This is a genomic window from Bacillus sp. GZB (genome assembly GCF_001975995.1).
Taxonomy (GTDB): Bacteria; Bacillota; Bacilli; order Bacillales; family Bacillaceae; genus Bacillus; species Bacillus velezensis.
In genome coordinates this window covers 799,130-914,472 of the sequence record NZ_MTQG01000016.1, presented here as the reverse complement: position 1 = coordinate 914,472, position 115,343 = coordinate 799,130, and the positions used below count along the sequence as shown (strand labels likewise).

Annotated in this window: 106 protein-coding genes, 1 pseudogene and 1 riboswitch (2 of these 108 running past the window's edge); of the genes and pseudogenes, 81 read left to right on the top strand and 26 right to left on the bottom strand. The window is 46.4% G+C overall.

Annotation, left to right across the window (positions count from 1 at the left end; genetic code table 11):
* The 5 genes in view from BXO87_RS10415 to BXO87_RS10395 are tightly spaced (at most 27 nt apart) and all read left to right on the top strand, a layout consistent with a single transcriptional unit that may run on beyond the window.
* On the top strand, window positions 1-17 hold the end of the coding sequence (locus BXO87_RS10415) for a ThiF family adenylyltransferase (RefSeq protein WP_038460529.1). The gene continues 991 nt to the left of window position 1, outside the view; the window shows 17 of its 1,008 coding nt (coding positions 992-1,008); the start codon falls outside the window, past its left edge; the stop codon is at window positions 15-17.
* Window positions 14-1,336 (top strand): periplasmic substrate-binding domain-containing protein, encoded by a 1,323-nt coding sequence (locus BXO87_RS10410; RefSeq protein ID WP_038460527.1) that lies wholly within the window; start codon window positions 14-16, stop codon window positions 1,334-1,336. Before BXO87_RS10415 ends, BXO87_RS10410 begins: the two co-directional genes overlap by 4 nt.
* 18 nt (window positions 1,337-1,354) lie before the next feature.
* A complete protein-coding gene (locus BXO87_RS10405) occupies window positions 1,355-2,545 on the top strand; it encodes an MFS transporter (protein ID WP_012118887.1) in 1,191 nt (396 codons plus the stop codon).
* A gap of 27 nt (window positions 2,546-2,572) precedes the next feature.
* On the top strand, window positions 2,573-4,198 hold the full coding sequence (locus BXO87_RS10400) for an ABC-F family ATP-binding cassette domain-containing protein (RefSeq protein WP_007614956.1): 1,626 nt from the start codon (window positions 2,573-2,575) through the stop codon (window positions 4,196-4,198).
* Window positions 4,199-4,211: 13 nt separating this feature from the next.
* Window positions 4,212-4,931: a cupin-like domain-containing protein gene (locus BXO87_RS10395; protein ID WP_007407887.1), complete on the top strand. Its 720-nt coding sequence runs from the start codon at window positions 4,212-4,214 to the stop codon at window positions 4,929-4,931.
* A gap of 41 nt (window positions 4,932-4,972) precedes the next feature.
* Here BXO87_RS10395 and BXO87_RS10390 read toward each other — a convergent pair whose 3' ends face one another.
* The gene (locus BXO87_RS10390; RefSeq protein WP_007614954.1) at window positions 4,973-6,388 is read right to left on the bottom strand and encodes a sigma-54 interaction domain-containing protein; all 1,416 of its coding nucleotides are present in this window, start codon (window positions 6,386-6,388) and stop codon (window positions 4,973-4,975) included.
* A gap of 174 nt (window positions 6,389-6,562) precedes the next feature.
* On the opposite strand from BXO87_RS10390, the gene BXO87_RS10385 reads away from it, so the two are divergent.
* The 8 genes from BXO87_RS10385 (at window position 6,563) to BXO87_RS10355 (ending at window position 13,393) form a co-directional block, all read left to right on the top strand.
* Window positions 6,563-6,850 (top strand): autorepressor SdpR family transcription factor, encoded by a 288-nt coding sequence (locus BXO87_RS10385; protein WP_032875437.1) that lies wholly within the window; start codon window positions 6,563-6,565, stop codon window positions 6,848-6,850.
* Window positions 6,847-7,482: an SdpI family protein gene (locus tag BXO87_RS10380; RefSeq protein WP_038460524.1), complete on the top strand. Its 636-nt coding sequence runs from the start codon at window positions 6,847-6,849 to the stop codon at window positions 7,480-7,482. The genes BXO87_RS10385 and BXO87_RS10380 overlap by 4 nt, the downstream gene beginning before the upstream one ends.
* Before the next feature lie 229 nt (window positions 7,483-7,711).
* Window positions 7,712-8,917 carry an ornithine--oxo-acid transaminase gene (locus BXO87_RS10375; RefSeq protein ID WP_025650081.1) on the top strand — a complete coding sequence of 402 codons (1,206 nt, stop codon included), beginning with the start codon at window positions 7,712-7,714 and terminating at the stop codon, window positions 8,915-8,917.
* Window positions 8,918-9,140: 223 nt separating this feature from the next.
* On the top strand, window positions 9,141-10,541 hold the full coding sequence (locus BXO87_RS10370) for an amino acid permease (RefSeq protein WP_029325776.1): 1,401 nt from the start codon (window positions 9,141-9,143) through the stop codon (window positions 10,539-10,541).
* Window positions 10,542-10,614: 73 nt separating this feature from the next.
* Entirely contained in the window at window positions 10,615-11,505 is an 891-nt protein-coding gene (gene rocF, locus BXO87_RS10365; protein ID WP_007407883.1) for an arginase, read from the top strand.
* A 130-nt stretch (window positions 11,506-11,635) separates the two neighbouring features.
* Window positions 11,636-12,751 carry a response regulator aspartate phosphatase gene (locus BXO87_RS10360; protein WP_038460522.1) on the top strand — a complete coding sequence of 372 codons (1,116 nt, stop codon included), beginning with the start codon at window positions 11,636-11,638 and terminating at the stop codon, window positions 12,749-12,751.
* The gene (locus tag BXO87_RS21145; protein WP_007407881.1) at window positions 12,738-12,872 is read left to right on the top strand and encodes a hypothetical protein; all 135 of its coding nucleotides are present in this window, start codon (window positions 12,738-12,740) and stop codon (window positions 12,870-12,872) included. The genes BXO87_RS10360 and BXO87_RS21145 overlap by 14 nt, the downstream gene beginning before the upstream one ends.
* 47 nt (window positions 12,873-12,919) lie before the next feature.
* Window positions 12,920-13,393 (top strand): GNAT family N-acetyltransferase, encoded by a 474-nt coding sequence (locus BXO87_RS10355; protein ID WP_038460520.1) that lies wholly within the window; start codon window positions 12,920-12,922, stop codon window positions 13,391-13,393.
* A 29-nt stretch (window positions 13,394-13,422) separates the two neighbouring features.
* Here the strand turns inward: BXO87_RS10355 and BXO87_RS10350 are convergent, their stop codons facing one another.
* Window positions 13,423-14,403 carry an aldo/keto reductase gene (locus BXO87_RS10350; RefSeq protein ID WP_038460519.1) on the bottom strand — a complete coding sequence of 327 codons (981 nt, stop codon included), beginning with the start codon at window positions 14,401-14,403 and terminating at the stop codon, window positions 13,423-13,425.
* 182 nt (window positions 14,404-14,585) lie between these two features.
* Here BXO87_RS10350 and BXO87_RS10345 point away from each other — a divergent pair, with 182 nt between their 5' ends.
* From BXO87_RS10345 to BXO87_RS10280, 14 genes are all read left to right on the top strand, one after another.
* Complete coding sequence (locus tag BXO87_RS10345; RefSeq protein ID WP_015240940.1) at window positions 14,586-15,335, top strand: YiiX/YebB-like N1pC/P60 family cysteine hydrolase; 750 nt, start codon at window positions 14,586-14,588, stop codon at window positions 15,333-15,335.
* Window positions 15,336-15,345: 10 nt separating this feature from the next.
* On the top strand, window positions 15,346-16,509 hold the full coding sequence (locus tag BXO87_RS10340) for a hypothetical protein (RefSeq protein WP_061046529.1): 1,164 nt from the start codon (window positions 15,346-15,348) through the stop codon (window positions 16,507-16,509).
* Window positions 16,510-16,828: 319 nt separating this feature from the next.
* Complete coding sequence (locus tag BXO87_RS20830; protein ID WP_168796716.1) at window positions 16,829-16,999, top strand: hypothetical protein; 171 nt, start codon at window positions 16,829-16,831, stop codon at window positions 16,997-16,999.
* Window positions 17,000-17,152: 153 nt separating this feature from the next.
* Complete coding sequence (locus BXO87_RS10330) at window positions 17,153-17,323, top strand: CxxH/CxxC protein (RefSeq protein ID WP_004393147.1); 171 nt, start codon at window positions 17,153-17,155, stop codon at window positions 17,321-17,323.
* An 80-nt stretch (window positions 17,324-17,403) separates the two neighbouring features.
* Window positions 17,404-17,883: a 23S rRNA (pseudouridine(1915)-N(3))-methyltransferase RlmH gene (rlmH, locus tag BXO87_RS10325; protein ID WP_033574293.1), complete on the top strand. Its 480-nt coding sequence runs from the start codon at window positions 17,404-17,406 to the stop codon at window positions 17,881-17,883.
* Between the two features lie 286 nt (window positions 17,884-18,169).
* Window positions 18,170-19,858, top strand: coding sequence for an RNA-directed DNA polymerase (locus BXO87_RS10320; protein ID WP_139337727.1), 1,689 nt, complete (start codon window positions 18,170-18,172; stop codon window positions 19,856-19,858).
* A gap of 371 nt (window positions 19,859-20,229) precedes the next feature.
* Window positions 20,230-20,382, top strand: a complete 153-nt coding sequence (locus BXO87_RS21265) for a pentapeptide repeat-containing protein (RefSeq protein WP_079978483.1) — start codon at window positions 20,230-20,232, stop codon at window positions 20,380-20,382.
* 653 nt (window positions 20,383-21,035) lie between these two features.
* Window positions 21,036-21,806, top strand: a complete 771-nt coding sequence (locus BXO87_RS10310) for a DUF6414 family protein (protein WP_038460511.1) — start codon at window positions 21,036-21,038, stop codon at window positions 21,804-21,806.
* A gap of 443 nt (window positions 21,807-22,249) precedes the next feature.
* A complete protein-coding gene (locus tag BXO87_RS10305; protein WP_038460509.1) occupies window positions 22,250-23,266 on the top strand; it encodes an FUSC family protein in 1,017 nt (338 codons plus the stop codon).
* A gap of 68 nt (window positions 23,267-23,334) precedes the next feature.
* Window positions 23,335-24,351: an XdhC family protein gene (locus BXO87_RS10300; protein ID WP_038460506.1), complete on the top strand. Its 1,017-nt coding sequence runs from the start codon at window positions 23,335-23,337 to the stop codon at window positions 24,349-24,351.
* Window positions 24,348-24,968: an NTP transferase domain-containing protein gene (locus BXO87_RS10295; RefSeq protein WP_038460504.1), complete on the top strand. Its 621-nt coding sequence runs from the start codon at window positions 24,348-24,350 to the stop codon at window positions 24,966-24,968. The genes BXO87_RS10300 and BXO87_RS10295 overlap by 4 nt, the downstream gene beginning before the upstream one ends.
* Before the next feature lie 5 nt (window positions 24,969-24,973).
* Window positions 24,974-27,304, top strand: coding sequence for a xanthine dehydrogenase family protein molybdopterin-binding subunit (locus tag BXO87_RS10290; RefSeq protein ID WP_038460501.1), 2,331 nt, complete (start codon window positions 24,974-24,976; stop codon window positions 27,302-27,304).
* Window positions 27,291-28,133: an FAD binding domain-containing protein gene (locus tag BXO87_RS10285; RefSeq protein ID WP_038460498.1), complete on the top strand. Its 843-nt coding sequence runs from the start codon at window positions 27,291-27,293 to the stop codon at window positions 28,131-28,133. The genes BXO87_RS10290 and BXO87_RS10285 overlap by 14 nt, the downstream gene beginning before the upstream one ends.
* Window positions 28,126-28,584, top strand: a complete 459-nt coding sequence (locus BXO87_RS10280) for a (2Fe-2S)-binding protein (protein ID WP_015418586.1) — start codon at window positions 28,126-28,128, stop codon at window positions 28,582-28,584. The genes BXO87_RS10285 and BXO87_RS10280 overlap by 8 nt, the downstream gene beginning before the upstream one ends.
* A gap of 39 nt (window positions 28,585-28,623) precedes the next feature.
* Here the strand turns inward: BXO87_RS10280 and fbp are convergent, their stop codons facing one another.
* Window positions 28,624-30,549, bottom strand: a complete 1,926-nt coding sequence (fbp, locus tag BXO87_RS10275; protein WP_038460496.1) for a fructose-1,6-bisphosphatase — start codon at window positions 30,547-30,549, stop codon at window positions 28,624-28,626.
* A gap of 298 nt (window positions 30,550-30,847) precedes the next feature.
* Window positions 30,848-30,928, top strand: a riboswitch (glycine riboswitch).
* A gap of 145 nt (window positions 30,929-31,073) precedes the next feature.
* Between fbp and BXO87_RS10270 the strand changes: the two genes are divergently transcribed.
* Window positions 31,074-32,420, top strand: a complete 1,347-nt coding sequence (locus tag BXO87_RS10270; protein ID WP_015240926.1) for an amino acid permease — start codon at window positions 31,074-31,076, stop codon at window positions 32,418-32,420.
* Window positions 32,421-32,560: 140 nt separating this feature from the next.
* The gene (locus BXO87_RS10265; RefSeq protein ID WP_020958080.1) at window positions 32,561-33,793 is read left to right on the top strand and encodes a Fic family protein; all 1,233 of its coding nucleotides are present in this window, start codon (window positions 32,561-32,563) and stop codon (window positions 33,791-33,793) included.
* 44 nt (window positions 33,794-33,837) lie between these two features.
* On the opposite strand, the gene ahpF is transcribed toward BXO87_RS10265, so the two are convergent.
* Together ahpF and ahpC are read right to left on the bottom strand one after the other, a co-directional pair.
* On the bottom strand, window positions 33,838-35,367 hold the full coding sequence (gene ahpF, locus BXO87_RS10260) for an alkyl hydroperoxide reductase subunit F (protein ID WP_007614902.1): 1,530 nt from the start codon (window positions 35,365-35,367) through the stop codon (window positions 33,838-33,840).
* A gap of 13 nt (window positions 35,368-35,380) precedes the next feature.
* A complete protein-coding gene (gene ahpC / locus BXO87_RS10255) occupies window positions 35,381-35,944 on the bottom strand; it encodes an alkyl hydroperoxide reductase subunit C (RefSeq protein WP_004393188.1) in 564 nt (187 codons plus the stop codon).
* A 298-nt stretch (window positions 35,945-36,242) separates the two neighbouring features.
* Here ahpC and BXO87_RS10250 point away from each other — a divergent pair, with 298 nt between their 5' ends.
* Window positions 36,243-36,929: a VOC family protein gene (locus BXO87_RS10250; RefSeq protein ID WP_033574301.1), complete on the top strand. Its 687-nt coding sequence runs from the start codon at window positions 36,243-36,245 to the stop codon at window positions 36,927-36,929.
* A gap of 36 nt (window positions 36,930-36,965) precedes the next feature.
* Here BXO87_RS10250 and BXO87_RS10245 read toward each other — a convergent pair whose 3' ends face one another.
* From BXO87_RS10245 to BXO87_RS10235, 3 genes are all read right to left on the bottom strand, one after another.
* Window positions 36,966-37,421, bottom strand: coding sequence for an RDD family protein (locus BXO87_RS10245; RefSeq protein WP_014419310.1), 456 nt, complete (start codon window positions 37,419-37,421; stop codon window positions 36,966-36,968).
* Between the two features lie 69 nt (window positions 37,422-37,490).
* Window positions 37,491-38,657: an MFS transporter gene (locus BXO87_RS10240; protein WP_076851323.1), complete on the bottom strand. Its 1,167-nt coding sequence runs from the start codon at window positions 38,655-38,657 to the stop codon at window positions 37,491-37,493.
* Window positions 38,658-38,735: 78 nt separating this feature from the next.
* Window positions 38,736-39,047, bottom strand: a complete 312-nt coding sequence (locus tag BXO87_RS10235; RefSeq protein WP_007407855.1) for an ArsR/SmtB family transcription factor — start codon at window positions 39,045-39,047, stop codon at window positions 38,736-38,738.
* A 142-nt stretch (window positions 39,048-39,189) separates the two neighbouring features.
* On the opposite strand from BXO87_RS10235, the gene BXO87_RS10230 reads away from it, so the two are divergent.
* Complete coding sequence (locus tag BXO87_RS10230; protein ID WP_038464489.1) at window positions 39,190-39,609, top strand: DUF5391 family protein; 420 nt, start codon at window positions 39,190-39,192, stop codon at window positions 39,607-39,609.
* A 130-nt stretch (window positions 39,610-39,739) separates the two neighbouring features.
* The gene (locus BXO87_RS10225; RefSeq protein WP_094031902.1) at window positions 39,740-40,960 is read left to right on the top strand and encodes an outer membrane protein assembly factor BamB family protein; all 1,221 of its coding nucleotides are present in this window, start codon (window positions 39,740-39,742) and stop codon (window positions 40,958-40,960) included.
* Between the two features lie 37 nt (window positions 40,961-40,997).
* Here BXO87_RS10225 and BXO87_RS10220 read toward each other — a convergent pair whose 3' ends face one another.
* Window positions 40,998-42,335, bottom strand: a complete 1,338-nt coding sequence (locus BXO87_RS10220) for an aldehyde dehydrogenase family protein (protein ID WP_007407852.1) — start codon at window positions 42,333-42,335, stop codon at window positions 40,998-41,000.
* A 141-nt stretch (window positions 42,336-42,476) separates the two neighbouring features.
* On the opposite strand from BXO87_RS10220, the gene BXO87_RS10215 reads away from it, so the two are divergent.
* The 4 genes from BXO87_RS10215 to BXO87_RS10195 all read left to right on the top strand — a co-directional run bounded on the left by BXO87_RS10215 (window position 42,477) and on the right by BXO87_RS10195 (window position 46,782).
* The gene (locus tag BXO87_RS10215) at window positions 42,477-43,634 is read left to right on the top strand and encodes a TetR/AcrR family transcriptional regulator (protein ID WP_076851322.1); all 1,158 of its coding nucleotides are present in this window, start codon (window positions 42,477-42,479) and stop codon (window positions 43,632-43,634) included.
* A 247-nt stretch (window positions 43,635-43,881) separates the two neighbouring features.
* Entirely contained in the window at window positions 43,882-44,931 is a 1,050-nt protein-coding gene (gene desA / locus BXO87_RS10205; protein ID WP_007407850.1) for a Delta(5) desaturase DesA, read from the top strand.
* 118 nt (window positions 44,932-45,049) lie between these two features.
* On the top strand, window positions 45,050-46,186 hold the full coding sequence (locus BXO87_RS10200) for a sensor histidine kinase (protein WP_020958074.1): 1,137 nt from the start codon (window positions 45,050-45,052) through the stop codon (window positions 46,184-46,186).
* Window positions 46,183-46,782 (top strand): response regulator transcription factor, encoded by a 600-nt coding sequence (locus tag BXO87_RS10195; RefSeq protein ID WP_007407848.1) that lies wholly within the window; start codon window positions 46,183-46,185, stop codon window positions 46,780-46,782. Before BXO87_RS10200 ends, BXO87_RS10195 begins: the two co-directional genes overlap by 4 nt.
* A gap of 56 nt (window positions 46,783-46,838) precedes the next feature.
* Here BXO87_RS10195 and BXO87_RS10190 read toward each other — a convergent pair whose 3' ends face one another.
* Window positions 46,839-47,660: an SDR family oxidoreductase gene (locus BXO87_RS10190; RefSeq protein WP_007407847.1), complete on the bottom strand. Its 822-nt coding sequence runs from the start codon at window positions 47,658-47,660 to the stop codon at window positions 46,839-46,841.
* Window positions 47,661-47,787: 127 nt separating this feature from the next.
* On the opposite strand from BXO87_RS10190, the gene BXO87_RS21030 reads away from it, so the two are divergent.
* Entirely contained in the window at window positions 47,788-48,036 is a 249-nt protein-coding gene (locus tag BXO87_RS21030; RefSeq protein WP_007614882.1) for a hypothetical protein, read from the top strand.
* A gap of 171 nt (window positions 48,037-48,207) precedes the next feature.
* Window positions 48,208-50,088, top strand: a complete 1,881-nt coding sequence (htpG, locus tag BXO87_RS10180; RefSeq protein ID WP_038464477.1) for a molecular chaperone HtpG — start codon at window positions 48,208-48,210, stop codon at window positions 50,086-50,088.
* A gap of 41 nt (window positions 50,089-50,129) precedes the next feature.
* Here the strand turns inward: htpG and BXO87_RS10175 are convergent, their stop codons facing one another.
* The 3 genes from BXO87_RS10175 to BXO87_RS10165 all read right to left on the bottom strand — a co-directional run bounded on the left by BXO87_RS10175 (window position 50,130) and on the right by BXO87_RS10165 (window position 53,408).
* The gene (locus tag BXO87_RS10175; protein WP_032869301.1) at window positions 50,130-51,518 is read right to left on the bottom strand and encodes a sugar porter family MFS transporter; all 1,389 of its coding nucleotides are present in this window, start codon (window positions 51,516-51,518) and stop codon (window positions 50,130-50,132) included.
* Window positions 51,519-51,642: 124 nt separating this feature from the next.
* Window positions 51,643-52,575 (bottom strand): aldo/keto reductase, encoded by a 933-nt coding sequence (locus BXO87_RS10170; protein ID WP_007407843.1) that lies wholly within the window; start codon window positions 52,573-52,575, stop codon window positions 51,643-51,645.
* A gap of 77 nt (window positions 52,576-52,652) precedes the next feature.
* The gene (locus BXO87_RS10165; RefSeq protein WP_061046537.1) at window positions 52,653-53,408 is read right to left on the bottom strand and encodes a DeoR/GlpR family DNA-binding transcription regulator; all 756 of its coding nucleotides are present in this window, start codon (window positions 53,406-53,408) and stop codon (window positions 52,653-52,655) included.
* Window positions 53,409-53,852: 444 nt separating this feature from the next.
* Between BXO87_RS10165 and iolA the strand changes: the two genes are divergently transcribed.
* The 15 genes from iolA (at window position 53,853) to BXO87_RS10090 (ending at window position 70,022) form a co-directional block, all read left to right on the top strand.
* Window positions 53,853-55,316, top strand: a complete 1,464-nt coding sequence (iolA, locus tag BXO87_RS10160; protein WP_032869303.1) for a methylmalonate-semialdehyde dehydrogenase — start codon at window positions 53,853-53,855, stop codon at window positions 55,314-55,316.
* A 73-nt stretch (window positions 55,317-55,389) separates the two neighbouring features.
* Entirely contained in the window at window positions 55,390-56,205 is an 816-nt protein-coding gene (gene iolB / locus BXO87_RS10155) for a 5-deoxy-glucuronate isomerase (RefSeq protein WP_061046538.1), read from the top strand.
* Window positions 56,206-56,228: 23 nt separating this feature from the next.
* A complete protein-coding gene (iolC, locus tag BXO87_RS10150) occupies window positions 56,229-57,221 on the top strand; it encodes a 5-dehydro-2-deoxygluconokinase (RefSeq protein ID WP_076851321.1) in 993 nt (330 codons plus the stop codon).
* Window positions 57,222-57,245: 24 nt separating this feature from the next.
* The gene (gene iolD, locus BXO87_RS10145; RefSeq protein WP_076851320.1) at window positions 57,246-59,159 is read left to right on the top strand and encodes a 3D-(3,5/4)-trihydroxycyclohexane-1,2-dione acylhydrolase (decyclizing); all 1,914 of its coding nucleotides are present in this window, start codon (window positions 57,246-57,248) and stop codon (window positions 59,157-59,159) included.
* Between the two features lie 15 nt (window positions 59,160-59,174).
* A complete protein-coding gene (gene iolE / locus BXO87_RS10140; RefSeq protein WP_076851319.1) occupies window positions 59,175-60,071 on the top strand; it encodes a myo-inosose-2 dehydratase in 897 nt (298 codons plus the stop codon).
* Between the two features lie 12 nt (window positions 60,072-60,083).
* Window positions 60,084-61,379: an MFS transporter gene (locus BXO87_RS10135; protein ID WP_061046541.1), complete on the top strand. Its 1,296-nt coding sequence runs from the start codon at window positions 60,084-60,086 to the stop codon at window positions 61,377-61,379.
* 22 nt (window positions 61,380-61,401) lie between these two features.
* Window positions 61,402-62,436, top strand: a complete 1,035-nt coding sequence (gene iolG / locus BXO87_RS10130; RefSeq protein WP_020958069.1) for a bifunctional inositol 2-dehydrogenase/D-chiro-inositol 1-dehydrogenase — start codon at window positions 61,402-61,404, stop codon at window positions 62,434-62,436.
* A 19-nt stretch (window positions 62,437-62,455) separates the two neighbouring features.
* Window positions 62,456-63,325, top strand: a complete 870-nt coding sequence (locus BXO87_RS10125; protein WP_007407833.1) for a sugar phosphate isomerase/epimerase family protein — start codon at window positions 62,456-62,458, stop codon at window positions 63,323-63,325.
* 87 nt (window positions 63,326-63,412) lie between these two features.
* Window positions 63,413-64,255, top strand: a complete 843-nt coding sequence (gene iolI, locus BXO87_RS10120) for a 2-keto-myo-inositol isomerase (protein ID WP_007407832.1) — start codon at window positions 63,413-63,415, stop codon at window positions 64,253-64,255.
* Window positions 64,256-64,257: 2 nt separating this feature from the next.
* Window positions 64,258-65,130 carry a 6-phospho-5-dehydro-2-deoxy-D-gluconate aldolase gene (iolJ, locus tag BXO87_RS10115; protein WP_076851318.1) on the top strand — a complete coding sequence of 291 codons (873 nt, stop codon included), beginning with the start codon at window positions 64,258-64,260 and terminating at the stop codon, window positions 65,128-65,130.
* Window positions 65,131-65,237: 107 nt separating this feature from the next.
* The gene (gene yxdJ, locus BXO87_RS10110; RefSeq protein ID WP_004393241.1) at window positions 65,238-65,927 is read left to right on the top strand and encodes a two-component system response regulator YxdJ; all 690 of its coding nucleotides are present in this window, start codon (window positions 65,238-65,240) and stop codon (window positions 65,925-65,927) included.
* A complete protein-coding gene (gene yxdK / locus BXO87_RS10105; protein ID WP_020958066.1) occupies window positions 65,924-66,901 on the top strand; it encodes a two-component system sensor histidine kinase YxdK in 978 nt (325 codons plus the stop codon). Before yxdJ ends, yxdK begins: the two co-directional genes overlap by 4 nt.
* A gap of 143 nt (window positions 66,902-67,044) precedes the next feature.
* Window positions 67,045-67,818 (top strand): ABC transporter ATP-binding protein YxdL, encoded by a 774-nt coding sequence (gene yxdL / locus BXO87_RS10100; RefSeq protein ID WP_007614823.1) that lies wholly within the window; start codon window positions 67,045-67,047, stop codon window positions 67,816-67,818.
* The gene (gene yxdM / locus BXO87_RS10095) at window positions 67,793-69,661 is read left to right on the top strand and encodes an ABC transporter permease YxdM (RefSeq protein WP_039063846.1); all 1,869 of its coding nucleotides are present in this window, start codon (window positions 67,793-67,795) and stop codon (window positions 69,659-69,661) included. Before yxdL ends, yxdM begins: the two co-directional genes overlap by 26 nt.
* A 13-nt stretch (window positions 69,662-69,674) precedes the next feature.
* Complete coding sequence (locus BXO87_RS10090; protein ID WP_004393256.1) at window positions 69,675-70,022, top strand: YxeA family protein; 348 nt, start codon at window positions 69,675-69,677, stop codon at window positions 70,020-70,022.
* 39 nt (window positions 70,023-70,061) lie between these two features.
* On the opposite strand, the gene BXO87_RS10085 is transcribed toward BXO87_RS10090, so the two are convergent.
* Window positions 70,062-71,024 (bottom strand): iron-hydroxamate ABC transporter substrate-binding protein, encoded by a 963-nt coding sequence (locus BXO87_RS10085; RefSeq protein WP_076851317.1) that lies wholly within the window; start codon window positions 71,022-71,024, stop codon window positions 70,062-70,064.
* A 129-nt stretch (window positions 71,025-71,153) separates the two neighbouring features.
* Between BXO87_RS10085 and BXO87_RS10080 the strand changes: the two genes are divergently transcribed.
* Window positions 71,154-71,546, top strand: coding sequence for a hypothetical protein (locus BXO87_RS10080; RefSeq protein ID WP_007407824.1), 393 nt, complete (start codon window positions 71,154-71,156; stop codon window positions 71,544-71,546).
* 50 nt (window positions 71,547-71,596) lie between these two features.
* On the opposite strand, the gene BXO87_RS10075 is transcribed toward BXO87_RS10080, so the two are convergent.
* A complete protein-coding gene (locus BXO87_RS10075; RefSeq protein WP_007407823.1) occupies window positions 71,597-71,959 on the bottom strand; it encodes a hypothetical protein in 363 nt (120 codons plus the stop codon).
* A 160-nt stretch (window positions 71,960-72,119) separates the two neighbouring features.
* Window positions 72,120-72,506 (bottom strand): hypothetical protein, encoded by a 387-nt coding sequence (locus BXO87_RS10070; protein ID WP_007407822.1) that lies wholly within the window; start codon window positions 72,504-72,506, stop codon window positions 72,120-72,122.
* A gap of 110 nt (window positions 72,507-72,616) precedes the next feature.
* On the opposite strand from BXO87_RS10070, the gene BXO87_RS10065 reads away from it, so the two are divergent.
* From BXO87_RS10065 to BXO87_RS10035, 7 genes are all read left to right on the top strand, one after another.
* On the top strand, window positions 72,617-73,036 hold the full coding sequence (locus tag BXO87_RS10065) for a lipocalin family protein (RefSeq protein WP_007407821.1): 420 nt from the start codon (window positions 72,617-72,619) through the stop codon (window positions 73,034-73,036).
* A complete protein-coding gene (locus BXO87_RS10060) occupies window positions 73,026-73,550 on the top strand; it encodes a hypothetical protein (RefSeq protein WP_015240896.1) in 525 nt (174 codons plus the stop codon). The genes BXO87_RS10065 and BXO87_RS10060 overlap by 11 nt, the downstream gene beginning before the upstream one ends.
* A 68-nt stretch (window positions 73,551-73,618) precedes the next feature.
* Entirely contained in the window at window positions 73,619-74,431 is an 813-nt protein-coding gene (yidA, locus tag BXO87_RS10055) for a sugar-phosphatase (protein ID WP_047936325.1), read from the top strand.
* Between the two features lie 70 nt (window positions 74,432-74,501).
* Entirely contained in the window at window positions 74,502-75,443 is a 942-nt protein-coding gene (locus tag BXO87_RS10050; protein ID WP_007407818.1) for a sugar-binding transcriptional regulator, read from the top strand.
* 90 nt (window positions 75,444-75,533) lie between these two features.
* Complete coding sequence (gene deoC, locus BXO87_RS10045; protein ID WP_004393277.1) at window positions 75,534-76,202, top strand: deoxyribose-phosphate aldolase; 669 nt, start codon at window positions 75,534-75,536, stop codon at window positions 76,200-76,202.
* A 92-nt stretch (window positions 76,203-76,294) separates the two neighbouring features.
* Window positions 76,295-77,476: a NupC/NupG family nucleoside CNT transporter gene (locus tag BXO87_RS10040; RefSeq protein WP_004393280.1), complete on the top strand. Its 1,182-nt coding sequence runs from the start codon at window positions 76,295-76,297 to the stop codon at window positions 77,474-77,476.
* Between the two features lie 27 nt (window positions 77,477-77,503).
* The gene (locus tag BXO87_RS10035; protein ID WP_020958064.1) at window positions 77,504-78,805 is read left to right on the top strand and encodes a pyrimidine-nucleoside phosphorylase; all 1,302 of its coding nucleotides are present in this window, start codon (window positions 77,504-77,506) and stop codon (window positions 78,803-78,805) included.
* A 39-nt stretch (window positions 78,806-78,844) separates the two neighbouring features.
* Here BXO87_RS10035 and BXO87_RS10030 read toward each other — a convergent pair whose 3' ends face one another.
* The 6 genes from BXO87_RS10030 to hutP all read right to left on the bottom strand — a co-directional run bounded on the left by BXO87_RS10030 (window position 78,845) and on the right by hutP (window position 86,302).
* The gene (locus BXO87_RS10030; protein WP_007407815.1) at window positions 78,845-80,263 is read right to left on the bottom strand and encodes an amino acid permease; all 1,419 of its coding nucleotides are present in this window, start codon (window positions 80,261-80,263) and stop codon (window positions 78,845-78,847) included.
* Between the two features lie 70 nt (window positions 80,264-80,333).
* Window positions 80,334-81,284, bottom strand: a complete 951-nt coding sequence (gene hutG / locus BXO87_RS10025) for a formimidoylglutamase (protein WP_017418560.1) — start codon at window positions 81,282-81,284, stop codon at window positions 80,334-80,336.
* Window positions 81,277-82,542, bottom strand: coding sequence for an imidazolonepropionase (gene hutI / locus BXO87_RS10020; protein ID WP_042635630.1), 1,266 nt, complete (start codon window positions 82,540-82,542; stop codon window positions 81,277-81,279). Before hutI ends, hutG begins: the two co-directional genes overlap by 8 nt.
* A 1-nt stretch (window position 82,543) precedes the next feature.
* Window positions 82,544-84,208, bottom strand: coding sequence for a urocanate hydratase (gene hutU / locus BXO87_RS10015; protein ID WP_012118819.1), 1,665 nt, complete (start codon window positions 84,206-84,208; stop codon window positions 82,544-82,546).
* A complete protein-coding gene (gene hutH / locus BXO87_RS10010) occupies window positions 84,205-85,743 on the bottom strand; it encodes a histidine ammonia-lyase (RefSeq protein ID WP_007407811.1) in 1,539 nt (512 codons plus the stop codon). The genes hutU and hutH overlap by 4 nt, the downstream gene beginning before the upstream one ends.
* A gap of 112 nt (window positions 85,744-85,855) precedes the next feature.
* Entirely contained in the window at window positions 85,856-86,302 is a 447-nt protein-coding gene (gene hutP / locus BXO87_RS10005) for a hut operon transcriptional regulator HutP (protein WP_004393292.1), read from the bottom strand.
* A gap of 241 nt (window positions 86,303-86,543) precedes the next feature.
* Between hutP and abnB the strand changes: the two genes are divergently transcribed.
* Together abnB and BXO87_RS09995 are read left to right on the top strand one after the other, a co-directional pair.
* A complete protein-coding gene (gene abnB, locus BXO87_RS10000; RefSeq protein ID WP_038460419.1) occupies window positions 86,544-87,950 on the top strand; it encodes an arabinan endo-1,5-alpha-L-arabinosidase AbnB in 1,407 nt (468 codons plus the stop codon).
* Window positions 87,951-88,134: 184 nt separating this feature from the next.
* Window positions 88,135-88,524 carry a (deoxy)nucleoside triphosphate pyrophosphohydrolase gene (locus BXO87_RS09995; RefSeq protein ID WP_021494688.1) on the top strand — a complete coding sequence of 130 codons (390 nt, stop codon included), beginning with the start codon at window positions 88,135-88,137 and terminating at the stop codon, window positions 88,522-88,524.
* Here BXO87_RS09995 and BXO87_RS09990 read toward each other — a convergent pair.
* On the bottom strand, window positions 88,513-91,644 hold the full coding sequence (locus BXO87_RS09990; RefSeq protein ID WP_038460415.1) for a DUF3427 domain-containing protein: 3,132 nt from the start codon (window positions 91,642-91,644) through the stop codon (window positions 88,513-88,515). The genes BXO87_RS09995 and BXO87_RS09990 overlap by 12 nt on opposite strands.
* A gap of 251 nt (window positions 91,645-91,895) precedes the next feature.
* Between BXO87_RS09990 and BXO87_RS09985 the strand changes: the two genes are divergently transcribed.
* The 12 genes and pseudogenes from BXO87_RS09985 (at window position 91,896) to BXO87_RS09930 (ending at window position 106,354) form a co-directional block, all read left to right on the top strand.
* Window positions 91,896-92,342 (top strand): universal stress protein, encoded by a 447-nt coding sequence (locus BXO87_RS09985; RefSeq protein WP_007614788.1) that lies wholly within the window; start codon window positions 91,896-91,898, stop codon window positions 92,340-92,342.
* A gap of 147 nt (window positions 92,343-92,489) precedes the next feature.
* Window positions 92,490-93,401 (top strand): DMT family transporter, encoded by a 912-nt coding sequence (locus BXO87_RS09980; RefSeq protein WP_038460414.1) that lies wholly within the window; start codon window positions 92,490-92,492, stop codon window positions 93,399-93,401.
* 141 nt (window positions 93,402-93,542) lie between these two features.
* Complete coding sequence (locus BXO87_RS09975; RefSeq protein ID WP_038460412.1) at window positions 93,543-94,607, top strand: polysaccharide lyase family 1 protein; 1,065 nt, start codon at window positions 93,543-93,545, stop codon at window positions 94,605-94,607.
* A gap of 161 nt (window positions 94,608-94,768) precedes the next feature.
* Window positions 94,769-101,800: a DNRLRE domain-containing protein gene (locus BXO87_RS09970; protein ID WP_038460409.1), complete on the top strand. Its 7,032-nt coding sequence runs from the start codon at window positions 94,769-94,771 to the stop codon at window positions 101,798-101,800.
* Window positions 101,801-101,803: 3 nt separating this feature from the next.
* Window positions 101,804-102,211: a YxiG family protein gene (locus tag BXO87_RS09965; RefSeq protein ID WP_038460406.1), complete on the top strand. Its 408-nt coding sequence runs from the start codon at window positions 101,804-101,806 to the stop codon at window positions 102,209-102,211.
* Between the two features lie 123 nt (window positions 102,212-102,334).
* On the top strand, window positions 102,335-102,505 hold the full coding sequence (locus tag BXO87_RS21025; protein ID WP_422850610.1) for a YxiF family protein: 171 nt from the start codon (window positions 102,335-102,337) through the stop codon (window positions 102,503-102,505).
* A complete protein-coding gene (locus BXO87_RS09955) occupies window positions 102,487-103,092 on the top strand; it encodes a hypothetical protein (RefSeq protein ID WP_038460403.1) in 606 nt (201 codons plus the stop codon). The genes BXO87_RS21025 and BXO87_RS09955 overlap by 19 nt, the downstream gene beginning before the upstream one ends.
* A 1-nt stretch (window position 103,093) precedes the next feature.
* Window positions 103,094-103,939 carry a hypothetical protein gene (locus BXO87_RS09950; protein WP_038460400.1) on the top strand — a complete coding sequence of 282 codons (846 nt, stop codon included), beginning with the start codon at window positions 103,094-103,096 and terminating at the stop codon, window positions 103,937-103,939.
* A gap of 1 nt (window position 103,940) precedes the next feature.
* Window positions 103,941-104,306 carry a YxiJ family protein gene (locus BXO87_RS09945; protein ID WP_038460398.1) on the top strand — a complete coding sequence of 122 codons (366 nt, stop codon included), beginning with the start codon at window positions 103,941-103,943 and terminating at the stop codon, window positions 104,304-104,306.
* A 16-nt stretch (window positions 104,307-104,322) separates the two neighbouring features.
* The gene (locus tag BXO87_RS20710; protein WP_038460396.1) at window positions 104,323-104,583 is read left to right on the top strand and encodes a hypothetical protein; all 261 of its coding nucleotides are present in this window, start codon (window positions 104,323-104,325) and stop codon (window positions 104,581-104,583) included.
* A gap of 51 nt (window positions 104,584-104,634) precedes the next feature.
* Window positions 104,635-104,860, top strand: a pseudogene (locus BXO87_RS09935) (hypothetical protein).
* 54 nt (window positions 104,861-104,914) lie between these two features.
* The gene (locus BXO87_RS09930) at window positions 104,915-106,354 is read left to right on the top strand and encodes a DEAD/DEAH box helicase (RefSeq protein ID WP_038460394.1); all 1,440 of its coding nucleotides are present in this window, start codon (window positions 104,915-104,917) and stop codon (window positions 106,352-106,354) included.
* 28 nt (window positions 106,355-106,382) lie between these two features.
* On the opposite strand, the gene BXO87_RS09925 is transcribed toward BXO87_RS09930, so the two are convergent.
* Window positions 106,383-107,633 carry an MFS transporter gene (locus BXO87_RS09925; protein ID WP_139337728.1) on the bottom strand — a complete coding sequence of 417 codons (1,251 nt, stop codon included), beginning with the start codon at window positions 107,631-107,633 and terminating at the stop codon, window positions 106,383-106,385.
* Between the two features lie 155 nt (window positions 107,634-107,788).
* Between BXO87_RS09925 and licT the strand changes: the two genes are divergently transcribed.
* Together licT and bglS are read left to right on the top strand one after the other, a co-directional pair.
* On the top strand, window positions 107,789-108,616 hold the full coding sequence (gene licT, locus BXO87_RS09920; RefSeq protein WP_038464420.1) for a BglG family transcription antiterminator LicT: 828 nt from the start codon (window positions 107,789-107,791) through the stop codon (window positions 108,614-108,616).
* A 233-nt stretch (window positions 108,617-108,849) separates the two neighbouring features.
* Window positions 108,850-109,581: a beta-glucanase gene (gene bglS / locus BXO87_RS09915; RefSeq protein ID WP_038464417.1), complete on the top strand. Its 732-nt coding sequence runs from the start codon at window positions 108,850-108,852 to the stop codon at window positions 109,579-109,581.
* A 41-nt stretch (window positions 109,582-109,622) separates the two neighbouring features.
* On the opposite strand, the gene citH is transcribed toward bglS, so the two are convergent.
* Window positions 109,623-110,903: a citrate transporter CitH gene (citH, locus tag BXO87_RS09910; protein ID WP_038460384.1), complete on the bottom strand. Its 1,281-nt coding sequence runs from the start codon at window positions 110,901-110,903 to the stop codon at window positions 109,623-109,625.
* 200 nt (window positions 110,904-111,103) lie between these two features.
* Here citH and BXO87_RS09905 point away from each other — a divergent pair, with 200 nt between their 5' ends.
* From BXO87_RS09905 to BXO87_RS09890, 4 genes are all read left to right on the top strand, one after another.
* Window positions 111,104-113,155, top strand: a complete 2,052-nt coding sequence (locus tag BXO87_RS09905; protein WP_038460381.1) for a catalase — start codon at window positions 111,104-111,106, stop codon at window positions 113,153-113,155.
* Window positions 113,156-113,340: 185 nt separating this feature from the next.
* Window positions 113,341-114,024, top strand: coding sequence for a hypothetical protein (locus tag BXO87_RS09900; protein ID WP_038460379.1), 684 nt, complete (start codon window positions 113,341-113,343; stop codon window positions 114,022-114,024).
* Between the two features lie 74 nt (window positions 114,025-114,098).
* Window positions 114,099-114,347, top strand: a complete 249-nt coding sequence (locus BXO87_RS09895; RefSeq protein WP_046341506.1) for a hypothetical protein — start codon at window positions 114,099-114,101, stop codon at window positions 114,345-114,347.
* A 140-nt stretch (window positions 114,348-114,487) separates the two neighbouring features.
* Entirely contained in the window at window positions 114,488-115,162 is a 675-nt protein-coding gene (locus tag BXO87_RS09890; protein ID WP_038460376.1) for a DUF3298 and DUF4163 domain-containing protein, read from the top strand.
* Between the two features lie 46 nt (window positions 115,163-115,208).
* Here BXO87_RS09890 and BXO87_RS09885 read toward each other — a convergent pair whose 3' ends face one another.
* Window positions 115,209-115,343, bottom strand: partial view of a NupC/NupG family nucleoside CNT transporter gene (locus BXO87_RS09885; RefSeq protein WP_032875637.1) — the 3' portion only. 1,059 nt of this gene lie beyond the right edge of the window; only the last 135 of its 1,194 coding nucleotides appear in the window; the start codon falls outside the window, past its right edge — the gene reads right to left on this strand; its stop codon occupies window positions 115,209-115,211.

The window sequence follows — 115,343 nt, the reverse complement described above, 5'->3', positions numbered from 1 at the left end:
AGGAAAGCGCTTTATGAAGACGATGCATCGTACGGCGAGAAAACCGGGCGACCCTCTGAAAATAGAAATCGACACAAGCCCGATACGCTTGAACCCATTAGATACGCAGGATTACACAAGCAAGATGATTTGCAGCATTATGTATGAAAGTCTGCTGGACGGCTATAACTGCCGGATCATCCGCAAAGATCCACGCACCTGTCAGGTGGACATTCACCCGGACTATTTAGGTGACGCCGAGGGTGTGGTTCAAACGATCATCTATCATCTGACGAAAGAAAATCAAAGCCCCCATCTCGGCAGTTTCCTGAACATAAAACAGGCCGTTCCGTATGTAAAAGGCCTCGTCTCATCCGATCAGCTCGGGGTGAACGTAACGGGTGAAAAAAGCTTTGAAGTCACCTTGGACGAGCCGTCTGATGAAATAGAAGCCGTTTTGCAGAGCAGCTTTCTGATTCCGGGGACCGCCGGGGGCGATGTGCCGGAAAACGGCCCGTACCGATTCAAGCGAACGTTTGAGAAGGGGCTGGAATTTGAGCGGAATCCGCAATATAAAATGACGCCCGCGGATCACCGCACGGTTCAGACCATCCAATTTATTTTGAATGATGATCTGGAAAAAAGCATCGGGCTGTACGAAGCGAATCAAACGGACGTGACCTGCCACACCCAGTTTCATCATTCAAACATGAGGTATCGGCAGTATGCTGATTTTAAAGAAAATCATTTGCCGATGTTATTTACCTTCAAGGTAAAGGACGACATGCTGAGAACTTTTATTCAGCATTATTTTGATAAACAAAAGCTGGCCGGGGATTTGGGGCATATCATCACACCGACTGATTCACTGATCGGTATATGGGAAAGCGGGAGGACACCGCAGAAAGATCCGCCCCTTTTGACAAAAGAAAAGCCGATCCGAATCGTTTATGCCGATTATTATCCCAACGGAGAGATCATTGAAAGGCTGGCTGATCTGTTTCGGCGGGCCGGAGCGGACGTATCCGTCTCACGCGTCAGTCATTTCAATGATTATTATCATATGGATAAAAGCGGGTTTGATATTGAGCTCCATTTGTTCCTGCCGGCTTACATGCATGAGCTGAGCTATATCAAGTATTTCATCCGCGACATCAGCGATCCAGAGAAGAAAAAAACGATCATTGATGCCATAGGATCTGAAAAAAAGAAGGAACTTTTTGGGTTATTCGAGAATACAACTCATTATTGCCCAATTTGTTTTGGGAAAAGTCTGTATCTGCAAGATCCATGTATAGAGGGTTTTAGTGTAAAGACTGACGGGCTCCTTTCTGTTCATGATGTTAAATGCAGATAGCTGGAAAGGGGTATTCATTTGCGGAACCGAAATTTGCTTTACTTCTCCGGTTTTTTCGGAAACTTCTTTTTCGAACGGGGAATTTGGATTTTATATTTAACAAGCATGAATTATTCATTGTTTCTAGTGGGCATCCTGCAATCGGTCCTGAATTTGGCGATGTTTCTGGCGGAAGTGCCGAGCGGCGTCATCTCGGACAGAATCGGGAGAAAAAAATCGCTCTTGCTCGGCCATTTTATGGTCATTATCTATTTGGTGATGTTCCTGAGCTTCCATAACTTCATCGCCCTCTTCATCGCTCATATTATATACGGTATCGGGCTGACGTTTATATCAGGAACGGATCACGCCTTTTTGTTTGATTCACTGAAAGAACAAGGGAAAGAAAAGTGGTACGGCAAATCCATCGGAAACTATAACGGACTTGTCATACTCGGTCTTGCGATTGCCATGGGCATCGGCGGCTACTTGCAGGAAATATCATGGTCATATGTGTTTATCGCCGGGATTGTCACTCAGCTGATTGCAATGGCGGTCATTACACAGCTGACGGAAATCAAATTTGAAAACAGTGAACACGAAACGCAGACGGTCGGTGACATCTTGAAAGAAGTCAAAGATTTCTTCAGGCTGAACAAAGCCTTTAAATATCTGGTGCTGTCACTCTCCGTTTTCTTTGCGATTACATCGGTTTTTTATATGTACGGACAGGATTTGTTAAGTCAGGAAGGGCTGTCCGTGCGCAATATATCCATTATTTTTGCGGGACTGTCCATCTTGCAGGCGCTGTGCTCCATCTTTTCTTCCAAGCCGGCGGAAAAATTCACGCCGAGGCGCGTGCTTCTGCTGACATTCTGCATCATCGGGGCGGCCTATCTGTTTATACCTTCGGGCAGTCTGTACGTGACGATTGCAGCTTTTGTCGTCATTAACGCGCTCTATGATGTGATAGAACCCGTATCCAGTCAGGTGGTGAATAATGAGATTCCATCCAGAACGAGAGCCACGCTGCTGTCCATTATCAGTTTGATGACCTCGCTCTTCATGTTCATTGCCTTTCCGTTTATCGGATTCTTAACGGACTATTTTGATTCAGCTTTGCTGCTGACCGCAATCGGGGTATTATCCATCTTATTGTCGCTGTTTATGATGCTCAGCTTCTACAAACTGAAAGCGAGCGTCGCCATCCAGAATAAAGTCGAGCTTTGAACCAGAATGACAAAGGGATGATGTGAGTTGCTGAATATTCATAATCTTACGGTAAATTTAGCGGGGGATACGATTTTCAAACAAGTTTCTTTTTTCATCAATGAAGGCGAAAAAGTGCTTGTGGCCGGGCCGAACGGTTCCGGCAAAAGCACGCTGTTCAGGGTGCTTTCCGGAGAGCTTGAGGCAGATGAAGGAACGATTGCGATCAACAAAGGGGCGAAGGTCGGTTTGCTGAAGCAGATCGCTGATCCCCATGAGGATCTGACGTTGTATCAATATCTGGAAAAATCGTTTGAAGCTCTCGCGGCGATCCAGAAGGAAATGAAGGCCATTGAGCTGAAGCTTTCGGAACCGATGAGTGATGACGAGCTGACTGCTTTATTGGAAAAATACAGTCAATACACGGAAACATTTGAGCGGAACAACGGCTACCAGATGCATGCGATGATTGACGAGGTATGCAACGGGCTCAGCCTCAGCGAATTAAAGGATCAGCCGTTTTCAAAGCTGAGCGGCGGCGAAAAAACAAAAGCCGGCCTTGCCGAAATTTTAATCCGCAACGACGACGTTATATTGCTGGACGAGCCGACCAACCATTTGGACGTCCATGCGATTGAGTGGCTTGAAGGGTTTATTAAAAAATCTAATAAAACCATTCTGTTTACGACCCACGATAAAACGTTTGCCGACCAAACGGCGATGAAGGTGCTCGAGATTGATGATACTGAGGTGAAGATTTGGCCTTACGGGTTCAGCGAATACCTGAAAAAGCGGGAAGAATTCATCATCGCCCAGTTTGAGAAATATGAAGAACAGCAGAGAAAAATACAGAAGATGAAGGAATCCATCGCCCAGCTGAGAGATTGGGCCAACCGCTCAAATCCGCCGTCTGTCGGCCTGCACAGACGCGCGAATAATATGGAAAAGGCGCTGAAAAGAATCGAGCTGATCAATAAGCCGGTCCGGACGGAGCAAAAATTAAAAAACGCATTTCAGGAAGCGGGCGCCGGTTCAAAAGATATTGTGTTCATTGAAAACGGAAAGGTGACCAACGGATCTTCCCTTTTATATCAAAATGTGAACCTGCGCATAAAGCATAAAGACAGAATCGGCATCGTCGGCAGAAACGGCGTCGGCAAAACAACGCTGATCCGCTGCATCATCGGGGAAAGAGAACTGTCGGACGGCACCATTAAAGTGGGGGAAAATCTTAAGATAGGCTACATTGATCAAAAGAGCCACGTCGGAGATTCGAGTCAGACGATTCTGCAATTCTTTAAAGAAAATCTGCTGACTGAAGAGGGCATGGCCCGGAATATGCTGGCCAAGTACGGATTTTACGGGTCGTCGGTCTTTAAAAAACTTTCCGTCCTGTCGGGCGGTGAAAGAATCAGGCTGAAGCTGTCCATCTTAATGGAAAAAAAGCTGAATGTCCTGATCCTGGATGAGCCGACCAACCACTTGGATATTGAATCACAGGAAATTCTCGAAAACAGCCTGATGCAGTTTCAAGGCACCATCATCTGCGTTTCTCACGACAGAAACCTGCTGGAGAAGTTCAACAAGATTTTCTGGCTTGAGAATCAAAACGTCACCATCTTTTCAGGTCCATACAGTTACGCCAAACAAAAAAAACGGCAGATTGCCGAATAAAAGGGGAATGGATATGACCATTGACAGACTGACAATCAATGAGTTATCGTACGATCTTTTTGTAAGCGAGTATGCTGATAAAAAACCTTTTATTTTGACGGGGGCAATGGATCACTGGGAATGCAGGCCGTGGACGCTTGAATACATTGACGAACACTATGGAGACAGAATGGTCACCATCCGGAAATCAGATATCGAAGGGGTCAAAACGTTTAAACAAGTAAAGCTTTCCAACTATATCGAGTACATTGATCAGAATGATGACAAATGGTACTGTGACTGGAATTTTACGCAGCTGAACCAAAATGACTTAGACCTTGTCTATTCCGCACCCGAGTATTTTACAAAAGACACATTGAGAGCGGATGAAGAAACGGGACGGGACTGGAAATGGTTCTTTCTCGGTTCTAAGCAGACAGGTACACCGCTGCATCAGGATTTTAACAACACGCACGCGTGGAACGGCGTCATTTTCGGGGAGAAGGAATGGATCTTCTATCATCCGGACGACTCTCCGTATTTGTACGAAGGAAATATCAATGTCTTTGATGAAAAAGACATTGAGCAAAAACCGCTGGTGCAAAAGGCGTCTCCGATCCGCTTCAGACAAAAGGCGGGAGAAATCATTTACGCGCCGCGCCATTGGTGGCATCAAGTCGAGAATACGGAACACACATTGGCAGTGAGTGAGAATTTTTGGTTTACCGGAGAGCGGCTTGCCAATCAGATATAAACGAAAGGCTGAGGAGCATCTCAGCCTTTTTTTATATGGATTCATTTCATCCGGTCCAGACCGAATTTTTTCAGGCGGTATTGCAGGCTCTGTCTGCTGATTCCGAGCTCGTTTGCCGTTTTGGATATGTTATTGCCGTGTTTTCTCAGGGTTTTTTCGATCATGTATTTTTCGAAGTTTTCCATTTTGTCTTTTAAATCGGTGCCAGGCTGGGTGCTTGCGGCGGCTTTGCTTTCCGTGTCAGCGGGTTTGATTTTCATGCGGTATTGATAAGGCAGGTGGGCCGCCGTAATCGTCGTTTCATCCGTCATAAAGTTCATGGCGCCTTCAATCATATGTTCAAGCTCGCGAATGTTGCCCGGCCAGTCATATTCCAGGAAGAATCGCTGCACATCGTCACTGATCGAATCGACATGCATTTGAAACAGGTGATTGTTTTTCTGGATAAAGACTTCGGCCAGAGGCAGAATATCCTCCTTGCGCTCCCGGAGCGGGGGAATGATCAGCGTGACAACGCTTAAGCGGTAGTATAAATCTTTGCGCAGCCGCTCTTCTGAAATGGCGGTGATCGGGTCTTCATTCATCGTGGCGATGATGCGGACGTCAATCGGTTTGTCCTGAGCTGATCCGATGCGCCTGATTTTCTTTTCCTGCAGGGCGCGGAGCAGTTTTGCCTGCAGGCTGAGATTGAGCGAGTTGATCTCATCAAGGAGCAGGGTGCCTCCCTGCGCCTGCTCAAATAAGCCGGGCTGGTCGATGGCTCCGGTAAAGGCGCCTTTTTTCGTGCCGAATAAAATACTTTCGACCAGGCTATCCGGCAGGGCGGCGCAGTTTTGTGAGATGAACGGGGCGCCTGAGCGCTGGCTGCCGTTGTGAATGCTTTGGGCGAACAGTTCCTTGCCCGTTCCCGTCTCGCCGGCCAAAAGAACGGACGATGACGTACGGGTTGCCCGTTTCGCGTTTTCGATGACCTCCCGAATAACTGAGCTGTTGCCGAGAATACTGTCAAACGTGTAGCTGTTCTGTTCTTTCCTGTGCATGTTCTCCCTGATCAGCCGTTCGAGCTTGGTGACGTCCTTGGCGATTTCCACGGCGCCCTTGATCTCGCCGTTTTGCACAATCGGGAAGGTGTGGTTGATCGTCGTGATTTCCTGGCCTTTGTTATTGAAATAGCTTTGCTTCACATTTTTAATCGTTTTGCCTTCTTGAAGGGCCTGAACGAGCGTGCTGTCCTGCTGATTGGAAAACATAAATACATCAGTCAGGTTTTTATGCAGGACGTCCCGTTCATCCATATCTTCAATCTGCATCATTTTCTTATTGTAAATGACGGTGCTGCCCTTCTCGTCCACCACATGCAGCCCGACATCAATCTCTTCCAGAATGCTTTGTAACACGAGTGTGTAAAATTCGCTGGTTGTGTGCAGGTCAATTCCCCCTCTCAATCGTCTTAACATTCATTATTTTAAAATAAATCGAACGAGAAACGCAAAAAAATTTTGCGCTTGGACGATGTTTAAAAATAAATGGAAATTGAGGTAATAAAACCATTGACTTTTTTAGGGAAATGATTGATATTTAGATATATACTTAAATATCTAAATCATGTACGTATGAGAGGGGGAAAGTTTTTGAATAAAGCTTTTAAAGCACTGGCCGATCCTACAAGGAGAAAAATTTTGGATTTGTTAAAGAAACAAGACATGACAGCTGGCGAAATTGCGGAACACTTCGACATGTCAAAACCCAGTATTTCTCATCACCTTACTATATTGAAAAATACTGATTTGGTTCACGATGAGAGGAAAGGCCAATTTATTATGTATTCATTAAATACCACTGTATTACAGGATCTTATAGGCTGGTTCTTTTCTCTGACTGATTCAGAACATGATAATAAGAAAGGCGGGGAATCATGAAAAAATATCTCTTTTCGGCAGGAATCATAGTTTTAACTGTTTTCACATGGGTTTGCACATATTCATCTTTACCGGACAATTTGGCGACACACTGGGGATTAAACGGAAGTGCAAATGATTACCAAACGAAAGCTAATGCGATGATGATGCTTATTGGCATCATGATTATTCTATATATTTTAATGGTTATCATCCCTAAGATTGATCCTAAAAATAACTACAAAACATTTATCCGGCCATATATGGCTATATTTAATACAATGTTTGCGGTTCTGTTTGTCATTAATCTGATGACCATCTTGACCGGCCTGGGATATGATCTCCCTATATCTTATTTAGGAAACTTTATAGTGGGAGTCATTTTCATGGTGTTTGGAAACTTCATTCAGATCGTTAAGCCCAATTTCTTTTTAGGGATAAGAACACCTTGGACGCTGAGCAGTGAAAGAGTTTGGAAGGATACACACAGGGTTAGTTCAAAACTTTTTGTCTTAGCGGGTATGCTCATGATGCTTGCAGCTTTTTTGCCGCCGGTGTATAGAGTGTCAGTCATTTTCGTGGCTGCAATCGGCTGTATCATATTATCTTTACTATATTCTTACATTGTATATCAGAGACAATTGAATAAATAACTGTTGAGTAGGAGCAATCTAATTGGATTGCTCCTATTTTGTCAGCGGGAAACGCAAAAAAATTTTGCGCTTGGCTGAAGTTTGCACACAAACTGCCGGAAAATTTTGCGGGAAAAGAAAGAATGCTGGCGAAACATCCCGTTTTTTCGGATTGGCACGGAACTTGCTTTATAAAAAGGGAAAGCAAGATCTAATGTTGAATGATTACAAAACAAGGGGGAATCAGATTATGTCAGCTTTCACAAAATCTCAAGAAATTATCAGCCAAACTTCACATTACGGCGCGAACAACTATCATCCTCTGCCGATTGTTATTTCTGAAGCGCAGGGTGTTTGGGTAAAAGACCCTGAAGGCAATCAATATATGGATATGCTGAGTGCTTATTCTGCGGTGAACCAGGGGCACAGACATCCGAAGATCATTCAGGCGCTGAAGGATCAGGCGGATAAAATCACTCTGACGTCACGCGCGTTCCATAATGATCAGCTCGGTCCGTTTTATGAGAAAACAGCCAAGCTGACCGGAAAAGATATGATTCTGCCGATGAATACGGGGGCGGAAGCCGTTGAATCCGCTGTCAAAGCGGCGAGACGCTGGGCATATGAGGTCAAAGGAGTAGCGGATAATCAGGCGGAAATCATTGCGTGTATCGGCAACTTCCACGGCAGAACGATGCTTGCGGTATCCCTTTCTTCAGAAGATGAGTATAAACGCGGTTTCGGACCTATGCTTCCGGGTATAAAATTAATTCCATACGGAGACGCAGAAGCGCTGCGCCGGGCGATCACGCCGAACACAGCCGCTTTCTTATTCGAACCGATTCAGGGAGAAGCGGGCATCGTCATTCCGCCGGAAGGATTTTTACAAGAAGCGGCCGCCATTTGTAAGGAAGAAAATGTACTTCTGATCGCTGATGAAATTCAGACGGGACTCGGCCGCACAGGGAAAACATTCGCGGTTGACTGGGAAAATATCGTACCGGATATGTTCATCTTAGGCAAAGCGCTCGGCGGGGGCGTCTTCCCGATTTCGTGCATCGCGGCGAACCGTGACATTCTCGGCGTGTTTAACCCGGGCTCCCACGGCTCGACATTCGGCGGAAACCCGCTCGCTTGCGCGGTATCGCTCGCATCTCTTGAAGTACTTGAGGAAGAAGGGCTGGCAGAGCGTTCCCTTCAGCTTGGCCGTTATTTTAAAGAAGAGCTTGAGAAAATTGATAACCCGATCATAAAAGACGTGCGCGGACGCGGCCTGTTTATCGGCGTTGAACTGACAGAAGCGGCCCGCCCGTACTGTGAAAAGCTGAAAGGCGAAGGGCTTTTATGCAAAGAAACACATGATACCGTGATCCGTTTTGCACCGCCGTTAATGATTTCCAAGGAAGACTTGGACTGGGCGGTCCAAAAGATCACAAACGTGCTTCAAAACGCGTAAAACTTTGATGCGGCAATGCTTTCCCTCGGCTTGTATGGAATTTACAAATAAAAAATTCAGCACACTCTATTTGCGCGGCGACAGTATTTTAGTATAATGTATCTTTATGTACGAAAATGAATTTCATATAACATTCATATACAAATAGAGGCTCTTTGGACAGCAAATCGGTTTCAAAGCACCGGCTTGGTTCCAATACAAGTTGCTGAAGGGGTGCAGAATAGTGAATACAAATCAAAAAGAGAATCAGCTTCAGCGCACAATGAAATCACGCCATTTGTTTATGATTTCTTTGGGCGGAGTGATCGGCACCGGGTTTTTCCTGAGTACCGGATTTACAATTAACCAGGCGGGACCGCTGGGCGCGGTTCTGTCTTATCTGGTCGGCGGTTTTATTATGTTTTTGACAATGCTCTGCTTAGGCGAGCTTGCGGTTGCCCTTCCCGTATCAGGGTCGTTTCAGACGTACGCAACCAAATTCATCAGCCCCGCTTTCGGTTTCGCATTCGGCTGGCTGTACTGGCTCGGCTGGGCGGTGACATGCGCCATTGAGTTTTTATCTGCGGGACAATTGATGCTCCGCTGGTTTCCGCATGTTCCCGTATGGGTGTGGTGCCTCGTGTTTGTCGGACTGATGTTTCTTTTGAACGCCATTACCACAAAAGCGTTCGCTGAGTCGGAATTTTGGTTTTCCGGCATTAAAATTTTAGTCATTCTGCTGTTTATTATTTTGGGCGGCGCCGCCATGTTCGGCCTGATTGACATGAAACACGGCGAGCAGGCTCCTTTCTTCTCTCATTTTTATGAGGATGGATTGTTTCCGAACGGCATTAAGGCTATGCTTATTACGATGATTACCGTAAACTTCGCGTTCCAGGGAACGGAGCTGATCGGGGTTGCCGCGGGAGAAAGTGAAAATCCCGAGAAAACGATTCCGCGCTCTATCCGGCAGACGGTATGGAGAACGCTTGTCTTTTTCGTTCTCTCCATCATCGTCATTGCCGGGATGATTCCGTGGAAGCAGGCGGGAGTGGTCGAAAGCCCGTTTGTCGTGGTGTTTGAACAAATCGGTATTCCATATGCGGCCGATATTATGAACTTTGTTATCTTAATTGCGCTGCTCTCAGTGGCCAACTCAGGCCTGTTTGCATCGACGCGTATCCTATATGCTATGGCGAACGAAGGACAAGCCTTTAAATCGCTCGGCAAAATAAATAAACGCGGCGTGCCGATGAACGCTCTGATCGTGACGCTGGCCGTCGCCTGCCTGTCCCTGCTGTCTAAGGTGGCTGCGCCGGAAGTCGTTTATATGTTTCTCTTATCATTAGCCGGACTAAGCGCGCAGGTCGGCTGGATTACGATTTCCCTGTCGCAGCTGATGTTCAGACGGAAATACATCCGCGAAGGCGGCAAAGTGGAAGACCTGAAGTTTAAAACACCGCTGTACCCGGTGCTGCCTATTATCGGGCTGACGTTAAATACGGTTGTTCTGATCAGCCTCGCATTTGATTCAGAACAGCGGCTCGCCCTTTATTGCGGCATCCCGTTCATGGCGGTGTGCGTTATCGTTTATCATCTGTATGTAAAAAAGCGTAAGCAGTCAGAAAAACAGATAGAGCTTTAAATCTTTTCGTGTCCAAGTCATCTTTGAGAAACCCGCACAGGACAACATACAACATGTTGAGGTGGAAAAACGGATGAACAAGAATATCTCAGTTATTGGAATGCCGATGGATTTAGGACAAGCACGACGCGGAGTGGACATGGGCCCGAGCGCCATCCGCTACGCGCATCTCATTGAACGGTTATCTGACATGGGGTATGCGGTGGAAGACTTAGGCGACATCCCCGTCAATCGTGAAAAACTCAAAAATGATGAAGAGCTGAAAAATTTGAACTCTGTGCTCTCGGGGAACGAGCAGCTCGCCCAAAAGGTGGACAGCGTCATTGAGAATGAGCGGTTCCCTCTCGTCTTGGGCGGCGATCACAGCATCGCGATCGGAACGCTGACAGGAACGGCAAAGCACTATAAACAGCTCGGCGTCATCTGGTACGACGCGCATGGCGACTTAAACACCCTGGAAACATCGCCGTCAGGCAATATTCACGGAATGCCGCTGGCCGTCAGCCTTGGCGTCGGGCACGACACGCTGGTAAATCTGGGCGGGTATGCCCCGAAAATCAAGCCGGAGAACGTCGTCATCATCGGCGCGAGATCGCTTGATGAAGGCGAGCGTGAATACATTAAGGAAACAGGCATGAAGGTCTATACGATGCATGAGATTGACCGCCTCGGCATGACCAAGGTGATTGAAGAAACCATTGACTACCTGTCAGACTGTGACGGCGTTCACCTCAGCCTTGACCTCGACGGCCTTGATCCGAGCGACGCACCCGGCGTAGGCACGCCTGTCGTCGGCGGCATCAGCTACCGTGAAAGCCACTTGGCAATGGAAATGCTGTATGATGCGGACATCATCACTTCAGCTGAATTTGTCGAAGTCAACCCGATCCTCGATCACAAAAACAAAACCGGCAAAACAGCGGTCGAGCTGGTAGAATCTTTGTTAGGAAAAAAACTATTATAAAATATGCGCCTCCGCACTTGCGGGGGTTTTTTTGTTGCCACGAGGAAACTAGCAGGCTGTCACCCTCTTTTTAGACCTGTAAATATGATATATTTATTACACAAAATGGGAAAGGGAGGTGTCCTGACAGATGGCTGAAGTGATGGCCCACGAAACAGTTGCGAAAAAAATCAGTGACTGGTATGAGGAAATCAAAAAGCACAACACTGAATCGGCTGAGGCGTTAAGAGAACAACTGCTTACGGATCTGCAAAATATGACACAAAATCAAACGGTGCTCCTTTATTTTAATTTAATTGATTCCCGCTATAAGCTTTTGATGGAAGAGTATGAGAAAACAGACGGCATTTTAAAAACGATCCAGCTGAACGCCGATAAAGAAAAAACAGATCAGATGATTCAATACTACTATTATTTCTTTTCCGGAATGCACGAGTTTTACCGTAAACGGTTTATGAACGCCATTAATTTTTACCGGATTGCTGAAAGCAGGCTCCGGCACATACCGAATGAGATTGAAAGAGCCGAGTTTAATTATCAAGTGGCGATTGCCTACTATGAAATCCGCCAAAACTACTTTGCGATGAACCACGCGGAAAAAGCGTTGGAGATCTACAAAGCCAATGAAATGTACGCGGTCAGAGAAGCACAGTGTTTAATGGTGATCGGCTGTAACAGAATGGACTTGTTTCACTACCAGAAAGCCGAAGAGCTCCTGCAGACGGCGGTTCATCAAGCCGCCAAAGCGGGCGATCCGCATATTGAGGCGCTCGCCCACTTTAACGCAGGCATTTGCTATGAAAGACAGGAAAAGCTTGAGGAGGCGCGGGTCGAGTTTGAAACGGCTCTCGATCAAAAGGAGCATTTGCAATCAGCGTATTCGGTGCGGAGTCTGTACATGCTGGCCAGAGTGTTATTGAAACAGGAACAGACGGATGAGGGCCGGTTTTGGCTGCATAAAGCGCTGAATGCCGCTGAAGAAAAAAACGAGCCCGTATACACCGAAAAGCTGCGCATCTTACAGCATGTCTTTATTGACAACAATGAAGAAGCGCTTGAATCAGCTTTCGCCGAGTTAAGAAGGAAAGAGCTGTGGAGTGACGTTTCCGACTTGTCGTATCAGGCCGCTGCGCATTTTAAAAAACAGGAGAATTACAAACTGGCGGCGAAGTATTTTCAAGAATCAATTGATGCCAATGACCAAATTTTGAGATTAACGGAGGGGATTCGTAATGAAAACATGTAAATTCATTGTACTCTCAGCAGCCTTGGCAAGTCTCATTTCGATTGGATTATTTGCGCAAACTGGTTCAACGGCACAAGCCGAACAAATCATAAAACCGGCGGAAAACGGAGCCTTCGGATAATACTTCATGATCCCGCTTTCAGTCCGTGTTTTGTAAGGAGTGATTCAATGGCTATCACGCTGCGGCCGATGACAGGACAAGAATTTCAGTCCTATCTCGCTCATTCAACCAAGCATTACGGTGAAGAAAAGGTAAAAGCGGGAACGTGGCTGCCTGACGAAGCGCCGGAATTAGCGGAGCTGGCGTTTAATGACCTGCTTCCTGACGGCTTGGAGACGGCCGATCACTATTTATGGACGCTGGCATTGGACGGAAAGGAAAATGCCGGCTGGCTGTGGCTGCACGCCGATCCGGACCACCCGCAGCAGGACGCATTTATTTATGATTTCGGCCTTCATCCGCCTTTCCGCGGCAAAGGCTATGCAAAAGAGGCACTCGCAAGGCTGGAGGACAAAGCCAAAGACCTGGGTGTCCGCAAGATTTCTCTCCATGTGTTCGCTCATAACGAAACGGCGCGGAAGCTGTATGAGAAGACCGGATTTCTGGAGACGGATGTCATCATGAGCAAAAAGCTGTCATGAAAAGAGGCCCGCACGATGGGCCTCTTTTGTTATTCATCTAACAATGTCATCATGTGTTCCGGATAACGCTCGCCGGCCACGGTGCCGATCGGAAACATCTCATCCAAACGCGCCTTCACATCCTCGGGAAGCACAATGTCGAGAGCGGCGAGGTTCTCTTCCAAGTAGTGTTTCTTTTTTGTACCCGGAATCGGAATGAGATCATCGCCATTTGCGAGAACCCATGCGAGCGCAAGCTGAGGAGCAGTGATATTCATTTCCCGGGCAATGGCGGTAAGTTTTTGGACGAGCCCTATATTCACCGCCAAATTGTCTCCCTGGAATCTCGGCGTTCTTCTTCTGTAATCATCGGCATCCAGCTGATCGGTCGACGTCATCTTTCCGGAAAGAAAACCTCTGCCGAGCGGACTGTAAGGCACAAATGAAATGCCGAGCTCACGGCAGGCGGGCAGCACATGCTCCTCCGCTTCCCTGCTCCATAAAGAATATTCCGATTGAAGCGCGGCAATCGGGTGAATTCGGACGGCCCGCCTGATCGTTTCTGCGGAAGCCTCTGACAATCCGATATATCTCACCTTTCCTTCGTCTATCAGCTCCTTCATGGCGCCGACGGTTTCTTCAATCGGCACCCGCGGATCAACCCGGTGCAGATAATAAAGGTCGATATAATCCGTCCCAAGGCGTTTCAGACTGGCGTCACACGCTTTTTTCACATAATCGGGCCGTCCGTTAATTTCGATAAACTCACCCTTTTCGCTTCGGACATAACCGAATTTCGTCGCGAGGTAAAGCTCCTTTCTGAATGGGGCGAGTGCTCTGCCGACAAGCTCTTCATTTGCACCCAATCCATATTGATCAGCCGTATCAAACAAATTCACGCCGAGATGAACGGCATGATGCAGGGTGGAAATCGACTCTTCCTCACTCTGGCTGCCGTAGTATTCCGACATGCCCATGCACCCTAACCCCATTGCGGAAACCCGCATCGAACCGATCGTTCTGTCCTTCATATGTCCTCCCCCTTTCTTGTATGATAACCGGATTTCCTGATATTTGAAAATGTTTTATGCATATGATTTACATATTGTTATAAAATTTTTAAAAATCTGTAAATTATCTATTTTTTTATCGCAATTCCGTCATATAATACAAATGTGGAAAAATTATACTCAAAGAAAAGAGGCGAAGTAATATGTGTAAAAAGCTGTTCAAAGCCGTCCTCCCGTTTGCCCTGTCATTCACCATGGTTCTGTCGTTCTCCGGTTTGAATGTAAAAGCGAAAGAAACAGAAACAGCCCGCTACGCAAAAGAAATCGCAGACCTTCAGCAGGGCACGACCCCTCAAGACGTTCTCCAATCCGCCAAAGAGCTTGCCAAACAGAAGCACGTTTCAACAGAAGCAATTCTCAAGCAGTTTCATCAAGAAATCACGGCAGACAAGGTGCAGGGAAATGTAATCGCTTCCAAAGAAGGGCTCTCTGCGATGGGCGGATCGTCAGGAACCAAAAAACTTCCGAAAAGCACAAAAGGCAATATTTATTACACGAACTCATACACGGCTTATTACAACCACGGGCATGTCGGCATGTATTCATCCGCTGATAAAATTGTGGAATCCGTGCCGGGAGACGGTGTCCGCCAGATTGCTTATAACGGCAGAGAAGTCGAAGACAATTCAATCGTTCAGACCGTGAAAGTTACCGATGCCCAAAAACAAGCCGCCGCTGACTGGGCTGTATCAAGAGTCGGTGATGAGTACTCCTTCAACTTCGTCAATAACAGAAATACGGGCCATGAAGGCGCCAAAAACTGCTCAAAACTGCTGTGGTCGGCATTCCTCTTAAAAGCCGGGATTGATATCGACTCTAATGGCGGCTTAGGCGTATACCCGCGCGACATCACAAGCTCGTCCTACACAACCACGATTCTGACCATTCACTAAGGAGAACAACGTGAAAAAAATCATCTGGATACCCTTAGTGATCATCGCCGCCGCAGCGGTCTTATGCTTCTTCTATTTCCGCACGGAAGATCCTGCGGAGGTTGCGAGAGACACATTAAATGACCCTGATTTTCTGAAAGATAAAGAGGCGCTGCTGTACTTCTCCACGGCGGCTGACCAAGACACGTTCGGCGGCGGAAAAAGCTACGCCCTCTTCGCCGATGAAAAAGGACGGCTCTCTTCTTATCACATGAAGGGGCTTGAGCTCGGATCGGCCAAAGTGCATGACGGCAGCGTGCTGCTGGAGGACAAAAAAGGAATCTATACCGTTCAGGACGGCCTTCACACATATAAAAGAGCATACCAGCATACGGGAGACAGCGCGGGATATATCGAACGGGCGAAAGGCTTTTACACGCTGTATAATTCGGGCTACGACAAGAGCGGCGGCAGCTATCGCTCAGAGCTGTACCGCCAGATTGACGGCAAGTGGAAGCAAGACGTCATCCCGCACTATATCCGCGCTTCAGGCTTTTTTAAAGATCATCTTTTCGCACTCACGCCGACAGATGACGAAAAAGGCTATCACGTTCAAGACATTCAGGCTGATAAAGAGAAGCTCCATACAAAATCAATCGCGACATGGACGTATAAAGATGGCACGTCTGTCGAATCCCAGCTCGCCGCGGACGACAGCGCCGTCTGCTTTGTCACCAGAGGGGAAAAAGCAGATCACATCTATCAAATGGTGAAAGTTATGAGAAAGAGCGGCGCCATCAAAACGTATGATATCGCCGCTTATAAAAATGACGAACAGACGATCTATGACTCCATGCCGTTCAGCTTCAAAAAAAGCTTTTTCATGGAGCGGCGCAGCTTCTATTTCGTTGACGGCTTCGGAAACGTGTACCGTATCAACTCTGAGACCGGAAAAAGCAAAAAAGCCTTCAAGCTCCCCGCATCACGAATGAAAGCCGACTTCAAAGAGCTGACCCATCAAAACGGAAAGCTGTATCTGTTCACGTACAGCTACAAAAAGCCTGCCAAAATCGAATCCTTCGACCTGAAAACGGGCAAAAAGCTGAACGACCTGACCATCCCAAATTTAAAAAACATCGTCACGCCGAAAAGCCATCTCAAGCTGTATGATGTGCAGGTGATGGATGGGTTTTGAAGAGTATAAACATTTCGGAAGAGCTTGCCGCTTTTGGTAAGCTTTTTATAATGAAACGTTACTGCAAGAAAGAAGGTGGTCATTTGAAATCATTCAGTATCTTCTTATTGTTGTCCGTCATTTGTATAACCATTGTTTTTGTCATAATGAATATGTTGATTGGATACCCTGATGTGAGTAACGGGGCATTGATGATGATTGTATATATCGTTGTGACCCTCTTAATCAGGCTATATAGCAAGAAAAAAGCCGACCGAACATAGAGATAGAGGAATTTGAACCGTAAAAGCAGAAGACAGTCAGATGAAGGAGGGAGCCGATGAAGAAAAAGCTTGCCGCGGTGACTGTCACCATTCTCCTGGTTTCCATAATAACCAACTCTTTTTTAAACGGCGGAAAGCCGGACTGGATCGATGTATGCTGTACGCTGCTGGCGTGTCTATTAGGAATTCTGTTCGTCCTTCGCTTAGAAAAAAGAGAAAACACGTAAAGAGCCGGATGCTGCAAACGCCGGCTCTTTTTGCGCGTGATTTGCCGAATTGTGGATAAAACTCAGCCCGAAGCACTACTAACATGTGTATAAATAGGTTATATTGAAAAGAGAACAATTGCCGCGTGCAAAAGAAAACCGGAGGACGTAACGATGAAAACCGCTTATTATTCTTGTGAAGAACATATCGAAACCGTGCTGGACATGTACATAGATGATCATGAGCTTCCGCCCGAAATCAGAAAAATCGAACATACTAACAGTTTATCCACAGCCTGTGAATTATGTGGGGACACTGCAACATATCTAGTAGGGAACGAATGATCCTACACAAAATACAGAAAAGATATCCACAATTGTGGACAATATATATGAATAACTTGTTTCTAAAGTGGGGATGACCTGTGAATATCAATATTGTGACAATCGGAAAACTAAAAGAAAAATACCTCAAGCAAGGCATTGAAGAATACAAAAAACGACTCTCAGCCTACGCAAAAATCGACATCATTGAACTCCCGGACGAAAAAGCGCCGGAAAACCTGAGCGACCAAGACATGAAAATCGTCAAAGACAAAGAAGGCGATCGCATCCTGGCCAAAATCAGCCCGGACACCCACGTCATCGCCCTTGCCATCGAAGGAAAAATGAAAACATCCGAAGAACTGGCCGATACAATAGATAAGCTGGCGACTTATGGAAAAAGCAAAATCACCTTCGTCATCGGCGGCTCACTCGGCCTAAGCGACGCCGTCATGAAACGGGCAGACGACAAACTGTCATTCTCGAAGATGACGTTTCCTCATCAGTTGATGCGCCTCATACTAGTTGAGCAGATTTACCGGGCGTTTCGGATTAATCGTGGGGAGCCTTATCATAAGTGAGCACATAGTTAGTTAAGGAGAAAGCATCAAAGAATAGTTCAACTTCTTTAATGCTTATTTTGCTTGGAGAATTACCTTTATTAACAATTTATGAATTATAGGGTGTAAAAAGTCTTTTTGTTGTTCTGATGGTTAAGTCCGTAATACATAGAACAAAGCATTTAGTACATAGATGTTCTATTATATGGAATTTTGGTTCGAGAATACAGTTCATCTTTAAAATGAGGAAGAATATCTTGTTCATAAACTATGATAAAATTATGTAATAAAAAGGAGAAAAAGAGTGGTGAGACTAAATTGGTTAAATGAATTTAAATTTGGAATGTATTTTTCTATGGAATACCTCTTGAAGTATGGTTATTTTGATTTTAAATACAAACCAAGGTTGTACAGAGAAGACTATATCCTTTCAAATATGGTATTTAAGAAAGTGTTCAATACTAACGACTTGAACGAGCTATACTTATCTTTGAATGATAAAGTGAAATTTAATTCCTTCAAAGAAACAGTACCTGTTGAGCTGTCAATCTATAAAAACGAAAATGAAAGAAGGGTTCTCAAACTACCTAATATTTATTCTTATATTTGTCTTTGTGAGCATCTTATCGATAACAAAGATAAATATATTGCTATCTTAGGAGCGAGTAACAAGTCATTATCTAGTGAATTTTATAGTTCCTCATTTTTAACAAGTAAGATTAGACGCGAGAATAACCGTATAGGAAAGCGGAAACTATTTAAAACAGACATTCAAAACTTTTATCCTAGTGTGTACACTCATTCAATTCCTTGGGTTTTAGTGGGGAAAACAGAAGCAAAGAGTAAGAAAAGAGACAAAAAAATATATTACAATGCCCTTGATAATCTAATTCAAAGATGCCAGATAGGTGAGACTCATGGTCTCCCCACAGGGAGTTTTGCATCAAGATTAATTGCAGAGATTTATATGTGTAAACTCGATGAAAAATTAAATGGATATGAGTATGTAAGATATGTGGATGATTTTGAGTTTCCATATAATGATGATAGTGAGAAGGATTTATTCTATAAAGACCTTAACAAGGAACTAACTAGTCTAAACTTAAAGATTAAGGTTGAGAAAAATCAAACAGATTCTTTTCCTTTCCAGGATGGAAATAATTCAGCCTTCTTTTTCGATTATTTTTCTAATGATGATGGAGCAGTCAAGACTCAACGAAAAAGAATTTATAATTTTATTGAAGAGTGTATCTTTAAAGAAAGAGAAGGGTACAAGGGTTCCCTAAAATTAATGTTCCAAGCGTTAAAAGATAGCATAAGTAAAGATAAATTGGATAGAGAAGCATTTACAATGCCTATGTTGAACAAGCTGTTTAATCTAGTTTTAATGCAACCTGACTTAACCGTTAATTATTTGGAGTTTTTGGATGTTTTGAACAAACATGATGAAGTGAGATTCGGTATAAAAGATATAAAGAGAGAAATTCAAAACAATATTAATAGATACATAGATCTAGGCTTTAGCCAAGAGTTATACTCATTGTTTAGTATTTTCTATTATCTAGACATATTAATTGTTTGTCCAATAGAACAATTATTAGAAACTATATTGAAAATGGATGATTTAAGTTCTACCTTAGCTTTTGAAATCTTATTACAAGGTGAAAATAATATCAATGATGAGTTGTTTGAAACGTTAGAATCGAAACTCGAAAACTCAACTTCATGGCAAGAAGAGCATTGGTTCTTTAAGTATCATATTATCAATAGAATAAATTCAGATAAAAGGAAAAAACTGTATTTGAAATATAAAGATTATCTATACAAGAAGTATGCTAATGGAGTGAAACAATCTATCTTCTTTAATGCTGATAAATTAAAAAAAGTAGAATCTCCAATCAATTATGCATGGCAACATGAAAATAGTGACCAGGACATTACAAAGTTCTTTAAAGAGCTATTAGCGAATAAAGTGAGTTTCGTTAATGTGCGCTAATTAAGAGACACTTATTAAGTGTCTTTTTTAAATAGGGGGTCCTTCTTACCAATATGACTGCCTTTTTTAACATAGATTGCATATGCTGTTCTACTTCTGCACCTTTTAGCTATTTCTATGTAATGAGGGAGAGAAAATAACATTTATAAATGTTAACAAATAATACTAAAGGAGAGGTTCAGAGTGGGTAGGAGTAAGCAAAAAAAGAAGAAGGATTATTAGAGCGTAAAAAGAGAAAAAGAAGTCTCGGGTAGATTGTTCGCTTTTAATCTAGTTAATGCACCAATAAAGATGAGTGGTATAAAAGATAGGTATGCTTACCAATCTAATATGCACAATCTTATTTATAAAGGTGCTGTTTTTGAAAATATATAAATTATAAAGCATCTAACATTACCTACTGTAACTTTAAGGATACAAAAGTTACGGGGGTAGATTTTATTAATGTAAATTTAAAGAGAACAAATTTTAGAGGTGCAATACTAAAAGATGTAATCTTTTTTAGTGCTAATTTAAAGGCATAGATTTTAAAGAAGTAACATTCAATAACGTGACTTTCATAAATACAAATTTGAAGAACGCTAAAAATTTAATTGTGAATAAGAAAGTAACGGTAATTGATAGTTATCCCCAATTAGTTTTAACGGATGAATTATTGGAGACAGTATATCGACTATCAGAATATCTGATATATATAATTATCATGTTCTTCATGTGAAAAAGAACAAGGTCAATAAATGGTATTTATATATACTATTGAAGAAGTATTCTGAAAGAGATTTGATTAGAGGATTTAAAGCACTGGAGAAATAAAAAAAGATTCTACACACTTTTTAGCATTCAACGCTTTCTGAATGCATAAAAATAGATATTTGATATAATTATATTGTCCTGCCCCAGATGAAGGAGACTTCGGAATGCCAAGAGAAGAATGGGGACAATGTAATTTGGCTAGTATTCAAGGGGGGGGGGACTATGGTAAATAACATCAACATTTATTGCATTTGGTGGGTTTCTGTTAGGGTTACTTTTAAATAGTTCCATCCTACCTCGATTACTCGGGATTTAAAATTTAGGTATAACAATGTCCTATCTTATGAAATATGATGAATATGGTTTTCTTTAAAGATCTTTCAACTAAGTAAAAGACTATTACATAGTGGATGGGAGTATACATATGTTTAAGAATCTGATTTATTTCGATAATATTAAAATAGCAGAATACGGAGCATTACTAGAGGGGAAAAAGCATGTAGCCATTAGAAATGTTAAAGTAAGCTCTAATAAATCAGCTAGTGCTAAAATTCCTCTAGTTTCAGCGGCGATTAATGGAAATAATGAAATGGAAGGCGTAATTGTTGAAAACCTTTTACTTGATTGCAATGAGTTTGAAGAATTGCTTGCCGATAAAGGAACGGATAATTATTTTAATTTTTTAGAAGATGACTATGATTCCGAGACGATTCCAAGAACATCTATTGTAAGGTTTGAGGGTGGATTTAAGATTCCAGAAGAGTTTGATATGATGGATTTGATCAATCAATTTAAACCTATGTTATCATCAAGCATGGATATTAAGAATGATAAAGAAGAAGAATTATTCAACAAGATATTTGCTAAAGAAAGTACTAAAATACCTGCGTTTCTTGATAGTGACAGCTTTAACAACAGAATAGGTTTTGCTAAACTTAATTCGCAAAACTTACTATATGAGTTAGAACATCTAGAGGATTTTGAAGATGAAGATGTAACTATAATTGCAAAAGTTTTATCGAGGAAAGATGTTAAACAAAATAAGCCTATTGTTTTATTCGATATTATGAAAGATTTACTTTCTTTGAGCCGGGGGATTAGACGTCAAGTAGGGCAAGAACAAATGAGTGGGTTAAATAGCATTGAAAGTAATGAGGACGTTATTATATTTGAAGTCTTGGCAATCTATCAGTAATAGCATGTAAACTATTTTTGGACCACTTTAAAATGACTGGTCTTTTCAATTAATTTGTTAACAATATTTTATTATCTAGGCTTACTATGTTAATTAGTATCATGGAGTCGTATCCTAAATAAATACCTAAAATTAAATTCGAATAAATATATATAAAGTGTCCAAAGAATATTTTTTATATTTAAGTCTTAAATACAAAAAAAGAATTGATGATAGTTCTCATTCTGCCTAACTGCAGTCTCATGTTTCCTAAAGCCCCTTTACTGCAAAGAGTCGTCAACAATATATCATTTATTTACTAATGCTTGCCCAATCCCAAAAAGAAGCCGTCATTCAAGAATCCTCCTTTGAACAACAGCTTCTTCCGCTTTTTCCACACGACAGTATAAATCCCTTTCCGTCACGGAAACCTAGTGGAAAAGGTTTCTGAAAGGAGGGGGCGTATGATGAAAAGTGAAAAAATTCAAAACAAAACATCTTTGGTTTGGAAGATGGCGATTGCATCTGCTGTTTCTTGGGAAGCGGCAAAACTAGTTGGCTCTGATCACCCCTATTTAGCGCCTCTGTCTGTTATTTTATGTTTGCAGCCAACGATAGATCAGTCAATTCGCTTTTCTTTTCATCGTATTGCGGGAACTGCAATTGGGGTCATGCTAACATCCTATCTTGTCAGTCACTTGCCAATGAATGGCTGGATGCTGGGGCTGTTCCTATTAGGCGGTACTTACATTGCCAAGTTGTTGCGAATAGATGTAACGGTTTTACATCAGGTAGCGCTCACCATTTTATTGGTATTTACCTTTGAACGAAACGCTAAAGATTATGCATTCGACCGAATCATCGATACGGTGATCGGCGTCATCATCGCCATTCTGGTTCACATGTTCCTTTTTCCGCCGGACTACACAAAAAAGGCAGCGGACTCTTTTCAAACATTGGCTCGTCAGCTTTCCGGCACACTTTCAGACCTTTCCAAATGGGTGCAATCAGAGTGGGGGCAAGGAAAAGGGAACCTTATGGCGTATAGAATGAACAATCTTCTGCAAGAGCTGCATATGACAAAAGAGATGCTGCAAACAGCCTCTGACAGTTTAAAATTCAACCCCGTCAGAAAAAAACATAAAATCATCATTTCAAGCTATCAAATTGAGATGCAAAAGTTGAACGCCGGATTTGAGTATTTATCAAATATAGTGAAAACGTTAAAAGAATGGGAAAAAGAGGGGGAGTTATCTTCAAGTGACAAAATAGAGCTGGGGAATGATTTACAAGTGTTAAGTGAATACTTTGCGGGTTTTAAAGGCATACAGCAGGGTGAAACAGACAATTGGAAACAGAAGGAACAGGACATGTTATTGGAATCTCTCCGTTCCGACATACTGTCGCACCCGCCGCCCGGTCATAAGGTCTATAAAGACTCTTTTTTTTTAGAAACGAAGAAATTGCTGAAGCGTTTGTAATGTTTTCTGGAATTAAAGAATACGGATATACAGATGCAGATATGATCAGGTAAAACGGGGGACATGAAATGGATGATATACACCGGATTTTGGATGTCATCGCCACTTCTAAAAAAGCTAAGGTACTGGCTACCATTATTAAAACAGAGGGGTCCGCTTATAAGAAAGAAGGGGCCTCCATGCTGATTTTAGGGGACAAAACAAGAGTCGGAATGTTATCCGCCGGTTGTCTGGAAGAAGATCTCGTTGAACGGTCGGAACAGGTCTGGACTGCAGGAGAGCCGTTGATTGTCCGCTTTGATATGAGCGCGGAGGACGATTTATCCTGGGGACAAGGCGTTGGCTGTAATGGTGTTTTGACGGTTTTACTTGAGCCTGTAAAAGGAGAATTGGAAAGACATCTGATGACAGTCAAGACATGCTTAGATGAAAAAAAGTCTGTGACCCGAATGAAACGATTCACTAAAACGTTAGAGCTGAAGGAAGATCTGTACATAGTGGAAGACGGCAGCGTGTTTGGAACCGGGGATGTTATGGAACAAGGCCGTATTCAAAAACTGAGACAGACGGAAAAGGGAATCAAGAGGGATGAACATACCTCTGATTTATTTTTTATCCATCAGATGGTGCCAAAACCTTGTTTATATGTCTTCGGAGCAGGGGAAGATGCGAAGCCGTTAGTTTCGTTGGCAGCTGGCACTGGCTTTCATGTGACGGTGATTGACTGGCGTCCCGCTTTATGTCATCACGGCCATTTTCCTGAAGCCGGCCATTTGATAACAGGGGCACCGGAAGAAGTCATGGAAGGCCTGAGCATGACAAAAAGAGATTTTGTTGTCATTATGACACACAGCTTTCAAAAAGATCAGATCATTTTACATACATTAAAAAACGAGAATGTGTTTTATAAAGGTGTATTAGGCCCTAAAAGGCGCACTGAACGGCTATTAGGCGGAGCTGAGATTCCGGAGGATATTCATTCCCCTATCGGACTTCCCATCGGGGCACAGGGCCCTGAAGAGATTGCTGTAAGCATTGTTGGCGAGATGATTAAAGAAATGCGAAAACAAAGGTCTCGCTTATGAAAACAGCAGCCATTTACCTGGCAGCCGGTACAAGCAGACGCATGGGGACGGATAAGCGCAGTTTATTTCTCAATGGCGTCTCTCTGGGAAGTATAGCTCTTAAAAATGCCTTGTTATCTGAATTAGATCATATTTTCGTTATTACGGGAAAGGGAGATTCACTGCATTGGCTTTCGGATTTTTTCTTTTTAGACCCCATATCAAGCAAGTGGAGCCAGGCAGAATGTGAGCAAGCGGGTAAAGGCCAAGGCCATTCTATACAATGCGGTGTGAAAAAAGCGGCAGAGTACGAGGCTGACGCCGTTATCATTCTCCTTGCAGATCAGCCGTTTGTCACCGCAGATATCATCAATACGTTAATTGATTCCTATCAAAAGGAGCACCGTTATTTATTTATCTCCGCTGAAAATCAATATCTTCCTATGCCCCCCATTTTATTCTCAAATCAATGTTTTCCGGTATTGCTTCAGTTAAAGGGAGATCAGGGCGCCCGGCATGTCATCCGTGAAAGTATGATCAATATGGGAAAAATGATCAGCTTTCAAGACCCTTTGCTTTTTTATGACGTCGATACAGTTGAAGATTATACGCTGCTGCTGAATAAATTCGGGGAGTGAATGAGTTGGAGTATATCGGGAAGAGTGTCATTCGAAAAGAGGCCCTTGAAAAAGTGACGGGTAAAGCGAAATATACGGATGATTTTCAAGAAACAGGCACATTACACGCAAAAATGCTGGTCAGTCCATATGCGCATGCCGATATTGTGTCTATGGACTTTTCAGAAGCTTGGAAGATTCCCGGCGTGAGAGCGATATTGGGTGATGAACCTTTTCCGCTTGCAGGTGAGGAAATTAAAGACAGATCGCCGATTGCTTATAAAAGGGTCAGATACCATGGTGAGCCGGTTGCTGTTGTTGTTGCGGAAAATCCGATTACAGCTAAAAAGGCAGCGGATGCCATCAAAGTATCCTATAAACCTCTTCCCGTCGTCAATTCCCCCCGTGAGGCCTTTCAAAAGGATGCGCCACTCGTTCATGAACATGCGGACCGCTATGAGAAGACAAAAGGTGTATTCCCGGTTCCGAAGACCAATATCGCAAACCTGGATAAGGTTAGAAAAGGAAATATTGAAGACGGGTTTAGGGAAAGTGATGTGACAGCAGAATTCCAGATTTCCTTTAACCCTTCTGATCACGCTGCGATGGAGACAAGATGCTCGATCGCTGAAATTCGAGCGGATGAGGAGATTATCATTACCACATCCTCTCAAGCCCCTTTTGCCATTAAAAAATTAATGCAGTGGTATTTTGGAATTGAACCCGGAAAGGTGATCGTCAAAACGCCTTTAGTAGGCGGGGCGTACGGGGGAAAAGCGGCCGTTCAGTTAGAGGTGATTGCCTATTTGGCATCAAAAGCGGTTGGAGGCCGGCCCGTCAAATTGTTTAATACGAGAGAAGAGGATATGATCACATCTCCCGTTCATGTAGGATTGGATGCCATTGTCAAATTAGGGGCTGCAAAGGATGGAATCTTAAAGGCGGCGGACATTCAGCTTTTATTTGATGGCGGAGCGTATTCTGATAAAGGAGTGGACATCAGCCGGGCTGCGGTGGTTGATTGTACGGGTCCGTACGCGATCGATCATATACGGTGTGATTCATATTGTATGTATACGAATCATCCATATCCAAGCGCATTCAGGGGCTACAGCCATGCTGAAGTGTTATTTGCCTTTGAGCGGACGATGGATGTATTGGCGGAAAAGCTGAACATGGACCCATTAGAACTCCGCTATAAAAATGCCATTCGCCCCGGTGACACCACACCGACTCAAGTTCTTCTCAATTCAAGCACGGTCGGAAATGTGCCGAAATGCATTGAAAGATTAAAGGAATTAATGAATTGGGACGAGGGACAGCGAATTGAAATCGATGGCCGGAAGATACGGGCGAAGGGAATCAGCTGCATTTGGAAAACCTCAACATTTGATACAAATGCAACGTCCGGGGTGATTTTAACCTTTAATCCCGATGGAAGCATTAATTTGATGTCAGGCGTAGTGGAAATTGGAACAGGGACAAAAACAGTGCTAGCCCAAATCCTGGCGGAACGAATGAAAATGGATATAAGCAAAATTCATGTAAAAATGCTTATAGATACACAAACAACACCCGAGCATTGGAAAACCGTGGGGAGCAGAGGGACGTTAATGGCCGGAAATGCCGTACTGAATGCAGCGGAGGAAGCCATTCGAAAGCTGAAGGACGTGGCATCATGTGTGTTGCGGGTTCCTGTCGAGGAATTGGAAGTGGCCGACGGAAAGGTTTATTTTATAGATCATCCTTCTGTACATGTTGACATAAAAGACATTGCTTACGGATATACGTTTCCAAATGGAAATACCATTGGCGGCCAAATCATTGCGAGCGGCAATTACACATTAACCCGGATGACGAATTTAGACCGGGAAACGGGAAGAGGAAAGCCGGGACCCGAATGGGCTGTCGGTGCTCAGGGAATTGAAGTTGAGTTGGATAAACGGGATTATACGTACCGAATTACAAAAGCCTATTCTGTTGTGGATATAGGAACTGTACTGAATGAAAGAGCTGCAAGGGGTCAAGTGATGGGAGGGATGAGTATGGGAATCGCATTTGGAGGAAGAGAAACCTTTGTCTTTGATTCATATGGCAGAGTATTAAATCCTCAGCTTAGAACATACCGCCCCCTTCACTATGGAGAGCAGCCTGAATATATCATTGAATTTGTTGAAACCCCGCATGTGATTGCGCCTTATGGAGCGCGCGGAGGCGGGGAACACGGACTGTTGGGGATGCCGGCAGCATTGGGAAATTGCCTTTCCGCCGCTTTAGGTGTCCAATTGAATCAACTTCCTCTCATTCCCGAACAACTATGGAGAACGCAAGAGGGGTGGAAAGATGATACCGTTTGATTTTGATTATTTTAAACCGAAGACCATTCAAGAAACAACCCGCCTGTTTCACTCGCTTGCGGCCGAAAAGAAAACACCAATGTATTATTCCGGCGGCACGGAAATTATCACGTTAGGAAGGCTGAATATCATCTATACGGATGCGGTGATAGATATGAACGCGCTTCCGGAATTTCAAACCATCCGCTTTTATGAACATGATCTGGTGATCGGAGCAGGCGTGTCATTAACGAAACTGGAGGAAGAAAATCCATTTCCGCTATTAAGTAAAACGGTAAGTGAAATTGCGGATCGGACGACTCGAAATAAAATCAGCCTGGGCGGAAACATTTGCGGGGGCATCTATTACCGTGAGGCCGTGCTGCCATTGCTGATTTCTGATAGTTTGCTAGGGATTGCAGGGAGAGCGGGGATTCATTACCGTCCCATAAATAAAGTATTTAACAAGGAAATACAATTGCAAAAAGGTGATTTTTTATTTCATGTCGTTGTCGATCGAGCGTACGTTGACCTGCCATTTGTCAGTATCAAAAGAAGACAGCAGTGGAATGTCGGATATCCATTGGTGACAGTCTGTGCGCTGAAAAAAGATGATGAGATCAGAATGGCCTTCAGCGGCGTATGTCCATTTCCGTTTCGTTCTGCTGAAATGGAGGCTGTGCTTAACGATAAAAGCCGATCAGCAGAAGAAAGAGTGCGCAGGTCTTTACAGTATGTACCCAAACCCGTTCTTGATGATGCAGAAGGCTCAAGTGAATACCGAATATTTGTCTTGCAAAATACAATTTTAGATGCCCTACGGGAATTAGAAGGAGGTCCAAATGTCTGATCCTATTACGTTGAAAGTAAATGGCGAGGAAAGACAGATTACGGTCAGGCCGGCTGATACTTTGTTATTTGCTCTTCGTCTTCGTCTCGGATTAACTGGTGCAAAACCGGGCTGCTTAAATGGGGATTGCGGCGCCTGTACGGTATTAACGGACGGGGTGCCGATGAAATCTTGCTTAATGCTTGCGGCAGAAGGGGAAGGAAAGGATATTACGACAATTGAAGGACTGATCAATACGCCGATTCAAAAGGCTTTTATTGAAAAATTCGCGTTTCAATGCGGTTATTGCACACCGGGTTTTCTCATGAATTGTCATGCTTTAGTGAATACTGAGCCGAATGCAAGTGATGACACGATAAAAAATTGGCTGGAGTCCAATATTTGCAGATGTACGGGTTATAGGGAGATTGAAGAAGCGGTTAAATCGGTTTTACATACAGGGAAACCGTAAAAAAAGAGCCCAGAGAATCATCCCTGAACTCCATATTCTTCACTTCATATACCGATACTCCCGCAGCTTCTCCAAAATCGCCACTTCTTTCATCAGTTCTTCACCGACGTTTGTTTCTTTCACTTTCTTCCGCTCCAGCTCTTTGTCGACTAATCGTTTCACTGTTAAGACGTCGGTTCCGGTGCTCAGCACTTCGGCCTTGGAGTTAAAGTGTTTATGGGCGACGAGCTGCATGCCGTAGGAGTTGTATAAGAGCGTGTAGCCGGCGATGCCTGTTGTGGATTGGTAGGCTTTGGAGAAGCCGCCGTCGATGACGATCATTTTTCCGTTTGCCTTGATCGGATCTTCGCCTTCGATTTCTTTTACCGGTGTATGGCCGTTGATGATATGGCCATGATCTGGATTAAGGCCGAATTCCTTCAGGATGTTTCGGCAGGCTGCTTCGTCTTCACGCAAATAGTAATACGGGTTTTTCTTTTCTTTATGCGTTTCCTTCTCTTTAATGAAATACCGCTCAAAGGTTGTCATGGCGCGTTTTCCGAAGAGGGAGGAGTATTCGCCTGTCCATAAGTACCAAGTCATATCTGTCGCCAGATCATCGGTTTCTTCCGGTTGGGCAAACGCTTCACGTAAGAACCGTTCAAATACATCGAGCAGCTCACGGCCCGCATAAGCTTTATCCTCTATCATCATCGTTTCCATGCTGCCGTTTTCATCGACGGGAATACAGCCGTGAATCAACAGGTTGCCGTTATATTTCAGATACAGGCTGCCTTTTTTCATCATAAAATTCATATGGCGGCCCAGCTTTTCGGAGTTCTGAACAGAGAACAGCAGCTTGTCCATGACTTCTGCTTCTTCTTCTAATAGCTGATCGGGCTGTTTGGGATTCACCGTCGCAAAGCAGGTGTTTTCCAGTTGATACGTTTTTCCGTTCAGCGTAATTTCATTGCGGTCATAATCGATCTTTTCCAGTAACAGCCGTTCCTCCATATTAAAGTTCGGCCGTCTCTTAATAATCGGGCTCTCAAGCTTGAATTGGATCATCGCAATCGCCTGATGAATTTTTGTGATTTGTTTAATCTCATCTTCCGGTCTGTTTTCGTCCGCTTTCGGGCGGAAAGACGGGGTATCATCGTAATATTTTTCGGCAAGGTTCAATAGCGGTCTCAGATTGATGCCGTAAACGTCTTCAATAATATCCAGATTGTCATAGCGGGCACAGATGCGGATAATGTTTGCCAGGCATACTTTTGAGCCGGAATAAGCGCCTATCCAGAGAACATCATGATTCCCCCATTGAATATCCACTGAATGATAGTTGATCAGTTCTTCCATGATCTTATCCGGCTGCGGTCCGCGGTCATAAATATCGCCGACAACATGCAGATGGTCGACCACCAATCGCTGCGTGCTGTAGGCAAGGCCGGTGATCAGCTTATCGGCCTGGCCGAGCGCAATGATCTGTTCTATGATTTCGGAGTAGTATTGTTCCTTGTTGGCGGCTTGTTCTGTTTTGTACAGCAGCTCTTCAGAAATATAAGCAAATTGGGCGGGCAGCGCTTTGCGCAATTTGGAGCGGGTGTACTTGGAAGAACAATAAGAAACGAGCTTAATCATCCGGTGAATCGTTTCTTTATACCACTCGTTTAATGCCTCTTTCGTATCAAAGTCATGTTTGATCAGCTTCAGTTTGTCCTCAGGATAATAGACCAAAGCCGCCAGTTCATCAATTTCTCTATCGTAAATGACGCCGCTGAAAATATCGCGGATCTTCTCTTTTACCCTTCCTGAACCGTTCCGCAGCACGTGCTGGAATGCCTGATACTCCCCGTGCAGATCACTGACGAAATGCTCGGTTCCTTTCGGCAGGTTCAGTATCGCTTTCAGATTAATGATTTCCGTGACCACTTTTTCTTCACAATCGTATTTTTGTGCGAGCAGATCTAAATATTTCGTTTCCAATCTCGTCCATCCCCTTTTTATTTACGAGCAATTGTATGATAAAGTGAATTTAAAGTATGACATAATGTTTAAATGATTAGACCTTATATGATAGTACCGCATAACGCCTTTTTGAGACAATGAAAACGGAAAATACGCGCTTCAGGCATTAAAAATTGGACCGGGATAACGCCGTGCAGCTCATCCCTCTATTGACAATGCATTCAAGTTCCATTAAAATAAAAAGTTAGCTGATAGGTATTTCTATCAGAAACTCAATACGTAGCAGGCTATGATTGCTGTGGGTCGAACTACAGCAGGAGCGGCTTCTGGAGAGACCGCGGGTTTTCCGCGGCGCCGAAGGGTTCACAATCTCAGGCAAAAGGACAGAAGAGTACCGAATATGTATTTGTCATGCTGTTGATTGTCAGCGGCGCAGATATAATTTGATATTCTTATGACCATGAGATTGGAGGGCATCCAATCTCTTTTTTTATTGGCTTTTTTTGCTCGTCGTTCACTAGAGAGGTAAGGAGGAGTCAGATGTGGAGCAGCGAGAGCTAAAGAGGGACTTATCGAATCGGCACGTGCAGCTGATCGCCATTGGCGGCACGATCGGCACCGGATTGTTTTTAGGGTCCGGTAAGGCGATTCAGCTGGCGGGTCCTTCTATCATCTTTGCGTATTTTATTGTAGGTATTGCGCTTTTTTTCGTCATGCGGGCGCTGGGAGAACTGCTGTTATCTAAAGCGGGCTACCAATCATTAACGGATATTGCCGAGGCGTACTTAGGGCCGCGTGCAGCGTTTGTCACCGGCTGGACCTATTGGTTTTGCTGGATGATGACGGCTATGGCGGATGTGATCGCCGTCGGTGTGTATGTGAAATATTGGTTTGATATTCCGCAGTGGATTCCGGCACTTATCTGTTTGCTCATTTTATTAGGGCTTAATCTGTTAACGGTTAAGATTTTTGGAGAATTGGAGTTTTGGTTCGCCTTAATTAAGGTAGTCACGATTCTCGCGTTAATTGTCATCGGTGTGGTTCTGCTGGTGATTGGGTTCAAAACGCATACCGGAACGGTTTCAGCGGCGAATCTGTGGGAGCACGGCGGCTTGTTTCCGAACGGATTTTCAGGCTTTTTGCTTTCGTTCCAGATGGTGATCTTCGCCTATGTCGGTGTGGAATTAGTGGGTGTGTCGGCGGCGGAAACGTCAAATCCGAAAAAAAATATTCCGTCCGCTATCAATAAAATTCCATTGCGGATTTTATTTTTCTACGTCGGGGCATTGCTCATTCTTTTATGTATTAATCCGTGGATGCAGCTGAATGCGGCGGAAAGTCCTTTTGTAAAGACCTTCAGTCTGGTCGGCATTCCGTTAGCCGCGGGAATCATTAATTTTGTCGTATTAACCTCTGCCGCTTCTGCTTGTAACAGCGGGATGTTTTCAACAAGCCGGATTTTGTATAACTTAAGCAAAACGAAACAAGCGCCTGCAAGTTTTGCGAAGCTGAATAAAAATCATGTGCCGAGCCGCGCATTATGGATATCGGTTATTGTGCTGTCAGCTGGCGCTCTTTTAAGCAAATTGATACCGGAAGCGGCTTTTGGCATCGTGACCACCATCAGCGCGATTTGTTTCATTTGGGTGTGGGGCGTGATTCTTGTCTGTCATATCAGATACAGGAAAACCCGTCCGGACTTACACGCAAGCTCGTCTTTCAAGGCGCCGTTTGCGCCGTTTATCAATTACGCCGTGCTGGCGCTGTTTGCCGTCATTCTGGTGATTATGCTGTTTGCGGATGCAACGCGCCCGGCTTTGCTGCTGACGCCGCTGTGGTTTATTGGATTATTTCTTATCTATCGGGCGAGAGGGAGAAAGACAGATTGAATTGCTTCAGACGGTGTACTGCCATGCAGTATGCCGTTTTTTGTTTTGATTGGAAAGCGAGAATATTTGTTAGAAATCAGGCTATAATGATTGTATAATTTAAAAAAAGTGTATAATTTTAAATTAAGCGAGGTGATAATATGAAGTATGAGAAGTTATCTAAGCTTTTTTATAAAATGGATGCTGATTCATATGAGAAAGAATTTAAAAAGAGAACAAGCAGCTATGGCAGTTATTCAACATCATTAAACATACGGGGGTTCCGAAAAGGCCGACCCACGGACGATTCATTTGAGCTATTTTATGTGAATACACATAAACTCATGAAGCTGAATAATGAAGTGTTGTTAAACAGTTCCAAAATTTCATCCCTTATCAGTCAGCTCCCCGAATTTGCCGTCAAACCTTATTTTGATAAATTAATTATTAATGAAGCACAGAGTAATAATGAAATTGAAGGAATCCGCAGTACAAAAAAAGAATTGAAAGAGGCTCTTAAAGCGTTAGAACAATCCGAGCCCTCACATAAGCGGTTTGTCGGATTGATGAAAACATATCAATTTATAGACCGAATTCCGTCGTTTACAAGCATTCATGACTTTAGGGAATTATATGACGAGCTGGTCGCAGATGAAATCGGAACAGAAGATGCGCCGGATGGTGAGCTATTCAGAAAAGGCTATGTTGAAGTGAACGATGGGAACATGACCACCCATATCGGCGTTAATTCTGAACAGAAGATAACAGAAGCGCTTGAGGCTTTAATTGCTTATCTTCATGATGAAACACATCCCCAGCTGTATCGTTACATGACAGCTCATTACTACTATGAATACATTCATCCTTTTTATGACGGCAATGGAAGAACAGGACGCCTTATCGTTGGGAGTTATTTGTCCCGATACTTAGAAAAATATTCAGCCATCACTTTTTCTTACGCAGTTAATAAGAACAAAGATAAGTATTATAAGGCATTAGAGGAAATTCCCGCACCTTTAAACCGGGGAGAGCTGACTTTTTATTTAATGGATATGCTGGAGTTGCTTCTGTCAGGACAAAAAGGAATTATTGAGGATCTTGAATTTAATTTAATGAAACTGAAACGAATTAGGAACTATATTGATAGCGATCAATGGGCTGATTATAAAGATGAACGTGATATTTTTAATATCATTATCACGATTAATGTATTTGTAAATGATCAGGTTACGCTGTCGGTGCAAGATTTAATGGAGCTCTCAAATAAATCGAGACATAAAATTAACAGAGTAATGGATTATTTAGAACAGCAAGGATTTGTTGAGCTGGTAAGCAGAAGGCCAAAATCTTATAAAATCAGCGAGGATTGTTTAGAGGAAATACTGCCTTCTTAATTAGTATATTTAAAAAAGCCGCCATTCATATGGCGGCTTTCACATTAATTCCGGATCAAATAATCAAATGCGCCTAAAGCGGCAGTTGCACCTGATCCCATGGAGATAATGATTTGGTTGTACGGGCCGTCTGTGCAGTCCCCTGCGGCAAATAGGCCGGGAACGCTTGTCGCGCCGCTCTTATCGACGATGATTTCGCCGATGCGGTTGCGTTCGACCGTTTCGTCTAACCATTCTGTATTAGGCACGAGGCCGATTTGGACGAATACACCTTGGAGTTCAACGTGTTTTTCTTCGCCTGTTTCACGGTCAACGAACGTAATGCCGTTTACGTTTTGGTCGCCTGTGATTTCTTTCGTTTGTGCATTTTTGTGCACAGTGACGTTTGGCAGGCTGTAAAGACGTTTTTGCAGGACTTCGTCTGCTTTCAGTTCAGGCGCGAATTCCAGCACAGTCACGTGATTAACGATACCTGCAAGGTCAATCGCCGCTTCGATTCCGGAGTTTCCGCCGCCGATAACCGCTACGTCTTTGCCTTCAAACAATGGTCCGTCACAGTGCGGGCAGTAAGCGACACCTTTGTTTTTGAACTCTTGCTCACCAGGTACGTTGACATTGCGCCAGCGGGCACCTGTTGAAAGGATCACTGTTTTACTTTTCAGTACAGCGCCGTTTTCAAGTTCAAGTTCGAAGAGGTCTTTTTTCTCAAGGCGTTTCGCGCGCTGAAGGTTCATGACGTCAATATCATAATCTTTCACGTGCTCTTCAAGGCTTGCAGCGAGCTTCGGTCCTTCAGTCGCTTTGACGCTGATGAAGTTTTCGATGCTCATGGTGTCGAGTACCTGGCCGCCGAAGCGTTCAGCGACGACACCGGTGCGGATGCCTTTACGCGCCGTGTAGATCGCCGCGCTTGCGCCGGCAGGTCCGCCGCCGACAACAAGAACGTCAAACGGCTCTTTGTCGGCAAACTCAGACGCATCTGCGCCGCTGCCCATTTTTGCGAGAATCTCTTCGATGGTCATACGGCCGCTTCCGAAAGATTCACCGTTTAAGAATACAGTCGGAACAGCCATAATGTTTTTGCTTTCCACTTCTTCTTTGAATGCCGCGCCGTCAATCATTGTATGAGTGATATTCGGGTTGAGCACGCTCATCATGTTTAATGCTTGGACGACATCAGGGCAGTTGTGGCACGTCAGGCTGATATAAGACTCAAAGCGGTATTCTCCGCTAATGTTCTTAATCTGGTCAATGACCTTTTGATCAGCCTTAGGCGCTCTGCCGCTGACTTGAAGCAATGCCAGCACTAATGATGTAAATTCGTGGCCGAGAGGAACACCGGCGAATGTAACGCCTGTGTCTTCTCCGGTACGATTAACGCTGAAGCTCGGTGTTCTGTTTAATTCAGTTTTTTCAACTGAAATTTTAGATGACATGGAAGCCAGCTCGTCAACGAGAGCCAGCATGTCCTTAGAAGTGTCATCGTCACCGGCGCTTACTTTGAGAACAATGTCGTTCTCAATTAGCTGCATGTATTGATTTAATTGTGCTTTGATATTTGCATCAAGTACCAATGGAATGCACTCCTTAGATTTTACCTACCAAATCAAGGCTAGGTGTAAGTGTTTCGCCGCCTTCTTCCCATTTAGCCGGGCAGACTTCACCTGGGTTTTGACGAACGTATTGAGCTGCTTTTACTTTGTTTACAAGGTTGCTTGCGTCACGGCCGATACCGCCTGCATTGATTTCAACTGTTTGGATAACGCCATCAGGATCGATGATGAATGTTCCGCGGTCAGCAAGACCAGTTTCTTCGTCAAGAACGTCGAAGTTGCGGGAGATCGTTTGAGATGGGTCACCGATCATTGCGTAAGTGATTTTGCCGATTTTTTCAGAGCTGTCATGCCAGCCTTTGTGTACGAAGTGAGTATCTGTAGAAACAGAGTATACTTCAACACCTAATTCTTTCAGTGCAGCGTATTGTCCTTGAAGATCTTCAAGTTCAGTCGGGCAAACGAAAGAGAAATCCGCTGGATAGAAGCAGAAAACGCTCCATTGACCTTTCAAATCTTCGTTTGTTACATCGATGAATTCACCGTTTTTGAAAGCTTTTGCTTCGAATGGCAGTACTTCTTTTCCGATTAAAGACATAATATCTTCCTCCTGAAATGTGATTTGAAATATATTAAAAAGACAAAGCATTCACTTTATCTTTCAATAATAATTCTAATTATATATAGATTATTAAATAACATTTATTTTTTGTCAAGCTATATGGGGTATTATTTTCTGCTTTTTTTGCTTTAGACGTTTAAAAACGCCTGGTATAAGCGGTTTGGCGCTGTTTGTCCTGTTTAGCGCCGGGCGAAAGGGGGATTCTCAATTGGTGAATCGAAACAGTAGGAATCAACCCTTCTATATGGCAGTATAAACCAAAGGGGGTATGATCATGCAAATAAATAACATTACTTTGTACAGTTGTGCGTTGGAGGAGACGAAACACTTCTATGAACGGGTGTTAGGTTTTCCTTTAATTGATGAGTCCGGTGATTCGTTTACCATCAAGGCGGGAGAAAGTGAGTTGGAATTCAGGAGCGCCGATTCTCACTCTCATCCGACGTATCATTTCGCGTTTAACATTCCGAATAATCGTTTTGATGAGGCGAAGGCGTGGATGAAGGATAAAGTTGTTTTTCAAACGGAAGATGGGGAGGATGAGGTGTATTTCTCTCATATTCAGGCGCGTTCCTTTTATTTCAAAGATCCGTCCAACAATCTGGCGGAATTCATCGCGAGAGAAACATCGCCGCCAAGCGCGGAACATTTTTCGATTGAGTCCGTTCTGAATATCGGCGAGGTGAATCTGACGGCTGCCGAAGTCGTATCAACCGGGAGAAAGCTGCAGCGTTTCGGCATTCCGGTGAGAAAGCATGCGCCTCTTAGGGAAAATGGGTTTCATTTTATGGGTGATTACAATGATGGGGCGTTTTTGCTTTTAGGGCCGAGCGGCCGCCGCTGGATTTTTTCTGATCAGCATGCGGAGTTCCATCCGCTGTCTGTCATTGTGAACGGGACGATCCGCATTGAGGCTGACGGAAAGGGCGGCATTGACATCAGGCGGGCACAGCCGTCATAAAAAAGCCCGGGCTCAAAAGGCCCGGACTTGAGGTCGTTATTTATAGACAACACGGGTGCTGCACATGATGTCGTGCAGCGTTTTTTTCTCTCCGAAGGCGCCCATGATGAATCCGATATAAAGAATGAGCTTAGATATGATATATGCGAAAGCGCGTCCGAAGGCCTGGCCGATGGAAATCCGTCCGCCATCTTCATTGACGACCTTAAGGCCGAGCAATGCTTTTCCCAGGGTCCCCTGCATCTTTGAGGCCGTGAGCAGGCTGAAATATAAGATACTGATCACAAAAGAGCTCGCAAGAATCGGGATGACGCCGAACACCAGAAAAGAGATGTTAAACTGATTTTCGGTCATGAAGGGGTCAGCCGCCGCAACGCCTGCCGCAAATAAAAAAGAGACCATAAATTGAATGATAAAAATCGGAATTCCTATGATGATTTGATCAATGACGTAAGCCAGAAACCGAATCCAAAATCCTGCCGGTCTTTCCATGTATCTTTTTCTCTCCCTTGCTTTAATCTGGAATATTATACGTAATCATTCCGGATTTTGCAACGGAGCTTAAGCTTCTGCGAGCAGCCTCTTTCCCCATGCCAAGCGTCCCATGATCAGCCCGAAAGCCAGAAGGGCAAACATGATGCCGCACCACATCAGCTGATGGATTCCCAAATGTGAAATAAACCAGCCGCCCGCCGCCGTTCCGATGGTGATGCCGAGGTTGGAAAAAGAGACAAACAGGCTGTTGCCGAATTCGGGCGCCTCCTTTGCTTCCGCAGTAAGCCATGTCTGGCTGACAATGAGACCGCCGGAATGAACGGCGCCCCATACGAAGACGAGAACGGCCATCGGCGCGAAAGACGTCCCAAACCCGTATATGAGCAAGTAGGCGGCTGTATAAAGAAGCGGAAACAGGATGACGGTCTTTTTCATATTTTTATATAACAAAGCGCCGAAGACGAAATTCCCGGCTATCATAATCACCCCGAAGCTCATCAGCATGAAGCTGACCCATGTGCCGTTCATATGGGACACTCGTCCGAGGTACTCCGCAAAATAGCTGTAGACAGAAAACATGGCCGCAAAGAGACAGGTGACGGCAGCGATATTGAGCCACAAGGCCGGTTTGCGAAGGATGCCGAGCTGACTTCTGAAAGACATTTTTTCTGTGACCGGCATGGATGGCAAAAAGAGAAGAATGCCCGTGAATGCGATGAGACTGATGATAGCGCCGAATAAGAAGGCGGCTTCAAGGGATAGACGATCCGCCAGATAAGACGTGAAAGGCACGCCGAACGCAAAGCCGGCGGTGATGCCTGAAAAGACTTTCGTTACGGCTTTTCCGGATTGGCCGGCGGGGACAAGCCGGGCCGCGGCCGCAAGCGCTACAGAAAAGAACACCGGGTGGCATAAAGCCGGAATGATCCGAAACGCCAGCATGACACTGAAATGCGCCGTATACGCGTAGACCGCATTTGAAACGGCAAACATCAGCACCGCCAAAAGCAGAATGACTTTCCGGTTTATGCCTGAAGCAAGCAAGGTCAAAAACGGCCCCGACACAGCGACGATGAATGCGAAAATACTGACAAGCCATCCCGCTTTTGAAGCGGTAATTTGAAATCTGTCCGCCACTTGCGGAAGAACCCCGATGATGCCCATCTCGGTCGTAATAATCCCGAAAACCCCTAGGGCCAAAAATAGAATGAAGATGGAACTGCTTTTTTTCATTGTTATGTATACCTCCTTTTATAACTACATATACAGAAAAATAGATATGTTAGAACAAAAAAAGCCCTCCTTTCATGGTTATAGCTGGTGCTGAACATAGTCAGCAAAGGCTTTAATTTGTTTTTCATTCCTTCTGTAATAGGTCCACTTCCCGATTCGTTCGGATTCCAGCAGGCCGGCTTTTTGCATCGTCAGCAGGTAGCTGGAGATGACGGACTGCGCAAGCCCCGACTTTGCCTGAATATCACCGACGCAAATTCCGGTGCGGAAACTGAGTCCCTGATCAAGATAAGGTCTTTCATCAAAATGGTCTTCCGGGTGTTTAAGCCACGTCATAATATCACTTCGTGTTTTGTTAGATAGCGCTTTATGAATCAATATCGGTTCCATAACGTTTATTATATCTATTTTTCTGGATTTGTAAATTCGTTTTTAACAAAACATTCTCAAAGTAACTAAATATCGTGCTAAAATATAACATATTATCAGATTACCGGTAAAAAAGACGGGTTATTGTCAGGAGGATATTCACATGAATCAAAAGAAAAAAGGTGCGGTTGCGATGACCTTGCTTTCCGCTCTGCTGTTTTGTTTATTGCCGGTCATCGGCTCGCTTTCTCCGTTTGCAGAAACGGGGCCGAACGCGAATCGTTTTAATTCCGCGGGCATGTGGGCCGCCGTCGGTCAGATCCTTTTTATATATGCGGTCCCGCTCATTATGTATATTCTCGGTGTTCGTGTCATGAAAATCATCATGGCCGTTTTTTGCGGAATCGGGCTTCTCATTTGCGCGGCTGTCTTTTTGGTAACGTTATTGGTCGTAACTTCTTCGGAACAGGAGCTGTCTCTTTATTACGGCCTTCTCGTTTGGTCAGGCGCGGCTTTTATCGTCAATGTGGTGTGGTATATTGCCGCGTTTCGATCATCCCCGAAGCATCAGCAGGCTATGTGACATTTGTTCTATAAATCTGCCGAAAATACAAATATTTCATAGGTTAATTATGGTATGATCAAAGTGATATAGCAGCTTTTAATAGAAACGGGAGGAACTGACATTGAAAAAAAAGACAGCTTCATTGCGAATGAAAACATTGGCGGCCGGCGCTGCGGTTGCTGCGGCTTTATCTGTGGGGGCGGTTTCTGATCTGCCGGGGGCAAAATGGCTGCATCCGGCGGCTGCTCAAGCTGCGGAAACGGTATTTAAACAAAATCATGCGGCATCCGGTTTCTTGGCGGGACGGTATGACGCGCAGGCGATGTCTCCGACGATGTTCAACTGGTCAAGAGAAAGCCGGTTTACAAGCACTGCCGATGGCGCATTAAAATGGGAAAAGAATGTCCCGGCCACCCCTCAAAACGGTGCGGGAGCCGCGGTTGACGGGGACGGCACCGTATTTATTCAATCAAAAGACGGGAAGCTGACGGCGTATCATCCGGACGGTACTATGAAATGGGTGACGGAAAACATCGGGACGACCTATACGCTGACTCCGGTGCTCGGAACAAACGGTGTCATTTATCTTCCTTCTCACGATAAAAAACTGTATTTCATCGACAAAGAAACCGGAAACATTTTAACATCGGTTCCGCTGAGCGGAGCGCCGAGTTCCGATGCGGCTATCGGCTCTGACGGCACGCTGTATGTGTCGACGCTGGATAACTATATCTATGCGATTAAACCGACGTCGCCTTCGACATGGACGCAAAAGTGGAAGTTTAAAACAAACGGCGTGGTCGGCTCCGCTCCCGTGTTAGCGTCAAACGGCACTCTGTATACGGCAACGTACAATAATATCTTTTACGCGATCAATTCCGGTACGGGCCAAGTGAAATGGTCAAAAACGACGTCCAACGGGTTTAAAGGCTATCCGGTTATTGATAGAGACGGCACCGTTTACGCCGGAAACCAGGACGGCAACTTATACGCCTATACATCAACGGGTGCTGTAAAGTGGACGTTCCCGTTAAACGGTTTCTCCAGCTCTTCATTAGCGATCGACCATAACGGCAATGTGTATATCGGTTCCGGAAGCGGCGAGCTGTTTTCCATCAGCAAAACCGGCAATATGAACTGGTCTTTCTATACGGACGGGCCTGTGAGAACGGCGCCGCTGATTGATGCGGACGGCAATGTGTACTTCGGTTCTGACGATAAAAATGTCTATGCGGTTGACGCTGACGGTAATGAAAAATGGCGCTATCAAACAGACAGCAATGTCATTTCCTCCCCGGTTCTGGCTGAAGACGGCACGCTTTACGTCGGCACTTATACGAAACTGCTCGCATTCGGGGCAAAAAAATAATAAAAAAGAATCCGCGTCATCTGCGCGGATTCTTTTTTTATTTAGAGGCTTGAATAAATACGCCTTTTTCATGAGAAAATTCTTTAAAGCCGTACACACCGTGATATGAACCGATCCCGCTCGTATTGACACCGCCGAACGGAAGGTTGACGTCAGTGAAATGAACGACGACATCATTGACAGAAGCATTGCCGGATGTCGTATGCTGCAGCACATAATCGATCAGCTCCTGATTATGGCTGAATACATACAAGGCAAGCGGCTTGTCCCGTTCAGTGATGTAATCAACGGCTTCACTGATATCTTCGTAATTCATAATCGGCAGAATCGGTGCGAAGATTTCTTCCTGCATGATCTTCATATCAGGCGTGACGTTTGTCAGCACGGTCGGAGAAATCGTGCGGTCATGCGCATCGAATACGCCGCCGAACGCCGTTTTCGCCCCTTTTTCAATGGCGTCATCATACAGAGCTTTGACACGGTTAAAGTTGCGGTCGTTGACAATCTGCGTGAATTTGTTGCGGTCAACCGTATGATCATCCTCCATAAAACCTGCATTGACAATGGTTTGCAGGAGATCTGTAAAGGTGCTCTGCACTTCTTTCTTCATAAGGAGATAGTCAGGTGCGATACATGTTTGCCCCGCATTGACAAATTTGCCGACGGCGATTTTTTTCGCCGCGTCCATCAAATCATAGTCGCTGTCGATGATCGTCGGGCTTTTTCCGCCAAGCTCAAGCGTGACGGACGACAAGTGCTTCGCTGCTGCCGTCATGACGATTTTACCGACATTCGTGCTTCCGGTGAAGAAAATGTGGTCAAACGGCTGGTCGAGCAGTTCTGTGGCGACATCGACCTCACCTTCAAAAATGGCGACTTCTTCTTCGTGAAATGCCTCGCGAATAACTGTCGCGGCGATATGGCTCGTCTCCATTGTAAAATCGGACAGCTTCACAATCGCGCTGTTGCCGGCCGCAATGGCAGCTGCAAGCGGAGCCATCGTCAGCATAAACGGATAATTCCACGGGCCGAGAATTAAGGTAAGGCCTTTTGGCTCGTACATTAATACGCCGTCAGCGTCGGGACTGACGGATGAGCCGACGCGTTTCGGCGCCATCCAGGTGTCGAGATTGTTCATATTATCTTTAATCGCCTTAATCGTTCCCTGCGTTTCCGCTCTTTTTACCTCATGATAAGGCTTGCGGACGTCCCGTCTGATCGCCTCGATGATTTCTTCTTCATGTGCGGTGACGGCATCTAAAAAGCGCTGAAGCTTTTCTCTGCGCTGCCCGGCTGTTGAAGCACGCAGCGTTTTTTGATTTTTTTTCTGAAGCTCAAAGACGCGTTTGATGTCTGCTTTTATATGCTGATCCATCGGTCTTCCTCCTCTGGTTGCTTTTTTGTTTCTTCAGGGCCTATTATAATGTGGTGTGTTTTTGCGGCAAAGACAGCGTAAACACATCTATACGTTACCGTACAAATTGCGGTGATCTGTCTAATGAAAGGAGTGTCTCTTATGCCGGATTCTGTGACAACTGACATCAAACAAGCGCTTTTGGCCATGCTTGGAGAGCGGGATATCCGCCGTGTGACCATGAAGAACATCGCCGAACGGGCGCGTGTGAGCCGGGGGACACTGTACCTTTATTACGAAGATAAATATGCGATTTTAGAGGATATAGAGGAAGAAATGAAAGACGGGCTGAGCGAAGCGCTGTATGATTCGCTGAAGAATAAAGATGTGCTTCATTTACATGGCGGATGGCAAAAAGTGCATCCGACCCTGTCTTTTGTTGATCGGCATCGGGTGTTTTTTCAAACGATGATGGATCGCAATAAAATGCCCTATTTTCACTTTCATGCTTTTTTAAAAGATGTGTTCCGGCATGATGTGCTGCTGTCACCGGTCAATGCGGATTTCTCACCGACTGAACAGGATATGTACATTCATTACCGCGCTTTATACACGTATGCCATTGTGTTGTACTGGCTGAATGAGGAGCCCGGGGCATCCCCGGAAGCGATCAGCGGACAGGTGTGGGATTTGATTTCTCAAAAACGGTTTTACTGGCTGTTCGGCCGCCGGGTGCCGGAACAAGAAGAAAAAAAGCCCGCCGACCGCCGGGTGACAAGGACGAGGCAGGCCTTGCAAGAAGCCATGATCGGCTTAATGGCGGAAAAAAAAGAGTACGCGGCAATCACGATTTCCGATATTGCCCGTCAAAGCAACCTCCGCCGTGCCACTTTTTATGACCATTACGCCAACAAAGAAGCATTGCTGAAAACGATCATCCATCAATCATGCCGGGATCTGATCGGATTATTGACGGTAAAAGGAGAGCCTGCCGATTGCTCCATGGAAGAAGCGGAATCCGCGCTCGTCGGTCTCTTTTCGGCACTGTCGGACGGCCTGCCGCTCGTTCATTTTCTGAGAGAGGGTTCGGGAGTGCCTGACGTCATCCCGGAAATGTTCAGAGCGCTGCAATCGTTTTATCTTCATCAGCCCCTGCACATTCAGGCGGGCAAAAAACTCTATGCATATTATGTCGCGTCCATGCTCGTCGGTTTGATTCAATATCGTCTTCATGAAGGAAAAGACCACGCGCCGGACATGCTGGCCCGGGAGTTTCTGCAGTTTTTGGATGTGAAGAAGTATCGGGTGATTTTGCTGTGAGGATGATGAAAAAGAACTCAGCCGAAAACAGGCCGGGTTCTTTTTTGCTGTTTTCTTTGAGAAGCGCCGATATGAAGTGTCCGGCTTTATCCCTTATAAAAAAGATACCTTCCATATGACGCCTGATCAGCATTCTGCCGCCAAACATGACAAATGTCATATTCGGGGCATGATGGCTGCTACTACAAAAGCGTCTGGCGCCCCGTTATACTTGGGATCATAATGAAAAAGAAGGGACATGACATTCATGACCAATCACACCGCAACTCAAAAACAAGCATCTTTAAAAAAGCAGGTTGCCGCATTTTCCGGCGCCGATACAAAGCATAGTGTCAATCAGCTTTTCAACACGTTTGTGCCGTTTTTTGCCCTTTGGTTTCTTGCTTACTTCAGCCTCAATGTCTCCTATCTTCTGACCCTCGCCTTTACTGTTATAGCAGCGGGATTTTTGACAAGAATCTTTATTATTTTCCACGACTGCTGCCACCAATCCTTTTTCAAACAAAAGAAACTGAACCGGCTGTTCGGGTTTATTTCAGGTGTGCTGACCCTGTTTCCGTTCCTTCAATGGCAGCGCAGCCACTCCATTCATCATGCGACGAGCAGCAACTTAGATAAACGGGGCACCGGCGATATTTGGATGATGACCGTCAAGGAATACAACGAAGCCTCAGCCTGGACAAAAGTACGCTACAGACTTTATCGCAATCCGTTTATTATGTTTATTCTCGGCCCGATTTACGTATTTCTGATTAAAAACCGTTTCAATGTAAAAGGCGCCCGCCGCAAGGAGCGCTGGAACACCTATTTCACGAACGCGGCGATTGTCTTATTGGCTGCTGCGACGTGCCTGCTTGTCGGCTGGGAAAACTTTTTGCTTGTTCAGGGTCCGATTTTCCTTATTTCGGGGTCAATCGGCGTCTGGCTATTTTATGTTCAGCACACGTTTGAGGATTCTTATTTTGAAGCCGATGAGCATTGGGATTATGTGCAGGCCGCGGTAGAAGGAAGCTCCTTTTACAAGCTTCCGAAGCTTTTGCAATGGCTGACAGGCAATATCGGCTACCATCATGTTCACCACTTAAGCCCGAAAGTGCCGAACTACAAGCTGGAAGCCGCTCATGAGGGGCACGAGCCTTTAAAAAACGTGCCGACCATTACGCTTAAAACAAGTCTTGAATCCATGAAATTCCGTCTGTGGGATGAGGACGAAAAGCAATTTGTCACCTTTCGGGAGGCGCGGAAAAAACCGGCGCCCCATCCGGTGCCGAAAGAACCTTTGAAGAAAAATGCCTGATATGGCGCGCGGCTCTTTCTCTTATCAGAAAGGGCCTTCTCTTCATGCGTGAGGATGCAATGAAGGCGGTGTTTTGATAAAGTGATGGTAGACACAAGCAGCAGAAGGTGGAACAAAGATGAAGAAGTATTTTAAATTTCAAAAACTGAACGGGATTTCTCCTTATATATGGACGATTTTTTTCATCTTGCCTTTTTATTTTATTTTTAAAAGCTCTTCTACCTTTGTCATCGTGGCCGGCATCATTTTCACACTTGTTTTCTTTGGCGCATACCGCTTCGCATTTGTTGCAAAAGGCTGGCCGCTTTACTTATGGGCGCTTCTTCTGATCGGCATTTCGACCGGCTCAGTTATGCTGTTCAGCTATATTTACTTCGCCTTCTTTATCGCCTACTTCATCGGCCATATCCGAGACAAAGTTCCTTTTTACATCTTATATTACATTCATATCATCAGTGCGGCGGTTGCCGTCAACTTCAGCCTTGTTCTGAAAAAAGGGTGGTTTTTGACACAAATTCCGTTTATCGTCATTACACTGATCAGTGCCATCCTGCTCCCGCTCAGCATTCGAAGCAGAAAAGCACGGGAGCGCCTTGAGGAGAAATTAGAATATGCAAATGAGCGAATCGCCGATCTTGTGAAGCTGGAAGAAAGGCAGCGCATCGCCCGGGACCTTCACGATACACTTGGACAAAAGCTTTCCTTAATCGGGCTGAAAAGCGACCTTGCCCGAAAGCTGATATATAAGGACCCTGAACAGGCCCGCACTGAGCTGAAAAGCGTGCAGCAGACGGCCCGCACCTCGTTAAATGAGGTCAGACAAATCGTCTCATCGATGAAAGGCATCCGATTGAAGGATGAGCTCGGCAATGTTCGGCAAATTCTTGAAGCGGCAGGAATTGATTTTGTGTATGAAGAAAAAGAAGCGCCCAAACATATCTCTTTGCTGAACGAAAACATCGTCAGCATGTGCATTAAAGAAGCCGTCACCAATGTCGTGAAACACAGCGGCGCCAAAGTATGCCGCATCACCATTCAGCAGCTTTGGAAAGAGGTTGTCATTACGGTAGAAGATGACGGCAGCTTTCAATGCAAAGAAGACCGCTTTTTTTCAAAGGGGCACGGCCTGCTTGGAATGAGGGAACGTCTTGAATTCGCAAACGGCAGTTTAGCCATTGATACAGCCGCCGGAACAAAGCTGACCATGAGAATCCCGAATGATTCAAAATCAAAAGAAAAGGATGGTAGCAGATGATCAACATCTTCATTGCCGAGGATCAGCAAATGCTGCTCGGCGCACTCGGTTCGCTGTTGAATTTAGAAGAGGATATGACGGTTGTCGGTAAAGGCACAAGCGGCCAGGATGCCATCGATTTCGTGGAAAAACATGCGCCCGACATCTGTCTGATGGATATCGAAATGCCCGGGAAATCAGGTCTTGAAGCGGCAGAAGAACTCAAGGACAGCGGTGTGAAAATCATCATTTTGACGACCTTTGCCCGCTCCGGCTATTTTCAGCGGGCGCTAAAAGCCGGCGTCAGCGGGTACATGCTCAAGGACAGCCCGAGCGATGAGCTCGTCAGCGCCATCCGCAGCGTCATGAAAGGAAGACGCGTCTACGCCCCTGAATTAATGGAGGACATCTATAGTGAAGAAAACCCGCTGACCGAACGGGAAAAAGAGGTGCTCGAGCTTGTCGCAGACGGGAAAAACACGAAAGAAATCGCAAACGCCCTCAGCATCAAAAGCGGCACAGTCCGCAATTACGTTTCGATGATCCTGGATAAATTAGAAGTGAAAAATCGAATTGAAGCCATTACCCGATCAAAAGAAAAGGGCTGGTTTAAGTAACCTGCCCTCAGCTTGTTCAGCCAGTGTTTTTGCACTGGCTTGTTTCTTTTTCGCCGTCACTCCGTCTCTTCCTTCCACTTCTTATCAATCAGCATTTTTCCCGGCCAAGTGTATGCCATGATGCCGCCGTCTGCGGTGATGTCTTCTCCCGTGACGTAAGAACTGTCGTCTGAAGCGAGGAAGAGCGCGACGGCTGCCATTTCTTCCGGTTTTCCAAGCCGGCCGAGCGGCGTGATCCATTTGTTGGCTTCACGGAACGCCTCGCCCATTTCGTCTTCTGTCGTGCCTGCCAATTTATCAATGAGCGGCGTTTCAATCGTCCCCGGCGATAAGGAATTGACGCGGATTCCGCTTCTGGCGTAATCAATGGCCATCGCTCTCGTCAGGTTCGTGATTCCGCCTTTTGCGGCGTTATAGCCTGAGCGGTCAAGGTCTGCGGCCCGGCCGGACATGGAGGAGGTGTTGATGATGGAGCCTCCTTTTTCGAGCATGAGCGGAATCAGGTATTTGCTGCAAAGAAATGTGCCGCGCAGATCGACGGCGATGATCCGGTCAAACAGGTCGACCGGGTATTCATGGACTTTTCCGCCCTCTTGGTCAACACCAGCATTGTTAAACAGAATATCAATTGTTCCGTACTTTTGCTGAATGCCATCCGCAAAAGACTTTACGTTTTCTTCGTCTGATACATCAAGGTGAAAGGCTTCTGCTTCTCCGCCGTTTTTTCTGATGGCGCTGACGGTTTCATTCAGTTCGCTTTCATTGATGTCACCGCAGATCACGCGGGCGCCTTCATCGGCGAAAACCCGTGCCGTCGCTTGTCCGATGCCTGTCGCGGCCCCTGTGATGATTGCGGTTTTGTCTGTTAATCTTCCCATATTGCGATTCCTCCTTTTTTATATCTGTTCCCGCTGAATAGGGGGATAAACATACGGAGGTCTGTTTCTAAATACCTATTAAATATGTTAATATTATGTATATACATCATTGGGAGGTTTACATATTTTGAAGATACAGCATAAGAAGGAGATAGCGTTTTATTGTTATGCCATTGTTCCTATGGGATTTGTGATTTACACCGTTATCTCTATTCTATTTCAGGACATCATATTTCCTCTCACTGTAAGAAATGTTTTGCATGAGTCTTTGCGAAACTTAGGTTCTCTTATCTTATTTAGTTTGTTTTTCTACCCGTCATACATATGGATGAAGAAGGAATTTGGCCGCCGGAAAGAAGCAGAGAGGAGAGGATGATCAACATTCTCTCTTTTTTATTAATAAAATGGGTGAAATGAATCCATTAACATGTTAAATTTACAATATATGCATCTGCCAACCCTAGTTGACAATTGTCACTGTATATGATAAATAGATGCTGAAAAGATTTTACATAACATCAAAGCATAATTAAAGGAGAGATCTGAAGTGCGGAAAAAAAAGTTTAAAGCAGAATCCAAGCGATTGCTGGACATGATGATTAACTCCATTTACACGCAGAAGGAAATTTTTCTCCGCGAGTTAATTTCCAACGCGAGCGATGCGATTGACAAAATCTATTACAAGGCGTTAACCGATGATTCATTAACGTTTGATCAAGACAATTACTACATAAAAGTGACGGCGGACAAAGAGGCGAGAACGCTCACCGTCACAGATACCGGTATCGGGATGACAAAAGACGAGCTTGAACAGCATCTCGGCACGATTGCGAAAAGCGGTTCACTCGCTTTCAAGCAAGAAAATGACTCGAAAGACGGCCATGACATTATCGGCCAGTTCGGCGTCGGATTTTATGCGGCGTTTATGGTGGCTGATAAAGTCACGGTGAAAAGTAAGGCGCTCGGCAGTGACGAGGCGTATGTATGGGAGTCGGAAGGGGCTGCCGGCTACACGATCGCGCCGTGTGACAAGGAAACCGTCGGTACGGAAATCACCTTGAAAATAAAAGAAAACACAGAAGATGAAAGCTATGATGAGTTTTTAGAAAACTACCGCATCAAAGCGATCGTGAAAAAGTACTCTGATTTTATCCGCTACCCGATCAAAATGGAAGAGACGGTCAACAAGCCGAAAGAGGGCAGCGAGAACGAATTTGAAGAAGTTCAGGAAGAACAGACGGTCAACAGCATGGTGCCGATCTGGAGAAAAAATAAAAGCGAGCTGACGGATGAGGATTACGAGGCTTTTTACGCCGAGAAGCATTACGGTTTTGATAAACCGCTGACCCATGTGCATATCAGCGTCGATGGAGCGGTGCGCTACAATTCGATTTTGTTTATTCCGGAAAACATGCCGTTTGACTATTATACGAAGGAATTCGAAAAAGGATTGGAGCTGTATTCCAACGGCGTGCTGATCATGAACAAATGCGCCGACCTGCTTCCGGACCATTTCAGCTTTGTAAAAGGCATGGTGGATTCTGAGGATCTGTCGCTGAACATTTCCAGAGAGATGCTGCAGCACGACCGCCAGCTGAAGCTGATTGCGAAAAACATCAATAAAAAAATCAAAGCAGAGCTGAAGAGCCTGCTGAAGAACAAAAGGGAAAAATACGAATCTTTCTATGAATCTTTCGGCAGACAGCTGAAATTCGGCGTCTATAATGATTTCGGCGCGAATAAAGACGTATTAAAAGATTTGCTTCTCTTCTATTCATCTAAGGAGAAAAAACTCGTCACTCTGGACGAATATGTGTCCAGAATGCCTGAGGATCAAAAATATATCTATTACGCGTCCGGTGATTCATATGAGCGGATTGAAAAGCTGCCGCAAACTGAAATGGTGGCGGACAAAGGCTACGAGATTTTATATTTCACGGAGGATATTGATGAATTCGCGATCAAAATGCTGACAAGCTATGAGGAAAAAGAGTTCAAATCCGTATCCAGCGCCGATTTAGGCATCGACAGTGACGAAGATGAAAAGCAGACTGAAGCCGAAAAGAACGAATATAAAGACCTGTTCGAAAGCATGAAAGAGATTCTTGCGGATAAAGTCAAGAACGTCAGAGCATCGAAACGTTTAAAATCCCATCCGGTCTGCTTTGCGACAGACGGCGAAGTGACGATCGAAATGGAGAAAGTGTTAAACGCCATGCCTGACAGCCAGCAGGTCAAAGCGGAAAAAGTGCTGGAAATCAACCCGAATCACGAAGTGTTTGAGACGTTAAAGAACGCGCACGGACAAGATCGGGAAAAGTTGGCATTATACACAAACCTGCTGTACAATCAGGCGCTTCTGATTGAAGGGCTGCCGATCCATGATCCGGTCGAATTTACGAATGACATCTGCAAAGTCATGGTTTGACGCTAAAAAGGAATCGCCCGGCGGAGGCGATTCCTTTTTTATTACAATGTGCGCTGTTTAAGAATTTGATTTTGTTTGCTGCGCTTCTTTAAGGAGAACCGTTTTTTCAAGTGCGTTTCGATTTCTTCTAAACTTCTGCCCTTCGTTTCGGGAACGATGTAAGCGGCGAAGAAGAAGGATGAGAGGCAAATGACTGAGAATATTCCGAATACCCAGCCGATGCCCATGGCGCTCAGCATAAGCGGGAATACCAGTGAAACGATCAGGTTGGTTGCCGACAGAATTAATGTCGTAAATCCGGTTGCGGCTCCGCGTGCGTTTGACGGGAACAGCTCCGGCATCAGAACCCATACGACGGGACCCCATGTCGCCTGGTAGAAAACGATATAGATGCCGAGAAACAGCACGGTCAGCCATGCCGTTGAAGCTGACAGGCCGGCCAGAAGGAGAATGGCTGATAGTGACGCCAGGCTCAAGGTAATGCCGACACTTCCCCACATCAGCAGTTTTTTCCGGCCGATCCGGTCAATTAAGATCATGGCGGTGATACACATGATGACGTTTAAGACACCGATGCCCATCGTGCCGAGAACGGACGCCGAAGTGCCGAGTCCGGCCTTTGTAAAGATGGTCGGCGCATAGTAAATCACCGTGTTGATACCGACCGCCTGCTGGAAGATGGCGAGGCCGATCCCGATCAGCAGCATAGGGCGGATCCATTTGGCTTTCAGCAAGCCGAGTGTAGATTCTTTTTTCTCAGCTTCACCTTGTTTCATTTCCGCCAATTCAACGGCGATATCCTCTTTGTCGTGGGTCATTTCCATAACTTGTCTGGCTTCCTTCTCACGGCCGCGTTTGACGAGCCATCTCGGAGATTCCGGCATAAACGCGATTCCGATTAATAAAAGCGCCGCCGGTACTGCGGCGAGACCGACCATCCAGCGCCAAGCTTCAAACGGGGTGAATATGTAATTCACAATATATGCGAGTAAAATTCCGGTTACAATCATTAAGTTATTCAATGTGCCGAGCGTTCCGCGTATTTTTGTCGGCGCCATCTCAGATAGATAAACGGGAACCAGCGCCGTTGAGCCGCCGACGGCTAACCCGAGTATGACACGGGAGATAATCAGCATAGTGACGGTTTGCGAAGCCGCACAGGCAAGCGCGCCGATAATAAAAATGAGTGAAAGGACGAAAACCACTTTTCTCCGGCCCCATCGGTCAGAGCATGTCCCGCTTAAGGCGGACCCGAAAATCGCACCGAGCAGCAGCATGCTGACGACCAATCCCTCGGTCAGCGTGTTTAAAGGAATATCATTGTTAATAAATAACAAAGCCCCTGAAATCACACCGGTGTCATAGCCGTAAAGCAGCCCGCCTAATGCTCCGAAAAAGTAAATCAGGTATTTTTTGGTGTTTTTCTTCACAGATGATCCTCCTCATCTTTTGGAACGCATAATAGTTTATTTAGATAACTATTTCATTCCCCGAAGAGAAAAATATAAACATAAAAAAACACGCCCCTTTTAAAAGGCGTGTTTTTTTTCTTTCTTAGGAAAACAGCTTGTCGATAAACGCGATTTCTTCAGCAGATAGCGTAATGGAGGCTGCTTTCATGTTGTCTTTTAATTGATCCGCGCGTTTGGCGCCCGGAATCAGGATATCGATTTCAGGTCTCGCCAAGTACCAGGCAAGCACGATATGCGCCGTATCGGCATTGTGCTTTTCGGCAATCGGTTTGAGCTGGTTGACTTTTTTGATGTTTTCTTTAAACTGCTCCCCTTGGAAATGCGCCTGATCATTGCGCAGGTCGCCTTCAGGGAAGGTTGTGTTCTCGTCGTATTTGCCGGCCAGCAGTCCGGATACGAGCGGGAAGTACGGAATGAATGAGATGCCGTGTTCTGTCGTATAAGGGAAGAAAGTCTTTTCCGCCTCACGGTTCAGCAGGTTGTATTCTCCTTGAATCACGTCGACTAAGCCGTCTTTATTGGCTTCTTTCAGCTGCTCCAATGAGAAATTGGATACGCCGATTGAACGGATTTTTCCTTCTTTTTTCAGCTCATTCAACGCTTGAACGGCTTCGTCCTTCGGCGTGTGCTCATCCGGGAAATGGATGTAGAATAAATCAATGTAATCAGTCTGCAGGCGTTTCAGGCTGTCTTCGACCGATTGTTTCAAAAAGGCCGGTGAGTTGTCGAAAACAAAGTCATCGCCTTCTTTTCTGTGAGCGGCTTTTGTGGCGATGAAGACATCCTCGCGGTTGCATTCTTTCAGCACCTCGCCGATTAATTCTTCAGAACGGCCCACACCGTAAATATAGGCGGTATCTAACATGGTAACGCCGCTTTTAATCGCTTCCCGGACCAATTCTTTTCCTGTTTCTTCATTCAGATTCGGATAGAGATTGTGTCCGCCGACCGCATTTGTTCCCAAACCGATCGGAAATACCTTTAGGTCAGTTTTGCCGATTGTTACTTTGCTCATGTTTTCGCCCCCTGAAAAAATTGGATATCATAGCGACTGCCGGAAAAATACGGCAGCGTTCTCTATTAACTATAACGCTATGCCAAGTGAATGTCGATTTGATGCTCTTGGCAATACTTCGTATATTCCTCATCGAGCTGCTGAGAAGTGACAATGCTGTGAAGCCGGTCGAAAGGCGCGTATGTCAAAAGCGTGGATTTGCCGAATTTGGAATGATCCGCGAGCAGATACACTTCGTTCGCCTTTTCGGAAATTCTCTTTTTCACCTCGTATTCCAGTAAGTCGGAATTCGTCAGGCCGTGGGTGATCGTTGTCCCGGTAGCGGACATGAACGCCTTGTTAATGTTGTATTTATTGAGTGTGCTCGGATCATCAATGCCGACAAACGACCTTGTCTTCCGTTTGTAGTTATTGCCGATGATGATCAGGTCGATATTTTTCAAGGATGAAGCCGCGTTAATAATATCAAGGCTGTTCGTCAAAACCGTTACATTCTTATCGGGATCAAGCGTCTCCAGCATCGATTTGGTCGTCGTGCCGGAATCAATAAATACAAGATCGTGATCCTCGATAAACCGTGACGCATAGCGGGCGATTTTGATTTTTTCATCCTGATGTTGAATGGTGCGGTTTTCAAAAGGGACGAGCACAGATTTTTCGGCTGACGTCACGCCGCCGTACACCTTTTTGATAACCCCTTTTTCCGCAAGCTTATTAATATCGCGTCTGACCGTGTTTTTAGAGACGTTGAATACCTCGCACAGCTCATCCAGCGAAGTGGCTCCGTGTTTGAGAATGTATTCTTCCATCTCCTGAATCCGCATCAGTTTCATAAAAAAACTCCTTCTAGAATTCTTAAAGTAATTAAAATATATAATAAACACCAGAAGTTAATCAATAGTTACTTAACAAATGATAAAAAAGAGAGATCATCCCCTCCGATTCGACACGGTTCTCCAAGTTCCTGTTTTCCCGATCAAAAAAAGTATGATAAAAATAATGAAAAAATTTTGATTTTTTAGATTGACTTGAAGATGTGTTGGGCTTACAATGTAACCAAGAAATGACCAAAACATAACCTGTAAAATCAAAAGTGAAAGATGTAACCGTTTGCTTTTTCCGGTACATGACCAACTTTTACATGGAAAGATTGGGAGTCACCATCATTTTAGCATTTGTAAGCGTTTAATTCATGTCTTTTATATGTAAAAGATGAATATATTCATCCGTTATTATCCAGCTGAACAGGATGTTTACTATTTAAGGAGGCAATGAGAATGGCAGAGATCAGAAAACTGAAAAACTACATCAATGGTGAATGGGTTGAAAGTAAGACAGATCAATATGAAGACGTTGTCAATCCGGCTACAAAAGAAGTGATGTGCCAGGTTCCGATTTCTACGCGGGAGGATGTGGAATACGCCGTCCGCTCAGCGTCAGAGGCGTTTCAAACATGGTCAAAGACGGCAGTGCCGCGCCGTGCGAGAATTCTATTTAACTATCAGCAGCTTCTCCAGCAGAACAAAGAAGAGCTTGCCCGTCTGATTACTTTGGAAAACGGTAAAAACACGACGGAGGCACTCGGTGAAGTGGGACGCGGAATTGAAAACGTCGAATTCGCAGCGGGCGCGCCGTCACTCATGATGGGCGATTCACTCGCCTCCATCGCGACGGATGTAGAGGCGGCGAACTACCGCTATCCGATCGGGGTGGTCGGCGGTATCGCACCGTTCAACTTCCCGATGATGGTCCCGTGCTGGATGTTCCCGATGGCGATTTCGTTAGGAAATACGTTCATTCTGAAGCCGTCTGAGCGCACGCCGCTGTTAACGGAAAAACTGGCAGAGCTGTTTGAACAGGCCGGTCTGCCGAAGGGCGTCTTCAATGTCGTGCACGGCGCGCATGACGTCGTAAACGGCGTTCTTGAACATCCGGATATTAAAGCCATCTCATTCGTCGGTTCAAAACCTGTCGGCGAGTATGTTTTCAAAAAAGGCAGCGAACATTTGAAACGCGTGCAGGCGTTAACGGGCGCGAAAAACCATACGATCGTGCTGAATGACGCCCACCTTGAAGATACGGTCGCAAACATTATCGGCGCGGCATTCGGTTCGGCAGGAGAGCGCTGCATGGCATGCGCGGTTGTGACGGTTGAAGAAGGAATCGCCGATGAGTTTATTTCGAAATTACAGGAAAAAGCAGCGGACATCAAGATCGGAAACGGACTGGATGACGGCGTGTTCTTAGGCCCGGTCATCCGCGAGGACAACAAAAAACGCACGCACAGCTATATTGAAAAAGGCATCGAAGAAGGAGCGAGACTTCTTTGTGACGGGCGTGAAAACGCAACGGAAGACGGCTATTTCGTCGGACCGACGATTTTTGACAACGTGACGACGGATATGACGATCTGGAAAGATGAAATCTTTGCGCCCGTTCTGTCGGTCATCCGCGTGAAAAACTTAAAAGAAGCGGTGGACATCGCCAACCAGTCTGAATTTGCGAACGGCGCGTGTCTGTTCACTTCAAATGCGAACGCGATCCGCTACTTCCGTGAGAATATTGACGCGGGAATGCTCGGCATCAACCTTGGCGTCCCGGCGCCGATGGCATTCTTCCCGTTCTCTGGCTGGAAGTCTTCTTTCTTCGGCACATTGCACGCAAACGGAAAAGACAGCGTCGACTTCTATACACGTAAAAAAGTCGTGACGGCACGATACCCGTCTCCTGACTTCAATTGATCTGACAGCCGGCCCGGACGGCTTTGTGATTCCGTCCGGGTTTTCTTTTACCATCCATTAAGGAGGAATAAACATGAGTCATTTGCTGCGCAAACCGCAGGCCGATGAGATTTCTCAAGGCGTGAACATCATACATGACGTCACTTCAGCCAATTCAGACCTCAAATACGTCGGATTTAAAGTCGTTGACCTCACTCCCGGTTCCGCATATACAGAGGATTTGAAAAAGACGGAGTGCTGCATCGTTGCGGTAACGGGAAAAATCACCGTCACTGATTGTGATCAGACATTTGAAAGCATCGGCACCCGTGAAAGCGTATTTGAAAGAAAACCGACGGACAGCGTTTATGTGTCCAATGACCGCTCTTTTGAAATCACAGCGGTCAGCGGGGCGAGGGTCGCGCTGTGCTATTCTCCGTCCGAACACCAGCTTCCGACAAAGCTGATTAAAGCGGAAGACAACGGTGTGGAACATCGCGGCAAGCTGGCAAACAAACGAACCGTTCATAATATTCTCCCCGATTCAGATCCATCGGCAAACAGCCTTCTCGTTGTTGAAGTTTACACGGACAGCGGCAACTGGTCGAGCTACCCGCCTCATAAACATGACCAAGACAATCTGCCGGCTGAATCCTTTTTAGAAGAAACCTATTACCATGAAACGGACCCGCCGCAGGGGTTTGTCTTCCAGCGTGTGTACACGGACGACCGCTCGATTGACGAGACGATGACCGCAGAAAATGAAAACGTTGTCATCGTACCGGCGGGCTATCACCCGGTTGGTGTTCCGGACGGGTATACCTCTTACTACCTGAATGTAATGGCGGGACCGACACGAAAATGGAAGTTTCATAATGATCCGGCCCATGAATGGATCCTGGAACGCTAACAAGTGAGGAGTGGCAGATAACGATGAAATATACGTTTAATGAAGAAAAAGAGTTTGATATTGTCGCGATCGGACGCGCGTGTATTGATTTGAACGCGGCGGAATACAACCGGCCGATGGAAGAAACGATGACGTTTTCTAAATATGTCGGCGGCTCCCCGGCAAATATTGCGATCGGCAGCGCCAAGCTCGGATTAAAAGCCGGTTTCATCGGCAAAATTCCGGATGACCAGCACGGCAGATTTATCGTTTCTTATATGCAGGAAAAGGGCGTTGATACGTCACAAATGACCGTTGACAGAGAAGGGCGCAAAGCCGGGCTCGCTTTTACGGAAATTCTCAGTCCCGAAGAGTGCAGCATTCTGATGTACCGGGATGACGTGGCGGATTTGTATCTTGAGCCGTCCGAAGTCAATGAAGGCTACATCGCAAACGCGAAAATGCTGCTCGTATCAGGTACGGCGCTTGCGAAAAGCCCGTCGCGCGAAGCCGTCTTAAAAGCGGTGCAAATCGCAAAAAAACATGACGTAAAAGTCGTGTTTGAGCTCGACTACCGTCCGTATACATGGCAATCGGCAGAAGAAACAGCCGTGTACTACACGCTGGTGGCGGAACAATCCGATATCGTCATCGGTACGCGTGACGAATTTGACGTAATGGAAAACCGCAGCGGCGGAAATAACGATGAAACCGTCCGCCATTTGTTTGCGCACTCCGCCGACCTTGTCGTCATTAAGCACGGCGTTGACGGATCATACGCATACAGCAGATCGGGGGAAGTTTTCCGGGCGCACGCCTATAAAACAAAGGTGCTGAAGACCTTCGGAGCGGGTGATTCCTATGCGTCAGCCTTCATCTACGGACTGGTCAGCGGCCGGGATATTGAAACGGCTTTAAAATACGGGAGCGCTTCCGCTTCCATCGTCGTCAGCAAACACAGCTCCTCAGAAGCAATGCCGGCTGCCGGTGAAATCATCGAACTGATTGAAGCGCAGCACAGTCTTAACGGTAAATAGAACGTATAAAAGGTGGGATCGTTTGTGGGTAAGACCATTCGCTTAACGACAGCACAAGCGCTGATTCAATTCTTGAACCGGCAGTACATTCATGTTGACGGAAAAGAAGAGCCGTTCGTTGAGGGTATCTTCACGATTTTCGGCCATGGAAATGTGTTGGGGATCGGGCAGGCGCTCGAGCAGGACGCCGGGCACCTGAAAGTCTATCAAGGCAAAAACGAACAAGGCATGGCGCATGCCGCGATGGCATACAGCAAGCAGATGCTGAGAAGAAAAATTTACGCGGTATCGACATCGGTCGGTCCGGGTGCCGCTAACTTGACGGCTGCCGCGGGTACGGCGCTGGCCAATCATATTCCGGTGCTGCTGCTTCCGGCCGATACCTTTGCAACGAGGCAGCCTGACCCGGTGCTTCAGCAGGTGGAGCAGGAATACAGCGCCGCCGTCACAACAAACGATGCGTTAAAGCCCGTGTCTCGCTATTGGGACCGCATCACCCGACCTGAGCAGCTGATGAGCAGCTTAATCCGGGCATTTGAAGTGATGACAGATCCGGCAAAAGCGGGCCCGGCCACCATCTGTATTTCTCAGGATGTAGAGGGAGAAGCATTTGATTTTGATGAAAGCTTCTTTGAAAAACGTGTTCATTACATTGATCGGATGCAGCCGAGCGAGCGTGAGCTGAAAGGCGCCGCGGAGAGAATTAAGGAGAGCAGCCGTCCCGTCATTTTAGTGGGCGGCGGCGCGAAGTACTCCGGCGCGCGTGAGGAATTAATCGCGCTTTCTGAAACATACGGCATTCCGCTTGTCGAAACGCAGGCCGGCAAGTCAACGGTTGAAGCCGATTTCGCCAACAATCTGGGCGGCATAGGCATCACGGGCACACTCGCCGCAAACAAAGCCGCCCGCCAGGCTGATCTGATCATCGGTGTCGGCACACGGTACACGGACTTTGCGACATCCTCGAAAACAGCGTTTGATTTTGACAAAGCAAAATTTTTGAATATCAACGTCAGCCGCATGCAGGCATACAAGCTTGACGCGTTTCAGGTCGTAGCCGATGCGAAAGTGACGCTCGGCAGGCTGCACGGCTTATTAGACGGATATAAAAGTGCATTCGGCACGGCGATTAAAGATTGGAAAGATGAATGGCTGGCTGAACGGGACCGGCTCGGCAAGATCACTTTTACACGTGACGCGTTCAAGCCGGAAATTAAAAACCATTTCTCACAGGACGTGTTAAACGAGTATGCCGACGCGCTCGAGACTGAGCTGCCGCAAACAACGGCGCTGTTGACCATCAATGACACGATTCCTGAAGACAGCGTCGTCATCAGTTCGGCGGGATCTCTTCCGGGGGATCTGCAGCGGCTGTGGCATTCCAACGTCCCGAATACGTACCATCTGGAGTACGGCTATTCCTGCATGGGATATGAAGTATCGGGCACGCTCGGCCTCAAGCTGGCTCATCCCGACAAAGAAGTCTATTCACTCGTCGGCGACGGAAGCTTTCTGATGCTGCACTCAGAGCTGATTACCGCGCTTCAATATAACAAAAAAATCAATGTCCTGCTCTTTGACAACTCCGGGTTCGGCTGTATCAACAACCTGCAGATGGATCACGGGAGCGGCAGTTATTTCTGCGAGTTCCGCACAGAGGACAATCAGATTTTAAACGTTGATTACGCGAAGGTGGCAGAGGGCTACGGCGCTAAAACTTACAGAGCCAATACGGTTGAAGAACTGAAAGCGGCGCTTGAAGATGCGAAAACGCAAGAGGTATCCACTTTAATTGAAATGAAGGTTCTGCCGAAAACGATGACGGACGGCTATGACAGCTGGTGGCATGTCGGCGTGGCGGAAGTGTCGGAGCAGGAAAGCGTTCAGCGGGCATACGAAGCGAAAGAGATGAAGCTGAAGTCTGCGAAGCAGTACTAGAGGGGAGGCATCACGATGGGCAAACAAAATATTTTGTGGGGCATCGCTCCCATTGGGTGGCGAAATGACGATATGCCGGAAATCGGAGCCGGGAATACGCTGCAGCATTTGTTAAGCGATATTGTTGTCGCCGGTTTTCAAGGTACGGAAGTGGGAGGGTTTTTCCCTGAACCCTCCGTCCTGAATAAGGAGCTGGCTCTCCGGAACTTGCGGATTGCGGGGAAATGGTTCAGCAGCTTTATCATTCAAGACGGTATTGAAAAAACGGCTGAACAATTTACAGAACACTGTGATTATTTGCAGAAAGTCGGAGCGGATGCCGCCATCGTTTCTGAACAGACGTACAGTGTCCAAGGCTTGGACATTGATGTATTTAAGAAAAAACCGCACTTCTCAGATGAAGAATGGGATACACTGTGCCAAGGCTTGAACCGTCTCGGGAAAATCGCTGACGAATACGGGCTGGATCTCACGTTTCATCATCATCTCGGCACAGGCGTCCAGACGGCGGAAGAAGTTGACCGGCTGATGGATGGAACGGACCCGCGGTATGTCCATTTACTTTATGATACCGGCCATGCCTATATCTCGGACGGAGACTATATGACGATTCTCAACAAGCATATGGATCGGATCAGACACGTTCATTTCAAGGACGCGCGGTTTGACATTATGGAGCGGTGCAGACAGGAAGGCAAGTCATTCAGGCAGTCGTTTTTACAGGGCATTTTTACGGTTCCCGGAGACGGATGCATCGATTTTACCGAAGTATACCGAACGCTCGTCCGTCATGATTATTCAGGCTGGATCGTCATTGAAGCCGAACAAGACCCGGCAGTCGCCAATCCGCTTGAGTACGCGCTGATTGCGAGAAAGTACATCGACAGTGAACTGCTTGATCCTGCAAATTAGAGGGGGACTTATATGAATAGTGCCAAGGCGGAATCAGCTTTCAGCAAAAGGACCATCGCCGCAGCATTAGCAAATTACATTGATGCGGGTTCCATTGTGGCAGGATCAGCGGGTTTATCTATGTGGGTCAGCTATTTGAAGCTGTCCGACAGCCAGATCGGATTGCTCGGCGCCTTCAGCGCAAATGCGATATCAGCGGCCATCGGAGCGCTGCTCGGCGGGTATTTGGCTGATAAGGTCGGCCGAAAAGCTGTATACACAAACAGTATGCTCGTCTACGCTTTAGGAATTTGTTTGGTTTTGTTTGGATTCAACTTTCCCATGCTGTTATGCGGATACATGATTATCGGGATTTCTGTAGGCGCGGATATTACGGCTTCATGGACCATTATCGCGGAAAACGCCCCCGAGAAAAACCGGGCGAGGCATTGCGGAGTGGCGCAGGTGGCGTGGGCCGCAGGAGCCGTTGTGGTTCTGCTGTTATCCGTTTTGGTCGGTGACCTCGGGCTTTTAGGAAATAAAATTGTCTTTGCGCATCTATTGGTGATCGCCCTGATCACATATGTGATAAGAAAGCGTTTACCTGAGTCGGATGCCTGGAAAAACAGTGAAGAGCGGCCTGCCGCCGTGAAAAAAACATCTTATTTTGACCTGCTTCAGCCGAAATTTTTCAAGAACATTTTGTTTTTAATGGGTGTGTTTCTCGTATGGAATCTCGCAGCGGGCGTCATGGGATTCTTCATGCCGTACATCTACCAGCAGGTCGGCGGCGTATCCGCAAATACGGCCAACATTCTTCAGATGGGCCTGTTTATATTCACCGGGCTCGGCGTCGCCTGTATCTTCATGCCTTTTGCAGATAAATATCGGAAAACGGTGTTCGGAATCTGCGCATGTATGGCCGTTGTCGGCTGGTCGCTGTTTTTACTGCCGTTTCAGGGGCTCCCGATGCTGCTTTTGTTTGTCTTAGCGATCGGCATCAATAACGGAGCCGGCCAGCAGGCGAACTACCAGCTGTGGGCAAGCGAGCTGTTCCCGACAGAACACAGAGCGTCAGCACAAGGGCTCATGTTCTTTCTCGTCCGTATTTCAATCGGAATTTGGAGTTTATTTGTGCCGGTCATCATGTCACAATTCGGCATCGGTTTTATGGCCGGTATTCTGCTCATATGTGTGACGGCCAGTATGATCATCGGGCTTGTCTTCGCGCCGAATACGTCCGGCAAGTCGCTTGAACAAATACAGGAGGAACTGTACGGTGCTCCTCAGGACGGCAGCGGGAAAAGAAAGACGAGAACCATTATTTGATTATCAGAAGGAGTGGCGATCAATGAATTTACGTATAGGTGTTATCGGAACCGGTGCTATCGGAAAAGAGCACATCAACCGCATCACAAATAAGCTGTCCGGCGCGGAAATTACCGCTGTCACAGATGTGAATCAGGAGGCCGCGCAGCAGACCGTTCAGGATTTCAATTTGAACGCCTCCGTTTATCCTGATGACGACAGCCTCCTCGCTGCTGAAAATGTGGATGCCGTCTTAGTGACAAGCTGGGGCCCGGCTCACGAGTCCAGCGTTTTGAAAGCGATTCAGCACGGCAAGCACGTGTTTTGTGAAAAGCCGCTTGCGACAACGGCAGAAGGCTGTATGCGCATTGTCGAGGAAGAAATGAAGACGGGAAAACGATTGGTGCAGGTAGGTTTCATGCGCAGGTATGACAGCGGTTACGTTCAGCTGAAAGAAGCGATTGACAACCGCGTGGTCGGCGAGCCGCTGATGATTCACTGTGCGCACCGCAACCCGACAGTCGCATCGAATTATTCAACGGACATGGCCGTCGTCGATACGCTCGTTCATGAAATTGATGTCCTCCACTGGCTCGTCAATGACGACTATGAATCCGTACAGGTGATCTATCCGAAGAAATCAAAAAATGCGCTGCCGCATCTGAAAGATCCGCAGATGGTCATCATCGAAACAAAAGGCGGCATCGTCATCAATGCCGAAATCTACGTGAACTGTAAATACGGCTATGACATTCAATGTGAAATCGTTGGGGAAGACGGCGTTATCAAGCTTCCGGAACCATCAAGCATCAGCTTGAGAAAAGAAGGGAAATTCAGCACCGATATCCTGATGGATTGGCAGCGCCGATTTGTGGCTGCGTATGATGTGGAAATTCAAGACTTCATTGATTCGATCCGGAATAAAGGCGAAGTCAGCGGTCCGACGGCATGGGACGGTTATATTGCCGCGGTGACAACTGACGCGTGCGTAAAAGCTCAGGAATCCGGGCAGAAAGAGCCTGTGGCGCTGCAAGAGAAACCGGCATTCTACCAATCATTTACGACTGTGAACAAATAATAGATCGGGAGTGAAAGAAATGAAACTGGCCTTAGATCCATCCATGTACCGCGATGATTTAACGTTAGAAGAAATGGTCTATAAAACGGCGGAACTCGGATACGAATATATCGAACTGTCTCCGCGCGAGGATTTTTGTCCTTTCTATAAATATCCGAAAGTCGATTCAGCAAAAATCAAACAATTGAAGCGCCTTTTAAAAGATACAGGTGTGAAGCTGTCCTCTCTTCTTCCGCTTTACCACTGGGCGGGTCCTGATGAAGACCGTCGTCAGGCCGCCGTGCGCAACTGGAAACGGGCGATCGAAATTGCGGTTGAACTTGAAGTGGATTTGATGAACAGTGAATTCAGCGGTTCAAAATATGATCCGTTGACAAGTGAAGAAAAATTTATCAAATCCATGGATGAGCTGCTGCCCGTCTTTGAAAAAGAAGGCGTTAAACTCAATCTGCAGGCTCATCCATACGATTTTATCGAAACGCACAAAGGGGCGATGGATATGATCCGCGCGCTTGACAAGGATTGGATCAATCTTGTCTACTCGACTGCGCATACGTTCTTCTATGATGACGGAAAAGGCGATATTGCGACCATGTTTGATGAAGCCGGCGACCGCCTCACACATGTTTTATTTGCAGATACTTTTAATCATAAAGCGGCGCATGGCCTGCGCTATATCGTCAACCCGCCTGACGCGAAAGTAACGGTTCACCAGCATTTGGACATCGGGCAAGGCGAGGTTGATTTTGAGACGATTTTCAGAAAGATGAGAGAGATGAAATTCGACGGAATTGCGACGAACGCCGTTTTTGCTTGGGTCGGCGAAAGAGCGGATGAATCAAGCCGGACCACGCTTAAGAAATTAAAGGAAGAATTAGGTATGGCATAAGCTGAGTATGGAGTTCGGCGGAGCGGGGCAAAAAAGCCCTCCAGCCGGACTCCCTTCATATCGAAAACGCGGATGGGAGAGGCTGACATGAAACTTTGCTTTAATGAAGCGACTACGCTGGAGAATTCAAACCTGAAACAGGATTTAGAACTGTGCGAAAAGCACGGCTATGATTATATTGAAATCCGCACAATGGATAAACTGCCGGAATACTTAAAAGACCATTCACTGGCCGATCTGGCGGAATATTTTCGAACCCATCACATTAAACCGCTTGCCCTGAACGCACTGGTTTTCTTCAACAACCGTGATGAGAAGGGCTATAGGGAGATCATTTCGGAATTCAAAAGCATGATGGAAACCTGCAGGACGCTCGGCGTGAAATATGTGGTGGCCGTGCCGCTTGTGACAGAGCGGAAGATCTTGAAAGAAGAGATCAAAAAGAGCAGCATAGAGGTGCTGACTGAGCTTTCGGACATCGCGGAGCCGTACGGCGTAAACATTGCCCTTGAATTTGTCGGCCACCCGCAATGTACGGTCAATACATTTGAACAGGCGTATGACATCGTGAACGCTGTCGGCCGCGATAATGTCGGACTGGTGTTTGACAGCTTCCATTTCCACGCGATGGGCTCCAATATTGAGAGCTTGAAGCAGGCGGACGGAAAGAAAATTTTCATCTATCATATCGACGATACAGAAGACTTTCCGATCGGCTTTTTAACAGATGAAGACCGCGTCTGGCCTGGACAGGGTGCGATTGACTTAGACGCCCATCTGTCAGCGTTAAAAGAAATCGGATTCAATGATGTTGTCTCCGTAGAGCTGTTCAGACCTGAATATTATAAGCTGACTGCGGAGGAAACGATCAAAACGGCAAAGGAAACAACGGAAGCCGTCGTATCAAAATACTTCATGAAGGAGGCGTGAACATGGCTTTTGTCACCATGAAACATCTTCTTGCAGAAGCGAAACGGGAGCATTATGCAGTCGGCCAATTTAATATCAACGGCCTCCAATGGACGAAGGCGATTCTGCAAGCGGCGCAAAAGGAGCAATCGCCGGTCATCGCCGCGGCTTCCGATCGTCTGGTCGACTATTTAGGCGGATTTAAAACGATTTCCGCCATGGTCGGCGCGTTAATGGAAGAAATGGCGATTACCGTTCCCGTCGTGCTCCATCTTGATCACGGAAGCAGTGCGGAACGCTGCAGACAGGCCATTGACGCCGGCTTCAGCTCAGTGATGATTGACGGCTCCCATCATCCGATTGATGAGAACATCGCGATGACAAAAGAAGTCGCCGATTATGCGGCTAAGCACGGCGTCTCAGTAGAAGCAGAAGTCGGCACGGTCGGCGGCATGGAAGACGGGCTGGTCGGCGGGGTCCGCTATGCCGATGTCGCCGAATGTGAGCGGATCGTCAAAGAAACCAATATCGACGCGCTGGCCGCCGCCCTCGGCTCCGTCCACGGCAAATATCAAGGTGAACCGAATCTCGGATTTAAAGAAATGGAGGCTATCTCCCGCATGACTGATATTCCTCTCGTTCTTCACGGAGCATCCGGGATTCCGCAGGAACAGATCAAAAAAGCCATCACGCTCGGCCACGCGAAAATCAATATCAACACGGAATGTATGGTCGCCTGGACAGACGAAACACGCCGCATGTTTCAGGAAAACGGCGATCTGTACGAACCACGCGGCTACATGACACCCGGCATTGAAGCCGTGGAAGAGACAGTGCGAAGCAAAATGAGAGAGTTCGGATCAGCCGGTAAAGCTGTAAAACAGCAGGTCGGCTGATGAGAACGGAAACCGCCAAGGTGGCGGTTTTTTTGTGCGGTGTTGCGCCCGTACGCCCGAAACGATTATGATGATGGCAGCAGTGTAAGAAACGGGAGTGGTTCAGTTTGAATAAAATCATGATTGTGGAAGATAGTGAAGACATTCGCGGACTATTGCAGAATTACCTTGAAAAATACGGATATCAAACCGTGGCCGCCGCGGATTTCACGGCTGTTCTTGATGTTTTTTTGCGGGAAAAGCCTGATGTGGTGCTGCTTGATATCAATCTGCCGTCTTATGACGGCTATTATTGGTGCCGCCAGATCCGCCAGCATTCTACAAGCCCGATCATTTTCATCTCTGCCAGAAGCGGGGAAATGGATCAGGTGATGGCGATTGAAAACGGCGGAGATGATTATATCGAAAAACCGTTTTCCTACGATATTGTGCTGGCGAAAATCAAAAGCCAGATCCGGAGGGCGTACGGAGAGTACGCCGCCAAGCAGGGAGAGAAAGTGGTTGAATATGCCGGTGTGCAGCTCTTTGTGGAACGGTTTGAACTGCGCTTTCAGGACGAAAAAAGCGAGCTTTCTAAAAAAGAAAGCAAGCTTTTGGAAGTGCTGCTGGAGCGGGGAGAAAAGGTGACGGGAAGAGACCGGCTCATGGAAAAAACGTGGGACACCGATATTTTCGTCGATGATAATACGCTTAACGTGTATATCACGCGGCTCAGAAAAAAATTGCGGGAGCTGAACGCGCCTGTTTCCATTGAATCGGTGCGGGGCGAAGGCTACCAGCTGAGGGCGCTGTCATGAAGCTGTTTCTCCGGTCTCATGCCGTGCTGATTCTGCTTTTTCTCCTTCAAGGGCTGTTTGTTTTCTTTTATTACTGGTTTGCGGGTCTTCATTCTTTTTCCCACCTGTTTTACATATTGGGCGTGCAGCTTCTTATTTTGGCGGGATATCTTGCCTATCGCTGGTACAAAGACCGCGGTGTGTATCATTGGCTCAGCTCGGAGCAGGAAGGGACGGACATCCCGTATCTCGGTTCTTCAGTGTTTTGTTCAGAGCTGTATGAAAAGCAGATGGAGCTGACCCGGATGCAGCACCAGAAGCTCCATGAGACCGAAGCCAAGCTTGACGCGCGGGTGACGTATATGAACCAATGGGTGCACCAAGTAAAAACGCCGCTGTCGGTCATTAATTTAATCATTCAGGAAGAGGATGAGCCCGTCTTTGAACAAATCAAAAAAGAGGTCCGGCAGATTGAATTCGGGCTGGAGACGCTTCTTTATTCTTCAAGGCTCGACCTGTTTGAGCGGGATTTTAAAGTTGAAGCGGTTTCCTTATCAGAGCTTCTCCAATCGGTCATTCAAAGCTATAAACGATTTTTTATTCAATACCGCGTCTATCCGAAAATGGATATTCGCGATGATCATCAGATTTACACCGATGCGAAATGGCTCAAATTTGCGATCGGCCAAGTGGTCACAAATGCGGTCAAGTATTCGGCAGGCAAGAGTGACAGACTTGAGCTGAATGTCTTCCGCGATGAAGACAGGACGGTGCTTGAAGTCAAAGATTACGGTGTCGGCATTCCCTCGCAAGATATCAAGCGGGTGTTTGACCCTTATTACACCGGCGAAAACGGACGGCGTTTCCAAGAATCTACGGGAATCGGCCTTCATCTCGTCAAAGAAATTACGGGCAAGCTTAATCATACGGTGGACATCACTTCGTCCTCCGGTGAAGGGACATCGGTCCGATTTTCATTTCTTACAAAAATGTAAGGCTGCGTTAAGAAAACAACATAGCTCGTTTTGTTTCCCCTTGATAACATGGATTTATGTCAAGGGGATTTTTATGTTAAATGCCCCGGCACTACATGAAAGCAGCCCAGACCAACAAGAATAAAACCATAAGGAGGATTTTCATGGCGAATATGCTTGAAGTCAAACATATAAATAAAACCTATAAAGGACAAGTGTCCTATCAAGCTTTAAAACAAATTTCGTTTTCAATAGAAGAAGGCGGGTTCACGGCGGTGATGGGACCGTCCGGCTCCGGAAAAACAACGCTTTTGAATATCATTTCAACGATCGACCGGCCGGATTCAGGCGATATCCTGATTCACGGAGAAAACCCGCACCGGCTGAAGCGGACAAAGCTCGCTCATTTCCGCCGCAAGCAGCTCGGATTTGTGTTTCAGGATTTCAACCTTCTGGACACACTGACCATCGGTGAAAATATCATGCTGCCGTTAACGCTTGAAAAAGAAGCGCCGTCTGTCATGGAAGAAAAACTGCACGGCATCGCGGCAAAGCTCGGAATTGAAGACCTGCTCAACAAACGGACGTTTGAAGTATCCGGCGGACAGCGCCAGCGGGCCGCCATCGCAAGAGCGGTCATTCATAAGCCGTCACTCATTCTGGCCGATGAACCGACGGGAAACCTTGATTCCAAAGCGTCAAAAGACGTCATGGAAACGATGCAGAGCCTGAATCAGGATGATCATATCACGGCTTTGATGGTGACCCACGATCCGGTTGCGGCAAGCTACTGCCGCCGCGTCATCTTTATAAAAGACGGCGAACTGTTTAATGAGATTTACCGCGGGGAAAACCGCCAAGTCTTTTATGAGCAGATTCTTGATGTGCTGTCTATGCTGGGGGGAAACGCAAATGACCTTTCTTCAGTTCGCTTATAAAAACGTCACGAGAAACAAAAGGGCCTATCTTGCTTTCTTTTTAAGCAGCGCTTTTTCCGTTTTGATTTTCTTTACCTTTGCGATGTTCCTGTTTCATCCGGCACTAAAGGAAGGCTACCTGAATAACATCGCCAGAAAAGGCTTAACCGCTGCGGAATGGATGATCTTTGTTTTTTCTTTCTTATTTGTTCTGTATTCGGTTAACGCATTTTTGAAATCGAGAAATAAAGAATTCGGCATCCTGCTGATGCAGGGTATTACGCCGGTGCAGCTGAGAAAGCTCATTACGGCGGAAAACATGATCATCGGCGTCATGTCGATCGCAGCGGGGATTATCGGAGGCTTCATTTTTTCGAAAACGTTCTTTACGGTCGGCGCTTATATTTTAGAAATGGACGCGCTGCCTCTGTACATGCCTTGGAAAGCGCTCGGCATTACGGCCGGCGGATTTCTGCTCTTATTTTTCCTTTTATCGCAGTTCACGATCCTTTTTGTCAGATCAAATACGGTGATCAAATTAATAAAGGGCACTGACAAGATCAAGCCGGAGCCGAAGCCGTCCGTGCTTCTGTCTATATTCGGCATCGCCTGCCTGTGCGGCGGGTACGGCATGGTTCTGAAAGGCAATGTCCACGGGACTCAACCGTTCATCATTTTACTGCTTACCGTCATCGGTACGTATTTCTTTTTCAGCCAAAGCAGCATCTGGATTCTGCGCGCGCTGAAGAAGTGGAAAACCTTTTATCTGCGCGGGAAAAATGTCATTTGGGTTTCTGATCTTGTTTATCGTTTAAAAGACAACGCCCGCCTGTTCTTTATTGTCAGCATTATTTCCGCGGTAGCGTTTACGGCGACAGGCGTGCTCGCGATGTACAAATCGACCGTCGGGGCGGAAGAGTCCGCTTATGAGATGGAGTATTTATCTTACAGCGGCAACCCAAAAGAACAGACTCATTTGAAAGATATTGACCATGAACTGAAAACACACGGCTTTACGTATAAGAAAGACAAAATAAATGTTTCCTATATTCGCTATCAGGAAGGAGATACTGTTCCGCCTGTTTACATGATCAGCGAATCGGATGTGTCAACATACTTCCATGTCAAGCTGAGCGGCCTGAAACATGATGAGGCTGTCTATTTTCCGGGTACGTATGACCGGAATTTCAAAAACAAAGCACCGGATCAGCTGAAGCTGCTGAACCAAAAAGGCAAGCCGTCTGACCAAAAACTGACGGTAAAAGAAGTCGAAAAACCGCTGATTTCATTAAATGCCATCATCGCGGTGAACGATCAAACCTTTGATCAGCTGAAATCACTCGGTGAAAAAGCGTCATTATACGGCTACAGCTATGATCATTGGAAAGACAGTCTTGGGATCAGCCAATCCTTGAAAAATGAGATTTACGGCAACTATATCGACGTCCATTCTGATTTTATGGCAAAAGCCGGCACCTACTATGATACGGTGCAGCTGCCGAGCCTGAGTTTATTCATCGGCCTGTTTATCGCGATCGTCTTCTTTGTCGCGGCAGCAAGTTTCTTATATTTCAGGCTGTTCACCGATTTAGATGAAGACAGGGAGCGCTACCGTTCATTGGCCAAAATCGGCCTGAGTGAGCGTGAAATGGCACAAAGCGTGACGATACAATTGGCGATTTTGTTCTTCTTCCCATTTGTCATTGCCGTCATGCATACGCTGTTTGCCTTGAGAACATTGGCCGTGGAAGGCTATTCCGATGTAGCGGGGCCGCTCAGTTTCACTATCGGAGGGTTTTTCATTTTTCAGCTTCTGTTCTTCCTCACAGTGCGGTCAAGCTATTTGAAAAAAATGAATAAGTAAGGGGAGTGCAAAGATGAAAAAAGCATTGGCAATCCTGGCCGTCTTGGCGGCCGCTGCCGTCATATACGGACTTCTCTTTTTTCATAATGATGTTACAGACAGATTTAATCCGTTTATTCACCAGCAAGATGTTTATGTACAGATTGATCGAGATGGCAAACATCTTAGCCCGGGCGGTACTGAGTATACATTAGACGGATATAACGCATCCGGGAAAAAAGAAGAAGTGACCTTTTTCGCCGGGAAAGACCTTCGGAAGAACGCGTATTTGAAGGTGAAGGCGAAAGGAAAGTATGTCGAGACCTGGGAAGAAGTCAGATTTGAAGATATGCCGGGCTCCGTACAGTCAAAGTTAAAGTGAACATGAAAAGCGGCACAGTGTCATGACTGTGCCGTTTTTTTATTTTTTATTTTCTTCAGCCCGTTTGATCAGCATGTCGGTGATGATATCCATCTGTTTGCTGACGGCAATCGGGTCATACGGATAGAAGGTGTTGAAATCGTTGATAAAGACACGATTGTGTTTTACGGCATCGAGATTTTTCCAAACGGATGAATCTTTCAGACGCTCAAATGTTTTGCTTTCTCCATTCGGATTGTAATCAGTAATGAACATATAATCAGCCGCATATTGAGGGATGACCTCTTGGGAAACCTGTTTCATGGCGCCTGTTTTCATGATGTTTTTTTCAATTTTGGTCGGCGCTTTCAATCCGAGCGCGTTATAAACGGCTTGGCCGCCGCGACCGGAATTGTCATTGAAAACCCAGATCTCGCCTTTATCCGTCGTTTCATAAAGGCCGACTGTCTCGTCTTTGCCGATCACGTTTTTGAGGCGCTTTTGATTCGCTTCGGCTTTTTTGTTGAAGTCTGCCATAAAGCTTTTGGCTTTATCCTTCGCCCCGGCAATGTCGCCGAATAGGCTGACCGTATCTTTCGTATTCTTTGCGGTGTTAAAAGGAATGACAATCGTCGGTGCGATTTTCGATAGTTTCTCGTATTGGTCTTCCTTCATCAGCACGATTAAATCAGGCTTCAGCTGCATCACTTTCTCCACATTGACGGGATTGCCGATGTCAGTAATGTTTTTCAGCTGTTTTTTGATAAACGGATTTTTGAAAGTCCATGAGCCCGCCCCGACGACATTTGCGTCAACGGACAGCAGCTCACCCGCATAAAAGTCAGTGACGATCCGTTTCGGATGTGCGGGTATGTCAATATTTCCTTTTGTTGATTCATATGTACGCATGTCTGTCTTTCCTTTGCCTGATGCCGATCCGTTGTTTTCCTTCGCGCCGCTGCAAGCGCTTAATGCGAAAACAAGCAGAAGTGCCAGGCCGATCAGCCATGATTGTTTCTTCATAATGATCCCCCTATTTCAGTGATAATGATTATCATTATTAATATAGCAGGAAGACGTCATTCCGTCTATATTTTTTATAGAAAACCTTCCTTGATTATCCATGTTATAGTAGTAAAGGAGGAGGAATGAATGTTGATTACGAAAAGAGGGACTTGGTGGGAAGTGCTGCACAGCTGGTGGCTGCTGCTGACTTTTGCGCCGTTTGCGCTGACCGCTTTCTTGGCCTTTTTCTATATCGGCTACCGGGCTAAGAACAAAAAATGGCTGAAATACGGACTTATCTATTTTATTATTTTAGCAATTGCTTTTGTGCTGCCGAGCACGCCGGGCGTGTATATCGTGCTGCCTTTATGGGTCATCTCCATCATCCACGGGCTGAAAGTGCGGGCGGCTTATTTGATACAGCTTGATGTGTTTAAACAAAACGTCGAAGCAAGAGCGTTTGAAGCGGTAAGGCATGAGGCGGAAGCAAAATTCGGCGGAAAACCCGCTCATCGCATTGATCTGACAAAACAGAGATAAAAACAAATGACAAAGCCGGTATCTCGCGCTTTGTCATTTGCATGACCGGCCTATTGCTGGTATGAATGCTGCTGAAACGGTGTGTGATGCTGTGTTTGCGGGAATGAAGAAACATTAGCGTTTGCCATCGGTGCAGGCATGTGTCCGCTTACTTCCTGCTGAAGCTGATTGCACACATTCACGATTTGCTGGCATTTCTGAATGGCCGCTTCATGCCCCTGCAGCGCTTGCTGAATGGTATGAACGGCATGCTGTTCATGGTTAAGCATCTGCTGAAGCATTTGAATGTTTTGCTGTTCCTGCTGGAGCATTTGCTTGTACTGCTGACTGCTTTGCTGTGTCTGCTGAATAAGCTGCTGTGCTGTTTGGCGGCATTGCTGCAGCTGATTTCCGCTGTATTGGTTTTGATACATCATGAAAACCTCCTGGAGTGATTGATTTTACACATTTATCATGTGAAAGAATAGGAGAGGCATTCATGCAAGAAAAGGATTCAAATATTTACCTGTTATGTACAGAGCGGAATACAAGGCTCGGGATGGCCTGTCGAGCTTTGTATTCCGGCCCTTTTTCTCAGAAGCCGCCTTCTGTAGCGTGAAAAGGAATATTGAGTCTGTTTTCGACTGCGCGCAGGCGCTGATTCAAACGGTTTAAGCGGCGGGTATGGATTTCAATGGACTGGCTCAGCCGTCTGATCTGCTCATTCATACGCGTGATTTCCCGGTTTTGGCGCTGGTCTTCTTGTGAGAGGCGGGTGAGCTCTCTCGTTTGCTCGGCGTTTTGTCTTTCAAGCTGGGCGACTCTCCGTTCTAAACCTGTCGGCTGCCGCTCTTCGGACTGAGGGGGCGCATAATAATAGCTTTCCTGCTGCTGATACGGCTCATACTCAACGCGGTTCACTTCGTATTCCTGCTGCTGAGGGAAATAGGCAGGCGGGGTGTAGTACTGATATGGGTTCATTCATCATTCTCCTTATCTAGTGAAGTCTTTATACACTATGTAGTCAATTGCACAGTGCCACGGCATCCGCCTAAGTTACAGGCGTAAAAAAGCTTCAAAGGAAGGTGATCATGTTGCGGAACATACGGATTTTCATCATGACGGTTCTTGTTTTCGGATGCGTCATGATAACAGGCTGCTCGCAAAAGAAAGCAGACGATACCCCTTTTTATTACGGGACATGGGATGCAGGGCTGAAGCCGGGCCCGATGGACGGGGTCAGATCTGAAACCGTCACGTTTACGAAAGACAGCGTGCTGACAAAGCAGGTCATTCAAGGCCGCGGCGAGGTTGCCATGCCCTCAGATGTGTACAAGGTGATCTCACAAAACACGGACGGGACGATCGAGATTGAATACCTCGGCCATCCGCACCCCGTCAAAAGCACGTTGAAAAGAGGAAAAAACGGTACGCTCATTTGGAAGATATACGGAGAAACAAAAACAATGACAAGAATAAAAACCGGCGGGGAGGATGCACATGAGAAATAAGGCTGCCGACAGACTCGTTTTGACGGGTGTCATCGTACATATCATTCAATGGTTTTCACTGTTATGGTTATTTTTTATGCTTTTTGATCAGTTCGGGCGTTTTACCATTTACAATCCCAATGTCGTCAACGGAAGCATGCAGTCTTTTTCATTCTTTGATATGATGCGCGCTCTTCTGTTTTCCGGCACGCTGCGGAATACGCTCCTGCTGTTTCTGTTTGCGGCAATGCTCATTTACTTGTGGGTGAACGCTCTGTTTATCCTGCTGGAAATCGTTTCTTATATCATGATCAGGCGGAACAGCCGTTCATTATGGGCATACTTTCCCGCAGCGATGGGAATAAAGCTTGCCCTTCTGGACATAGCGGCCGTCCCTTTCTTTGCGGCGGGGCTGATGCTCTTGAAGCAGAAAACAGATGACGGCGGCGAACAAGCTGACAAGGGGAAAAGACGGCCCCGCATCCGGAGGCAGGCCCGGTATACGAAGAGAAGGCGGAGAAACTCGTCCGTTTGATTTTTCATTGAAACGAAAAAGCGATATGATGAAAGCATAAGAAGAAAAGGATACAAAGGAGATGCAGGATGTACAAGTTAATCGCAATAGATATGGACGGAACACTACTAAACGATCATCATGAAGTGACGGCTGAAGTCCGCGGGGCGCTTGATGCCGCCAAAGCGGAAGGGGTCAATATCGTCCTGTGCACGGGCCGGCCGATCGGCGGCGTGCGTCGGTATTTGGAAGAGCTGAACTTACAGGAAGAAGGCGACTTTGTGATTGCCTATAACGGCGCACTCGTACAAAATACGTATACAAACGGTGTCGTGGCCGAGCAGTCATTAGGTTATGAGGATTTGAAGTCGCTTTACGAGCTGAGCTTACAGCTGGATACTCCGATGCATTACTTTGACACAGCCAATCTGTACACGCCGAACCGGGATATCAGTGAATACACGGTATACGAATCATACATTACGAAAGTGCCGCTTCATTTCCGCACGATCGATGAAGTGCCGAAGGATATTCTGATTCCGAAAGTCATGTTCATTGACGATCCGGACAAGCTGGAGAAAGCGATCGCTTCCATTCCGGAATCATTCAAGGAAATATACACAATGGTCAAAAGCGCGCCATTCTTCCATGAGATTCTTCACCCGAAAGTCAGTAAAGGAAACGCAGTCAAGCTGCTGGCCGAAAAACTCGGCATTGAACAGAAAGACGTCATGGCAATCGGCGATAACGGCAACGACATGTCCATGATTCAGTGGGCCGGCTGCGGTGTGGCAATGGCCAATGCCATCCCGGAAGTAAGGGAGATAGCTGATTTTGAAACGAAATCAAATAACGAACACGGCGTGGCGCATGCGATTCAGGAGCTTGTGCTGAAAAAATAGGCACCCCATCAGAGGGTGCTTTTTTACCGCGTGTTTTGGTGATATGATAAGCGGAGAGGGGAGGCGCGACATGGATCGTGAAAAACAGCAGCTCAGCATAGAAGCGGCAAAACTATATTATCAATCAGATTACAGCCAGCAGCAGATCGCCGAACGGCTTGATCTGTCACGCCCCACCGTTTCAAGGCTGCTTCAGTACGCAAAGGAAAAAGGGTATGTTCAAATTCGCGTCATGGACCCGTTTGAGGATCTGGACGAACTCGGCGCGAAGCTGGAAGAAAAATACGGGCTGCTTGAGGCGCACGTCGTCTTTTCTCCAAGCGACGATTACCAGGCCATTACACATTACTTAAGCCGCTATGGCGCAGACTATATGCATAAAACCGTAAAGGACGGCGATATACTCGGCGTAAGCTGGGGGACGACGATGTACCAGATCGCAAGCCGCATGGAGCCGAAGCAGGTAAAGAGCGTTGAAGTCGTGCAGCTGAAAGGCGGCATCAGTCATTCCAATGTTAATACGTACTCGTCAGAAACGATTCAGCTGTTCGCCGAAGCATTTCAGACCATGCCGAGGTATTTGCCGCTGCCGGTTATATTTGACAGCGCCGATGTGAAACAGATGGTCGAACGGGACAGACATATTAAGCGGATCATTGAAATGGGCAGACAAGCCAATATCGCCCTGTTTACGGTCGGAACCGTCCGGGATGAGGCGCTGCTTTTCAGACTCGGCTATTTCCGGGAAGAAGAGAAACAATTGCTGAAAGCACGCGGAGTCGGCGATATTTGTTCGCGTTTTTTTGACGAGGAAGGCAGGATTTGCAGCAGCAGCATTAACGGCAGGACGATCGGAGTCGAGCTCAGCGACTTGAAAATGAAAGAGCGTTCGATTCTGGTGGCGGGCGGCAGCAGAAAATGCAAAGCCATTCACGGTGCCCTGAAAGGAAAGTACGCCAACGTTTTGATTACCGATCAGCATACGGCCAAAAAACTCATTCAAGAATTGTGACAATTCATGAACATAATTTCAATTACCAATTTACATATGTTCAAAATTCGGTTATTCTAAACGTATCCTAGGAAAAAGGAAGTGCATACAATGTCAATTGCAAGTCAAATAGACCATACTGCTTTGAAACCGCATACACAAAAAGCGGATATTTTACAACTGATAAAAGAAGCAAAAGAATATAAATTCGCTTCCGTTTGTGTAAACCCGACTTGGGTCAAACTCGCAGCGGAGGAACTGAAAGGCACTGGAGTTGACGTTTGCACCGTTATCGGATTTCCTCTCGGCGCAACGACATCGGAAACAAAAGCATTTGAAACGAAGGATGCCATCTCAAAAGGGGCAACTGAGGTTGACATGGTCATCAATATCGGCGCATTAAAAGACGGCGATGATGAAGCGGTTGAAGCTGATATCCGTGCGGTAGTTGAAGCAGCTGATAAAAAAGCGCTCGTCAAAGTGATCATCGAAACATGCCTTTTGACAGATGAAGAAAAAGAGCGCGCGTGCCGCTTGGCGGTATCCGCAGGCGCAGATTTCGTCAAAACGTCTACCGGTTTTTCTACAGGCGGGGCAACGGCTGAAGATATCGCTCTTATGAGAAAAACAGTCGGACCGGACATCGGGGTCAAAGCATCAGGCGGCATCAGAACAAAAGCTGATGTTGACAGCATGATCGCTGCGGGCGCGAGCCGGATCGGCGCAAGTGCGGGCGTCTCTATCGTGAGCGGCGGAGACAGCGGCAGCAGCGACTATTAATCAGCAGTGCGGAAGCCGAAAGCTTCCGCCATCCTCTTTCTTTGTTGATGCATAAAAAATTGTAAGCGAATACAAATAAAAGGAGAACACATATGAAGTATCTCATCGGAATTATCGGAATCATTGTGTTTTTAGGTCTTGCCTGGCTTGCCAGCAACGGCAAAAAAAGAATCAGAATCCGGCCGATCGCCGTCATGCTCGTGCTGCAGCTGATTCTCGGTTATATTCTCCTCAACACCGGTATCGGGAATTTTCTTGTCGGCGGTTTTGCAAAAGGATTTAACTACTTGCTGGAATATGCATCAGAAGGGATTAACTTTGTATTCGGCGGGCTTGTGAATGCGAAACAGACGACGTTCTTCATGAGCGTGCTTCTGCCGATCGTCTTTATATCCGCTTTAATCGGAATTCTGCAGCATTGGAAGGTCCTCCCCTTCATCACGAAGTATATCGGTCTTGCGTTAAGCAAGGTGAACGGAATGGGGAAAATCGAATCTTACAACGCTGTCGCATCCGCGATTTTAGGGCAATCAGAAGTCTTTATCAGTTTGAAAAAACAGCTCGGTTATCTTACTGAACAGCGCTTATATACGCTTTGCGCATCCGCAATGTCGACGGTCTCAATGTCGATCGTCGGTTCTTACATGATGATGCTGAAGCCTGAATACGTCGTGACGGCGCTTGTGCTGAACTTATTCGGCGGATTTATCATCGCTTCTATCATCAACCCGTACACTGTCAGCAAAGAAGAGGATTTGATCGTCGTTCCTGAAGAAGAAAAGCAATCCTTTTTTGAAGTGCTCGGTGAGTATATAATGGATGGATTCAGAGTCGCCGTCGTTGTAGCGGCGATGCTGATCGGATTTGTCGCACTCATTGCTCTGGTCAACGGCGTTTTTAATGCGGTCTTCGGCATTACATTCCAGGCGCTGCTCGGATATGTATTCGCGCCGTTTGCGTTTTTAACCGGTATTCCGTGGAATGAAGCGGTGAGCGCCGGAAGCATTATGGCGACGAAAATGGTATCGAATGAATTTGTGGCGATGCAGACACTCTCATCCGGCGATTTCCATTTCAGTGCGCATACACAGGCAGTGGTATCTGTATTCCTTGTCTCATTCGCGAATTTCTCCTCTATCGGAATCATTACCGGTGCGGTGAAAGGGCTGCATGAAAAACAAGGAAACGTCGTCGCGCGGTTCGGGCTGAAGCTGCTGTACGGCGCAACGCTCGTCAGCTTCCTGACAGCGGCGATCGTCGGATTGATTCACTGAACATAAATGAAGGACAGGTGATAGATCATGAGAATGGTAGATCTTATTGTAAAAAAACAAAATGGAAAAGAACTGACAACAGAAGAAATTCAATTTTTCGTAAAAGGATACACGGACGGAAGCATCCCTGATTATCAGGCAAGCGCGCTGGCTATGGCGATTTACTTTCAGGATATGACGGATCAGGAGCGCGCCGATCTGACAATGGCGATGGTGAATTCAGGGGAAACGATTGATCTCTCCGCCATTGAAGGCATTAAGGTCGACAAGCACTCTACGGGCGGGGTCGGCGACACGACAACTCTCGTACTCGCACCGCTCGTCGCGGCGCTCGGCGTTCCCGTCGCTAAAATGTCCGGCCGCGGTCTCGGCCATACGGGGGGAACCATTGATAAGCTGGAAGCGATCGAAGGCTTCCACGTGGAATTATCAAAAGATGAATTCATCAAGCTTGTGAACCGCGACAAGGTAGCCGTCATCGGACAAAGCGGCAATTTGACGCCTGCCGATAAAAAGCTGTATGCGCTGCGTGATGTAACGGGTACGGTGAACTCCATCCCGCTGATCGCAAGCTCAATTATGAGTAAAAAAATCGCCGCCGGAGCAGATGCCATCGTGCTTGACGTCAAAACGGGCGCGGGCGCGTTTATGAAAACGGATGAAGACGCCGTGAACCTCGCCAAAGCAATGGTCCGCATCGGAAACAACGTCGGCCGCCAGACGATGGCCGTGATTTCTGACATGTCGCAGCCGCTCGGTTTTGCGATCGGGAATGCTCTGGAAGTACAAGAAGCCATTGATACATTAAGAGGGGAAGGGCCTGAAGACTTAAACGAACTCGTCCTCACGCTCGGCAGCCAAATGGTCGTATTGGCGAAAAAAGCTGAGACATTGAAAGAAGCGAGAACAAAGCTTCAGGAAGTCATGAAAAACGGCAAAGCGCTTGAAAAGTTCAAAGAGTTCCTGAGCAATCAGGGAGGAGACGCTTCTGTCGTTGACGATCCGTCCAAACTTCCGCAGGCGGCGTACAAAATTGACGTTCCGGCAAAAGAAGCGGGTGTCGTTTCAGAAATCGTCGCTGACGAAATCGGCGTCGCAGCGATGCTGTTGGGCGCGGGACGTGCGACAAAAGAGGACGAAATCGATCTTGCCGTCGGCATTATGCTCCGCAAAAAAGTCGGTGACAACGTCGAAAAAGGCGAGCCGCTCGTCACCCTTTACGCCAACCGCGAAAACGTTGAAGACGTGACCGCCAAAGTCTATGACAACATCCGCATCTCAGAAAAAGCGGAAGCGCCGAAACTGATTCATACGCTGATTACGGAATAAGAGAAGAAAGGCACATACCTCATCAGTATGTGCCTTTTTTTATGGCATGGTTTTATCCAAATGAATGTCACGGACGGATTGTTTCGGCTGTTTCTTTCTCAAAAAACGAATGAGATAGCACAGGATCATACAAGGAATTCCGCAGAAGAGGGCGATTCTTTGATTAGGATCAAATGCAAGGCCTACGCATGAAGCGAAACATAAGATCACAGCGGCGATCGGAACGAGAGGGTATAACGGTGTGCGGAAGGTCAGATCCGAGACGCGTCCGCCGTTTTTCACATAATGTTTTCGAAATAACAGCTGAGACAGGGCGATGCTCATCCACACCACGACGCCGGCAAATCCGGCTATTGCCACGAGCACCACGTAGACCGTGCCCGGGGCGGCGATGCTTGAGATCAAGGATATGCAGGAAACGGCCATGCTGGCGAGCAGAGCATTCAGCGGAATGCCTTTTGGTGTGACTTTTTTGAACCGGGCGCTGATCATGTTTTCATTCGCAAGAGACCACAGCATCCGGGTGGAAGCATACAGTCCGGAGTTGGCGACCGAAAGCAAAGCCGTTAAAATCACGAAGTTCATGATATCTGCGGCGTATGGGATACCGATTTGGGAAAAGACCGCGACAAACGGGCTTTCAATCACACCGGCTTCCTTCCAGGAGATCAGTCCGGACAGCACAAAAATGGCGCCGATAAAAAAGATGACCGTTCTCCAGGCGACATTCCGGATCGAACGCGGAATATCTTTTGCCGGATTGGCGGTTTCACCCGCTGTAATTCCGATCAGCTCCGTCCCTGAAAAGGCAAAGCTTACGGAAATCATTGCAATGAAAACCGCAAGAAAGCCGTTCGGAAACAGTCCGCCGTGCGAGGTGAAATTCGACAGCATCGGAGCTTCACCCGAACCGTGCAATGAAATCAAACCGAACATCGCGGCGCCGCCTAAGATGATAAATAAAAGGATGGTAACGATTTTGACGCTGGAAAACCAAAACTCTGTTTCTGCAAACAATTTAACGGAGAATGCATTGGCGGCAAAAAGGAGAGCCGCGAAAATCGCGCTCCACATCCAGACGCTGCTGTGGGGAAACCAGCGCTGCATGAGGATACCGGAAGCTGTAAACTCCGATCCTACCGTCACCACCCAATTCACCCAATACATGATACCGACCATAAAGCCCGTGGACGGCCCGATAAACGTTGTCGCATACGTTTGAAATGAACCGGTCACAGGCATGGCTACTGACAATTCTCCGAGACACTGCATGACAAGATACATCATCAAGCCGCCGATCAGGTAAGCGGCGATCGTCCCGCCCGGCCCGGCCTGGCTCAATGTATACCCTGTGCTCAAAAACAGCCCCGTGCCGATGACCCCTCCCAATGAGATCATAAATAAGTGCCTGCTTTTCATCGTGCGCTTTAGTTGATTGCCGCCTTGATCAACATCCATCGTGATCTCCCCCTTTTTGCGTGGCGTGAGAATCTTCCGGCAGCCGAGAGCACGCGTGCCGGATTTGACTTTAACGTGACAATTTAAATCCCTTTAATGCATGTAAAATGACGTGTGCGGCTGCCCGGCTTGTCATATCGCGAAAATCAAGTGTCGGATCAACCTCAACGATCTCAATACCCGAGATGTCAGCCTCCTGGGCTAAAAACCTGACCGCCTGAAGCAGTTCCTCGGTATACAGACCTCCGGGGCCGATCGCGGGGCAGCCGGGCGCATGAGCTTGATCCAGCACATCCATATCAACCGAAATAAAAATGGCGTCAGCTCTTTTTTGAACGGCCGGCAAGACCTCTTGTATCGTTCGGAGGAGCCCTTTCTCACGGATCATCTCCATTGTATGCACGTCTGCCTGACGTTCTTTTACATATTGTTCATATGCCAAGCTGTTGCTGAACTCCCTGATTCCAAGCTGAATCAGATTTTGTCCGCTTATGATATTTTCATCTAACAGCCGGCGGAATGGCGTGCCGTTTGTCGGTCCTCCGTCTTCTGTGTTGCGGACGTCGTGGTGGGCGTCGAATTGAAAGACGGCCGTTGTTCCTTTCGTTTCCGCAATGGCTTTAATGGTGGAATAACTGATGGAGTTGTCGCCGCCGAGAATGACGGGCACCCAGTCAGGCTGGTCCGTCAGAATGTCATGAATGGTCCGATAAATGTGTTCGTGAGATGTGACGACATCCGTGACGTGAATCTGAATATCACCGATATCGTAAAGATGGTCAATGACATGCTCCCGCAGCTCCGCGGAATAAGCGGAAATCCCGCCGAGCGCCCGGCGGATCGCACCGGGTGCAAAGCAGGCGCCGGAATGGCTGATTGACGACTTAGAAAGCGGAACGCCGATCAAAGCCGGCCCCTTGATCGTTTGTCCCGCCCACGCTTCCGTCACATCGCCGATCCTTGTCACATGGCGGTCGTTGAAGAGGGAGCCGGCTTTTTGCAGAAACGGATACTTATCCAAGAGCGGCTCCCTCCCTTGAGACAACCGTCTTTCCATTCTTGATGACACGGCGGACATGATTGACGCCGTAATGATACGGGATATACATGTAATTCGGCGCTTCCCAAATGACAATGTCAGCCGCCCGTCCGGCTTTAATTTGTCCGGCCTCTTCGCCTTTTCCGATCGCATACGCGGCATTAACGGTGACAGCGTGCCAGATTTCTTCCGCGGTCATTTTTAAATGAAGCGCGGCAATCGACATAATGAGCTGGAGATTTTCCGTCGGTGAGCTGCCCGGGTTGAAGTCAGTCGCCAAACTGACCCGTACGCCCGCATCAATCATCTCCCGGGCTCTCGCATAAGTGTGTTTGCCGAGATAGAAAGTCGTGCCCGGCAGCAGGACGGCGATCGTTCCGGACGCCGCTAGCTTTTCGATGCCTTCGTCAGACGCCCCCACCAAATGATCGGCAGAAACAGCATGCAGCTCTGCCGCCAATTCCGCGCCGCCGAGCGGGTCAATCTCATCAGCATGGATTTTCAGGCCGAAACCAGCTTCAGACGCCTTTTTCAGGTAGTCCCGTGACTGGCTGACGGTAAAGACGCCTGTTTCTGTGAATATATCGGCAAATTGCGCGAGGCCTTTTTCTTTTATTTCAGGCAAAAGCTGCAGCATGCGATTCAGAAATTCGTCAGGGCTGTTCCGGTACTCAGGCGGAATGGCGTGTGCCCCCATAAAGGTCGTGACAAGGTCGACCGGCTGGCGTTCGCCCAGTTTCTTCGCCGCGGTCAGCTGTTTCAGCTCCGTGTCTTTGTCGAGTCCGTACCCGCTTTTTACTTCTGCCGTCGTGATGCCGTATGACAGCATGCGTCCGAGGTGAAAAAGCCCTTTTTCAATCAGTTCTTCTTCGGAAGCGGCTTTCGTGTCTTTGACCGTTGACAAAATGCCGCCGCCTTGCGCCAGAATATCCAAATAGGACATGCCCTGAATTTTTAAATTCAGTTCTTTTTCCCGGGACCCTCCGAATACAAGATGGGTATGGGGATCGACGAGGCCGGGGGTGACGAGCCGTCCCCCGCAGTCGATGATGTCACTTGCCTCGTATCCATCCTCCGCTCCTTGATGTCCGGCAAAAACAATGCGCCCGTCGGAAATGCCGATGACGGCATCTTCCGTGACATGAAGATCCTGCATGCTTCCGCCTGATCGGGGGCCGCCGGATTCCATCGTCAGCAGCTGGCCGATGTTGGTGAGTATGGTATCTATTTGTTTCGGCATGTTACCGCTCCTTTTTCATCGGTATCATAATGTCTTGTTCCTCGGCGACTTGAGCCGCTTTTTCATAACCTGCGTCCGCATGGCGGATAATGCCCATTCCCGGATCGCTTGTCAGAACGCGGGAAAGCCGCTGTTCCGCAAGGATGCTGCCGTCAGCGACCGCGACCATTCCCGCGTGAAGGGAATACCCCATGCCGACGCCCCCGCCGTGGTGAAAAGAAACCCAGCTTGCGCCTGAGGCCGTGTTGATCAGCGCGTTCAGCACCGCCCAATCGCCGACCGCGTCGCTTCCGTCTTTCATCGCTTCTGTTTCCCGATTCGGAGAGGCGACAGATCCGCAGTCTAAATGGTCTCTGCCGATGACGATCGGGGCTTTCAGCTCGCCGTTTCTGACCAATTCATTGATGGCGAGCCCCATCTTTTCCCGTTCACCGTAGCCGAGCCAGCAAATACGGGACGGCAGGCCTTGGAATGTGACTTTTTTCTGCGCCATGTCAATCCAGCGGTGAAGGGCTTGATTTTCTGGAAACAGCTCTTTTAATAAAGCGTCCGTGCGGTATATATCTTCAGGGTCTCCCGACAGCGCGGCCCAGCGGAACGGCCCTTTTCCTTCACAAAATAAAGGACGGATGTAGGCGGGAACGAATCCCGGAAAATCAAAAGCATCGGCGAGACCCTCATCTTTGGCAGCCTGGCGGATATTGTTGCCGTAATCAAAGACGACGGCACCTTTTTTCTTGAAGGCGAGCATGGCTTCCACGTGCTTTTTCATACTCTGCTTGGAAAGCCTTACGTATAATTCAGGCTGATCCCGGCGCAGGCGGTCGGCCTCTTCAAGTGAGTATCCTGCCGGAATATAGCCGATCAGCGGGTCGTGAGCGGAAGTCTGATCGGTCACGATGTCAATATGGACCCCGCGGTTCAAAAGCTCATGATGCACCTCAGCCGCATTGCCGAGAAGGCCGATCGATAAAGGCTCTCCGGCTTGTCTGGCTGCTTCGGCCCAGCGCAGCGCTTCGTCAATTGATGCTGTTTTACGGTCGCAATAGTTTGTTTCAATGCGTTTATCAATCCGTGTTTCATCCGCTTCAACGGCGATGACGACGCCATCATTCATTGTGACGGACAGCGGCTGGGCGCCTCCCATTCCGCCAAGTCCGGCCGTCAGCGTAAGGGTTCCTTTCAGACTGCCGCCGAAATGCTGTCTCGCAAGCTCCGCAAAGGTTTCATAGGTGCCCTGCAGAATACCTTGTGAGCCGATATAAATCCAGCTGCCGGCCGTCATCTGCCCGTACATCATCAGTCCTTTTTTCTCAAGGTCATGGAAATGCTCCCAATCCGCCCATTTCGGCACGAGAACCGAATTAGCCAGCAGGACGCGGGGCGCGCGGCTGTGCGTGCGGAACAATCCGACAGGTTTTCCGGATTGGATCAGCAGTGTTTCATCATCTTTTAACATTTTGAGGGAACGCTCAATCGCGTGAAAAGCATCCCAGTTTCGTGCGGCCTTGCCTATGCCGCCGTATACGATCAGATCCTCCGGCTTTTCGGCAACCTCCGGGTCAAGGTTGTTTCGGAGCATGCGGAGCACGGCTTCCTGCTCCCATCCTAAGCATTCAAGTTCGGTGCCGCGGCCGGCGCGGATTGATTTCTTTACATCAGTCATCTTGTAAGTCCCCCTTCATTGGTCATCAGTTTTTGGTGATGCTCATTCGGCAGAAAAGACTCCTTCTTCAGCCAGTCACTCAGATGCTCGATGTCATAAGAAAACACGCGGTCTTCTTGTATGGACGGCACGATGTTTCTCATTTCGTGATAGAGCTGTTTTGTGTACGAAGCGCAATGTTCCGCACCCCGGTACTCCACGGCCTGCAACGCGCAAATAGCTTCAACGGCAAGCACCCGTCTCGTATTCGCGATGATCTGGTAGGCGTGCCTTGAGGCGATGGTTCCCATGCTGACGTGATCCTCCTGGTTTGCCGATGAAGGAATGGAATCGACACTGGCGGGATGGGCCAGGGTTTTATTTTCTGACACGAGGGAGGCCGCCGCATATTGCATGATCATCGCTCCGGATTGTAAGCCGGGCTGCGGGCTCAGAAAGGGCGGCAGGTCATTCAGCTGCGGATTCACAAGCCGTTCGATCCGGCGTTCAGAAATATTCGCAAGCTCGGCCGCCGCCACTTTGAGAAAATCCATGGCAAAGGCGATCGGCTGTCCGTGAAAGTTTCCGCCTGAGATGATTTTGGCGCCGTCTTCGAAAATGAGCGGGTTATCTGTCGCGGCATTCATCTCAATTTCTAATTTTTCTTTTACATACGCTAATGTCTGCCATGATGCGCCGTGGACTTGAGGAATACAGCGGATCGAATAGGCGTCCTGGACACGCAGCTCCCCTTGGACGGTCGTCAGCTTGCTGTCTGACAAGTAATAGCGGATTCGCTCTGCGACATCCATCTGTTCCTGATAACCGCGGGCGGCATGAATGTCCTCGTCAAACGCATCGATAATGCCCTGAAGGCCTTCGATCGTTAAGCTCGCAATCCGTTCCGACTGATAGGCCAGCTTTTCGGCTTCGAGGTAAGCGATCAGCCCCATCGCGGTCATGGCCTGCGTTCCGTTGATCAGCGCGAGTCCTTCCTTAGAGGTCAGGACGGCCGGCTGAAGGGTTGTCTGTTCTAAAGCATGAGCTGTCGGCATCCGGGCCCCTTCGTAAAAGACTTCGCCTTGACCGATAAGCGCCAGTGCGAGATGAGAAAGCGGCGCCAAATCCCCGCTCGCCCCCAGTGACCCTTGCTGCGGGATGACCGGGTGAATGCGATGATTGAGATACGCGAGCAGTTGATCAATCAGCTCAGTCCGCACGCCGGAAAAGCCTTTCAGCAGGGCATTGGCGCGCAAAAGCAGCATGGCCCGCGATACAGATTCCGGAAACGGATCACCGACGCCGCACGCGTGAGAAAGAATCAGATTCAGCTGCAGATCCGCGGCGTCTTCTTTTTGAATCAGCACATCGCTGAACTTGCCGAATCCCGTCGTAATCCCGTAAATGGTCTTCTCCTCTTGAACGATCCGTTCAACCGCCGCCCTGCTTTTTTTCACACGTTCCATGCTTTCGGCAGATGCTTGAACCTCTTCAAAATCAAACAGCACACGCTGGGCATCTGCGGTTGTCAGTGAGGAACCGTCTAACGTCACCATCATTTCAACCCCTTTTCCTTTACTTTGGTAAAGCGCCCATACAAAAAGGAGCTATGCCATGAAAATGATATTTCACGCATAGCCCCCTATCATCTGAAATCTATGGGCTGATTCATATGTGATTAATTCCGACTCCGAATGTTTCGTGCTCAAGCCCCTTAATCGGAGCTCCGATCGTGCCGTAAAGTGAAACGGCGATCCAATCGCCTTCCGCCTCGCTTTCATACGGATTTCCCCGCAAGACGGCAAACTTCAGGCCCACGGTACGAAGCAGCGAGCCAAGCAGCATTTCGCCCCGCGTCACTCCGTGCAAAGCTTCCATTGTGGCATGATACAGCGCATGTGATTCGCGATAACCCTCAGATTGAATGACGCCGCTCTTTTTGGAAGCGGTTTCAATTGCGGCTACCACCTTATGCGCATCCATTGAACCCACTCTGCCGAGACAGACTTTCCAGCCGTCCCGTTCCAGCCGGCTGATCTGCTGGTTTTCTTCAGTCTCATGAAGCAGAAGAAGGACGGACAATCGCCCGATGCGGCGGTCTTTGTGTAAGGTCATATATGCTTCACTCAATTCTTAAATATTCTGATAACTAGTAACTGTTTTTTATATTAAGTGTTTGCGAATCAGAAGTCAAAACTTTTTTTCCAGTCTTTCACAAATCAGATTGCTATCGAAGTAAAGCGGTACATCGTGAAGCCGGCGCTGTTGATCACATATTTCCGCCATCCGCATCATAAAATGGAGCGTTGTCTTGAAAGCGTTTTAAGAAAAGAAGAGAGCGAGGAGATTTCAGAAAATGAAAACCAGTTTCTTTCGTGTGTGCCTGGTCTCAGCAGCGGTCATCGGGTTCACTCTGCCGCAGGCAAAAGCCCAGCATCCGGTTTTTTCAGAGGTCAGCGTGCATGATCCGTCCGTCATCAAAACAGGCGATACATATTATGTATTCGGCTCGCATTTGGCTTCCGCCAAGTCGAAAAACCTGATGCAGTGGCAGCAACTGTCTTCGAGCGTCAATCCCAATAATCCCCTGATCCCGAACGTCTACACCGAATTAAAAGAGACATTCGACTGGGCCCAGTCTGATACGCTGTGGGCGCCGGATGTCGCCCAGCTGGCTGACGGGAAATTTTACATGTACTATAACGCCTGTAAAGGAGACTCGCCGCGATCCGCTCTCGGTGTCGCCGTGAGTGACAACATCGAAGGGCCCTACAAAAACAAAGGCATCTTTTTGAAATCGGGCATGGAAGGAAAAAGCGAAGACGGCACGACGTATAATGCAAACGTTCATCCGAACGTCGTAGATCCGCAAACGTTTTTTGACCATAAAGGCAAGCTCTGGATGGTGTACGGCTCTTACTCCGGAGGGATTTTTATACTGGAAATGAATCCGAAAACCGGTTTCCCGCTCCCGAACCAAGGCTACGGAAAAAAACTGCTCGGCGGAAATCACAGCAGAATCGAAGGCCCGTACATCAGCTACAATCCGGAAACGAAATATTACTATCTGTATCTGTCATTCGGCGGACTTGACACAGCCGGCGGTTATCATATGCGTGTGGCGCGCTCTAAAAATCCGGACGGTCCGTACTATGACGCCGCAGGCCATAACATGCTTGACGCCAAAGGAAAAGACGGCAGTTTCTTCGACGACAAAGCAATTGAACCGTACGGGGTCAAACTCATGGGCGGCTACAGCTTCGCCTCACAATCTGAAAAAGGCACGGGCTACGTATCGCCGGGACACAACTCCGTATTTTACGACGAGAAAACGAAACGATCATACCTCATTTTCCACACCCGTTTCCCGAACAGAGGAGAAGAGCACGAAGTCAGAGTACATCGGCTGTACATGAACAAAGACGGATGGCCCGTTGCAGCGCCATACCGCTATGCGGGAGAACCGGATACACACATTCCGGCGGCCGCCGCATCCGGAACTTACAAACTCATCCAGCACGGAAAAGACATTACAGCTACGATCAAAACCCCAAAAAACATCCGGCTTAACAACGACGGCACCATTTCCGGGGAAATGACCGGAACCTGGACAATAACGGACAGCAGCAAAGCCCGAATCAACCTGAACGGCACAAATTATGACGGCGTCTTCCTGAAAGAATGGGACTCAGCGAGAGAGAAAGAAGTTGTGACGTTTAGTGTGCTGAGCGGTGATGGGGAGGCTGTTTGGGGAGTGAAATAAAAAAGCACCTACTCCAGTTTGGAGGGTGCTTTTTTATTTCTAATTAGGAGAATGAACTTCTATTGCTTTTAATAAACTAATTGAATTATGATGGACTCAACCTCTATCATTTGTAATGAATAGTATAAAATTGAAAACAAAAATATGAATACATACCTAAGAAAAAACGAAAGGAAGTTTAATTTTGAAAAAAACAATAAAAGTAGCCGCCGCAGTCATACAAAATGAAAACAATGAAATTCTATGTGCTCTACGTTCACCAACAATGTCTCTTCCTAATCTGTGGGAGTTTCCTGGTGGAAAGCTTGAAGAAGGAGAGAATGCTCGGGAAGCACTTGTAAGAGAAATTGAAGAGGAACTTGACTGTAAAATTGTTGCGGGCGATGTGATAGCCGATATTCATCATGAATATGAGAAGGTCATCGTCAATTTAATTTCAATAAAAGCGAAGATTGTATCAGGAGAGCCGGTAGCGAAAGAGCATGCGGAATTCAGATGGGTGCCTATTCGTGAGCTAGAATCACTAGAGTGGGCACCCGCTGATCTTCCGACCGTATCTGCTTTAATTCGTTAAATCCACATACAAGTTTTCTGGGACAGGCTGATGGAGCTTCCATTTGACATTCATTGGCTTGTCTCCGTGGCTTGATACATAATCCGCTTCTCCTACATAAATAAATGGTAAAGTGATGTTGTGCATTTCAGTGAATTTCCTCACAAATAAATGAATATGGTATCCTTTTTCCTTATGGTGAATTAAGTTTTGCCCTACGCTTGATGTATGTGAGGTTTGGTTTTGACTTTGCCAGTGAAAATGGCTAGGATCAATAAAATAATCTTTATATAGCAAATGATCTTCTACTTTTTCTGACTTATTCAAATTGATAAAGATTAAATAGTGATTTTTAACTCTACGTACACCCTCTCGCCAAGTCCCTTCCTGGTCAGTTGACTGAAAAAGATAAATGAGCTCATTTCTTGTGTAGGTTTGATACATTGTAAGCTTAATCTCTCTTGAAGCAAGGGCTTCTATATTGTTCATACGTCTAAATTCAATCAGTCCATAGTGGACGCGCTCCTTAATATACGGTCCGAATAATGGATCGGTTAAAATCTCGCTTACTACTGGATCTAACTTGAATGTATCACCTTGTAATGTACCAAAGCGCCAATTCTGTTTTTGATCTGATTTCGTTAAACGCTCCATTGCTCGCTGAATGAGGTCATCATGTGTATCTGTTGTGATTTGAATATGAAACTGTTTTTCTAACGATTCTTTTACATCTTCTATTGTGATGATATTTTTGTGAAAACCGCTCTGTAAAATTAACCATTCATAAGGCCATTTAATAGGTAATTGCTGTTCTAATTTTGCTACTATCCCTACAACCAAGGGGTTATTGAGAATCCCTTCATCTGTAACATTCAAATCGTCCATTTTCTTTTTGGTCTGTACCCACGATTTGTATTTCTTTATAAAAAAGGTAAGCCCAGGTGCCTGTTCAGAGTATAGAAAATCAATTAATTCTGGAGAGCGTCCTAGCTCTTGTTTAAATTGCTTGTATAACGTTTTCAGCATGGCATCTGAATTTAGTTTAATATGATCGATCTTATTTAAAATTTCTTTCTTCGTTACGGCTGAAAGGTCAACATAAGATCCTCCAGGTAAATCTGAAAACTCATGCGTCACAGCCACTCGGAGGGAATCTTTATCAAACGATTTTTGACTTGTTTGTCCAGATAGTGCGAGTGGAATAACGAATGACTTTTGATAGTTTCCGATAAAATCCAGTATCGTTACAAACTCTTTGTCGTCAGTTTTTCTAAGTCCCCGTCCTAATTGCTGAATGAAAATCGTTGGTGATTCTGTTGGTCTAAGGAACAATAGTAGATTGAGCTTTGGAATATCTATTCCTTCGTTGAAAATATCTACTGTAAATATAAGTTCTAAACTGTGATGCGGGTCCTCCAATTGGCGAATGACCTCTTGTCTTTTTGCAGGAGAATCATTGCCTTTTAAGTAAGTTGTATAAAAACCCAATTTGTTAAATTCATCACTCATGTATATTGCGTGTTCGACGTTTGTACAGAAACCTAAGCCAACCATTTTCTCGCCGTAAAAACCATACATGTTGATCATTTTGATGATATATTCTACTCGTTTATGAGTTTTTAAATGATCTACTAGCGATTTCTCTTCGTACAGCCCATTTTTCACTTTTACTTTTTCGTAACCTACAGTATGATCTGAAATTCCAAAATAGTGAAATGGCGCAAGTAGCTCTGCCTTTAGGGCATCGCGGAGTCTAATTTCGTAAACAACATTATGATCACAAATCTGAAGCACATCTTTACCGTCAAGGCGCTCTGGAGTTGCAGTTAAACCTAATAAAAACTTTGGTGTAAAGTAGTTTAATACAGCTTGATAAGTAGATGCTTCTGCATGATGGAATTCATCAATCACAATGTAGTCAAATTCATCTGTTGAAAAGGATTCCAATGTTTCTTTTTTATGTAACGTTTGTACTGTGCTAAATAGAAAACGTTTATCTCCTTCTTTTTTCGTTCCAGTCAATAAACCAAAATCTTCATGATTATTTGTGACTTTCTGGAATGTTTCAATTGCTTTTGTAAGTAACTCTTCCCGGTGGGCAAGAAAAAGATATTTATTTGGTTTAAATTGTTCAAAATCAAATGCTGCTAAAAATGTTTTTCCGGTTCCAGTGGCGGCGATGATGACTGCCTTTGTCTCCCCTTCGTTTCTTGTTTTTTTAAGGTTTCGTAACGCTTCCTTTTGCATGGCATTCGGGGACATTTTCGTTTTGTAAAGAGAGTTTTGAGCAGCAAAGGAAGCACTTACCTTTTGGCTTCCTGCTTGGAATTCCTCATAGGCTTGTAAAAATTGTTCGTCAACAGGCTGTGTCTTTTCATTCCAAATAGTGTCAAACAAATCTTTTGTTTGTTGATAAACGGGGAGATATTTGGTTTCAGGTAGTCTAACATTTAACTCATACCCGGTCGTAAGTGCAGCTTGTGATAGATTTGAAGATCCTACAATGACACTATGCTGTCCAGAACAGCGTTCAAATAAGTATGCTTTCGTATGGAAAGATTTTTTATATTCATTTACAATTCTCAACTCAACATTTTCAAATTGAAGAAGATGTCTTAACGCCTTCGGTTCTGTAATACCCATATAGGTAGATGTAATGATGCGTACAGGGACATGTCTTTTAGCAAGCTCCTGAAGCGGAGGGATCAAAAGCTGAACACCAGACCACCTTGTGAAACTAACCATAAAGTCTACCCGATCCGCCGTTAACATTTCGTGTTTTAATGCTTTGAAAAAGTTATCATGAGTTTGATGATTTCCTAGCAGTTTCAGACGATGTAGAGAAAATTCCTCTGAAATAGGAAGTTCCATTTCATTTAAACTATAAAGCACTGTGGAAAGTGGTAATGAAAAATTCGTATGTTGTCCAAGCTGAGAGGCAACCTTCTCGCTCAGCTGAATCGCTTGTTCATATTGATCTTGATCCACAAGTGTTTGAAATGTCTCGCTCAGTTGTTTTGCCGTATGTAAAGTCAAAACCTCTGCATATTCTTTTGGGCTGACCGGTTGAATGCGATGTGATGTTGGATAAAGTTTTTGTTGTTGCTGAATTTCCTCATGGAAGCCTCTATGATTTCTCATCATAATCTCCTTTTTTATATCAATAATTCCATTTTATCACTACTCTTACCAATAGGTAATACTAAAAAAGAAGAGAATAAAGTCCTATTTATTAAGCGCTAAAAAAATAACGCTGAGGTAGTTTGATTTGGTATAAAGACGTCATCGCCACAAACGGAGAAAGTCTGTAAGCGCAATGTTCCGGAGCAAGCCGGCAAAATTGACATTCAGCAAAGAGAGGAGGACAATAAAAGCAGAAAGGCGGGATTCATATGTTTAAAAAAATTCTTGCAGCAGTAGACGGTTCAGACATGAGCGGCAAAGCTTTGGACGCAGCGATCCATCTGGCGAAAGAACAGGAGGCTGAACTCACCATTCTCTATGCGGGACGTGAAGCCGTTGTCTCCACATCAGCCTTAACAGGGATTGTCTATGTTCCGGAAAACTTCATTGAAGACATTAAACATGAAGTCGAGCAAAAAGGAGCGGCCATTTTGGAAGAGGCCAAGCAGAAAGCGGCTGAAAGCGGGGTAAACGCGGAAAGCCTGTACGTCCAGGGCGAACCTGCGCATCAAATTTTAAACATAGCGAAAGAACAGCATTTCAATCTGATTGTCGTCGGAAGCCGCGGAATCAGCGGATTTAAAGAAATGATGCTCGGAAGCGTGAGCCATAAGGTCTCACAATTGTCTCCTTGTCCTGTACTGATCGTTCATTAAACGGAAGACCCTGCTGATGCGGGGTTTTTTTAATGAGAAAAGGCCGCCGGCTTTCGAAAAATAGGATGAAATCTTCCTCTGAATCAAGTAAAATGGCTGTTAGTATTTGTCTGAATAAACAGTCAATGATATGGGGGAAGCAAATCAATGCAAGCTGAACAAACATCAAATGCCGTCATCAAAATGGTCATTTCCATGGTCATTTTCGGATCAATCGGCTTTTTCTCGGAACATACGAATGTGCCTTCAATTGAACTGGTCTTTGTGAGATGTCTGTGCGCCTCATTGTTTCTGGGCGTCTGCTGGTTTGGTTCCGGACGGTACCGCACCGAACAATGGAACCGGCGTGAGGTGCTGCAGACACTGGCCTGCGGATTTTTTCTCGTGCTGAACTGGGTGTTTTTATTTAAATCATTTGAGGAGACATCAGTGACGATAGCGATTTCCGTTTATCATCTGGCTCCGGTTCTCGTCCTTCTTCTAGGGAGCCTTATATATCGGGAGAAACTGCATATTGTGTCTGTCACTTCCATCGTGATTTGTTTTCTGGGCACCGCCCTGATTTCCGGCATCAACGGAAGTACATCATTTTCTCAGCTGATGGGATCGGGTATTATTTGGGACGTGCTGGCCGCCCTTTTTTACGCCTTTACGACACTGGCCGGGAAAGGTATCAACAGTCTCAGCCCATATGCGGTCACCTGTTTGCAGACAGGGTTGGGCGTTATCATTCTTCTCCCGTTCGTCCGTTTCGGCGCTTTTTCTGATTTGTCGCATGTGAACTGGATCATGATTGTGTCAACCGGTATCATTCATACGGGCATTGTGTATTTGCTCTTTTTTGACAGCTTGCGGTTTTTATCCACCCGGTTTATTTCAATCATCGTATTTCTTGATCCGGCGGTGGCGATTGTGCTTGACACCGTATTTACGGGATTTCGCCCCGACCTTTATCAATCTTTGGGGATTGTGATGATTTTTGCGGGGATGGCGCTGTCCTTGATTCGAAAGCAAAAAGCCGTGCCGGCGGAAACTCAGGCAGACAGCACCCGTATATAGGCGGCCGTATCGGCTGCTTTTTTTGTTTTGGGGCTTTTCAGCCATAACGAAAAAGCAGACAAACAGATCATGGAAAAAGAGGATAGTAATTGTATAATACTTCATGTGTTTACAATTTAAGAGATTAAAGGAGTGAAGGGCATGAAAAAGAAGACGCGTCATCTCGCTTTCTTGGCTGCACTCGGCTTTGCGCTTTGTCTGGCCATCGTATGTTCCGCATCCAAGCAGGCAGAAGCGGCAGCGGCTTATCCGGATGTGATGCAGGGACTTACCGGATTCGCTGGCAATGCGAAGGATCATAACGGAAAAGCAAAATCCGCCGTATCGGGAGGCCAGGGCGGCCCCGTCGTCTACGTCAGCAATCTTAATGATCTGAAAAACAATGCGGGCGGAACGGACCGCAAAACCATCGTCATCACAAGTGATATTTCTTCCCCGGATAAAGCCGTTGTGACAGTCGGCGCCAATAAAACCATCGTCGGCTCTTATACCAGCCACAGGCTGACCAACATCTATCTGACCACCGGCTCCGGATCAAACAATGTGATTTTCAAAAATCTCATTATCAGCCATAATGCCGCCATTACAGGCAACAACGACATTCCGATGTACATAGCGAACGGACAGAATTACTGGATTGACCACGTCTGGTTTGAAGGACACAGCTACAATCCGAACAGCCACAGCGATTTGGGAAAGCTTCTGTATGTCGGCGCCAAAGCGGATTTTGTGACGCTGTCTAACTCTAAATTCACAGACCATCTGTACGGCCTGATTCTCGGTTATCCGAATGATGATAACGAAGGACGCAATTATATCGGCTATCCGCATATGACGATCACCAACAACTATTTTAATAACGTCTATGTGCGTTCACCGGGCCTGATGAGATACGGCTATTTTCACGCGAAAAACAACTATGTGACCAATTTCAATTTAGGATTCACCATTCATACAAACGCGACTGTCTTCTCAGAAGCCAACTATTTCGGTAACGGAAATGAAAAAGGCGGAATGATAGACGATTACGGGACGGCCCAATTCACTGACATCGGTTCATTCCCGTCGCTCAAAGCCCCGAAATCACCGCGCACCGGCTGGAATCCGAGATCAAATTACAGCTACGGCACGCTTTCAGCCCAGGACGCCAAAAACTTCGCCCAATCCTACGCGGGAGCACAAAATACAAATCTTCGCTATCCATAATACGAAAAACCGCCGGCAGCCGGCGGTTTTTTTATATGAATAAAAGGTTCAAAATTCCTATAATCCTTAAAATAACCTTAAATACCTAGGAAAATATTGATAAACAATTTCAATAATATTACTATTGTTAAGCCTATATTACAAAAGAAGGAGGAGAACCTATGAAAATAGGAAAAAAGAACAAGTGGAAAAAGTGGCTGGCCGGCACTCTTGCGGCAACGCTGATGATTTCCATTGCGCCTGCCGATGTGTTTGCGGCAGAAACGCGTGAAAAACAAGATCAAGCGAAAACCGCCGCCATTCCGGCCGCAGACCCGGAAAAAGATCTTCCGGCGGAAAGAGCATCTGAGCAGATGCCTCTTGATCAAAAAGATATCAATCAAGACGGTGAGATCACGTCTGAAAGAACTGAGAATTCAAAGCTTTACTATGAAGGCGAGGGTGTGTACAAACAGGAAATCTACACAGACCCCATTCATACGAAAGAAACCGCCAATGCGGACTGGGAAGACGTTTCTCCTGAATTGAAAACCGGCTCAAAGGAAGTCGGGACGGAAAATACAGTGCTGAATTCCGATTTTCTGAAGCAAATGAAAAACGGATTATACGCTACATTTGAACACAATGATCATAAGCTCACATACTCATTAACCGGCGCAAAAGGCCCCGATCAGGCTGCAATTACTCCGACAGATGCCTCAGCAAAAGTAAGGGAAGACAGCAACGAGCTTACGTATCAGCAAGTGTTTCCTGCAATTGATTTACAAACCTACACATTTAACGAAAACATAAAAGAAGACCTTGTGCTTCACAAATATGAAGGCTACAATTCCTTCACCTTTCAAATCAAAACTGATCTTCAGGCTAAAGAACAGGAAGACGGCTCGATCGCGTTTTCTGATGATAAAGACAATGTCGTCTACACCGTGCCGAAGCCCTTTATGACCGACTCAGATCTCGACGAAAAGTCAGGTGAAGTCAACAGGTCAGAAGATGTCAGCTTCAAGCTTGAAAAAAACAGCGAAGGCTACTTGCTCCATGTAACGGCCGATGAAAAATGGCTGAAAGATCCCAAGCGGGTTTATCCGGTATCTATTGACCCTTCAACATCAGTATCTGTGTCATCCGATACCTTTGTCATGAGCGCGTACCCGACGACAAACTACTCTGCCGCATCGCAGAAATGGGATGCCGGATTGAAAGCGTACGTGCTGAAAACTGGATATTATGACGGCACAACCGGAACGAACTACGCTTTTATGAAGTTTGATAATCTAAAGCCGATCAAAAACATGACGGTGACGAAAGCGACGCTCAAAGCGTACACAGCCCACTCCTATTACGGATCAAAGGCGACGGGGCTTTGGCTCGACACCGTTAACAGCAATTACGACAATGCCAAGATTACGTGGAAGAACAAGCCGGGCTCCAAAAACATCGGCAAAGCCGAGGTCTATAAAGGCCAATGGGCAAGCTTCGATGTCACCTCCGCAGTCAAGTCGTGGAACAGCGGCGGCGCCAATTACGGCTTTAAGCTTCACGCAAACGGCAACGGAAAAGAATATTGGAAGAAGCTGATGTCATCAGCAAACTCTGCTAAAAAACCATACATTGAAGTGACATACACAATTCCGAAGGCGGACACGCCGTCTGTCAAAGCGTATCATAACGGAGATTCGACAGGATTTTTCAATATCAGCTGGAAAAAAGCTGAAGGCGCCAAAAGCTATAAAGTCTGGCTTTATAACGGGAAAGAATATCAGGCCATTCCGGTCGGCAATGCAACCTCTTGGAGCACAAAAGGAAAAAATATCTGGCCGACAAAAGCGGAAATCGACTCCGGCAAATATAAGCTGCATACAGACGGAAAAGGCGGAACTGAATTAGCGCTTAATCCTTCGCCGGTCTATAAAAACGCCGGCGGCAGCTATCCGGCAAGTAAAAATTACTGGGTCGCGGTCAGCGCGGTGTTTGACCAGGGAGAAGGCGCCATGTCTGCGGCCGCCAAGCCCGTCATTCCGAATATCGGAAGAGTTCAGAAACCGAACACGAAAGGCTTTAATAACAACAACGCCACAGGCTGGTTTGATCTTTCCTGGAAAGCTGTATCAGGCGCAGCCGGGTATAAAATGCAAGTCTTTAACGGCAAAGGCTTTGAAACGCTTGACCTCGGAAATAAAACATCCTGGTCCACAAAAGATCAAAACATCTGGCCGACAAAGGCGGAAATCAGCGCCGGAAAATATGCGCTTCACCTGAAAGACAAAAAAGGCGCGGAATTGCCGATCAACCCGGGCCCCGTTTATAAAAACGCCGGCGGAGATGCAAATCGGAAAACTTACGGATTTAAAGTCATTGCTTATAACAAAGACGGAGAAGCGATCGCCTCACCGGAAGCGAGTCCGGCGCTGCCTGATATCGCAAAGCCGAAAAACCTGACAGGCTATGTCTATACGAACACGAAATCGAGCCAAACGGGTTATGTCAATCTCATATGGGATAAAGTCAAAAACGCCAAAGGCTACAAAATCAACATCTACAACGGAAAAGACTATCAATCATTCGATGTCGGGGATACCGATCATTGGACGACCCAAAACAAACGCATCTGGCCTTCAGCCGAAGAAGTGAAAGCGGGAAGATTCCAGCTTCACACAGACGGAAAGGGCGGCGAACTGGCGCTTGACCCTTCACCTGTTTACGAAAACGCAAACGGCAATTACAAAGGGAAGAAGAACTACTCCTTCACGCTGACCGCCTATGACGCAAACGGTGACAGCATACCGACGGCACCTTTTAACCCTGTTTTCCATGAAGGGGCGGAATTCCTCGGAACGGAAGAATTCTGGTCTATTATCGACATTCCGGACGGACAGCTGAACGGCGCGACGGGAAATGTCATCGTCAATGAGGAAGATATGTCAATCGACGGACGCGGGCCGGGGCTCGGGCTCTCCCGGACATTCAACAGCCTTGACAGCTCTGACCATATGTTCGGCCAAGGCTGGTATGCCGATGCGGAAACGTCGATCCTTTCTGAAGACGGCAGAGCCGTTTATATTGATGAGGACGCGACAACACATGTCTTCACGAAAAAATCTGACGGCACGTATCAGCCGCCGACGGGCGTTTATCTCGAACTGACGGAAACAAGCGACCAATTTGTATTAAAAACAAAAGATCAGACGAACGCTTATTTCAGCAAAAAAGGCGGCAAGCTCCAAAAAATCGTTGACGGACACAACAATACAACCGTATACGAATATAACGACAGCAATCAGCTGACCGCCATAACAGACGCATCAGGGCGCAAGCTGACATTTACCTATGATGAAAACGGCCATGTCACATCTCTTACAGGGCCGAAAAACAAAAAGATTTCATATTCATATGACAAAGACCTTCTCAAAAAGGTGACGGATACTGACGGCAGCGTCACAAGCTACGACTATGATGCCGAAGGGCGCCTCGTCAAGCAGTATTCCGCAAACAGCACGGATGACAAACCGCTGTTCACTGAATACCAATACAGCGGCCACCGTCTGGCCAAAGCCGTCAATGTGAAAAAAGAAACGTACGACTACAGCTACGACGCGGGCAAAAAAACGCTGCTCATGACGCAGCCGAACGGCCGCAAAGTGCAGTACGGCTATAATGAGGCGGGCAACCCGATTCAGATGATCGATGATGCCGAAGGGCTGAAAATCACGACCAACACTGTATACGAAGGCAACAACGTCATTCAGGACACCGATCCGAACGACGCGGATGCGGGCAAAGCGACAGAAAGCTATCAATATGATAAAGACGGCAACGTCACAGCCGTAAAAGACAACTACGGCACCGAAACGTATCAGTACAACAAAAACAATGACGTAACGAAAATGAAGGACACCGAGGGGAACATCACTGATATTGCGTACGACGGACTTGATGCCGTTTCTGAGACGGATCAAAGCGGAAAATCCTCATCCGCCGCCGTGTATGACAAGTACGGAAATCTCATTCAATCAAGCAAAGAGCTGGCAGCTTCGGCAAGTCTGCTGAAAGACGGCAGCTTTGAAGAAACAAAGCTGGGCTGGAATCTCACCGCTACGAGAGACAGCGGAAGCATCGCGTCTGTCAAAGGAAGAAGCGGCGCGCTGTCCGGACAAAAAGCATTGGAGGTCACCTCACAATCCTCTACTGCCGGAACAGAGCACGGCCATGCGTCCGCAACGCAGGAAGTGCAGCTAGAGCCGAATACGACGTATACACTCAGCGGCCAGATCAAAACGGATCTGACGAAGGCAAGAGCGTATTTCAACATTGATCTGCGTGACAAAGACCAAAAACGCATTCAATGGATTCACAATGAATCAGGCGCATTAGCCGGAAAGAATGACTGGACGAAACGGCAGATCACCTTTACAACACCGGCCAATGCAGGAAAAGCCATCGTCTATATGGAAGTGGATCATAACGACAAGGACGGCAAAGGAAAAGCGTGGTTTGATCAGGTTCAGCTGGAAAAAGGCGAAGTCTCTTCAAGCTATAACCCGGTGCAAAACAGCAGTTTCACGGCCAAAACAGATGGCTGGAGCACAAGCGGAGCCGCCGCTGACCTTGATGAAGGCTTCGATGATGACAGCTCATTAAAAGCGTCCCGCACAAATGCATCACAAGCCAATGCGGCCGCAAAACAAACCGTTACGCTAGGCCAAAGCGCGGACGATAAGCCGGTATATATCACGCTGACAGGGATGTCCAAGGCTGACGGCGTAAAATTAACGAACGACAATGATTACGCTCTTCAGGCTGACGTCACTTATGCGGACGGCACGACGGGCGTATACACCGCCAAATTCCCGCAGGGGACACAGGAATGGAACCGGGCGGCGGCAGTCATTCCGAAAACAAAGCCGATCAATAAAATCGAAATCAGCATTCTGTTCCAAAAAAGCGCCACAGGAACGGCGTGGTTTGATGATATCCGTTTAATCGAAGGAAGCATCCTGACGAAAAACACCTATGACGAAAAAGGAAACTACGTCACAAAAGAAGAAGACGAACTAGGGTATGCAAGCACTGCTTCATATGACGAGACTGGAAAGAAAATGTCTGAAACCGACGCGAAAGGCGAAACAACCGCCTACGAATACGATCAGGCCGACCAGCTGACAAAGCTGACCTTGTCAAACGGCACATCCATCCTTCACAGCTATGACAAGGAAGGAAATGAGCTGACAAAAACGATTCGGGCCAGCGCAGACCAGACCTATCAATATGAATATGACGTCATGGGCAAGCTCGTCAAAACAACCGACCCGCTCGGCAATGTACTGAAGAGTGAATATGACGCCAACAGCAACTTGACGAAAACCGTTTCCGCCAACGGCAATGAAGTGTCGCTGACCTATGACGGCACCGACCGGGTTAAGTCAAAAGCGTATAACGGCACTGAAAAATACAACTTTACCTATGACAAAAACGGCAATGAAACATCGGTCACAAACAAAGAACAAAATACAACGAAAAAACGCACCTTTGACAACAAAAACCGCCTGACCGAATTAACCGACCGCGGCGGCAGCCAAAGCTGGACGTATCCGGCTGATTCGGATAAGCTGAAAACTTTCTCATGGAGCCACGGCGGCCAAAAAGGAACAAACAGCTTTACGTACAACAAACTTGATCAAATGATTGAAATGAAAGACGGCACTTCAGCCTATACATTTGATTATGATGAAAACGGCAATGTCCAGACATTCATCAGCGGAAATGAAGTCGGCACGAGCTTCTCATATGATGAGCGGAATCTTGTCAGCTCTCTTCATATCGGAGCGAAAAACGGCGGCAGCATCTTCCGGGAAAGCTATGAATACGACGCCAACGGCAACCGCACGATCATCGACAGCTCAGCGGGCGGAAAGGTCCAGTACGAATACGGCAAGCTCAACCAGCTCGTCAAAGAAACTCATGAAGACGGCACCGTCATTCAATATACGTACGACGGCTTCGGCAACCGGACAAACGTCACCGCCACAAAGGACGGCGCAAGCAAATCAGTCAACGCATCCTTCAACATCATGAACCAGCTGACGAAGGTGAATGACGAAGACCTGTCCTACGATAAAAACGGCAACCGCACATCCGACGGCAAATACACATATACGTGGGACGCGGAAGACAACCTGACCGCCGTAACGAAAAAAGGCGAAGACAAGCCGTTCGCAACATACAAATATGATGAAAAAGGAAACAGAATCCAAAAAACCGTCAACGGAAACATCACGAACTACTTCTACGACGGAGACAGCCTGAATGTCCTGTATGAAACAGACGCAGACAACAACGTCACAAAATCATACACGTACGGTGACAGCGGCCAGCTGTTATCCTATACAAAGAACGGCAAGAAATATTTCTATCACTACAACGCACACGGCGACGTCATCGCCATCTCAGACAGCACCGGAAAAACCGTTGCCAAATATCAATACGATGCGTGGGGAAATCCGACAAAAACCGAAGCGAGCGACGAAGTAAAAGACAACCGCTACCGCTACGCAGGCTACCAATACGACGAAGAAACCGGCCTGTACTATCTCATGGCCCGCTACTACGAGCCAAGAAACGGCGTATTCCTATCACTCGACCCAGACCCGGGCAGCGACGGCGATTCACTGGATCAGAATGGGTATACTTATGGAAACAACAACCCAGTGATGAACGTCGATCCGGATGGGCATTGGGTGTGGATGGTAGCAGGAGCTTTAATTGGCGGAATTTCATCTTATAAAGCAGCAAAAGCAAAGGGGGCAAGAGGTTGGAGGTTAGTTGGATCTGTAGCCTTAGGTGCTGCTGGCGGAGCAATCGGAGGAAACTATCTACGAGTAGGACGTACTCTATATAAGGCTGGAAAATTATCTAAAACGTATTGGAACGCTAGAAAAGTTGCAAAAGCAAACAAAGGTGTAATTAAAAGAGCTAGAAATAAAAAAGGTTGGGTAGTTACTACTAAAAAACATACAGTAAGATTAATGGGAAGGAATTCAGGACAAAGGAAAAGACCTTATTATCGAATGAGTCATCATAAAAAAGGGGCCATGAACGCAAAGGGACACTATTCAAATAAACAGGCTGAGACTCATATTAAATTAAGATGGCATTCATATAGAAATATCAATAAAAGATTACGTAAGGGGAGATAAACGATGTACAAAACAATTAATGAATGGGTAGATTACATAGATGGGGGGTGCGCTGTCCTTCATTTTGATTTTCAAGTGTTTAAAAAAGAACTTTCACTTAAGATTCAGGTCGTTGAAAATAAAGCCGAATATACGCATAACATTCTTTTTCAAAATGTAGCATCTGTTTATTTCAGTGCAGATATTGGTGATATGAGATTAGAAAAAATAGATCCTGAAGAATACAATTGGCAAGTATTTGAGATGAGTTACCACCCGGAAGGAATCGGAAATCTATCAAATGCTGTAATTCCGGAGTATCAATCAAATGCTAATTTTCTCATTGACATGAACAGAATGCTGATTGCTGTAGAAGCTGAAACAGTTCGCTTTGATGATCAATCATTTTATGCGTATCATTCGAAATTATAAATAAACAAATAAGAGAGGTTCCCAGCCCTCTCTTTTCTTACATAACGAAATCGTTCGCGGAGGTAAACATGAGAAGTCCTTTAAATTTACAAAAAGAATCATTAAGGGCTATAGGGAAGCTAGATGTCATATGATCTAGTGAGTAAAGATATTGAAGGCCGGCTGCTTTCTAACAGCTTTATTTTAGTTGAGCCGTCCTTCTCATTTGCTATCTGTTTATTTCACACAGAATACGGCTGTGAGCTTGTGTATAAACCGCTGAAAAGAGGTTCAAAATGCATCCCTTTTTTATAAAAAACACAAAGGAATCGGCGGTTTTTCAATCCCAAATATATTCCTTATTTCATGAAAACAAAACGTTGCCCGAACAAGTATTTAAACAACGAAAACATTATTATCTATTCGAAGAATTCCACTGGGTCTTGTCTAAAGAAGGCTGGGAGATGCTCAAAAGTTTGGCGCATCATCATCACGATGATTTTATCTTAATGGCTGTTCTGGCACAACCGGATGATATGAATCGGTTTTACGGGGAATTCGGATATTTTAACTGGTTAAAGATTCCTTTATATATAACCAAAGATGAATATCTTTCAATCTTAACTGATTATCCAAAGTACAGTAAAAATGACAGCATAATGAATATTGCATCCCGCGTCGTATGGGCTTCACCGACTTTCAAGTGGGCGATTTACGGAGAGAGAGAATTTGAAATTTGTATTTTAGGCATTGATCAGGAGATTGCGGGAAAAACGTTAGAATCATGGAGGCCGTTAGATGATCATGTTTTAGACTGGATATCAGTTGTATGCCCGGATCAGACTGTTCCGGATGAATTTCAAAAAAAGCTCACCGCGCATTATAAATACAAGGGGCAATGACATGAAAATAAAAATGAACAAGATACACGATGAATCAGTAAAAGGATGTTTTTGTCACTTTGACAACTGCGGACGTCAGTATCTTGGTCAGCATCAGAATGGCAGTCTTTCATTTACGATCACGGAGGAATCCGGCGATACCCGAGAGGTTCATATCGATGAACAAATTCCGTGTGAGGATATTATGCTGTTTCAACAGAGTTCGGCTGACTGGTATGTGTTGATTTTCTTTGAATCGCATGAGTATAAAGTGAAAGTATTTTCAGCAGAAGGAACTGAACAAAGTGCATTTTCTCTGCCTTCAGGAGTTTCATGCAGTCTTTTGGATGAAAAACAAAACCTGTGGATCGGTTTAAGTGATGAAGGTATTTATAGTGATGAAAATCCTGAAGGGCACAGTGTGCTGTGCTTCACTTTAGAAGGGCACCTAAAGAAAACTCACATTGATCAGCAGCTTTCAGAAATGTATGCGCCCGCGGCAGATGACTGCTATGCACTTGCAGAAAAAAACGGACTGATCTACATGCTGTATTATTCATATACAGTCATTGCTGCGTTTGATGAAACCGACGTGAAACGAGTGTGGATTATTTCTGATAAAGCATGTTCAGGGGTTTACGATCAGCTTGCGATTTCAGGTGACGGGTTTTGGATATGCAAAGATGATCATTCACTGTCCCTCATTCCGGCTGATGTCAGTCTGCCGGTGCAAGGGATAACGTGCTGTGATGCGGATGGTGATGAGCTTTCCGGGCATCAGCTGAAGCTGACTGGCAATGCCATTTACGCGGTCTCGAATTCGGGGATTTATAAGCGGGATATCAGTAATTGGAAAGCGTCAAAATGAGATGATGAAATCCAACAGATATTCTTTAAATAATGACGTCATCCGAAACCTGAAATTATACAAAAAAGAATTAGAGGGGCCGCTGCCTTCAGATACAGGGAGATTCGAAGAAGACTTTGAGGGTGCTGCCTGTGCTGGGGATTTTTATGAATACTTCGCACTTATCTGCGGCGGCTTAGATTTTGTGTTGGCGAATAAACAAATGCCTGCACGGCAGCGTAAAGCCTTATATAAATCCTTTTTTGAGCTGTATCCGCAATATGCGCAGCTGAAAAACGCTTTAACAGATTATCCGGAGCTCAGCCGGGAAATCGGGCGGCACGAACGGGCCAGGAGGCTGTTAGTCAGCATTTTAAACAAGAAATGAAAGGCAGGCTTCTAACGTGAAAGAACCCACAAGAGCAGAATGTCTGAAGAAGGCTGGTCTGATCCTGAACGGTCAAGCGGCGAGGGAAGAAGTGTCGGATTGGGCGTGCGAGTACGTGGCTGCAGATGATCCGGCGGTTGAGGATGAAACCGTTTGGGAGATGCTCGTATATTTGAGCGGGTTTGATCTGAAAGATTCGCCTGATTCGTATCTGCATACGAAAGAAGAATTAAAAGATTGGATGCAGACATATAAAGAAATTCATGGGGGGGTGTAAGATTCATTTGAGTCAGACATGCCAATTCAGCTGAAAAAAAGGAGGCACAAAATGGAGTGGCACAAACATGAGAAAGCAGTTCTACTGAGGCTGGATGATCTTGAAAGCATCACCGACATCCATCTGGATATCAGCCCGGTCGACGGCGGCTGGGAATCGATCCGCTACTATGTCGATGACGGGGAAGGAAGCATGAGCTTTTATTGCGCCAAATGGGTCGTGCTTGACATGAAGAAAAAGCACTCCCCCCGAATGGCCCGGCAAAACGTCAGGGTAAAGCGGCGGCATTTCGCGTATAATGAGGGGAGCCGGACAGAGAAGGAGTTTAGTCATGAATGAGTTTAATGAATATGCGATCAGCCCCGAGATCCGACGGGCGCTGAATGGCTTGCAATACACCGAGCCGACTGAAGTGCAGCGGCGCGTCATCCCCGCCGCGCTGCAAAAAAAAGACCTCGTCGTCAAATCACAGACGGGCAGCGGCAAAACCGCGGCTTTCGGCATTCCGATCTGTGAGCTTGCGGAATGGGAGGAAAACAAACCGCAGGCGCTGATTTTAACGCCGACCCGCGAGCTTGCGGCGCAGATTAAAGAAGATATCACGAATATCGGCCGTTTCAAACGGATAAAAGCCACAGCGGTTTTCGGAAAAGCTTCTTTTGACAAACAGAAAACCGAACTGAAGCAAAAAAGCCACGTCGTTGCCGGAACGCCGGGGCGTGTGCTTGATCATATAGAGAAAGGGACGCTGCCGCTTGAACGGCTGGCGTATGTAGTGATTGACGAAGCGGATGAAATGCTGAATATGGGATTTATTGAACAGGTGGAAGCCATCATTCAGCATCTGCCGAAAAACAGAGTCACCATGCTGTTTTCAGCGACGCTGCCGGATGACGTCGAGAAGCTGAGCCGCACATATATGAAAGACCCTGAATTGATTGAAGTAAAAGCGGAAGGCCTGACGACAAAAGACATTGAGCATTTTGTCACCAGAACAGAAGAAGAGGACAAAACATCTTTGCTGCGTGATGTCCTGATCACCGAAAACCCGGACAGCTGCATCATATTCTGCCGGACAAAAGAAAGAGTCATCCAGTTAACCGATGAGCTGGACAGGCTGGGCTATCCTTGCGATAAAATTCACGGCGGCATGGTGCAGGAAGACCGCTTTGACGTCATGAATGAATTCAAGCGCGGCGAGTTCCGCTATCTCATTGCGACCGATGTTGCCGCCAGAGGAATTGATATTGAAAACATCAGCCTCGTCATCAATTATGATATTCCGCTTGAAAAAGAAAGCTATGTACACCGCACCGGCAGAACGGGCCGCGCCGGACACCGCGGACTGGCCGTTACGTTTGTGACGCCGTCTGAATCACGGTTTCTGAATGACATTGAGACATATATCGGTTTCCGCATCAAAAAGCGGGAGGCGCCGTCTGAGAAAGAAACAGCGGAACGGAAAGCGGCTTTTGCGGAAAAATTGAACGCCCGCCCCGATGTCAAAACAGACAAAAGCGAACAGTTAAACAAAGACATCATGAAGCTGTACTTTAACGGCGGGAAAAAGAAAAAACTCAGAGCGGTCGATTTTGTCGGAACGATTGCGAAAATCGACGGCGTTTCAGCCGATGATATCGGGATTATCACGATTCTGGACAACGCATCGTACGTCGAGATTCTGAACGGCAAAGGCCCGCACGTTCTTGACATCATGAAAAATACGACGGTCAAAGGCAAAAAACTGAAAGTCCATAAAGCCAAGAAATAAAAAAAAGCCTGCCGCGCGCAGGCTTTTTTTACGTCGTCTCCTCAGGCACGAACGCAAGGATGCCAATCCCGATCACAAATAACAAAATCAGGCTGAACACGGCGGCTGACGAATTTCCGGTCAGCTGGGCGGTCACGGCAATCAAAAGCGGGCCGATAATTGAAGCGAACTTGCCGAAGATATTATAAAAGCCGAAAAACTCATTGGCGTTCTGTTTGGGGACAAGCTTGGCAAAGCAAGAGCGGCTCAGCGCCTGAATACCTCCTTGGGAAGTGGCGACAAGCATAGCCAAAACCCAGAAATCAAAAGCGGAATCCATAAAATAAGCATACGTGCAGACAATCATATACACGCCGATTCCGGCATAAAGCATCGTTTTTCCTTTAAACCGTTCGGCCAGCCGTCCGTACAAAATCGAAAAAGGCGCGGCGACGACCTGTGTGACAAATAAAACAATCAGCAGATTGGCCGCGCTGATGCCGAGGTCAGCCCCGTATGACGTGGACATCGTAATGATGGTGCCAACCCCGTCGATATAGAAGAAATAGGCGATTAGAAACAAAAACAGCGCCCGGTGCTTCCTGATCTGCTTCAGCGTGCCGGCCAGCCGTATAAAACTGCTGAGTACAAGCCGCGGCTCCCTCTCGATATAATAGCGCTGGCGGACGCGGAGAAGGAGCGGGATCGAAAACAGCCCCCACCATGCCGCCGTAATCAAAAAGGCAATGCGGCCGGCAACCTGGGCGGACAGCGGAATCACCTCCGCTTGTGCTGAAAGAATGACGGCAATGCTGAGGAGAAAAGGGATCGTGCTGCCGATATAGCCCAGTCCAAATCCCCTGGCGGACACCATATTCATCCGCTCCTTTGCGGCCACATCAACGAGAAACGCATCATAAAATACATTAGATCCGGCAAAGCCGATCGTGGAAATCGTATAACAAATTAATAACAGCATCCAAGATTCGCCGGGAATCAAAGCCAGCGCGGCTGTGCCCGCCACACCGATCAGAAGAAAGAAGGCAAAAAACCGTTTCTTGCATCCTTTGTAGTCGGCAATCGTTCCTAAGACGGGGCCGAGCATCGCCAAAATAAAAGTCGCGGCGGCAATCGTATAGCCCAAATAAGCGGTAGAATCAGCCGCGCTGACACCGTTTTCCGCCGCCGCGGCTTTAAAAAACAAGGGGAAAACAGCCGTCATAATAATGACCGAATAAGCTGAATTGGCCCAATCATACAGCATCCAGCTGCTTTCTTCTTTCGAAAACCGTTTCATCACACACGCTCCTTCCCAAAAACCGGTTCTCTGCATTATATGCGCCTCATCCGCATCGTTGGACAAAGATTTCTGAACGGCGTTTTCTGATTGACCTGGAGATATTGAACTAGTTCAAAGGTGTAGCAGGTAAATGGCCAGGCGGGAGGGAGACAGAATTGAAGATTGCGAAAGTCATTAATAATAATGTTGTCAGTGTGCTCAAAGAAGGCAATCAGGAATTGGTCATCATGGGCCGGGGCATTGCTTTTCAAAAGAAAACGGGAGACCCGGTAGATGAAGCCCGCATTGAGAAAGTGTTCACGCTCGATAACAAAGATGTATCCGAAAAGTTCAAAACCCTTTTGTATGATATCCCGATCGAATGTATGGAAGTATCCGAAGAGATTATCAGCTATGCGAAATTACAGCTCGGCAAAAAGCTCAATGACAGCATCTATGTGTCGCTGACCGACCATATTAACTTTGCGATCCAGCGCAATAAGAAAGGGCTGGATATCAAAAATGCCTTACTGTGGGAAACGAAACGGCTGTACAAAGACGAATTTGCAATCGGCAAACAAGCGTTGGCCATGGTAAAAAACAAGACTGGCGTGTCTCTGCCGGAGGATGAAGCAGGCTTTATTGCGCTGCATATTGTCAATGCCGAGCTGAATGAAGAGATGCCCAATATCATCAACATTACAAAAGTTATGCAAGAGATTTTGAGTATCGTAAAATACCATTTTAAGATTGACTTCAACGAGGAATCACTTCACTATTATCGGTTTGTCACCCACTTAAAGTTTTTCGCGCAGCGTCTTTTTAACGGCACACATATCGAAAGCCAGGACGATTTTTTGCTGAAGTCAGTGAAAGAAAAGTACCATCGGGCGTATGAATGCACGAAGAAAATCCAAACATGCATTGAGCGGGCGTATGAACACAAGCTCACCAGTGACGAGCTGCTGTATTTAACGATTCACATAGAAAGGGTAGTCAAATAAGCATAATGAAAGCGTTGGCATTTTTTCTTCATTCACATATGATCTTGTTAGGATTGTTACTGATAAGCAGGCAAAACCTAAATTACAATGAGCGCGGATCATCTCTGTTTGTGCTGATGGTAATTTAGGTCTTTTTAAGTTTCGTTTTTATCATTATTCTGACTGATGTTCCCTTTTATAGAATCATGTATGATCGATAAAGAAATCGCTTTCAAAGAAAGGGGAATGCCAACATGTTTTATCGTATGAAACGAGTGCTGCTGCTTCTTGTCACTGGATTGTTTTTGAGTTTGTGTGCGATCACTTCTACTGCATCAGCTCAAACAGGCGGATCGTTTTTTGAACCTTTTAACAGCTATAACTCCGGATTATGGCGAAAAGCAAATGGTTACTCCAATGGAGATATGTTCAACTGCACGTGGCGTGCAAATAATGTGTCCGTGACGTCATCAGGTGAAATGCATTTGGCGCTGACAAGCCCGTCTTATAACAAGTTTGACTGCGGGGAGAACCGCTCCGCTCAAACCTATGGCTATGGACTTTATGAAGTCAGAATGAAACCGGCTAAAAACACAGGGATCGTTTCATCGTTCTTCACTTATACAGGTCCAACGGATGGTACCCCTTGGGATGAGATTGATATCGAATTTTTAGGAAAAGACACGACAAAGGTTCAATTTAATTATTATACAAATGGAAAGGGAAATCATGAGAAGGTTGCGGATCTCGGATTTGATGCGGCCAATGCCTATCATACGTATGCGTTCGATTGGCAGCCAAACTCTATTAAATGGTATGTCGATGGGCAATTAAAACATACTGCGACAAGCCAAATCCCGACAACACCGGGAAAGATCATGATGAACTTATGGAATGGGATAGGTGTCGATGACTGGCTCGGTTCCTACAATGGTGTAAATCCGCTATACGCTCATTATGACTGGGTGCGCTATACAAAAAAATAATGTACAGAAAAGGATTTCCGCCATCGGAAATCCTTTTTTAATTAAAACGAAATAATCCCAATCAAAAGCGCCGCAATCGTCATCACAATCGTTGTACCGACGGCCCATTTAATAGTGAATTTTTGATGATCGCCAAAGCTGACGCCCGCCATTCCGACCAGTAGATAGGTGGATGGCACAAGCGGGCTGAGCAGATGCACAGGCTGCCCCAGCAAGGAGGCTCTTCCGATTTCAGCGGCGTCTATTCCGTAAGCGGAAGCGGCTTCGGCGATGATGGGAAGCACACCGAAGTAAAAGGCGTCATTCGACATGAAAAAGGTGAAAGGCATGCTGGCAATCGCAGTGATCAACGGCAGATGCGGGCCCATGGCATCAGGGATGAGGGAAACGAGAGAATGCGCCATCGCATCGACCATTTTTGTGCCTGAGAGAATGCCTGTGAATATGCCTGCCGCAAACACCATTGAGACAACGTTTAACGCATTACCCGCATGTGCCGAAATCCGTTTCTGCTGCTCTTTGACATTTGGATAGTTGATCATCAAGGCGATGGCGAACGCGATCATAAAAAGAACAGGGATGGGAAGCAGGCTGGTGATCAGCGCGGCCATCAGAGCAACAGTCAGCAGCAGGTTAAACCATTGGAGAGCGGGACGCTTCAGCGGCGCTGCCTCCGGATCAGAAGACGGCGCGTGTTCAATCGAAATGATGCCGAGCCGCTTCCGTTCTTTTTTTCCGAGGAGATAAGCAACGGCGATCACCCAGAGAATGCCGGCGATCATAGCGGGAATCAGCGGCGTAAAAACTTCTGACGTGTCCAATTTCAAGGAAGCCAAAACCCTCGCCGTCGGCCCGCCCCACGGAATAATATTCATGACCCCCGAACCGAGCATCGCAATCCCCGCCAGCACCAAACGGTTCATGCCGAGCCGTTTGTAAAGGGGCAGCATTGCCGCAATCGTAATCATATACGTTGTTGTCCCATCTCCGTCCAGCGAAATGGTCATCGTCAGAACCGCTGTGCCGATGGCGATTTTTAACGGATCCCCTTTGACAAGCGATAGAATTTTGGCAATGAGGGGATCAAACAGACCTGAGTCAATCATAATGCCGAAATACAGGATGGCGAATAACAGCATGATCCCGGTTGGAGCGAGGTCTGTAACGCCTTGAATCATCATCTCGCCGAGATCTTTGCCAAATCCGCTGATCAGGGCAAACACAACAGGAACGACAATCAAAGCGATAAGAGCGGAAAGCCGGTTAGACATAATAAGATACATAAAGACAATCATCATCACAAAACCGAGTATGGCAAGCACGATATGACCTCCCCTGTTCAACAGCTGTATTGGTAAGCGCTTTCACGATTTATTTCTGTGAAAATGGCTTATTTCAAAATGTGTATGACCGCATATGTAAATACAGACCTAAAATCCTAATGAGCGGATCAGCAGTTTATATGAAGAACGCCGCGGGTAAATGTGCTGTAGAATGTTTCGTTTTAAAAGGGGGAACTGACATGAGTGATGATCAAAACAAACGAGTAAATGAACACTCAAAGGACGAACAGCTGGAGCAGTACCGGTCTGATAACAGCGGCAAAAAAATGACGACCAATCAGGGGCTTCGCGTGTCTGAGGATGAGCATTCTTTAAAAGCGGGCGTCCGCGGCCCCACGCTGATGGAGGATTTTCATTTTCGTGAAAAAATGACGCACTTTGACCACGAGCGTATTCCGGAACGGGTCGTTCATGCGCGCGGGTACGGCGTTCATGGGCATTTTCAGGTGTACGAACCGATGACGGAATATACACGGGCGAAATTTTTGCAGGACCCGTCCGTCAAAACGCCTGTTTTCGTCCGTTTCTCAACAGTGGCGGGCTCCAAGGGGTCAGCCGACACCGTCCGTGACGCCAGGGGATTTGCGACGAAGTTTTATACTGAAGAGGGGAACTATGACCTCGTCGGAAACAATATTCCGGTGTTCTTCATTCAGGACGCGATCAAATTCCCGGATCTCGTTCACGCCATAAAACCGGAACCGCACAATGAAATGCCGCAGGCTGCGACGGCTCATGATACGTTCTGGGATTTTGTCGCAAACAATCCTGAATCCGCGCACATGGTCATGTGGACGATGTCTGACCGAGGCATCCCGCGAAGCTATCGGATGATGGAGGGCTTCGGCGTGCATACGTTCCTTTTCGTCAACGAGAAAGGAAAAGCGCGCTTTGTAAAATTCCACTGGAAACCCGTGCTCGGCGTTCATTCCCTCGTATGGGATGAAGCGCAGAAAATTGCCGGGAAAGATCCCGATTTCAATCGCCGCGACCTGTGGGAAACGATTGAAAACGGCGGCAAAGTCGAGTATGAGCTCGGTGTTCAGATGATAGACGAAGAAGACGAGTTCAAATTTGATTTTGATATCCTTGATCCGACAAAACTGTGGCCGGAAGAATTGGTTCCCGTCAAGCTGATCGGAAAAATGACCCTTGACCGCAATCAGGACAATGTCTTTGCGGAAACGGAACAGGTCGCCTTTCACCCGGGAAATGTCGTGCCGGGCATCGATTTTACCAATGACCCGCTTCTTCAAGGCCGGCTTTTCTCTTATACGGATACACAGCTCATCCGTCTTGGCGGACCGAACTTTCACGAGATTCCGATCAACCGGCCGGTCTGCCCGTTCCATAACAACCAATACGACGGCTACCACCGGATGACGATTAATAAGGGTCCCGTCGCCTATCATAAAAATTCTCTGCAGAACAATGATCCGTCGCCGGCCTCAGAAGAAGAAGGCGGATACGTTCATTACCAGGAAAAAGTAGAAGGCAGAAAAATCCGCCAGCGCAGTGAGAGCTTCAATGACTATTTTTCTCAGGCCAAGATGTTCTGGAACAGCATGTCTCCCGCCGAGAAAGAACATATCATCTCCGCGTTCTGTTTTGAAGTCGGAAAAGTGAACAGCAAGGATGTGCAGCAGCAGGTGGTTGATGTCTTCAGTCATGTCGACGCCGGGCTTGCCGAGCGTGTTGCGAAAGGAATCGGCGTGAACCCGCCGCCGAAGGATCGTGAATCAGATGAAACGTTCACTTCCCCGGCCTTAAGCCAGGAAAACACGGTGAAGACGGCAGCGACAAGGCAGGTCGCGGTTTTAACCGACCACGGGTTTTCTGATGAGAAAGTCAAACAAGTGCTTGACGCATGCAAACAGGCGGGAGTCAGAGCCGATATCATCAGCCCCGCGCTGGGAACCGTGAAGGGAGAAAACGGTACGGAGCTGGAAGCGTCAGCCACTTTCCTGACAGCGGATTCCGTCCTGTACGACGCTGTTTTCATTCCGGGCGGAAAACAAAGCACAGACAGCCTCAAAGCCCAAAAATCGGCCAGAGACTTTGTCAGCGAAGCCTTCAGCCATTACAAAGCGATCGGCGCCTCCGGTGAAGGAAAAGAACTTCTCGCCCTCGCCGCCGGAACCGAAAGCGGCCCCGGTCTTGTTCCGGACGGAAACTGCGAACAATTTCTGAAAGCCGTGGCTGAGCATCGGCATTGGGACAGAAACATATAAGAATATATTTGAGTGCCTCTGAAAATGAGGCACTTTTTAAGTTATTAGAGTAGAATAACGAGAGTTGAGTTAATAATAGAACAAACTAAAAATTTAATCTCTATATTACTTGAACTGAAGTTGATTTTTAGTTAACATAAGTTTAAAGTTAGTAATTATCTCGCGATAAAAGTTAGGAGAGTTTTATGAAAAAGAGAAGCCGTGGATTTCCGCGATTTAATTTAGAAAATACTTTAAAGTTTGCTAAGTTAATAAGAAGTTATTCAGGAGATAGCGATATTGAAAAAGACTTAATAACAAAAGCTCTGGGATATAAAAAATACAGCGGGGCTGTAGGCAACAAAATAGCATCCTTAAAACACTTTGGATTATTAGAAAGATCCTCTGGTAATTATAAGCTGACTCAGCTTTCCAAAAGGATAATTGATTCAATGAGCGAGAAGGATTTTCAAAGTGCTTTGAGAACAGCATTTCTTCAACCAGAACTATTTGCTGAACTTTTTAATAAGTATTCAAGTGAAGGAGCAATTCCAGATAATTTACCTGAGATTTTAAATGCATATCATGAAATTTCAGATAACAGTAGTGAATATGCCTCTAGGATTTTCATTGAGTCAGCTTTATTCGCTAATATAATACATAAAAATAAAAAAATAATAAAATCAAATAGAGAGGAAACATTTATGGATAAAAAAAACAGCACTCCAAGAGAAGCGTTAGAACAAGGAACTATTGAAATGCAAAGGTTCGATTTTTCCCTTACTAATGGCAAATCTGCAAAAATTATAGTACCGGGGACATTAATTAAGAGAGACATTCAAATTATTCGAAAACAGATTGAAACTTTGGAACTTCAAGTAGAAGAATAATAAAAGCAGAGGGATACATAGTGAAGCCGTTTACCGAAAAACAACTTGAAGAATATTACCGGCGTGACGAAAACATGATGATTTTGGTGTTTGCCCAATGGTGCGTCAATCATGACCTTGATCCGATGGCCATTTACAGCAAGGCTTATCCCGGACAGCCTTTAAACGAAGAGCTGCGAAAAACGGCTGAAGAACTTGTCGTGCCGAAGGAGGAATCAGAACCGATTCCTGATCAAACTGTCATCGGCGTTTTGGAGATGTTCGGCAACTCCGATTTGGCAGAAGCCGTTTATGAAGCCATTGCGCAAAGACCTTCACGGTAAAAGAGGCGTGGATTTTCCATGTCTCTTTTTTTCATGGAGAAAATGTGAAAGAAGGCCCAGAAACAATTTGCTGATCCGCGCTGTCTATAGAGTGTAACCCGTTTTCAAAAAGGGAACGGTAATGAAAAGGAGGAGTTGTGATGAAAAAGGCATTCAAAATGATGGCGGCCGTGCTCTTAACCGTGCTGACAGCCGCGCCGTTCGGAGGTTTCGCGCCTTCAGCCGAGGCCGCGCAAACCGCAAAGCCCGTTGTCAAAAGCCATACGTATAAGCATGTAAAACAGCTGACATACCCCGAGGTCACAAATACGGGAAACGCATCTTTTGAAAAGAGAATCAATCAGGACTTCAAACGCTATATTGAACAATCGTATCAAGAATATGTGAAAAACAAAAAAGACGGTGAGAAACAAGGCTACAAAGCGGAATACCAGGCAGATTTCAAGGTGAAATATAATCAAGACGGCAAGCTCAGCATTCAGACGGAAGACTACAGTTACACAGGCGGCGCACACGGGCTGACAGCCGTTCAGACCTTTAATTACGACTTGGCCGCAAAAAAACGGGTCACACTCAATGATGTGCTGAATACAAAAACGAAAGCTAACAAGACGAGAGACTATCTTTACGGCTACATCAAGAAACATGACGATCTGTTTGACCAGGACGTCAAAAAACAAGAGATCATCCTGAATAACGAAAGACCTTTCTTCTTTACGAAAAACGGCATTGCCGTTGTGTTCGGACAATATGATGTCGGACCGTACGCGGCAGGAATCCGGGACGTTTTCGTACCTGCATCCGTCTATCAATAAAAAAAGCGATATCACTCCAAAACGGAGCGGTATCGCTTTTTTTCTTTTACCAGACAAACAATCCGACAATCGCCGCGCTCAATAAGGAAACGGCAATTCCGCTGACAAGCAGCTTCCAGACGTTTTTTCCGATGATGGCTGATTTTTCACCATCAAGCAGAGATTGATAAGATCCGTAGAT

Excerpts from the sequence above, each read along its gene's own strand:
- BXO87_RS10345 (WP_015240940.1), top strand. The coding sequence starts at position 14,586 with ATGTGTAAAAAGCTGTTCAAAGCCGTCCTCCCGTTTGCCCTGTCATTC.
- iolE (WP_076851319.1), top strand. The coding sequence starts at position 59,175 with ATGGGCAAACAAAATATTTTGTGGGGCATCGCTCCCATTGGGTGGCGA.
- BXO87_RS10030 (WP_007407815.1), bottom strand. The coding sequence starts at position 80,263 with ATGGATGTTGATCAAGGCGGCAATCAACTAAAGCGCACGATGAAAAGC.
- desA (WP_007407850.1), top strand. The coding sequence starts at position 43,882 with ATGACCAATCACACCGCAACTCAAAAACAAGCATCTTTAAAAAAGCAG.
- BXO87_RS10040 (WP_004393280.1), top strand. The coding sequence starts at position 76,295 with ATGAAGTATCTCATCGGAATTATCGGAATCATTGTGTTTTTAGGTCTT.
- BXO87_RS10070 (WP_007407822.1), bottom strand. The coding sequence starts at position 72,506 with ATGAACCCATATCAGTACTACACCCCGCCTGCCTATTTCCCTCAGCAG.
- BXO87_RS09950 (WP_038460400.1), top strand. The coding sequence starts at position 103,094 with ATGAAAATAAAAATGAACAAGATACACGATGAATCAGTAAAAGGATGT.
- hutU (WP_012118819.1), bottom strand. The coding sequence starts at position 84,208 with ATGACTGATGTAAAGAAATCAATCCGCGCCGGCCGCGGCACCGAACTT.
- BXO87_RS10360 (WP_038460522.1), top strand. The coding sequence starts at position 11,636 with ATGGCTGAAGTGATGGCCCACGAAACAGTTGCGAAAAAAATCAGTGAC.
- BXO87_RS21145 (WP_007407881.1), top strand. The coding sequence starts at position 12,738 with ATGAAAACATGTAAATTCATTGTACTCTCAGCAGCCTTGGCAAGTCTC.
- BXO87_RS10280 (WP_015418586.1), top strand. The coding sequence starts at position 28,126 with ATGTCTGATCCTATTACGTTGAAAGTAAATGGCGAGGAAAGACAGATT.
- BXO87_RS10330 (WP_004393147.1), top strand. The coding sequence starts at position 17,153 with ATGAAAACCGCTTATTATTCTTGTGAAGAACATATCGAAACCGTGCTG.
- iolG (WP_020958069.1), top strand. The coding sequence starts at position 61,402 with ATGAATTTACGTATAGGTGTTATCGGAACCGGTGCTATCGGAAAAGAG.
- BXO87_RS10170 (WP_007407843.1), bottom strand. The coding sequence starts at position 52,575 with ATGAGCAAAGTAACAATCGGCAAAACTGACCTAAAGGTATTTCCGATC.
- BXO87_RS09990 (WP_038460415.1), bottom strand. The coding sequence starts at position 91,644 with ATGAGAAATCATAGAGGCTTCCATGAGGAAATTCAGCAACAACAAAAA.
- BXO87_RS10350 (WP_038460519.1), bottom strand. The coding sequence starts at position 14,403 with ATGAAGGACAGAACGATCGGTTCGATGCGGGTTTCCGCAATGGGGTTA.
- yxdL (WP_007614823.1), top strand. The coding sequence starts at position 67,045 with ATGGCGAATATGCTTGAAGTCAAACATATAAATAAAACCTATAAAGGA.
- BXO87_RS09965 (WP_038460406.1), top strand. The coding sequence starts at position 101,804 with ATGTACAAAACAATTAATGAATGGGTAGATTACATAGATGGGGGGTGC.
- BXO87_RS10080 (WP_007407824.1), top strand. The coding sequence starts at position 71,154 with ATGTTGATTACGAAAAGAGGGACTTGGTGGGAAGTGCTGCACAGCTGG.
- BXO87_RS10200 (WP_020958074.1), top strand. The coding sequence starts at position 45,050 with ATGAAGAAGTATTTTAAATTTCAAAAACTGAACGGGATTTCTCCTTAT.
- BXO87_RS09975 (WP_038460412.1), top strand. The coding sequence starts at position 93,543 with ATGAAAAAGAAGACGCGTCATCTCGCTTTCTTGGCTGCACTCGGCTTT.
- bglS (WP_038464417.1), top strand. The coding sequence starts at position 108,850 with ATGTTTTATCGTATGAAACGAGTGCTGCTGCTTCTTGTCACTGGATTG.
- BXO87_RS10395 (WP_007407887.1), top strand. The coding sequence starts at position 4,212 with ATGACCATTGACAGACTGACAATCAATGAGTTATCGTACGATCTTTTT.
- BXO87_RS09890 (WP_038460376.1), top strand. The coding sequence starts at position 114,488 with ATGAAAAAGGCATTCAAAATGATGGCGGCCGTGCTCTTAACCGTGCTG.
- BXO87_RS10375 (WP_025650081.1), top strand. The coding sequence starts at position 7,712 with ATGTCAGCTTTCACAAAATCTCAAGAAATTATCAGCCAAACTTCACAT.
- BXO87_RS10125 (WP_007407833.1), top strand. The coding sequence starts at position 62,456 with ATGAAACTGGCCTTAGATCCATCCATGTACCGCGATGATTTAACGTTA.
- BXO87_RS10305 (WP_038460509.1), top strand. The coding sequence starts at position 22,250 with ATGATGAAAAGTGAAAAAATTCAAAACAAAACATCTTTGGTTTGGAAG.
- BXO87_RS10380 (WP_038460524.1), top strand. The coding sequence starts at position 6,847 with ATGAAAAAATATCTCTTTTCGGCAGGAATCATAGTTTTAACTGTTTTC.
- BXO87_RS10215 (WP_076851322.1), top strand. The coding sequence starts at position 42,477 with ATGCCGGATTCTGTGACAACTGACATCAAACAAGCGCTTTTGGCCATG.
- BXO87_RS10135 (WP_061046541.1), top strand. The coding sequence starts at position 60,084 with ATGAATAGTGCCAAGGCGGAATCAGCTTTCAGCAAAAGGACCATCGCC.
- yidA (WP_047936325.1), top strand. The coding sequence starts at position 73,619 with ATGTACAAGTTAATCGCAATAGATATGGACGGAACACTACTAAACGAT.
- iolA (WP_032869303.1), top strand. The coding sequence starts at position 53,853 with ATGGCAGAGATCAGAAAACTGAAAAACTACATCAATGGTGAATGGGTT.
- ahpC (WP_004393188.1), bottom strand. The coding sequence starts at position 35,944 with ATGTCTTTAATCGGAAAAGAAGTACTGCCATTCGAAGCAAAAGCTTTC.
- BXO87_RS09985 (WP_007614788.1), top strand. The coding sequence starts at position 91,896 with ATGTTTAAAAAAATTCTTGCAGCAGTAGACGGTTCAGACATGAGCGGC.
- BXO87_RS10295 (WP_038460504.1), top strand. The coding sequence starts at position 24,348 with ATGAAAACAGCAGCCATTTACCTGGCAGCCGGTACAAGCAGACGCATG.
- BXO87_RS10250 (WP_033574301.1), top strand. The coding sequence starts at position 36,243 with ATGCAAATAAATAACATTACTTTGTACAGTTGTGCGTTGGAGGAGACG.
- hutI (WP_042635630.1), bottom strand. The coding sequence starts at position 82,542 with ATGCCGAAACAAATAGATACCATACTCACCAACATCGGCCAGCTGCTG.
- yxdK (WP_020958066.1), top strand. The coding sequence starts at position 65,924 with ATGAAGCTGTTTCTCCGGTCTCATGCCGTGCTGATTCTGCTTTTTCTC.
- BXO87_RS10220 (WP_007407852.1), bottom strand. The coding sequence starts at position 42,335 with ATGGATCAGCATATAAAAGCAGACATCAAACGCGTCTTTGAGCTTCAG.
- BXO87_RS09955 (WP_038460403.1), top strand. The coding sequence starts at position 102,487 with ATGCATCCCTTTTTTATAAAAAACACAAAGGAATCGGCGGTTTTTCAA.
- BXO87_RS09900 (WP_038460379.1), top strand. The coding sequence starts at position 113,341 with ATGAAAAAGAGAAGCCGTGGATTTCCGCGATTTAATTTAGAAAATACT.
- hutH (WP_007407811.1), bottom strand. The coding sequence starts at position 85,743 with ATGGTGACGTTAGACGGTTCCTCACTGACAACCGCAGATGCCCAGCGT.
- BXO87_RS21025 (WP_422850610.1), top strand. The coding sequence starts at position 102,335 with ATGTCATATGATCTAGTGAGTAAAGATATTGAAGGCCGGCTGCTTTCT.
- BXO87_RS09970 (WP_038460409.1), top strand. The coding sequence starts at position 94,769 with ATGAAAATAGGAAAAAAGAACAAGTGGAAAAAGTGGCTGGCCGGCACT.
- BXO87_RS09945 (WP_038460398.1), top strand. The coding sequence starts at position 103,941 with ATGATGAAATCCAACAGATATTCTTTAAATAATGACGTCATCCGAAAC.
- BXO87_RS09980 (WP_038460414.1), top strand. The coding sequence starts at position 92,490 with ATGCAAGCTGAACAAACATCAAATGCCGTCATCAAAATGGTCATTTCC.
- rocF (WP_007407883.1), top strand. The coding sequence starts at position 10,615 with ATGAACAAGAATATCTCAGTTATTGGAATGCCGATGGATTTAGGACAA.
- BXO87_RS10190 (WP_007407847.1), bottom strand. The coding sequence starts at position 47,660 with ATGGGAAGATTAACAGACAAAACCGCAATCATCACAGGGGCCGCGACA.
- BXO87_RS10390 (WP_007614954.1), bottom strand. The coding sequence starts at position 6,388 with ATGTTAAGACGATTGAGAGGGGGAATTGACCTGCACACAACCAGCGAA.
- iolJ (WP_076851318.1), top strand. The coding sequence starts at position 64,258 with ATGGCTTTTGTCACCATGAAACATCTTCTTGCAGAAGCGAAACGGGAG.
- deoC (WP_004393277.1), top strand. The coding sequence starts at position 75,534 with ATGTCAATTGCAAGTCAAATAGACCATACTGCTTTGAAACCGCATACA.
- BXO87_RS10285 (WP_038460498.1), top strand. The coding sequence starts at position 27,291 with ATGATACCGTTTGATTTTGATTATTTTAAACCGAAGACCATTCAAGAA.
- BXO87_RS10035 (WP_020958064.1), top strand. The coding sequence starts at position 77,504 with ATGAGAATGGTAGATCTTATTGTAAAAAAACAAAATGGAAAAGAACTG.
- BXO87_RS10265 (WP_020958080.1), top strand. The coding sequence starts at position 32,561 with ATGAAGTATGAGAAGTTATCTAAGCTTTTTTATAAAATGGATGCTGAT.
- BXO87_RS10225 (WP_094031902.1), top strand. The coding sequence starts at position 39,740 with ATGAAAACATTGGCGGCCGGCGCTGCGGTTGCTGCGGCTTTATCTGTG.
- BXO87_RS10230 (WP_038464489.1), top strand. The coding sequence starts at position 39,190 with ATGAATCAAAAGAAAAAAGGTGCGGTTGCGATGACCTTGCTTTCCGCT.
- iolB (WP_061046538.1), top strand. The coding sequence starts at position 55,390 with ATGAGTCATTTGCTGCGCAAACCGCAGGCCGATGAGATTTCTCAAGGC.
- BXO87_RS10085 (WP_076851317.1), bottom strand. The coding sequence starts at position 71,024 with ATGAAGAAACAATCATGGCTGATCGGCCTGGCACTTCTGCTTGTTTTC.
- BXO87_RS10355 (WP_038460520.1), top strand. The coding sequence starts at position 12,920 with ATGGCTATCACGCTGCGGCCGATGACAGGACAAGAATTTCAGTCCTAT.
- yxdM (WP_039063846.1), top strand. The coding sequence starts at position 67,793 with ATGACCTTTCTTCAGTTCGCTTATAAAAACGTCACGAGAAACAAAAGG.
- BXO87_RS10090 (WP_004393256.1), top strand. The coding sequence starts at position 69,675 with ATGAAAAAAGCATTGGCAATCCTGGCCGTCTTGGCGGCCGCTGCCGTC.
- BXO87_RS10310 (WP_038460511.1), top strand. The coding sequence starts at position 21,036 with ATGTTTAAGAATCTGATTTATTTCGATAATATTAAAATAGCAGAATAC.
- BXO87_RS09930 (WP_038460394.1), top strand. The coding sequence starts at position 104,915 with ATGAATGAGTTTAATGAATATGCGATCAGCCCCGAGATCCGACGGGCG.
- iolI (WP_007407832.1), top strand. The coding sequence starts at position 63,413 with ATGAAACTTTGCTTTAATGAAGCGACTACGCTGGAGAATTCAAACCTG.
- BXO87_RS10050 (WP_007407818.1), top strand. The coding sequence starts at position 74,502 with ATGGATCGTGAAAAACAGCAGCTCAGCATAGAAGCGGCAAAACTATAT.
- BXO87_RS10235 (WP_007407855.1), bottom strand. The coding sequence starts at position 39,047 with ATGGAACCGATATTGATTCATAAAGCGCTATCTAACAAAACACGAAGT.
- BXO87_RS10165 (WP_061046537.1), bottom strand. The coding sequence starts at position 53,408 with ATGAAACTGATGCGGATTCAGGAGATGGAAGAATACATTCTCAAACAC.
- iolC (WP_076851321.1), top strand. The coding sequence starts at position 56,229 with ATGAAATATACGTTTAATGAAGAAAAAGAGTTTGATATTGTCGCGATC.
- hutP (WP_004393292.1), bottom strand. The coding sequence starts at position 86,302 with ATGACCTTACACAAAGACCGCCGCATCGGGCGATTGTCCGTCCTTCTT.
- BXO87_RS10240 (WP_076851323.1), bottom strand. The coding sequence starts at position 38,657 with ATGAAAAAAAGCAGTTCCATCTTCATTCTATTTTTGGCCCTAGGGGTT.
- BXO87_RS10065 (WP_007407821.1), top strand. The coding sequence starts at position 72,617 with ATGTTGCGGAACATACGGATTTTCATCATGACGGTTCTTGTTTTCGGA.
- BXO87_RS20830 (WP_168796716.1), top strand. The coding sequence starts at position 16,829 with ATGAAGAAAAAGCTTGCCGCGGTGACTGTCACCATTCTCCTGGTTTCC.
- BXO87_RS09905 (WP_038460381.1), top strand. The coding sequence starts at position 111,104 with ATGAGTGATGATCAAAACAAACGAGTAAATGAACACTCAAAGGACGAA.
- BXO87_RS10245 (WP_014419310.1), bottom strand. The coding sequence starts at position 37,421 with ATGGAAAGACCGGCAGGATTTTGGATTCGGTTTCTGGCTTACGTCATT.
- abnB (WP_038460419.1), top strand. The coding sequence starts at position 86,544 with ATGAAAACCAGTTTCTTTCGTGTGTGCCTGGTCTCAGCAGCGGTCATC.
- BXO87_RS10300 (WP_038460506.1), top strand. The coding sequence starts at position 23,335 with ATGGATGATATACACCGGATTTTGGATGTCATCGCCACTTCTAAAAAA.
- BXO87_RS10060 (WP_015240896.1), top strand. The coding sequence starts at position 73,026 with ATGAGAAATAAGGCTGCCGACAGACTCGTTTTGACGGGTGTCATCGTA.
- BXO87_RS10410 (WP_038460527.1), top strand. The coding sequence starts at position 14 with ATGAAGACGATGCATCGTACGGCGAGAAAACCGGGCGACCCTCTGAAA.
- BXO87_RS09895 (WP_046341506.1), top strand. The coding sequence starts at position 114,099 with ATGATGATTTTGGTGTTTGCCCAATGGTGCGTCAATCATGACCTTGAT.
- BXO87_RS10075 (WP_007407823.1), bottom strand. The coding sequence starts at position 71,959 with ATGTATCAAAACCAATACAGCGGAAATCAGCTGCAGCAATGCCGCCAA.
- BXO87_RS10195 (WP_007407848.1), top strand. The coding sequence starts at position 46,183 with ATGATCAACATCTTCATTGCCGAGGATCAGCAAATGCTGCTCGGCGCA.